Source organism: Dyella subtropica, assembly GCF_026283965.1.
GTDB lineage: Bacteria > Pseudomonadota > Gammaproteobacteria > Xanthomonadales > Rhodanobacteraceae > Dyella_D > Dyella_D subtropica.
Window position 1 is genome coordinate 55867 of record NZ_JAPDPD010000013.1, and the last position, 107551, is coordinate 163417.

At 61.2% G+C, this 107551-nt stretch carries 102 protein-coding genes and 1 pseudogene (1 of these 103 cut by a window edge); 38 read left to right on the top strand and 65 right to left on the bottom strand.

Annotated features, from left to right (window positions below):
- Positions 1-86 carry the 5' end (the start) of a quinone oxidoreductase family protein gene (locus OUZ45_RS12665; RefSeq protein WP_266170480.1) on the bottom strand. 877 nt of this gene lie to the left of the window's left edge, so 86 of the gene's 963 nt are visible here — the first part of the coding sequence; the start codon lies at positions 84-86; its stop codon lies off the left edge, out of view.
- A gap of 182 nt (positions 87-268) precedes the next feature.
- Here OUZ45_RS12665 and OUZ45_RS12670 point away from each other — a divergent pair, with 182 nt between their 5' ends.
- Positions 269-1258 (top strand): sulfotransferase family protein, encoded by a 990-nt coding sequence (locus tag OUZ45_RS12670; RefSeq protein WP_266170481.1) that lies wholly within the window; start codon positions 269-271, stop codon positions 1256-1258.
- Here the strand turns inward: OUZ45_RS12670 and OUZ45_RS12675 are convergent.
- The gene (locus tag OUZ45_RS12675) at positions 1205-1894 is read right to left on the bottom strand and encodes an alpha/beta hydrolase (RefSeq protein WP_266170482.1); all 690 of its coding nucleotides are present in this window, start codon (positions 1892-1894) and stop codon (positions 1205-1207) included. The two genes, OUZ45_RS12670 and OUZ45_RS12675, sit on opposite strands and share 54 nt — an antisense overlap.
- 203 nt (positions 1895-2097) lie before the next feature.
- Here OUZ45_RS12675 and OUZ45_RS12680 point away from each other — a divergent pair.
- Positions 2098-2930: pseudogene (locus OUZ45_RS12680) on the top strand (DUF4377 domain-containing protein).
- Between the two features lie 63 nt (positions 2931-2993).
- Here the strand turns inward: OUZ45_RS12680 and OUZ45_RS12685 are convergent.
- Positions 2994-3374, bottom strand: coding sequence for a YciI family protein (locus OUZ45_RS12685; RefSeq protein ID WP_266170483.1), 381 nt, complete (start codon positions 3372-3374; stop codon positions 2994-2996).
- Positions 3375-3745: 371 nt separating this feature from the next.
- Here OUZ45_RS12685 and OUZ45_RS12690 point away from each other — a divergent pair, with 371 nt between their 5' ends.
- The 4 genes from OUZ45_RS12690 (at position 3746) to OUZ45_RS12705 (ending at position 8564) form a co-directional block, all read left to right on the top strand.
- Entirely contained in the window at positions 3746-5056 is a 1311-nt protein-coding gene (locus OUZ45_RS12690; RefSeq protein ID WP_266170484.1) for a carbohydrate-binding protein, read from the top strand.
- 308 nt (positions 5057-5364) lie between these two features.
- On the top strand, positions 5365-6705 hold the full coding sequence (locus tag OUZ45_RS12695) for a molybdopterin cofactor-binding domain-containing protein (RefSeq protein WP_266170485.1): 1341 nt from the start codon (positions 5365-5367) through the stop codon (positions 6703-6705).
- Positions 6706-6771: 66 nt separating this feature from the next.
- The gene (locus OUZ45_RS12700; RefSeq protein ID WP_266170486.1) at positions 6772-7716 is read left to right on the top strand and encodes a GGDEF domain-containing protein; all 945 of its coding nucleotides are present in this window, start codon (positions 6772-6774) and stop codon (positions 7714-7716) included.
- Between the two features lie 128 nt (positions 7717-7844).
- Positions 7845-8564, top strand: coding sequence for an aspartyl/asparaginyl beta-hydroxylase domain-containing protein (locus OUZ45_RS12705; protein WP_266170487.1), 720 nt, complete (start codon positions 7845-7847; stop codon positions 8562-8564).
- A gap of 109 nt (positions 8565-8673) precedes the next feature.
- On the opposite strand, the gene OUZ45_RS12710 is transcribed toward OUZ45_RS12705, so the two are convergent.
- The 4 genes from OUZ45_RS12710 to OUZ45_RS12725 all read right to left on the bottom strand — a co-directional run bounded on the left by OUZ45_RS12710 (position 8674) and on the right by OUZ45_RS12725 (position 12059).
- Entirely contained in the window at positions 8674-9066 is a 393-nt protein-coding gene (locus tag OUZ45_RS12710) for a hypothetical protein (RefSeq protein ID WP_266170488.1), read from the bottom strand.
- Positions 9067-9177: 111 nt separating this feature from the next.
- Entirely contained in the window at positions 9178-9951 is a 774-nt protein-coding gene (locus OUZ45_RS12715; protein WP_266170489.1) for a LytR/AlgR family response regulator transcription factor, read from the bottom strand.
- Positions 9944-11203: a sensor histidine kinase gene (locus tag OUZ45_RS12720; RefSeq protein WP_266170490.1), complete on the bottom strand. Its 1260-nt coding sequence runs from the start codon at positions 11201-11203 to the stop codon at positions 9944-9946. Before OUZ45_RS12720 ends, OUZ45_RS12715 begins: the two co-directional genes overlap by 8 nt.
- A gap of 382 nt (positions 11204-11585) precedes the next feature.
- Positions 11586-12059 (bottom strand): cupin domain-containing protein, encoded by a 474-nt coding sequence (locus OUZ45_RS12725; RefSeq protein ID WP_266170491.1) that lies wholly within the window; start codon positions 12057-12059, stop codon positions 11586-11588.
- Between the two features lie 86 nt (positions 12060-12145).
- Between OUZ45_RS12725 and OUZ45_RS12730 the strand changes: the two genes are divergently transcribed.
- Entirely contained in the window at positions 12146-13162 is a 1017-nt protein-coding gene (locus OUZ45_RS12730; protein ID WP_266170492.1) for a TraB/GumN family protein, read from the top strand.
- On the opposite strand, the gene OUZ45_RS12735 is transcribed toward OUZ45_RS12730, so the two are convergent.
- The gene (locus tag OUZ45_RS12735; protein ID WP_266170493.1) at positions 13113-14210 is read right to left on the bottom strand and encodes an MBL fold metallo-hydrolase; all 1098 of its coding nucleotides are present in this window, start codon (positions 14208-14210) and stop codon (positions 13113-13115) included. The two genes, OUZ45_RS12730 and OUZ45_RS12735, sit on opposite strands and share 50 nt — an antisense overlap.
- A gap of 100 nt (positions 14211-14310) precedes the next feature.
- On the opposite strand from OUZ45_RS12735, the gene OUZ45_RS12740 reads away from it, so the two are divergent.
- Positions 14311-14925 carry a TetR/AcrR family transcriptional regulator gene (locus OUZ45_RS12740; RefSeq protein ID WP_266170494.1) on the top strand — a complete coding sequence of 205 codons (615 nt, stop codon included), beginning with the start codon at positions 14311-14313 and terminating at the stop codon, positions 14923-14925.
- 341 nt (positions 14926-15266) lie between these two features.
- The gene (locus tag OUZ45_RS12745; RefSeq protein ID WP_266170495.1) at positions 15267-15524 is read left to right on the top strand and encodes a hypothetical protein; all 258 of its coding nucleotides are present in this window, start codon (positions 15267-15269) and stop codon (positions 15522-15524) included.
- Positions 15525-15551: 27 nt separating this feature from the next.
- Here the strand turns inward: OUZ45_RS12745 and OUZ45_RS12750 are convergent, their stop codons facing one another.
- Positions 15552-16064 (bottom strand): DUF1697 domain-containing protein, encoded by a 513-nt coding sequence (locus tag OUZ45_RS12750; RefSeq protein WP_266170496.1) that lies wholly within the window; start codon positions 16062-16064, stop codon positions 15552-15554.
- 245 nt (positions 16065-16309) lie between these two features.
- Positions 16310-16444 (bottom strand): hypothetical protein, encoded by a 135-nt coding sequence (locus OUZ45_RS12755; protein WP_266170497.1) that lies wholly within the window; start codon positions 16442-16444, stop codon positions 16310-16312.
- Between the two features lie 169 nt (positions 16445-16613).
- Here OUZ45_RS12755 and OUZ45_RS12760 point away from each other — a divergent pair, with 169 nt between their 5' ends.
- On the top strand, positions 16614-21047 hold the full coding sequence (locus tag OUZ45_RS12760; RefSeq protein WP_266170498.1) for an autotransporter domain-containing protein: 4434 nt from the start codon (positions 16614-16616) through the stop codon (positions 21045-21047).
- A gap of 302 nt (positions 21048-21349) precedes the next feature.
- Here the strand turns inward: OUZ45_RS12760 and OUZ45_RS12765 are convergent, their stop codons facing one another.
- Both OUZ45_RS12765 and OUZ45_RS12770 read right to left on the bottom strand, forming a co-directional pair.
- Entirely contained in the window at positions 21350-21799 is a 450-nt protein-coding gene (locus OUZ45_RS12765; RefSeq protein ID WP_266170499.1) for a hypothetical protein, read from the bottom strand.
- A gap of 466 nt (positions 21800-22265) precedes the next feature.
- On the bottom strand, positions 22266-22721 hold the full coding sequence (locus OUZ45_RS12770; protein ID WP_266170500.1) for a hypothetical protein: 456 nt from the start codon (positions 22719-22721) through the stop codon (positions 22266-22268).
- A gap of 823 nt (positions 22722-23544) precedes the next feature.
- On the opposite strand from OUZ45_RS12770, the gene OUZ45_RS12775 reads away from it, so the two are divergent.
- Together OUZ45_RS12775 and OUZ45_RS12780 are read left to right on the top strand one after the other, a co-directional pair.
- Positions 23545-24687 (top strand): hypothetical protein, encoded by a 1143-nt coding sequence (locus OUZ45_RS12775; protein WP_266170501.1) that lies wholly within the window; start codon positions 23545-23547, stop codon positions 24685-24687.
- 411 nt (positions 24688-25098) lie between these two features.
- A complete protein-coding gene (locus tag OUZ45_RS12780) occupies positions 25099-25281 on the top strand; it encodes a hypothetical protein (protein ID WP_266170502.1) in 183 nt (60 codons plus the stop codon).
- A gap of 127 nt (positions 25282-25408) precedes the next feature.
- On the opposite strand, the gene OUZ45_RS12785 is transcribed toward OUZ45_RS12780, so the two are convergent.
- The 3 genes from OUZ45_RS12785 to OUZ45_RS12795 form a co-directional block, all read right to left on the bottom strand.
- Positions 25409-26140 carry a hypothetical protein gene (locus OUZ45_RS12785; RefSeq protein ID WP_266170503.1) on the bottom strand — a complete coding sequence of 244 codons (732 nt, stop codon included), beginning with the start codon at positions 26138-26140 and terminating at the stop codon, positions 25409-25411.
- A gap of 53 nt (positions 26141-26193) precedes the next feature.
- Complete coding sequence (locus OUZ45_RS12790; RefSeq protein WP_266170504.1) at positions 26194-26574, bottom strand: hypothetical protein; 381 nt, start codon at positions 26572-26574, stop codon at positions 26194-26196.
- Between the two features lie 230 nt (positions 26575-26804).
- Positions 26805-27464, bottom strand: coding sequence for a TetR/AcrR family transcriptional regulator (locus OUZ45_RS12795; RefSeq protein ID WP_266170505.1), 660 nt, complete (start codon positions 27462-27464; stop codon positions 26805-26807).
- A gap of 107 nt (positions 27465-27571) precedes the next feature.
- Between OUZ45_RS12795 and OUZ45_RS12800 the strand changes: the two genes are divergently transcribed.
- The gene (locus OUZ45_RS12800) at positions 27572-28006 is read left to right on the top strand and encodes a DUF6130 family protein (protein WP_266170506.1); all 435 of its coding nucleotides are present in this window, start codon (positions 27572-27574) and stop codon (positions 28004-28006) included.
- Positions 28007-28166: 160 nt separating this feature from the next.
- On the top strand, positions 28167-28931 hold the full coding sequence (locus OUZ45_RS12805) for an SDR family oxidoreductase (protein WP_266170507.1): 765 nt from the start codon (positions 28167-28169) through the stop codon (positions 28929-28931).
- Between the two features lie 164 nt (positions 28932-29095).
- Here the strand turns inward: OUZ45_RS12805 and OUZ45_RS12810 are convergent, their stop codons facing one another.
- Positions 29096-29854: an SDR family oxidoreductase gene (locus OUZ45_RS12810; RefSeq protein ID WP_266170508.1), complete on the bottom strand. Its 759-nt coding sequence runs from the start codon at positions 29852-29854 to the stop codon at positions 29096-29098.
- Between the two features lie 21 nt (positions 29855-29875).
- Positions 29876-30277 (bottom strand): nuclear transport factor 2 family protein, encoded by a 402-nt coding sequence (locus OUZ45_RS12815; RefSeq protein WP_266170509.1) that lies wholly within the window; start codon positions 30275-30277, stop codon positions 29876-29878.
- A gap of 155 nt (positions 30278-30432) precedes the next feature.
- On the opposite strand from OUZ45_RS12815, the gene OUZ45_RS12820 reads away from it, so the two are divergent.
- A complete protein-coding gene (locus OUZ45_RS12820) occupies positions 30433-31113 on the top strand; it encodes a TetR/AcrR family transcriptional regulator (RefSeq protein WP_266170510.1) in 681 nt (226 codons plus the stop codon).
- A 330-nt stretch (positions 31114-31443) separates the two neighbouring features.
- On the opposite strand, the gene OUZ45_RS12825 is transcribed toward OUZ45_RS12820, so the two are convergent.
- On the bottom strand, positions 31444-32244 hold the full coding sequence (locus OUZ45_RS12825) for an NmrA family NAD(P)-binding protein (RefSeq protein ID WP_266170511.1): 801 nt from the start codon (positions 32242-32244) through the stop codon (positions 31444-31446).
- A 183-nt stretch (positions 32245-32427) separates the two neighbouring features.
- A complete protein-coding gene (locus OUZ45_RS12830; protein WP_266170512.1) occupies positions 32428-33006 on the bottom strand; it encodes a YceI family protein in 579 nt (192 codons plus the stop codon).
- A gap of 162 nt (positions 33007-33168) precedes the next feature.
- On the opposite strand from OUZ45_RS12830, the gene OUZ45_RS12835 reads away from it, so the two are divergent.
- The gene (locus OUZ45_RS12835) at positions 33169-34080 is read left to right on the top strand and encodes a LysR family transcriptional regulator (protein WP_266170513.1); all 912 of its coding nucleotides are present in this window, start codon (positions 33169-33171) and stop codon (positions 34078-34080) included.
- A 171-nt stretch (positions 34081-34251) separates the two neighbouring features.
- Here OUZ45_RS12835 and OUZ45_RS12840 read toward each other — a convergent pair whose 3' ends face one another.
- On the bottom strand, positions 34252-35169 hold the full coding sequence (locus tag OUZ45_RS12840) for a LysR family transcriptional regulator (RefSeq protein WP_266170514.1): 918 nt from the start codon (positions 35167-35169) through the stop codon (positions 34252-34254).
- Between the two features lie 108 nt (positions 35170-35277).
- Here OUZ45_RS12840 and OUZ45_RS12845 point away from each other — a divergent pair, with 108 nt between their 5' ends.
- Both OUZ45_RS12845 and OUZ45_RS12850 read left to right on the top strand, forming a co-directional pair.
- Entirely contained in the window at positions 35278-36027 is a 750-nt protein-coding gene (locus tag OUZ45_RS12845; protein ID WP_266170515.1) for an SDR family oxidoreductase, read from the top strand.
- Positions 36028-36195: 168 nt separating this feature from the next.
- On the top strand, positions 36196-37116 hold the full coding sequence (locus OUZ45_RS12850) for an alpha/beta fold hydrolase (RefSeq protein WP_266170516.1): 921 nt from the start codon (positions 36196-36198) through the stop codon (positions 37114-37116).
- A 139-nt stretch (positions 37117-37255) separates the two neighbouring features.
- On the opposite strand, the gene OUZ45_RS12855 is transcribed toward OUZ45_RS12850, so the two are convergent.
- Positions 37256-37681: a nuclear transport factor 2 family protein gene (locus OUZ45_RS12855; protein WP_266170517.1), complete on the bottom strand. Its 426-nt coding sequence runs from the start codon at positions 37679-37681 to the stop codon at positions 37256-37258.
- Positions 37682-37796: 115 nt separating this feature from the next.
- Here OUZ45_RS12855 and OUZ45_RS12860 point away from each other — a divergent pair, with 115 nt between their 5' ends.
- Complete coding sequence (locus tag OUZ45_RS12860) at positions 37797-38717, top strand: LysR family transcriptional regulator (RefSeq protein WP_266170518.1); 921 nt, start codon at positions 37797-37799, stop codon at positions 38715-38717.
- A gap of 97 nt (positions 38718-38814) precedes the next feature.
- Here OUZ45_RS12860 and OUZ45_RS12865 read toward each other — a convergent pair whose 3' ends face one another.
- Entirely contained in the window at positions 38815-39228 is a 414-nt protein-coding gene (locus tag OUZ45_RS12865) for a VOC family protein (RefSeq protein WP_266170519.1), read from the bottom strand.
- 420 nt (positions 39229-39648) lie between these two features.
- Between OUZ45_RS12865 and OUZ45_RS12870 the strand changes: the two genes are divergently transcribed.
- Positions 39649-40350 carry a DUF4386 domain-containing protein gene (locus OUZ45_RS12870; protein ID WP_266170520.1) on the top strand — a complete coding sequence of 234 codons (702 nt, stop codon included), beginning with the start codon at positions 39649-39651 and terminating at the stop codon, positions 40348-40350.
- A 46-nt stretch (positions 40351-40396) separates the two neighbouring features.
- Here OUZ45_RS12870 and dmeF read toward each other — a convergent pair whose 3' ends face one another.
- From dmeF to OUZ45_RS12890, 4 genes are all read right to left on the bottom strand, one after another.
- Entirely contained in the window at positions 40397-41677 is a 1281-nt protein-coding gene (gene dmeF / locus OUZ45_RS12875; RefSeq protein ID WP_323137551.1) for a CDF family Co(II)/Ni(II) efflux transporter DmeF, read from the bottom strand.
- Between the two features lie 153 nt (positions 41678-41830).
- On the bottom strand, positions 41831-43267 hold the full coding sequence (locus OUZ45_RS12880; protein WP_266170521.1) for a carbohydrate porin: 1437 nt from the start codon (positions 43265-43267) through the stop codon (positions 41831-41833).
- Between the two features lie 116 nt (positions 43268-43383).
- Positions 43384-45027 (bottom strand): NRAMP family divalent metal transporter, encoded by a 1644-nt coding sequence (locus OUZ45_RS12885; RefSeq protein ID WP_266170522.1) that lies wholly within the window; start codon positions 45025-45027, stop codon positions 43384-43386.
- 95 nt (positions 45028-45122) lie between these two features.
- Positions 45123-45539: an S-adenosylmethionine decarboxylase gene (locus tag OUZ45_RS12890; protein ID WP_266170523.1), complete on the bottom strand. Its 417-nt coding sequence runs from the start codon at positions 45537-45539 to the stop codon at positions 45123-45125.
- A 757-nt stretch (positions 45540-46296) separates the two neighbouring features.
- Here OUZ45_RS12890 and OUZ45_RS12895 point away from each other — a divergent pair.
- Positions 46297-46566, top strand: coding sequence for a metal-sensing transcriptional repressor (locus OUZ45_RS12895; RefSeq protein ID WP_266170524.1), 270 nt, complete (start codon positions 46297-46299; stop codon positions 46564-46566).
- Between the two features lie 407 nt (positions 46567-46973).
- Here OUZ45_RS12895 and OUZ45_RS12900 read toward each other — a convergent pair whose 3' ends face one another.
- The gene (locus OUZ45_RS12900; protein ID WP_266170525.1) at positions 46974-47249 is read right to left on the bottom strand and encodes a baseplate J/gp47 family protein; all 276 of its coding nucleotides are present in this window, start codon (positions 47247-47249) and stop codon (positions 46974-46976) included.
- A gap of 194 nt (positions 47250-47443) precedes the next feature.
- Here OUZ45_RS12900 and OUZ45_RS12905 point away from each other — a divergent pair, with 194 nt between their 5' ends.
- From OUZ45_RS12905 to OUZ45_RS12915, 3 genes are all read left to right on the top strand, one after another.
- Positions 47444-47800 (top strand): hypothetical protein, encoded by a 357-nt coding sequence (locus OUZ45_RS12905; protein WP_266170526.1) that lies wholly within the window; start codon positions 47444-47446, stop codon positions 47798-47800.
- Positions 47801-47824: 24 nt separating this feature from the next.
- Entirely contained in the window at positions 47825-48028 is a 204-nt protein-coding gene (locus tag OUZ45_RS12910) for a hypothetical protein (RefSeq protein WP_266170527.1), read from the top strand.
- A 278-nt stretch (positions 48029-48306) separates the two neighbouring features.
- Positions 48307-50208: a potassium transporter Kup gene (locus OUZ45_RS12915; RefSeq protein WP_266170528.1), complete on the top strand. Its 1902-nt coding sequence runs from the start codon at positions 48307-48309 to the stop codon at positions 50206-50208.
- A 179-nt stretch (positions 50209-50387) separates the two neighbouring features.
- Here OUZ45_RS12915 and OUZ45_RS12920 read toward each other — a convergent pair whose 3' ends face one another.
- A complete protein-coding gene (locus OUZ45_RS12920) occupies positions 50388-51278 on the bottom strand; it encodes an AraC family transcriptional regulator (RefSeq protein WP_266170529.1) in 891 nt (296 codons plus the stop codon).
- A 149-nt stretch (positions 51279-51427) separates the two neighbouring features.
- Here OUZ45_RS12920 and OUZ45_RS12925 point away from each other — a divergent pair, with 149 nt between their 5' ends.
- A complete protein-coding gene (locus OUZ45_RS12925; RefSeq protein WP_266170530.1) occupies positions 51428-51973 on the top strand; it encodes a carboxymuconolactone decarboxylase family protein in 546 nt (181 codons plus the stop codon).
- Positions 51974-52035: 62 nt separating this feature from the next.
- Here OUZ45_RS12925 and OUZ45_RS12930 read toward each other — a convergent pair whose 3' ends face one another.
- The gene (locus OUZ45_RS12930; protein ID WP_266170531.1) at positions 52036-52971 is read right to left on the bottom strand and encodes a helix-turn-helix domain-containing protein; all 936 of its coding nucleotides are present in this window, start codon (positions 52969-52971) and stop codon (positions 52036-52038) included.
- A 142-nt stretch (positions 52972-53113) separates the two neighbouring features.
- Between OUZ45_RS12930 and OUZ45_RS12935 the strand changes: the two genes are divergently transcribed.
- Positions 53114-54094 carry an alpha/beta fold hydrolase gene (locus OUZ45_RS12935; RefSeq protein WP_266170532.1) on the top strand — a complete coding sequence of 327 codons (981 nt, stop codon included), beginning with the start codon at positions 53114-53116 and terminating at the stop codon, positions 54092-54094.
- 281 nt (positions 54095-54375) lie between these two features.
- Here OUZ45_RS12935 and OUZ45_RS12940 read toward each other — a convergent pair whose 3' ends face one another.
- Entirely contained in the window at positions 54376-54915 is a 540-nt protein-coding gene (locus OUZ45_RS12940; RefSeq protein ID WP_266170533.1) for a DUF6630 family protein, read from the bottom strand.
- Between the two features lie 560 nt (positions 54916-55475).
- On the opposite strand from OUZ45_RS12940, the gene OUZ45_RS12945 reads away from it, so the two are divergent.
- The gene (locus tag OUZ45_RS12945; RefSeq protein ID WP_266170534.1) at positions 55476-58481 is read left to right on the top strand and encodes a TonB-dependent receptor; all 3006 of its coding nucleotides are present in this window, start codon (positions 55476-55478) and stop codon (positions 58479-58481) included.
- 168 nt (positions 58482-58649) lie between these two features.
- Here the strand turns inward: OUZ45_RS12945 and OUZ45_RS12950 are convergent, their stop codons facing one another.
- Complete coding sequence (locus OUZ45_RS12950) at positions 58650-59669, bottom strand: hypothetical protein (protein ID WP_266170535.1); 1020 nt, start codon at positions 59667-59669, stop codon at positions 58650-58652.
- Positions 59670-60393: 724 nt separating this feature from the next.
- The gene (locus tag OUZ45_RS12955; protein ID WP_266170536.1) at positions 60394-61278 is read right to left on the bottom strand and encodes a leucine-rich repeat domain-containing protein; all 885 of its coding nucleotides are present in this window, start codon (positions 61276-61278) and stop codon (positions 60394-60396) included.
- Here OUZ45_RS12955 and OUZ45_RS12960 point away from each other — a divergent pair.
- Positions 61277-61519, top strand: a complete 243-nt coding sequence (locus OUZ45_RS12960) for a hypothetical protein (protein WP_266170537.1) — start codon at positions 61277-61279, stop codon at positions 61517-61519. The genes OUZ45_RS12955 and OUZ45_RS12960 overlap by 2 nt on opposite strands.
- A gap of 86 nt (positions 61520-61605) precedes the next feature.
- Here OUZ45_RS12960 and OUZ45_RS12965 read toward each other — a convergent pair whose 3' ends face one another.
- The 5 genes from OUZ45_RS12965 to OUZ45_RS20860 form a co-directional block, all read right to left on the bottom strand.
- Positions 61606-62604 (bottom strand): DUF5694 domain-containing protein, encoded by a 999-nt coding sequence (locus OUZ45_RS12965; protein ID WP_266170538.1) that lies wholly within the window; start codon positions 62602-62604, stop codon positions 61606-61608.
- Between the two features lie 425 nt (positions 62605-63029).
- On the bottom strand, positions 63030-63947 hold the full coding sequence (locus OUZ45_RS12970) for a M14 family metallopeptidase (protein WP_266170539.1): 918 nt from the start codon (positions 63945-63947) through the stop codon (positions 63030-63032).
- Between the two features lie 120 nt (positions 63948-64067).
- On the bottom strand, positions 64068-64505 hold the full coding sequence (locus tag OUZ45_RS12975) for a hypothetical protein (RefSeq protein WP_266170540.1): 438 nt from the start codon (positions 64503-64505) through the stop codon (positions 64068-64070).
- An 11-nt stretch (positions 64506-64516) separates the two neighbouring features.
- Positions 64517-64894: a hypothetical protein gene (locus OUZ45_RS12980; protein WP_266170541.1), complete on the bottom strand. Its 378-nt coding sequence runs from the start codon at positions 64892-64894 to the stop codon at positions 64517-64519.
- A 394-nt stretch (positions 64895-65288) separates the two neighbouring features.
- Positions 65289-65387, bottom strand: coding sequence for a glycoside hydrolase family protein (locus OUZ45_RS20860; protein WP_425601692.1), 99 nt, complete (start codon positions 65385-65387; stop codon positions 65289-65291).
- A gap of 140 nt (positions 65388-65527) precedes the next feature.
- Here OUZ45_RS20860 and OUZ45_RS12990 point away from each other — a divergent pair, with 140 nt between their 5' ends.
- Positions 65528-65953, top strand: a complete 426-nt coding sequence (locus OUZ45_RS12990; RefSeq protein WP_266170542.1) for a lysozyme inhibitor LprI family protein — start codon at positions 65528-65530, stop codon at positions 65951-65953.
- A 189-nt stretch (positions 65954-66142) separates the two neighbouring features.
- Here the strand turns inward: OUZ45_RS12990 and OUZ45_RS12995 are convergent, their stop codons facing one another.
- Positions 66143-66742, bottom strand: a complete 600-nt coding sequence (locus OUZ45_RS12995) for a hypothetical protein (protein WP_266170543.1) — start codon at positions 66740-66742, stop codon at positions 66143-66145.
- Positions 66743-67156: 414 nt separating this feature from the next.
- On the opposite strand from OUZ45_RS12995, the gene OUZ45_RS13000 reads away from it, so the two are divergent.
- A complete protein-coding gene (locus OUZ45_RS13000; RefSeq protein ID WP_266170544.1) occupies positions 67157-68269 on the top strand; it encodes a ricin-type beta-trefoil lectin domain protein in 1113 nt (370 codons plus the stop codon).
- Positions 68270-68380: 111 nt separating this feature from the next.
- Here OUZ45_RS13000 and OUZ45_RS13005 read toward each other — a convergent pair whose 3' ends face one another.
- Complete coding sequence (locus OUZ45_RS13005) at positions 68381-68788, bottom strand: winged helix-turn-helix transcriptional regulator (RefSeq protein ID WP_266170545.1); 408 nt, start codon at positions 68786-68788, stop codon at positions 68381-68383.
- A gap of 100 nt (positions 68789-68888) precedes the next feature.
- Between OUZ45_RS13005 and OUZ45_RS13010 the strand changes: the two genes are divergently transcribed.
- The gene (locus OUZ45_RS13010) at positions 68889-69533 is read left to right on the top strand and encodes a hypothetical protein (RefSeq protein WP_266170546.1); all 645 of its coding nucleotides are present in this window, start codon (positions 68889-68891) and stop codon (positions 69531-69533) included.
- 35 nt (positions 69534-69568) lie between these two features.
- On the opposite strand, the gene OUZ45_RS13015 is transcribed toward OUZ45_RS13010, so the two are convergent.
- Complete coding sequence (locus OUZ45_RS13015; RefSeq protein WP_266170547.1) at positions 69569-70504, bottom strand: GlxA family transcriptional regulator; 936 nt, start codon at positions 70502-70504, stop codon at positions 69569-69571.
- Between the two features lie 89 nt (positions 70505-70593).
- On the opposite strand from OUZ45_RS13015, the gene OUZ45_RS13020 reads away from it, so the two are divergent.
- Complete coding sequence (locus OUZ45_RS13020) at positions 70594-71280, top strand: DJ-1/PfpI family protein (RefSeq protein ID WP_266170548.1); 687 nt, start codon at positions 70594-70596, stop codon at positions 71278-71280.
- 57 nt (positions 71281-71337) lie between these two features.
- On the opposite strand, the gene OUZ45_RS13025 is transcribed toward OUZ45_RS13020, so the two are convergent.
- The 11 genes from OUZ45_RS13025 to OUZ45_RS13070 all read right to left on the bottom strand — a co-directional run bounded on the left by OUZ45_RS13025 (position 71338) and on the right by OUZ45_RS13070 (position 82751).
- Positions 71338-71703, bottom strand: a complete 366-nt coding sequence (locus OUZ45_RS13025) for a hypothetical protein (protein WP_266170549.1) — start codon at positions 71701-71703, stop codon at positions 71338-71340.
- Entirely contained in the window at positions 71700-72299 is a 600-nt protein-coding gene (locus tag OUZ45_RS13030; RefSeq protein ID WP_266170550.1) for a hypothetical protein, read from the bottom strand. Before OUZ45_RS13030 ends, OUZ45_RS13025 begins: the two co-directional genes overlap by 4 nt.
- Before the next feature lie 176 nt (positions 72300-72475).
- Complete coding sequence (locus OUZ45_RS13035) at positions 72476-72934, bottom strand: hypothetical protein (protein ID WP_266170551.1); 459 nt, start codon at positions 72932-72934, stop codon at positions 72476-72478.
- Between the two features lie 213 nt (positions 72935-73147).
- Entirely contained in the window at positions 73148-73747 is a 600-nt protein-coding gene (locus OUZ45_RS13040; protein ID WP_266170552.1) for an outer membrane beta-barrel protein, read from the bottom strand.
- Between the two features lie 1151 nt (positions 73748-74898).
- On the bottom strand, positions 74899-75717 hold the full coding sequence (locus OUZ45_RS20865) for a CHAP domain-containing protein (protein WP_425601693.1): 819 nt from the start codon (positions 75715-75717) through the stop codon (positions 74899-74901).
- Positions 75718-76611: 894 nt separating this feature from the next.
- Positions 76612-77478, bottom strand: a complete 867-nt coding sequence (locus tag OUZ45_RS13045) for a hypothetical protein (RefSeq protein WP_266170553.1) — start codon at positions 77476-77478, stop codon at positions 76612-76614.
- A gap of 252 nt (positions 77479-77730) precedes the next feature.
- Positions 77731-78312 carry a Swt1 family HEPN domain-containing protein gene (locus OUZ45_RS13050; RefSeq protein ID WP_266170554.1) on the bottom strand — a complete coding sequence of 194 codons (582 nt, stop codon included), beginning with the start codon at positions 78310-78312 and terminating at the stop codon, positions 77731-77733.
- Between the two features lie 4 nt (positions 78313-78316).
- Positions 78317-78955, bottom strand: coding sequence for a DUF5343 domain-containing protein (locus tag OUZ45_RS13055; protein ID WP_266170555.1), 639 nt, complete (start codon positions 78953-78955; stop codon positions 78317-78319).
- A gap of 113 nt (positions 78956-79068) precedes the next feature.
- A complete protein-coding gene (locus OUZ45_RS13060) occupies positions 79069-79803 on the bottom strand; it encodes a TSCPD domain-containing protein (protein WP_266170556.1) in 735 nt (244 codons plus the stop codon).
- A 102-nt stretch (positions 79804-79905) separates the two neighbouring features.
- Complete coding sequence (locus OUZ45_RS13065) at positions 79906-80475, bottom strand: hypothetical protein (RefSeq protein WP_266170557.1); 570 nt, start codon at positions 80473-80475, stop codon at positions 79906-79908.
- Between the two features lie 113 nt (positions 80476-80588).
- Complete coding sequence (locus OUZ45_RS13070) at positions 80589-82751, bottom strand: adenosylcobalamin-dependent ribonucleoside-diphosphate reductase (protein ID WP_266170558.1); 2163 nt, start codon at positions 82749-82751, stop codon at positions 80589-80591.
- Positions 82752-83347: 596 nt separating this feature from the next.
- On the opposite strand from OUZ45_RS13070, the gene OUZ45_RS13075 reads away from it, so the two are divergent.
- The 4 genes from OUZ45_RS13075 to OUZ45_RS13090 all read left to right on the top strand — a co-directional run bounded on the left by OUZ45_RS13075 (position 83348) and on the right by OUZ45_RS13090 (position 88636).
- On the top strand, positions 83348-84718 hold the full coding sequence (locus OUZ45_RS13075; RefSeq protein WP_266170559.1) for a Do family serine endopeptidase: 1371 nt from the start codon (positions 83348-83350) through the stop codon (positions 84716-84718).
- Positions 84719-84963: 245 nt separating this feature from the next.
- Complete coding sequence (locus tag OUZ45_RS13080) at positions 84964-86196, top strand: LysM peptidoglycan-binding domain-containing protein (RefSeq protein ID WP_266170560.1); 1233 nt, start codon at positions 84964-84966, stop codon at positions 86194-86196.
- A gap of 275 nt (positions 86197-86471) precedes the next feature.
- Positions 86472-87176, top strand: a complete 705-nt coding sequence (locus tag OUZ45_RS13085; protein ID WP_266170561.1) for an HAD family hydrolase — start codon at positions 86472-86474, stop codon at positions 87174-87176.
- Positions 87177-87256: 80 nt separating this feature from the next.
- Positions 87257-88636, top strand: coding sequence for a leucyl aminopeptidase family protein (locus tag OUZ45_RS13090; RefSeq protein WP_266170562.1), 1380 nt, complete (start codon positions 87257-87259; stop codon positions 88634-88636).
- A gap of 91 nt (positions 88637-88727) precedes the next feature.
- Here OUZ45_RS13090 and OUZ45_RS13095 read toward each other — a convergent pair whose 3' ends face one another.
- Positions 88728-89117, bottom strand: coding sequence for an endonuclease domain-containing protein (locus tag OUZ45_RS13095; protein ID WP_266170563.1), 390 nt, complete (start codon positions 89115-89117; stop codon positions 88728-88730).
- 267 nt (positions 89118-89384) lie between these two features.
- Between OUZ45_RS13095 and OUZ45_RS13100 the strand changes: the two genes are divergently transcribed.
- The gene (locus OUZ45_RS13100) at positions 89385-91136 is read left to right on the top strand and encodes a M1 family metallopeptidase (RefSeq protein WP_266170564.1); all 1752 of its coding nucleotides are present in this window, start codon (positions 89385-89387) and stop codon (positions 91134-91136) included.
- A gap of 105 nt (positions 91137-91241) precedes the next feature.
- Here OUZ45_RS13100 and OUZ45_RS13105 read toward each other — a convergent pair whose 3' ends face one another.
- The 13 genes from OUZ45_RS13105 to OUZ45_RS13165 form a co-directional block, all read right to left on the bottom strand.
- Positions 91242-92204 (bottom strand): glutathione S-transferase family protein, encoded by a 963-nt coding sequence (locus OUZ45_RS13105; protein ID WP_266170565.1) that lies wholly within the window; start codon positions 92202-92204, stop codon positions 91242-91244.
- A 212-nt stretch (positions 92205-92416) separates the two neighbouring features.
- Positions 92417-94669, bottom strand: a complete 2253-nt coding sequence (locus OUZ45_RS13110; RefSeq protein WP_266170566.1) for a carboxy terminal-processing peptidase — start codon at positions 94667-94669, stop codon at positions 92417-92419.
- Positions 94670-94679: 10 nt separating this feature from the next.
- Positions 94680-95684 carry a lipoyl synthase gene (gene lipA, locus OUZ45_RS13115; protein ID WP_266170567.1) on the bottom strand — a complete coding sequence of 335 codons (1005 nt, stop codon included), beginning with the start codon at positions 95682-95684 and terminating at the stop codon, positions 94680-94682.
- Between the two features lie 10 nt (positions 95685-95694).
- The gene (gene lipB / locus OUZ45_RS13120) at positions 95695-96363 is read right to left on the bottom strand and encodes a lipoyl(octanoyl) transferase LipB (protein WP_266170568.1); all 669 of its coding nucleotides are present in this window, start codon (positions 96361-96363) and stop codon (positions 95695-95697) included.
- 144 nt (positions 96364-96507) lie between these two features.
- Positions 96508-96798 carry a YbeD family protein gene (locus OUZ45_RS13125; protein ID WP_266170569.1) on the bottom strand — a complete coding sequence of 97 codons (291 nt, stop codon included), beginning with the start codon at positions 96796-96798 and terminating at the stop codon, positions 96508-96510.
- Between the two features lie 14 nt (positions 96799-96812).
- Positions 96813-98048: a D-alanyl-D-alanine carboxypeptidase family protein gene (locus tag OUZ45_RS13130; protein WP_266170570.1), complete on the bottom strand. Its 1236-nt coding sequence runs from the start codon at positions 98046-98048 to the stop codon at positions 96813-96815.
- A 59-nt stretch (positions 98049-98107) separates the two neighbouring features.
- Complete coding sequence (locus tag OUZ45_RS13135) at positions 98108-99052, bottom strand: septal ring lytic transglycosylase RlpA family protein (RefSeq protein ID WP_266170571.1); 945 nt, start codon at positions 99050-99052, stop codon at positions 98108-98110.
- A complete protein-coding gene (gene mltB / locus OUZ45_RS13140; protein ID WP_266170572.1) occupies positions 99049-100059 on the bottom strand; it encodes a lytic murein transglycosylase B in 1011 nt (336 codons plus the stop codon). The genes OUZ45_RS13135 and mltB overlap by 4 nt, the downstream gene beginning before the upstream one ends.
- Before the next feature lie 94 nt (positions 100060-100153).
- Positions 100154-101272, bottom strand: coding sequence for a rod shape-determining protein RodA (gene rodA / locus OUZ45_RS13145; protein ID WP_266170573.1), 1119 nt, complete (start codon positions 101270-101272; stop codon positions 100154-100156).
- Positions 101269-103287, bottom strand: coding sequence for a penicillin-binding protein 2 (gene mrdA / locus OUZ45_RS13150; protein ID WP_266170574.1), 2019 nt, complete (start codon positions 103285-103287; stop codon positions 101269-101271). Before mrdA ends, rodA begins: the two co-directional genes overlap by 4 nt.
- A 4-nt stretch (positions 103288-103291) precedes the next feature.
- Positions 103292-103777 (bottom strand): rod shape-determining protein MreD, encoded by a 486-nt coding sequence (mreD, locus tag OUZ45_RS13155; protein ID WP_266170575.1) that lies wholly within the window; start codon positions 103775-103777, stop codon positions 103292-103294.
- Positions 103774-104781, bottom strand: a complete 1008-nt coding sequence (gene mreC, locus OUZ45_RS13160) for a rod shape-determining protein MreC (RefSeq protein ID WP_266170576.1) — start codon at positions 104779-104781, stop codon at positions 103774-103776. The genes mreD and mreC overlap by 4 nt, the downstream gene beginning before the upstream one ends.
- 21 nt (positions 104782-104802) lie before the next feature.
- On the bottom strand, positions 104803-105849 hold the full coding sequence (locus OUZ45_RS13165; RefSeq protein WP_266170577.1) for a rod shape-determining protein: 1047 nt from the start codon (positions 105847-105849) through the stop codon (positions 104803-104805).
- A gap of 274 nt (positions 105850-106123) precedes the next feature.
- On the opposite strand from OUZ45_RS13165, the gene OUZ45_RS13170 reads away from it, so the two are divergent.
- The gene (locus OUZ45_RS13170) at positions 106124-107059 is read left to right on the top strand and encodes a carbohydrate kinase family protein (protein ID WP_266170578.1); all 936 of its coding nucleotides are present in this window, start codon (positions 106124-106126) and stop codon (positions 107057-107059) included.
- Positions 107060-107551 lie beyond the last annotated feature (492 nt).

Below are 107551 nucleotides of genomic sequence, written 5' to 3' on the forward strand. Positions count from 1 at the left end.
TGACCGGGACCCGGCACGGGATCGGGGCGTTCGGCCCAGCGCAGAACATCAGGACCGCCGAAGCGATCGAAAACCAGAGCATGCATGACGAACTCCCGAACACTAAACGCCTGCCCTGATGGGCTACGTCGCCCGCGTGCTGACGACGAAGACGGACACTAAAGGCGGTCACCAGAGCTTACACGTCAACCCGCCGTGGAATCCCGCGTTCATCGCTTCTCGATAGCCATGAGTTCCATGGCCTGCCTTCCCAGGGGAAAGCCTCGTCATGCGACGAACCTTTGTTGTCGGTTGCCCGCGCTCCGGCACCACCATCGTCCAGGCCTTGCTGGCCCGGCATCCGGCGGTCTTCACCCCGCCGGAGACGGCGCTTTTCGAGCACTTGCATGGCAACCTGGCGTGGCGCTGGGGCGACGCCCAGGCCCAACCCAAGTCCGCACGGCTGCGGCAGCGTCTCGGCTTCACGCGCAAGCATGAGCGCGACCTGTTCATGACGCTGCAGCGCATGCTGCCCTCCGCCCCCGCTTTTCTCAGGCACCCTTCGCTGCGCACTCGCACTTTTGAGAAGCGCTTCGTCGCCCTGCTCGACCAGTTGGCCGAGGATGCCGATCGCAGCCTGTGGCTGGAAAAGACCCCCAACCATCTGCTCTACATCCCGGAAATCGAAGCGCTGGCGCCGGACGCACGCTTCGTCCATGTCATTCGCCCCGGCGCGGAAGTCGTCGCCTCACTGATCGACACCAGCCTGCTGTTCGAAAGCGACAACACCTTCGGTGGCGGCATCGTGCACTGGGCCCGGCGCTGGAACCGCGCCATGCAGATCCACCGCGCCCATCAGGGACACGCTCAGCACCATTTGCTGTTTCTGGAAGACCTGATCGAACACCCCGAGCAGGAATGGAAACGTGTGTGCCGCTTCCTCGACATCGCCACCGATGTCCCGCTCGACGATGCCTGCACCCAGATCATCGCCGATCTGGAAAACGAACCCTGGAAGCGCAAATCCGTGCATGGCCGCCTGCACACGCCTCAGAGCAAAGTGGACGGCCTGTTCGGCCCCAAACTGCAACGCTGGCTGCAGGCCAAGCTGGTGTCCTATGACGACCTGCATGCGCAATGCCTGCAGGCACGCGGCCACCACGACCACGCGCACGATCCGCATCGGCGCCATCGCGACAGAAACGTCAGCATTCTCTCGCCGGGATCAAACCTGCGACGCCGCCTCCTCGATCAAGGCCACGATGTCGTGCGGGCATGACGCCAGCGATGCATGGCTCGACAGCAGCGACACGATCTTCTTCGCGCCGATCCGCTCGGCCATCCATTGCTGGGTTTCCGGCGGAATCATGCGATCGTCCTGCGACAGCTGATACCAGCTCGGCTTGGTCTTCCAAGCCGGCGGACCAGCCTTGTCCTCGAAGCAACGCGCCGCAGTAGGTTTTTGTGCCACGGCCATGACCAAGGCGGCATCGTCGCCCAGGTCCTGGCAGAAACTTTCCTTGTGCAGCTCCTTGGCGATCCACAGGAAACCGTACTGGTCCGGCCGGATGCTAGCCACTCCCGGCGGAGGCTCCCGCCGTGCAAAGAGGCTGCCCAGGCTATCGCCCTCATCCGGAGCAAAGGCGGCGACAAAAACCAGTCCCACCACATTGGCCGCGTGTCCCGCACCGGAGATGACGGCGCCGCCATAGGAATGACCCACCAGGATCACCGGCCCTTCCTGCGCTTCCGTAAGCCGACGCGTGCGTTCCACGTCGTCTTCCAGTGAGGTCAACGGATTCTGTACCGCGCTGACGTTGTAGCCCCTGGCATGCAACACCGGAATCACCTTGCTCCAGTGCGAGCCGTCGCCCCACGCGCCGTGCACGAGGACAATGCTTGGTTTCTTGGCCATTGCGAACTCCTTGGATGCGTATAGGCTCGCCTTGCGCCGAGTCCGTGGGTCCCCCTGCGAAACGTACTCACGCTACGCCATCCTCTGCATGGACGATGCGCAGCGCGCGTGAATCCTTTGTCATGACGAAAGCGCGACGTGGCCTGTGGCATATCCGGCGCGTGCTACGAAAAGACATTGAACAGGCTCTAAGGAGAAACCGCATGAAATATCGCTTGCTTCTGCTCCCGCTCGCCTTGGCCGCCTGCTCGCAGACACCGCCATCCAATAACGGCAACTCGCCTGCTCCGGAAGCATCCACGCCAGCACAGACCAAGCCGACCACTGCGTCATCTGTGGTGGATACGACACCGCTGGGTAAATACCACTGGCAGTTGAGCGAGGCTACGAGCGGCGACGGCAAGCGCATCGACGCCTTGTTCGCGCGACCGGACAAACCGCTGCAACTGGATTTCGTGCGTGATCGCCTCAGCGTCGGCCATGCCTGCAACCGCCTGGGCAGCAATTACAGCGTCGACGGCGAGCGCCTGAAGATCGGCCCGATGGCACAGACCATGATGGCCTGCTCCGACAAAGCGCTGGCCGATCTGGATGGCGCGATCAGCCAACGCCTGCAAGGCCATCCCAAGCTAAGCCTGCACACCGAAGGCCATGCGCCCCAGTTGCGGCTGATCACCGACAACGGCGACACCCTGGTCTTCACCGGCCAGGCCACCGCCGAAACGCGCTACGGCGGCGAAGGCGAAACCCTATTCCTGGAAGTCGCCGCGCAGACCAAACCGTGCAGCCACCCGCTGACCCCAACATGCAGTGCCTGCAGGTGCGCGAGCGCAAATACGGCGACAACGGCGTGGTCACCGGTCCGCCGGGCGAATGGCAGCCGCTGTACCAGAGCATCGAGGGTTACACGCACGAAGCGGGCATCCGCAACGTGCTGCGCGTGCAGCGCTTCAACATCAAGAACCCGCCGGCGGATGCGCCGAACACCGCCTATGTGCTGGACATGGTGGTGGAGTCGGAAGTGGTGAAACCGTAATGCGATGAACCCTTCTCCCTCCGAGCGAGGGAGAAGGGTTGCGCCATCGAATGGCCGATAGACTCAGATCGCGGCACCCACGCGCTCACGCACTTCATTCATATCGCGCACCGGGCGCACCTCGATGCTGCCGAAACGCGCCCACGGAAATGCGGAAGCGATATGCAGGGCTTCGTCCATGTTTTCCGCTTCGATCAGGTTGAAGCCGCCGAGGTATTCCTTGGTCTCCGCGAACGGCCCGTCCACGATCGTGGTGCGGCCGTTGCGTACACGCAGGGTTCTGGACCGCTCCGGCGTTTCGAGCTGCTGGCAGTCGAGCAGCTTACCTTCCTCTTGCAGTTGATCCGCCTTGGCAAAGCAGCCGCGCATGAGGGTGGCGAACTCTACCTCGGGAAGGTTGGCGTGCAGGGAGGCATCGCAATAGATCATCGCCAGAAACTTCATGATGGTGTCGCACACATCGGGGGAAGTAGCCGATGGTAGTACATCCACCCTTACACGCCTCTCGCCCCGCGCCTCTGTCCGCGCTGATAACGTTGTCAGACTGCATCCGAATGCTTGATCGACGGCGCTGTCAACGCGTGACACATCTCTCGCAAAAATGGCTTGCTGCGATGCACTAAGGCTTTTCAAGCAAGTCGTCACAGTTTGCCCACAGCGCTAAAGACAACGTTGTCATTCAGGACGACAAAAGGTCGCTGCCCAGACGGCAGCGCGCACGGATACGGTGAAGCGAGCGCCATTCCTTCATGGCGACGACGCCATCGTCTTGGCGACCCACCTTTGGCAGTCAACGACAACGAGGAGACAGTCCCATGCGTGCAAAGCAATCGGTGGTGTGGTCACGTGTGATAACCGGCGCCTTGAGCAGCGCGGCAGGAGCGGCTATGTCCGTAAGTCTGCTTGCCCTGGCACCCATGCAAAACGCAGCCGCGGCAACCTTGCCCGACTGTGCGCCAGCGTGGAGTTCGACCGCCGTCTACGTGGGCGGCAATACTGCCAGCGAGAACGGCGTGAATTACCTCGCAAACTGGTGGACCCAGGGCAACGACCCGGCCACCAACAACGGCGGTTCGGGCTCGGGCCAGCCGTGGACCTCGCAGGGGGCCTGCGGCACCGGAACACCACCACCTCCCCCACCACCACCGCCTCCGCCCCCGCCGCCCGGTACAGGAGCCGGACTGTTGTTCAGCCCTTACAAGGACGTGACCATCAATCTCAACTGGAACACCAACACCATCCAGACCGCGGTCACCGGCACGGCGATTCCGCTCGTAGGCAATGGCAGCCTGGTATCGAACGATGTGCCCAAACTGGGCGCGATCTCTCTGGCTTTCGCAACCGGCGAATGCGGCGCGGAGAACTGGGGCGGCATCCCGGCGGCGAGCTTCGCCAGCGCCAACATCGGTGCCCTGTCGAACGCGGGCCTGAGCTATGTGGTTTCCACCGGCGGCGCCGCAGGCAGCTTTACTTGCTCCACGCCTTCGGGCATGGCCACGTTCCTGTCGACCTATATGTCACCACAGATGGTCGGTGTGGACTTTGATATCGAAGCTGGCCAGACACAGGCACAGGTCAACGCGCTGGTATCGGCCGCGGTCTATGCGCAAGGCCTGTATCCCAAGCTGCGCTTCTCGTTCACGCTTGCCACGCTGGGGGCTTCCGACGGCAGCTACGGCGGCCTGAACAGCCAGGGCGACATGGTGGTGAAGGCGGTCAAGGCCTCCACGCTGAAAAACTACACCATCAACCTGATGGTGATGGACTACGGCTCCGCCAGCGCGTCCATTTGCGTGGTAGCCAACGGCCAATGCGATATGGGGCAATCGGCCATCCAGGCGGCCAAGAACCTGCAGCACAGCTATGGCATTCCACTCAGCCAGATCGAGCTGACCCCGATGATCGGCATGAACGACGTGACCAGCGAAGTCTTCACCGCGGCAAATGTCGACACCATGGTGAACTACGCCGTGAGCAACGGCCTGGCCGGCGTGCATTTCTGGTCGCTGGACCGCGACACGCCGTGCTCGGGTTCGAGTCAGTGGGCCTCGCCCACCTGCAACTCGGTGAGCGGCACCACGCCGCTGCTGTACACCAAGCGCTTCCTGACCGATCTGGGTCGGTAAGCCCGCTTCGACCAAGGTGTCGGAAAAACCCCGAGTTAGCGCCTCGGGGTTTTTCATAGCCTCCTTGAAAGCCCGCAACCGGCAAACGCCTGCCTCTGCTTGGCTGGGACACGCCCGATTAAAGCAGGCCCGAATAAAGCACACCCGAGCAAAGCTGGCTGTATGATCGGCGCGGGAATTCAGGTCTGCATCGACCGACACGTCGATATCAAAGACCTTAGACGTACGACGACGCCACGTGCTGCCGCAGGGCCATGCCTTGCTGGCCGGCGTGGCCCATTATGGTTTGCGATTACGCAAGGAAGATCATGTCGTCCATACAGGCAATCGAACAGGCGCGGGCCACGCTGGCCGAGGCCAACAACAAACTGGAAAAGCTCCGCAACCTGGAGCCCTATCTGATCGACCTTTCCCTGCGTGAGAACCCGGTGGGATCGAATGTCGGACAGATACTCGCCGACAAACTCGACATCTTGCCGAAGCTCCGCGCGTTCGGCTTCAAGAACATCTCGCTGGGCACGCTCGACTACGCGATGCCGGATGAACTTGAAGTCGATGACGATTTCATGATGCATCTGCGCGACCGCGGCATCGACATGAGCGGGTGCTTCGCGTTCACCGCGCTGGGCATTGAAGATAACCACGGCGCATTCAAGCCGGACCCGTCACAGCTCAAGCTGCGCGACTACGGCGTGCCCAACACAGTGCACGAGATCTACCTGAGCAAGGAGGGCATGGCCGGCCAATACGATCTGGAAACGCTGCGGCGCAGCTTGCCGGCGAGCATCCGCTGGCTGCGCGAAAACATCCGCGGCGACGACGGCGGCGCGCCGCGCATCCTGATCAACATCGTGGATGGCTGCGACGCCTTCGCAGAAAACCTGGAAGACACCTGCGAGATCCTCAGCCTGCTGGCCGAACAACCCATCGAGGGCGTCACGATCGAGGACGACCGCGGCACCTATCTACCGTTTCAGGTGGGTGCCTTCGTCGCGGTGGCACGCAGCCTTCTACCCCAACCGCTCAAGATTCTGGTGCATATCCACTCGGGCGCCGGTTTCGAGAATGCGTCCGTCATCGAAGCGCTGCTGAACGGCGCGGATGGCGTCTGGGGCGGCTTACCCAAGCGCGCGGCGATCATCGGCCACGCCTCGCTGGGCGAATTGATCGCCAACCTGGTGCGCGTCGGCAATCCGCACATGCGGGATGCCTATCGCCTGGAACAGTTGCTGCCGCTGGCGACCGGCTTCCAGACGCTCGACGAAAACGGCCCCGTACCCGACGACCTTCCGATCCTGGGCCACAACGCCTACCGGCTCACCTATAGCGGCTTCGCACAGTGTCATGGCCGCTTCATGGACCTCCCTCCCGAAGCCATTGGCGGCGCCTACGGTTACCGCGTGTGCCCCCAGATCAGCGATGAAGCAGTGATCGCCGGGCGCCTCGCGGAAGTCACCGGACGGCCAGCAAAAAGCTTTCCGGATCGCATCACGCGACACATGATTCGCCTGATGCGGCGTGATCTGCGCGCCGGTCTTCGGATCGCTTACGACGAGCCCGGCAATCTGCTGGCGCTGCTTGCGCGGGCATCCGCCGATAGCGCCGCGCCACACCATCCCCCATCCGAACCGCTCGTGCGATCGCCTTGAAGGAATCGCCGGGGCCGCAACCTCACGCCCCGGCTGCCGCTCGACCCGCATGGGAGATTGAAAACGATGCTCGCTACCGAGAAACCAAGCGACACCGAAAGCGCCGTCTATCGAACGCTGCTGGAATCAACCAACGCCATCCCCTGGAAGATCGACTGGCAGACCGCGCAGTTCGCCTACATCGGCCCCCAGATCGAGAACCTGCTCGGCTGGCATCCCGCGAGTTGGGTGACCGTGCAGGACTGGGCCGACCGCATGCATCCAGATGACCGCGCGTGGGCCGTGGATTTTTGTATCGCGCAATCCAAAGCCGGCGTCGATCATGAAGCCGACTATCGCGCGCAGCACAAGAACGGCGAGTACATCTGGATCCGCGACGTCGTGCACGTCGTCCGCAACCAGGATGGCTCGGTCGAGTCGCTGATCGGCTTCATGTTCGACATCAGCGAGCGCAAGCGCACCGAAGAAAAGCTGCTCAGCCTGCAACGCGAACTGGAAGAGCTGTCGTTCAAGGACGGCTTGACCGGCGTCGCCAACCGGCGCCGGTTCGACACCGTGGTGGAACGCGAATGGCGCGATGCGCAACAGACCGGGCAGCCGCTATCGCTGGTCATGCTCGACATCGATTATTTCAAGCAATACAACGACCACTACGGGCACCTCCAAGGGGACCACTGCCTGAAGCAGGTAGCCCGCATGCTCGGCACGATCACGTCGCGACCGCGCGATTTCCTGGCGCGCTTCGGCGGTGAGGAATTTGTACTGGTGCTGCCCGCAACCGACGAACGTACCGCCCTCGATATCGCGGTGCGCTGCCGCGACCTGATCGCGCAGGCGCATATCCCTCACGAGCGATCCGGCATCGGCACCACGCTCACCGCCAGCCTTGGCGTATGCACCATGATCCCCTCGCCGGAGGATGAACTGCAGCCCTTTATCGAGCGCGCGGACAGGCGGCTCTATCAGGCCAAGCAGCAGGGACGGAATGGCATCGTCACCAGTTTTCGATGAAGGCCGACATCCCTAGAGCCCGTCCAAAGGCCCCGCGTAGCCCGTGCGGCGACTTTGAACAGGCCATTACGGCGCAATCACGGACAAGCGTGTATGCCATGGATATATAAACCGTAGCCTTCACCATCATGAGCCGCCTGTACGACCTATCGTCCCAAGCCCTGCGCGCACTCTACGATGCGCGTGTCGCCACCCCGCCGGTGCTCGACGCCGCTGTACGGTTTCCCGACGCCCGCCGCTTTGTCGATGCCTGGCCAGCGCTGCGCGACGAAGCCGTCGCTTTGATGGACCGCCTGCAGGCCGTGCCGCGCTTCCATGAACTGATGGCCGAGCAGGCGGCGATCTCCGCCAACGACGAACATGATTGGCGGATGTTCCTGCTGAAGGTCTATGGCAACGACGTCACGCCGAACCTGGCCGCATGCCCTCGCTTGGCCGAGCTGATCGCGTCCTCCCCGGACGTGCTCTCTGCCGCACTCTCGTTCCTCGCGCCGCACAAGCGAGTCCCTCGGCATCGAGGCCCCTTCAAGGGCGTGCTGCGCTTTCAGCTCGGCCTATCCGTGCCGCTCCAGGCAGACGGCCGCCCCGCCGCCGTCCTCTGGCTGGCCGACGACGAACATCGGATCGGCAATGGTCAGGCGCTGCTGTGGGACGACACTTATCCACACGAGGTCTGGAACGACAGCGACCAATGGCGCATCGCCCTGCTGCTCGATGTCCGGCGGCGCGGCATGCCGCTCGACATGGCTCTGCTATCCCGGGCACTGATAGCGGGCATTGGCACGGTGGCGCGCTGGCGCTTGCCAGCGATGGTTCAACGGCCGAGAGGCCACGAAGAACCTACGTAACCCATGGCAGGAGCGCACCCTGCGCGTGACAATCGATGCGCTTTCTTGACCTGGCCGCTTACGCAGCGGGCGAGCAGTTCAATACAGAACCAGAGATTTTGAACAGGCTCTAAGGCGCCATGCCAAAGGAGCGCCGCGCTCCATTTACCAGGCAATCCGGCGCCACATCGCCACCCTGCTCAACGACGCAAGTCTTGAACTCCGCCGGCAAGTCGCCGAGCTCCTGACTCGTGCCCACGGCCAATGCGAGATGCTTGAACGACGGTGCCTGGCACCGCTTGCCAACCGCAGCGACCACCCCGCACTCGGCGGGAAACAGCACGAAATGGCATTGGCCGCTCGCGCTGCCCAGACATTCGAAGGTGGCCAGGCCTGCCTGCACATGCACGCGGCCATGGACCACGTCGCGGCCGTCCGCGCTGCTGCGTATCTCGGTGGTGCTGCCGCCCGTGCAACCCACCAGGGCGAGAAGGTAATAGATGAAAGCGAGAACGCTGCGCATGGTTCACCTCAGATCGATGTCTGACCGGTTCGTTTTGCGTTGTTCCTTCCGCATCGCGGGAAGGATGGGGGGGAAGGACGACGCCTTGCGTGCACGTCCTTCTGCTTGAGATCACATCGTGCGAAACAACGTCATGAACGGCTGACTCACCGTCAGCGTCTCCGGGCGGTTTCGCAGCCTGATGGTGCCCTTGCCGCTGTCGTCGCGAACGATCGACGCGACGGCTTTCAGGTTGACGATGGTGGAGCGATGGATCTGCTTGAACGTCATCGGATCGAGCACATCTAGCAGTTCACGGATGGGCTTGCGCAACAGCGCTTCGCCCGATGCCGTCATCACCGTGGTGTATTTGTTGTCGGCGCGGAAATACACCACGTCGTCGATCAGAATCAGCTGTGTCTCGCGACCGCTGCTGGCCGTGATCCAGGTGAGCGGCGTCTGCGCACCCGCGGGCAAGAGCCGGGTGCCGAGCTGACGCATCAGTGTCGCCAACGCATCCGCATCGATGCCACCGCCCTGCCCTGTTCGCGACTTCACGCGCTGCACAGTGGCCGCCAGGCGTTCTGGTGCAATGGGCTTGAGCAGGTAATCGATAGCGCCGCGCTCGAAGGCATCGACGGCGTAATGGTCGTAGGCCGTGACGAATACGATCTGAGTGGCTGGACTGATTTCCATGCTTGCCGTCGCGACTTCCAGCCCGGTCAGACCTGGCATGCGGATGTCCAGGAAAGCCACTTCAGGCCGATGCTCGGCTATCGCCTCCAGCGCACTGGCGCCATCCTCGCACGCTGCAACGACATCCAGTTCCGGCCATGCCTTCGCCAGCAGTTCCAGCAGCGCCTGGCGTAGCAGGGCCTCGTCTTCGGCAATCACGCACTTAGCCATGGCGACCATCCTTGCCCGACAATGCCGGCACCGTAAGCGTTGCGGCCACGCCGCTGGGGAAGTTCGCAACGATAGTCAGCGAAGCCGCCGCGCCATAGACCAGGCGCAGACGTTCGCGTACGTTCTTCAAGCCGATGCCGGTACCGCTGCTGGCGTCGCTGAAGCCGCGGCCATCGTCCGCCACAGTGACTGACACCTTGCCCTCGCCTCCGCGACCCAGCAACCAGATGGTGCCGCCACCAGGCTTGGGTTCCAGACCGTGCTTTACCGCGTTCTCCACCAGGGTTTGCAGCATCATCGGCGGCATTGGCGTGACGTGCAGCTCAGTGGCGACATCGATCTGCACTTTGAGGCGATCGCCCATGCGAATGCGCAGAATTTCCAGATAGGCGTGCGAGCGTTCCAGCTCCGCGCCCAACGTAGACAATGCCTCATCGGTGCGCGGCAGCGAATGGCGCAGATAGGCGATGAGGTGACCAAGCATCTCGTCGGCCCGTGCGGGGTCGGTACGCGTCAGGTACTGCGCGCTGGCCAGTGTGTTGTAGAGGAAGTGCGGTTCTACCTGCGCATGCAACAAATTCAGCCGGGCCACGGTCAGCTCTTTCTCGGTCTCCGTCTGCGTGACGGCAGCCTGTTCGCCGCGGCGGCGCTCGGCGATGCGACGTGTGATGGCACGGGTGATTGCATCTGCGTTTTCCAGATTAGTGCCATCGTCCACACGGAACCAGTCGCTCCATGCACCATTGCCCGGCTCGCAGATCAGCGTAACGCTGCCGGTGCCGTCACCTGGCGTCACCGTCGCCAGGATCTGGTTGTCTTTGCGGCCGAACCAGTCGAATACGCTAAAACGCGTCGGCAACTTGTTGCCGTAGGGGTCGAGACGCCTCACCTTGGCGCGAATCTGCAGGCTGTCCCTGGCACTTTCGATTGCTTCGGTGCGCGGCAGTTCGCGAATGGCGGCATCCAGCAAGTCGAAGGCTTCGCCCGCTTCAAACGGAATCTCCACCTGACGCCGCTGCCGGTTGGCGAGTGCGCTGCTATCCACACGTCCGGCGATCAGCCGGACCCGGCGCACGTGGGAAAACGCACCAGTGATTACCATGCCGAGCATGGCATACGCCACCACGAAGAACGGCCAGACGGGCCCTAGATAGTTGCCATTGTGCGCTATGTTCCATAGCACCACGGCGAGCATGAAGGCGAGGGACCAGGCCAACGCCAGACGTATCACGAAGAAGAAGCTGGCAATCACGGCGATCCCTGTGTGCGGCTTTGATGGGTGGGGAGAATAGCCGCGGGCACGACGCCATAGGCTGGCGATGCGACCAAGCCGGTGCTGGCGCGACGGAACGGGCTAGGCAGGGGGTGAAAGAGGTTGGGATGCCACACCGTGTGCTGAAAAGCTCATAGGGGGAGAGGGTGTCGCAAGGGCTCACCCCCTCCCAGCCTCCCCCTGCAAGCAAGGGGAGGAGCTAATGCTCGCGACACCGTGCTCCCTCCCTTGCTTGCGACGCGAAGCTAGTCCCGTGGGACAGGGGAGGTTGGGAGGGGGTAAGCCCTTGCGACCACCTTGCAAGCCAAAAACTTCACTAAATCGCCTTTGCTTGTCATCAACAAAGACCGGCCAGGCAACCTCAAACCGCCCCCTGCTGGATATGCCCCCTATCCACCAGCTCTTCCACCTTGCCATTGATATACAGCCGCTTGTTCAAACGCGGGTAGTCGCAGACGTCTTGCTCCAACCGCTGCCCGGCCACCAGCAGCACCAGCGGCTCATCACCGGTGTTGGTCACCGTATGCGCCGGGCCGCCCCTGGCGAAACCGAGGAAATCGCCGGCGGCGATGTTGTAGTGCTGCTCATCGATGACCGCCTCGCCATCACCGGAAAGCACGTAGACACACTCTTCCTCATAAAGATGCCGGTGATACTCCGCGGCGTCATGACCCGGCATAAGCGTCACCATGAGAAAGCCAAACTGCGTGATGCCTGTGGCATCGCTCAGGGCTTTCTTGAGACGAACCGCATTCGGGTTGAGCGTGTGAACCGAACGTTCCGCGTCCATGGCGTCGATGACGGCGGCCTTCAAGAGCTCGCGTGGCTGGTTCATCGTGCCGTCCTCAGATATGTCATGGAGCATCGAGTATCCTGCGCCGGTCGTAGCGCAACAATCACGATTCGTACGTGGAGCAACGCATGCACGGAAAGTTGGCCACCTGTCTTTGTGCCCTGCTATTGGCCATGCCCACTTGGGCGCAATCCGCCGGAGGCGCGAAACCCGCCGATGCCGTTCGTCTGCAAACCGTCACGGTCATCGGCATACAGCCTGGACCGGGGCTGTGGAAGGTGAGCAAGGGCGGCCATGTGATGTGGGTGCTCGGTACGCTGGCGCCCTTGCCCAAGCACATGAAGTGGCGTTCGACCCAGGTCGAGCAGGCGATTGCGCAATCGCAGGAACTGCTCGAACCGCCCTCGGCCGAGCTGAAGATGTACGAGGGCCTCTTCAACAAGCTGGCACTGCAGCCTTCCACGTACAGCGCGAGCAGGAATCCCGATGGCGCCCACCTGCAGCAGATACTGACGCCGGAGATGTTTGCACGCTGGCAGGCGCTCAAGCTTCAGTACATCGGCGACGACAGCGGTATCGAACGCCGGCGGCCGATCCTGGTGGCGATGACGCTGTACGACAAGGCGCTGAACGTCGCTGCCCTCACCGATGCGACCGACGTCACCGATACCGTGATGAAGCTGGCCCGCAAGCACGACGTCAAAAGAACGCCGGTCAAGTATCAGCTGATGGTCGGCGCTTCTACCGACGCGGCGGAAACGCTCAAGCAGATCAACCAGCGCGATCTGGGTTGCCTCGATCAGACCATGGGCATCATCGAGCACGACATGGCCGCGCTCACCACGCGCGCCAACGCCTGGGCGACGGGCGACATAACGACCCTGCGCGACCTATCGCCGGAGGGACGCTACGACGGCTGCCTGGTGAGCGTGGCCAATGCCGACTTCGCGCAGCAACTAGGTCTCGAAAACCTGCCCGAACGCATCGAGGTCACCTGGCTGGCCGCCGCCCGATCCGCACTCGCGCGCAACACACAAACGTTCGCCGTGCTGCCGATGTCGCAGGTGCTTTCGCCCGACGGCTTCGTGGCCAAACTCAAGGCCGAAGGCTATAGCGTGCAGTCGCCGGAAGAGCAGGAGCTGTAGCCTCCCTCTCGAACGTGCGCCACCAGCGTTCGCCGGTGCGAGGCGCGTTGAGGTCGAGCCGTTCGCCCATCCGCGGCGTCGACAATGTAATGCCGCGCTCGGCTGCCAACGCCGTCACCTGCTCGAACGGCTCCTGCCAGCGATGCATCGCCAGATCGAAGGTGCCGTTATGAATCGGCATCAGCCAACGGCCACGAAGATCCTGATGCGCCTGCACCGTCTGCACCGGTTGCATATGCACATAGGGCCATTGCGAATCGTAAGCACCGGTTTCCAGCAAGGTGACATCGAACGGCCCCAAGCGCTCGCCGATGGTCTTGAAGCCATCGAAGTAACCAGTATCGCCACTGAAGAACAATCGCAGATCGTCATCGACGATCACCCATGACGCCCACAGCGTCCGGTTGCCATCGAACAGGCCGCGCCCGGAGAAATGTTGCGCCGGGGTTGCCGTCAGCCGCAGACCGTCGACGTCGATGCCCTGCCACCAATCGAACTGGCGCACTTTGGCGGCGTCCACACCCCAGTCGATCAGGCGATCGCCCACACCCAGCGGCGTCAAGAACACCTCGGTCGTAGCGGCTAAACGCAAGACAGTGGCGCGGTCGAGATGATCGTAGTGATCGTGCGACAGGATCACGCCACGCATCGGTGGCAACTCCTCCAATGAAATCGGCGGCGCGTGAAAGCGCTTGGGGCCCATCCATTGGAACGGCGACGCGCGATCGGCGAATACCGGGTCGGTCAGCCAATAACCGCCGCGCAATTTCAGCAGCAATGTCGAGTGGCCAAGACGAAACAGGCTGCGATCCGGTGCGGCATCCAACTGCGCACGGCTCAGCGACTGCACCGGTAACGGAGTGGCCGGCACGGTGCCGGCAGGCTTGTTGAAGAAAACGTTCCACATGATGCGCAGCATCTTGCCCAGGCCATCGGCCGGGCGCGGCGCTGGATTGCGGAACTGGCCGTGATGGTGCTGCGGCGAGGCCGGATACGAGGCAACGGGAGAACGGAACCCTGTGGACAGCTGAGCGATCACGGTTTTCATAGGGCCCTCGAGGGCATGTCAGGGAAGACGGCACAAACTACACCGCGCAGTGTAGTTTCAGCTTTCCACAAAAGTAAACCCACCAGTGTAAAATCCTGGCATGCAGCGCCCATCCGAACCCCAACGCCTGACCGACCGCAAACGTGCGGCCATCATCGAGGCCGCCATCGACGAGTTCCGCGCGGCGGGCTACGAAGCCACCAGCATGGACCGCATCGCCGCCCGGGCCGGCACTTCCAAACGCACCGTCTACAACCACTTTCCCAGCAAGGAAACGCTGTTCGCCGAAATCCTGCGACAGCTGTGGGAGGCGAGCATCGCGGGCGAGGAACTCTCCTATCGAGCCGATCGCCCATTGCGCGATCAACTGCTGGAACTGCTCGCGCAAAAACTACGCCTGCTCAACGACGAGGCCTTCGCCTCCCTGGCCCGCGTCGCCATCGCTGCCGGCATCCATTCGACCGAACGTGCGCGAGACATGGTCGCGCGCATGGGCGAACGGGAAGAAGGGTTGACCGTGTGGGTCCGCGCCGCCGCCGCGGATGGACGTCTAAAAGCCAAGGACCCTGTCTTCGCCTCGCACCAGCTCCAGGGCATGGTGAAAGGCTTCGCGTTCTGGCCGCAGATCACCTTGGGCCAGCCACCGCTGAGCGCCAAGGAGCAAAAGCGGGTGGCCGAATCGGCCGTGGATATGTTCCTGGCTTACTACGCCTGACGAAGGGTTTTAGAGCCACCTGTTAGCGTCGAATCTCAGCTGCGCGAGCTCTGGGCTCCCTCCCCTGCTTGCGACGCAAAGCTAGTCCCGTGGGACAGGGGAGGGCTGGGGAGGGGTGAGTACTTGAGAAAGCGTTTCGGGAGAGGTTTTCGCAAGCGTTCACCCCCTCCCGACCTCCCCTGCGAGCAGGGGGAGGGGAACATCGCGCCAGCTGAGATTCGACGCGAACCAGGTCCCCAGAGGAGAGAGGAAGCAGGGGGCGAACACCTTGAAAGGGATGAGTTTCAAAGCCTGTCCTCATAGACGCTCCCGAAACACTCACCAGGTGTAGGCTCCCAACCATGGCCAAGACCCGCCAAGACTTGGAGATGATGCTCGCCGAGCTGGATGCAGCGATTCCGCGGCTGCTCGCGGAGTATCCCGATCCCAATGATTTCTGGCCCAACTTCAACAGCCTTGCCGCCGAAGCCGTGGAAGATGCCGGCGCAGCCGATGAGTCTGGTGAAGACATCGGCACCGACGATCACGCCTGGGTGTGCGAACAGCTGGACAACATCATGGCCAGACATCACCTGGTGCCGCCGCCGGATCAGATCTGAGCGCACCCACGCCGCGCCAGCAGCCACTCAAAGCGCCGCTGACATCTCCGCCAACTTCGCCACCGTATTCATATTGCGCGCGGTGCCGTTCTTCGCAACGCCGATCTTGAGCTTGGAGTCGGCCATGCCGTCGCCATAGAACACGTAGATCTCACGCTTGCCAAGCCGGATCTCCTCGCCGTTGTGGCCGGAGATGGTTTTCAAGGCGTCGGCGGGCGGAGCGTCATCGAGAAAAATGGCGACGGTGCGATTGCCCGGTGCTTTGGGAAACGGATTCGCCTTGCCGACCTCCGCCATCTCGGCAGCCGTACGCACCAACACACCCACGGGCTTGCCCGCGTAGACCTGCAAGCGCGCTTCGAGAGCGGCCTTGAGCTGGCTCGCCGATTTCTTGCTGCGAAACACCACATTGCCGCTGGCGATATACGTGCGCACGTTCTCGAAGCCCACCTCCTCACACATGGCCTTGAGTTCCACCATGGGTAGCTTCCCCGTGCCGCCGACATTGACCGCACGCAACAGCGCTACATAGACAGTCATGCGCATCTCCCAATCATCTTTCCAGAGGGCGAAAGTATCGCCGCAAGTGCAGTCCCACAAGACTGCGCGCTCGCTCCTCGCACACCCCGCCGAACTGATCGCACTCGCGCTTTTGATCCCGTCAGGTGAAAGTCAACTCGGAATTTTTCGTGTTGCGATGGTGTTACACCGAAGAGAAGATGACGTCCCCGTTGCAGCAGGAGGCACGCAAAGGGAGCGAAGTCAGCAAGGGGGCTGACTCGAAATCATGCGTGCGTTTCGCCCGAATGGGCGACGCAATACGCGCGCGCCATCAGGTTGCCCGGCGTTCTTGTGCGCCTTAAGGCCTCAATTTCAATTTGAAGCACTTCAAACGTCTCGTTCGTCAGACGCTCGTTCATGGGCGGCTGCGACGGTCGTTGCCCGGCTGGCAGGCATGCCTGCGCCGGCACCCGACATCAGGCTTCGCAGAGCACGGCACTGGCCGGATCGCGTGCAAGGGGGGCACGCGTCCATAAGGCCTTGGGAGGGGCCCCCTTCTTGTCATGAATAAAGACACAGGAAGAAAGCATGAAGCATCAAGAGCGTTCGCCGTCGAACCATCGCGCAGGTAGTGCGCCGACCTTGCTGGCAGCGATGATCGCCATCGCCCTGGCCATCCCCTCGCCGAGTCACGCGCAGAACTTCGTGCCGGCCGGCCCGGGCGTCGAAGTGGGGCCCAATGGCAACATGAATGGCGCCGACTTGCCGCAACCGGGGCAGCCCACCAATGTGCCGCCGAATTTCGGCACGCAGTCCGGTGCGATCCAGACCATTGCGGTCAATCCGTTCAATCCGAATCTCATGCTGGTCGGCTCGCCTAACGGCGGCATTTTCCGCAGTACCGACGCCGGCAAGACATGGACGCCCATGATCGATGGCAAGGCTTCGCTGTCAATGGGCGGCATCAGCTTCGACACCACCGACGCCAGTGGCATGACCGTCATCGCCGGCATCGGCAACGATAGTTCGGGCGCACCGGATCCCTATATCGCCAACCGCGGCGGGATCACCAACAAGGGACTGCTCTATTCGACCAACGGCGGCGCGAGTTGGACGAACCTAGGCCAGGGAACCTTGCCGGACGTCAGTTTCTTGAACGTCGTGGCGCGCGGCAGCGTCATCATGGCCGCCGGGTTCGAGGAAGAAAAAGCCAACACCACCAGCGGCCTTTACCGCAGCACCGATGGCGGCAAGAGCTTTGCGAGGGTCGACCAGATCAGCAGCTCAGGCCTTCCGCCAGGAGCGACCTCGGCGCTAGTCGGCGATCCCAAGGATCCCAATCGCTTCTACGTGGGCGTGACTGGCACCAGCAACACGGCCGTCTACACCAGCACCGACAGCGGCAAGACCTGGACCCAGATTTTCAGCGCCGCCAATGCCAATGGCGCGATCAATACCGGCACCAACACCATGTTGCGCCTGGCGGCGGGGCCGGGGGGTTCGGTTTTAGTGGGCGTCGTCAATGCCGGCGCGGGCCAGATGACCAATGCCTTCCTGTCGCAGAATAACGGCAAGAGCTGGACCGATCTCAGCGCGGCCCTTGCCGCCAATACCGTGTCCAATGGCAGCGGGCCGTCGACGAATCCGTCCACCGGTTCGAACATGCAGGCAGACCACCAGGGCGACGATGCTGTGCGTGCGATTGCCTTGAGTGCGCAACTCGCCAAGTACGGCGAGTCCAGCCCCAACCTCTCCATCAACCCGGGCGGGCAGGCCACGATTCACTCCGTGGTAGCTATCGACCCGAACAACCCGAACGTGGTCTATCTCGCGGGTGATCGCGTCGGTGCCATTCCCGGGCCGACCGGTGCTCCCGGTTGGTCGGCAGCGGCGATGCGCGTGACGGTGAATGCCGATGGCAGCCTCGCCTATGCCCCGCTGACCGACAACTTCACATCCGATCACTCGACGGTACATCCGGACTGCCGCGCGTTTGCGTTCGATGGCAATGGCAATCTGCTGATGGGCACGGACGGCGGCGTCTACTACCGCACCAACCCCTCCAGCACGAGCGGCTACTGGCGCGGCCTAAACTGGGGGCGCCAGGCGCTGGAGATCTACAGCGCGAGCCTCGATCCCAACAGCGGCCTGATCGCCGTGGCAGCACAGGACAATGGCGAAGCCATGCAGAGCGGCAAAAACCGCTCGATCTACAACGTGGTGGGCGGCGGCGACGGCACGGTGGCTGCCATCAACGGGCAGAGCACGCCAGGTTCCAGCTACACCTATGTGGCCAGCCAATACCTGGGCGGATTCACTCGCTTCAGGACGGACGCGAAAGGCAACTTCCTCGACAAGACCAGCACGGATATCTATTTCGCCCCGGATGCGGGTGGTGCGTTTTCGACTGACCAATATGGCAATGTCGAAATCGATGCCAATACGGTCAACTTCGTACCCAGCTTCAAGCTCAACAATGTCGACAAGAGCCTGATGGTGCTTGGTGTGAATCCAGGCGTGATGGTGGCCCAGGACGACTTCACCACCGCGCCAACGCCGTATACGAACGGCGACACGGCCTGCGTCGGCGGCTGCTACAAGATCCTGCAATCCTACTTCGGCGGCGCTACCGCGTTGGTCTCGTCACTGGATTTCGGCACGCAGGACAACAAATACGCTTTGCTGGCGGGTACCTTCCTCTACACGAATCAGCAGACCGGCCAAATGGCGCGCCTGTTCGTAAGCACGGGCACCTCGATCGATACCATCAACATGCAGCCGGTGTACTCCTACCCGGTGTCGATGCGTGCGCCCGGTGCGGTGCTGTTCGATCCACGCAGCCAGAATCGCTTCTTTGCAGCCTCCCCGGATGCGCCGGGCATCGGCTTCCTGTGGAGCACCACCGACGGCGGCGCAACGGGCACCAACCTTACGCGCAATCTGCCAACCAACTTCATCCGACCAGGCTCCCTGGGCTTCATCAACAGCAATGGCGTGAACGCGTTGCTCGTGGGCGGTTTGAACTCGGCGGACAACGCGGGCAATCCGCTGGTGGCGGCCGACAGCGATGCCAATGGCGCGTTGAGCAACTGGCGCCGATTCGGCTCCGGCCTGCCCAATGCGCAAGTCTCCGTCATCGACTACCAGCCGGCGCTGGATGCCATGGCGATCGGCACGTTTGGCCGTGGCGCCTTCATGCTCTATGACGTCACCAGCAACTTCGCGCAGGCGAAGGTGTTGCAGTTCGGCCTGGCCAACAACGACTCCAACCCGGATGCCTCCCTCCTGTCCGGCAATCGCCCGCTGATCAAATACGGCAGCGGCACGCTGACGATCAACGGCGCAGCTGCCTACAGCGGCGGCACCACGGTCAACAGCGGCGCGCTGGTGCTCAACGGCTCGGTGCAGAACGATCTTTCGCTGGCGGCAGCCGGCACGCTTGCGGGCAGCGGCTCGGTGGGCGGCACGCTGCATGTGCTCGGCGGCACCGTGCAACCGGGCAGCGCCACCGGCACAACCCTGACGGTGGGTGCGTTGAACAACACCGGCGGCGGGGCGCTGCAGGTGAGTTACAACCCGGCTACCGGGCAGAACACGCAGCTGGCGATCACCGGAAATGCCGACATAACCGGCATGATGCTCTCGCTGACGCAGGCCGGCAGCGCAGCGCCGCAGTTCTATCGCCTCTATAACCTGCTCAAGGCGGGCAGCTTGACCGGTCAGTTCGTCAATGCGGGCAACGGCTGGGTGAGCACGCCAACCAGCACGGCCGTATCGGCATCGAGCGTCTCCCAGGCGATTCCCACTGGCGGTGCACCTGCATCGACGCAGCAGCGCATCAGTTACAGCATGGTGCCCAACAGCGTGATGCTCGAAATGATCCAGCCGATCAACTGGACGGCAACTGCCGGCAACAGCAATCAGCGCTCTGTCGGCAACGCGTTGAACACCTTGCAGTACAGCGGCTCATCCAGCTTCCTCGCGGCGCTGAACAACGTCGCCGCCGGCAGCATGCCAAGGAACCTCGATGCGATCTCGGGCGAGAGCAGCGTGGCGGCTGCCCGGTCAGTCGACCTGGCCACCGACCGGTTCCTGTCCACCATCGGCGCACAGATGCTGGATGCACCCGGCTGCCGCGATGCGCGCAACGAGCAGGTCACCAGTTGCCACCCGCTCGGCAAGGACATCGGCGAACACCGCTTGTGGGCCGAAGGCATGAACATCAGCAGCCGCCTGCGCGGCGAGTTCAACCCCAACTACTTCTCCGGTGGCGGCATCGCGGCGGGTCTGGAGATCTCGCTGGGCGAGCATGGAAAGATCGGTGGCGCTCTCGGTTACAGTGAAGTCTCCACTCAAGTACCGAACCTGTCCTCCAAGGTGCGCTCGCATTACGGAATGGTGGCGCTCTACGGCGACTACCAGGCCGGCCCGTGGTTCATCGGCGGCGTGCTGAGCCAGAGCGACGGCGCGAACTATGCAGACCGCACCATCAACCTCGGTGCCGGCGGCGTACAGAACGTCAACGCAAAGCCAGGGCTTTCGTCCACCGCGTTCCGGCTGAACTCGGGGTTCAACTTCCGCTTCGCGCATGACTGGTACGTAACGCCGTATGGCGAAGTGACGCGCGCCAAGTCCTCGCAAGAGTCGTACACCGAATCGGGAAGCAGTCCGCTGGCGTTGTCTTACTCGGGCATCAACCAGACCCGCTACCAGGGCGAACTGGGCATGAAACTCGGCAAGTCGTTCTCCACGGGCAGCATGACCATCGAACCTTATGCCAGTCTCGCCGAAGTGTTTGCCTGGGGCGATCGCGCACCGTCGGCCCAGGCGTCGTTCACCAGCGCACCCGGCACAAGCTTCCTGGTCCGCGGCAACGCCCTGCCCTCGTCCTGGATCACCGCGCAGGCCGGCCTGCATCTCGCATTGAACAAGTCGACATTGATCGACGTGAGCTACCAGGGCGTACTCGACAGTCGCCTGCGTGACGACCGGTTCAACGCAGGGCTTTCCTGGCGGTTCTGAGGCGTCGCTCCGTGGGGACGGGGGTAGTTAACTACCCCCGTCCCTGAGGTTGCTCTGTTGCTCTGATGTTGCTGTTGCTGTTGCTGGTGTTGGAAAACGGAAGCAAAGCGTGCCTCCACAAGGATCGGATGTCTGTCGGGAAGCACCGCAGTCGCATGACAGAACTGCACTCTGACCCGGGTTTTGGCAGCTCATATTGATACGCACTGTGTGCTCCATTGCCACCAACGTTCTCCGTAACATCACCAACTGCATTGCTTGGAACAACAAAACGCCCGCATCAGGCGGGCGTTTTGTTGACACTACTCGACGTTCATTTCGATTGGTTGACCGACAAGGTTTTCGCCTCCTCGCTCCCTAAATGCCTCAAGAAACCCCCGCCAATGGCGAACGGCATCATGGAACTGGCGGTAGGTGAAAAGTTGTGGCCGACCTTCGGAGTGCGAGTACTCGCCACTGTATTCGTTAGAGATACAAATGAACCCAGGCCCCGCCATCGGAGGACGAAGCCAAACATACTTCTCGTTGACGCTCCAATCTGGCAAATCAGGGTTCTCAGGCTTATATCCACCTCGTTCCGACGACTCAATCAGCACTTCGAGTTCAGCCAGTGCTTTGGCGCTGGACTCGGATACTAGATCGAGTAGCGTTTCCGTCACTGAACGATTTATACCGCTCTCATCCACGAAGTAAAACTGTGGACGCAGAGATCCACTAGGAAGTTTTGTTACTTCAGCGACCAATCGTTTCATGGCGTCTGCTATGGGTAGCCGCGCCAAAGTGGCACGTTCTTTGTTGGTGGGAAGAACCTAAAATCTACACTATTTGAGGAGCCGATCCAGCTTCCGTTGACCTGCTGCATCCGACCAAGGAACGCTTGACTCATCTCACCCTTCGCCTGAGCAAGCGACCAATAGAGAAAGGGGTCAGAGACATTTTCAGAGAAAGGGGTCAGAGACATTTTCCGACACAGACAAATGTCTCTGACCCCTTATTTTCTGCGAGAAGCCCTTGTCAGGTCGTGGCCGTTCCCTAGCGCACGAGAACTCATCCGGCGGCTGCGATATCCAGAGGCCGATCTACTCCAAGAGCTTGTTTTACCGATGTGAAACGTGGGGATACCTCAGCCTCTGACCCCTTATTTTGGACAAAACGCCCGCGCAAGGCGGGCGTTTTGTCTGGAGCAGAGGACGTCCACTCGGCCGACCGATGCGCAACCTATGACAAAGCGCCATTAACTCGATCCGCTTTTTGGTCTTCGGTCAGCGCCGCCCACAACAAGTGTGTAGAGGCAGGAATATCAAGATCGACAAACTCTACCGGCTGAACTTCCTGCCACGACTTCATATTGGGCGATGAGCACACCGGGCACTGTGGATGCCGCCCAATATGAAACGGCCGTCCCTCAGAGTCAGGATCACACGCAACCGTACCGTAGATTCGACGCAAGATATCCGCACGCCTGTTAGCCGGCACACCAGTCAAACTTGGGTGCCGTTGCAAAAGCACATCCACCTCTTTGTAAGTGGGGTCGGCAATCGCATTTACGTACACCATCTCAGCACCCGTTTCGCTGCGAAGAAGAAACTCTCCGTACGCGTCGACGGGAAGTTCGGGCACACGAAAAGTATGACCTGATGGCTCACACTGGTATTCAAAAATTTGGAGTCTCATGGCTTCGCCGGCGATATCGCATAAGGGGTAAGAACTTCGTTGTAGTTGTTCAAGATCGCGTAGTTGACCTTACCAGGGGCACGCTCCGAGTAATACTTGATGACGTTGTAACGCTGCGCACTGGCCTGGCTACCTATCGATTGAAAAGAGAAAAGGGGTCAGAGACATTTTCCGACACAGACAAATGTCTCTAACCCCTTATTTTATTTGGCTGACAAATGTCTCTGACCCCTTATTTTATGGCTCTGACCCCTTATTTGGCTTGACCCCTTATTTGGCTTCGAACCAGCATTCTGAATAGTCGCGACCCTCGGCACCCGTGTTGCAGCAGGATCGCGCGCGGACCGAGCCATGAAGGGGTGGGCCTTGAAGCCCGTGACTCTGTGCGACGCATGGCGCGCACCTGGACGGACTCCGCGATGACCGATGAGTGTTTGGACCACCGCAGGCCGCCTAGGCGACCTGCAGCCAGAACGGTGACTGGCGCGATCTTGGCGCCGCTGAAACACAGCGGCTGGCGATCATCTGCATCACGGGACATCATGCCATCCGGCTAGGCCGGAGCCGGGCGTTTATGACTCTATTGACTCGAACGGCGAAATGGAGACCCCTTTCTCTCTGGCGGTTCTGAGGCACTGTACCTCGGGCGGACGGGGTAGTTAACTACCCCCGCCCCGCTTTCTAGTCCTGCTTTCCGCCGAGAATCATTGACGTGCTGATGAAGATCGGTGGAAGGCACTGGCAGATGCACGACAAACCCGTAACCTGATCTGACATCACTGGATTCCAGACCACGTCCTAGCCACTCGCCGGAGCCCCGCTCATGAAGACGAAACAGCTCGCCAGACTCATCGTTTGTGCTCTGTTTGCCACATGGATGACAGGGGCTTCGCCGACGGCTTGGGCAAGCGAAAAGCACGAGCTGACCTGGGGCATCTGCGGCCATCCAAGCAACAACCAGCCGCTGTGGAGTGACCAGGCCGCTCAGTTTGCAACCCTGGAGTTGCGCGGGTTCAAGACGTATCGCTTCGACATTCCGCTCACCAGCCACACCCCCGAAGCGATCACGATGCTCCAGAAGATGGTCGACCTGGCCAAGGAGCATCACGTTACGCTTCACCCCATTCTCTACGTGCCCTTCACCTGGAGCGACCCGACCGACGGCGGCAAATACCCCGAGACGGACGCCGGCCTGGAAGCTCAGGGCTACGATCGCGTGTATCCGGTGGCCCTGCAATTTGCCGGCAGCATCCATGACTGGGAATTGCAGAACGAGCTGACTTTGCGCAAGAGCTTCAAGAGTGGCGCAGGGCTATCCAAAGACGACTACGCGACGCCTGTCGCCAAGCAGTGGGCGGCCGTATTGCGCGGCATGTCCCGAGCCATCCACGATGCCGGCGCCAAGACCGGCGAACCCTTGCGCACCGTGGTCAATACCGTTTATGCCGATTTCGGCTTTGTGCCGTTTCTCGAATCGCAAGGCGTAAAGGTCGACAAGCTCGCCTACCACTACTACTACGGCGCCGACACCGACCCGTACAAGGTCAGCGTTTCCTCCGGCACGGTCGATCTGTTTGCCGAGCTTAAGAAAATCGGCAAGCCCATCATTGTCAATGAGTTCAATGCCGGCGAGATTTATTCGCCAACGCGAAGCATGCCGTATGACGACGCCAAGGCTCTGGTAGGCCTCAAGCGGCATATCGATTACCTCCGTGAGCAGACCGAGGCGAATATCGAAGGTGTCGAGTTCTACGAGCTCTACGACGAGCCGAGCAAGCGCGGGGTGGAGTCCAACTTCGGCCTGATGAAAGACCCCGGCCATCCAAAGACACAGATGTTACTTGCCGCGGCCTACACGTGCGGCGAACTCGGCAAGGACGAGCGGGCCAAGCTCGTGGCGAGCGGGCTTTTCACCGAGAAGAGCCTGGCGACACGATTGGCAACGTGTCATGCGGGCAACCCGTAGCGGATCCTCTATCGAGACCTCAGGGACGGAGGTAGTTGATCGCGTTCAACCTCCCCCGCCCCTCAGAGCCTCACCCCCTTCCTCAGATTTTCTTCTGACCCACAGGCGCCAGCATCGCCATCAAGCCGCGGGTGATGTTCGACGAGAACACGGTTAGATGAACCTCATCGTCGATCACCGCCCGAGCGGATATGCAGGCTCGGGTAGCGGCGAGACTTCGGCACCTTCTCGAACGCCTGTGCGTTGCGCACCATGTCGGCGTGTGACTTCCGACATGCCCCGATCGCTGCGGGAATGAGGAGATGGGTGGCCCATCCAAGACACCAGGCGGCCTTAGTGCCGGTAGCATTTTGAGCTGACCGCTTTTCAAGTCATGATGAACAACATCGCCGCGACCTGAAGGATTCCCCCATGCATACAAAGAACACGATGGACGCCGATCCAAACCTGGAGGATGCCAAGGCGCTCATCGACTCGCCAACCGCCATGCAACGCCCAAGGCATAGCGCGTTGGACACGATAGAAACGGCGGCCCTGGATGAAGTCCAGCACGAAGCCGCGTTGCGGGAATCGGTTCTGCGTTCGCCTCGATAGGCAGGCGTGTCACGCGAGCCCCACTCAGGAAGCGGATCAGGTTGGCTCATCGGATAGCGCGCAACCAACCTGACCCACTACCTACCGCTCTAAAACAACTTCAAGCGCCCAGGCTCACAGGCCTCACTCAAGGCGCAGTAAACGACTTGCTCGCAAAACTCAGACGCCGGAACTTGCTGTCGGCCGCGCCGACGGCGATGACGTAAGGATGTCCGCTGACCAGTCTGGCTTCGCTCAGATCGGCGGCACCCTGGGGGCCCATGACCAGGGTTTGCCACATCGTGGCGTTGCCCTGACCGCTGCTGGCGATGGCGGGATCAAGCACGAATACCAACGTCATCATCGCGCCGCCGGGCGGCGTCCAGCTGACGCTGTTGCCGCTGAGCGATACCGAGAAATTGCTCGGCGTGTTCTTGCCCACGGCGAACAACTCGAACGTGCCCTTCGGCGCGATGAAGTAGCTGATGCAGGATGGGATATCGATGTGCTGCTTGCCGCCGGCCACGGTGAAAGTGCCCGAGTAAGCGCCCTTGGCCGCGGAGTAAGTGCCATCCACCGAGCCCTTTTGCTGCGTGCCGTCCAGGGTGCCGCTCCAGCTGGCATTCAACGACGCAGCCTTCTTGACGCCGGCGATCGTGCCCACGTTGCTGCTCTGGCAGCCGACGTAGGTGAAGTACATGCTGCCGGAGAAGCTGCTGTCGGATGCCGGCAGATTCAGATACACCGAGCCCATGGTGGGGTCTTCGGGATTGGTGATCGGGTCTTCCTGGTAATAGCCCACATAGACGCCACCCGGAGGCGACCCGGCGTTGGGTGTGGCGCCAGCAGCGGGATTGGCTGCCCAGGCGCATACGGGCAAGACAGCGCAGAAGACAAGGGCGCGGAGAGAAAGAGAGAGCCGCTTCATAGGCGTCAGGAACCGAACTTCAGCAAGGGCAGACCGACTTGCTTGCGGCAGCCGTTGCGCATGGCCTGCTCTTCTTTCACCGTCTCATCCAACGACGACGACTTGCCGCCGCCCTGTACCGACGCCATCGCACGCTCCGCAAACTTGGCACCGAAACACTTGCAGTATTCGCCCAGCTTGGGGTTCCCCTTCAGATCCGCCTCGCCATAAGGCGCCGGGATACCGGTGGCCTGGTTGGCGCACATATCGGCGTACTGCTGCGTAGCCTGCGACGGCACGGTGTCCGCGTGAGCCGGCGACAGCGTCACGGCATTGACGACGACGCCAAGCGCCAAGCTGAGCACGGCGCCGGACAAAGCCGCCGAAACATTGCGAAGTAACTTCATTGTTTTCCACCTAGTCATGGTTACGAACGTTGAAAACTTGGAACACGCGGATGCCCAGCGTGCATGGTGACTAGTACGCGCTGTTCCCTAGCTGCGTGGAGCAGACGTGCCAAGCCCTGGCAGCTGGAGGATCGACTCGGTCGATACCATCGCTTGAGAATTGTCGCAGGAAAACGCCACAGCGCGGAGACCATCCGTTGACTCATTCGTGGACGGGTGGCGACGCTTACTTAGGAACGACTGGCGATCGAATCGATGAATTGATCGAAGACAGCCAGGCTGTTCTCAAGTGCGGCCTCCTCGTCCAGCTCCCAGCTCGGGAACTGCCCGTCGACATACATGCGGGCAAGTCCGTAGACCAGCGCGCGGCTGCCGATCTGATAGCGCATGACATCACCCGGGCGCAGCAGGCCCTGCGCCTGCGCCTGCTCCAACAAGGCGGTGACCCGAGCACGAATGGCGTCGTTGCGACTGCGCAACGATGAGGTCTCGAAATCGATGACCGCGCGGTTGGAGATCACTTGAAAATGCGTCGGGTTGGCTATGGCCCAGCGCAGGAAGGCGTGGCCGATGGCGCGAAACTGCAAAAGAGGGTTGGAGCCAGCCTCCTGCGCCAGGCCGCGCTCGACTTCTGCCGTCAGGCGCGTCATCGCCTCTTCGGCTACGGCGGTCAGCAAGGCCGTGCGGTTGGCGAAATGCCGGAACGGCGCGGCGGGAGATACGCCTGCCGCTCTCGCCACCTCACGTACGGTGATGTTCTCCAGCCCACCGGCTTCGATCAGCTGCACCGCCGTTTCGATCAGCGTTTGCTGCAGGTTGCCGTGGTGATAAGGCCGCTGCGGAGCCGACTTTCCGCGAGCTTTGCGTTGGCGCGTTGGAGGGGATGGCATACGCCATTCTAGCAATCCGTAGCGGCGCGGAGGTTCGACTTGACGGCCTTCAGAGGCCAATGTAATCATCGCTTACATTGACTCGTCCATCCCATGAGGAACATGTCGTGCTGAAAACAAGTCGCTCGTCCATCGCCTTTGCTTTCCTCTTGTTTGCGTCGGTACCCGCCGTGTTTGCACAAGAACATGCCATGCCGGCAACGGCAGCTGCTGCTGCCATGGAAGCACCCGCAACACTGACGGTAGAACCTGCAATAGCTGGCCCTTTGGCGAAGGGCCTCGCGGTGATTCCATTCCATGCGACCCACGTAAAAATCATGCCTGTCTATGGCCAGGCAGCACTTGGTGTGCAGCCGCGCCTCGGGCATTTGCATGTAAGCGTCGATGGAAGCGCATGGCATTGGCTGCAAGCCAGCGATGAACCCGTGGTCATACAGGGACTGCCAGCCGGCAGGCATAGCGTCCGGCTGGAACTGGCCGATGCCAACCACCGCGAGCTTGACGTTAAAACGGTGGAGTTCGAGATTCCCAAGCAGCCTTGAGCAACTCGTGCAGTGGATAGGGCGGCGCCACGGTTGTCCTGGCGCCGCACACCGCACCTGCCGTCGACAACTTTGACCGCAAGAAACGGATGTCGCCTACCCGAGCGATCTGTGATTTTCGCCTTCCACTCAAAGCCAGTCGAACGGAAGGTTCAAACACATGGGACAGCTGTCGAAGAAAGTAGCCATCGTCACCGGCGCAAGCTCGGGAATTGGATACGAAGCGGCCAAACTATTCGCTAAAGAAGGCGCAAAAGTCGTCGTGGCTGCGCGTCGTCAGCACGAGCTCGATGCGCTGGTTGCCGAGATCGAGCGTGAAGGCGGCGAAGCGGTGGCCATCGCCGGTGACGTAAGAGATGAGCAGCTGGCCCGTGCCTTGGTGGAGACCGCGGTCAGCCGGTTTGGCGGCCTGGATATCGCTTTCAACAATGTCGGTTCGACCGGCGATGCCGTACCGGTGCCTGATATTTCAGTGGATGCCTGGCGCGAGACGCTCGACATCAACCTGACCAGCGCATTTCTCGGCGCGAAGTATCAAATCCCGGCCATGGCGGAGCGAGGTGGCGGCTCCATCATTTTTACCTCCACCTTTGTCGGCCACACCGTGGGCTTCCCCGGCATGGGGGCGTATGCGGCGAGCAAAGCCGGCTTGATCGGCCTCACCCAAGTGATTGCCGCAGAATTCGGCGCCAAGGGCATCCGCGCCAACGCCCTTCTGCCCGGTGGCACCGACACACCCATGGGCCGTGCCACCGTCAATACACCCGAGGCGCGCGCCTTCGTCGAAGGCTTGCACGCACTGAAGCGTCTTGCGCTACCCGAGGAGATTGCGCGATCGGCGCTCTACCTCGCTTCCGATGCCTCCAGTTTCACGACGGGGTCGGCGCTCATGGTGGATGGCGGGGTGTCCATCACTCGGACGTGAGAGCGTAGCGAGCTCGGGCATCTCGATCCCTCTATGCATCAAACCGTAGATGGCTGACTCGTAGACAGGAAAGGCCCGGATATAACGGTTGCGATCAAGACTTCGCCAGGAGCTGGAGCGCCATCCATGGCGCAGCGTAGGTCCAGGCACCCACAACCATCGGCTCAGGCGCCGCCAAAGATCGCAACCGCCTGCTCGTTGAAGCCATTGACGAGGTCGTGCTCGCCCGGGCCAACATTGGCACGGAACATCTTGGCGGCCTCGACCACGATCTCGTCCGCATCCGTGCCAAGGATCGTCATCGCTTCAGCAATGAACTGATCGAGCGGCATGGCTTGCTCGGCCTCCTGGCTGTTCATGAGTTCGGTGCGTACCCAGGGCGGCGCGATCTCAATCACGCGAACACCCGTATGCCGGAGCATGAAGCGCTGCGACAGGATGTAGGAGTGAAGCGCTGCCTTGGTCGATGAATAGATGCCGGTGACGGCCATCGGCACGAAGGCAAGCGCGGAAGTCGTGTACGCCACGACCGCGTTGTCCTTGCTCTTCAAGTGCTCGATCAGCGCCGATGTCATGCGGATCGGCCCCATCAAATTTGTCGAGATGGTCGAGGTCAGCAGAGCGTCGTCGATCTTCCCGGCAACGGTATCGGCTTGCATGATGCCGGCATTGTTGATGAGGACATTGAGTTCGGGATGATCGACGATCAATGTCGCGGCCACGCGATCGATGCTGGCCGGATCGGCGATGTCGAGCTCAACCGCTTCCATACCGGGATTGGCTGCGATCACGTCGTTGAGATGACTGCGCCGCCGGCCGGCGATAATGACCTTGTTGCCCAGCTTGTGCAGCGCTTCGGCGAAGCCGCGACCGATGCCCGAGCCACCGCCGGTAATAAGGATCGTGTTGCCTGTGAGTTTCATGAGCGTTCTCCGTAGATGAGATCAGGCGGGAAAGCGATTGCCGAACATCGGCAATCCACTCTTGGATTCGGCTTGCGTTGCTTCGTCTTGCAGCACATCCCAGTGCTCGGCGAGCTTGCCGTTTTCGATGCGCACGACGTCCGTGGCGATCCACGCCGCCGGACGGCCGATACCGGAAAAACGTCCATGCACGATGACGTAATCGCCCTCGGCCAGGATCAGTCCATGCTCGTAACGCAAGGTGCTGGGGATGCTGCGGATCAGATTGAACAGGCCTTCGCGGCCCGGCTCGATATGCGCGCTGTGCTGGATGTACTTGTCGGACCAGAAGTGCTCGGCGGCTTCGTAGTCGCGCTTGTTGAACAGCGTGTCGAATGCCTCGAGGACAAGGGCCTTGTTCTGTTCGGATGAGGTCTTTGACATGGTCGTTCCCTCTTCGATGGTTGGTAGTTCAGGTGGCAGTGCGCCCAGCGCGGATTTATCGATGTTGCTCTAAGCACTGTGGTTAGCGGCTGGCATGAGGCTGAAATCACAATGGTGATCACCATTGATGAAGGGTATGATGATGCCGCTTTCGGGTGATTGTCAATGGTGATCACCATTGTAATTTCAGGCAAGCCATGACCGGGTTGCCAGACAGGAGTGGCCACATGGGCGTTTCAAAGCAGCAAGCTGTTGAAAACAAACGATCTATTGTCGCCGCCGCGGAAAAGCTCTTCCGCGAGCGCGGCGTGGCGGCGGTGGGTTTGACCGAGCTGACCAAGGCTGCGGGCTTCACCCAAGGCGGCTTCTACAACCACTTCAAATCGAAGGACGCCTTGGTCGCTGCCGTCATGGAGAAGGCGATGGAAGATGGCGCGGCCCAGCTCGTCGCCGGCATCCAGGCGTCGAAGGCCGCCGCGGCCGATCCCATGAAGCGGCACATCGAGTGGTACTTGTCCCCGGATCACCTCGCCAACATCGAAGCGGGTTGTCCGTTGACGGCGTTCGCCGGCGATGTGCGGCGACTCGGCAAGGAAGCGCGACAGTCCTATGCGCGCGGACTGACATGGAATGTCGATCAGCTAGCGGGCGTGATCGACGGCGAGAACCCACAAGAGAGAAGAAAAAAGGCCATCGCTCTATTCAGCCAGATGGTTGGCTCGCTGATGCTTTCGCGCGCTGTCGTCGAGGTTGATCCTGACCTCGCCGAGGAAATACTGAAGGATGGACGTCAGCAGTTGCTGCAAGCCATCGAGGGATGCACTCCGGGTATTTGAGATTTCTGTTCGCTAACCACCTGGTGCGCTCAGAGCCTGGTCAAAATCTCTACGCCGGAACATGGGGGGGCAGGAGCTGTGGGGTGTCTTTTGTGTTCGCGTTCTCCAGGTCGCGATAACGCAAACATCGAAGCGGCAACGCCACTGGACCCCGGCCTGCGCCGGGGTGACGACAGTGAGAGGTTGTCGCGAGCGCCGCCAGAGAATGCGCCATCTGGGCATGCGCGTTAAGAGGACGTCCCATAGGCGAAGCCTGGGCAATTTTTTGCAGAAGCGGGCGCGCCCTCGTGGTTTGACGAGTGCGCTTCGCTCGTTCGGAGCGTTAGGTTTTCAGACGGTTACTGGGATCGCAAAGTTAGCTTTGGCCCATGCCGCAAACGTCGTCGGCTGCTGGCCGGCGACTCTGTTGGCGAGCGCGATCGCGTCGCGCGAATCCGAGCCGAGATAGGTGTGCGCTTCGAAGTAGGCGAGCATCGCCGCGACGTCCTCGGCGCCTGGGAACCAGCCCGCAAAAACCTCGCGCGGGACTCGCTGGAACGAGAACTCGTTTCCTTGGCGATTCAGGGTGGCGATGACCTCGCTGAAGCTCAAGAAGTCGCCGACCAGCGGCAAATGGTCACCGTGCCCGGCGAGTTCCGGCTGCGCGAACGCTCCAGCCACGATGCGGCCGAGTTCAGTGATGTCGCCCATGTGGATGACTCGCCGCTCGGGATCAAGCGGCAGCGCCCAACCCGCGGTGCCGTCCGCTTGTTTCTGCGGGGCCATGGCGCCGAGCAGGTTTTGGTAATAGAACGGAGCAATGACAAACGTGTGGTAGGCAAATCCGGCTTCGCTCACGAGACGTTCGACCTTCGCTTTGTCCGTGAAATGCGGAACGTTGATCTTGCCGTGGCTGATCGTCTCCACGTTCGGGAGCGTCGACCAGATCAGGTGTTGCACGCCGGCGTCTTTCGCCGCGTTGACGGCGGCGAGTGCCTGCTTGGGCTCATCCGCACCGGCTTCCCAGGCATTGGTCACCAGGAAAACGCCGTGCGCTCCGGCAAACGCGGCTTTAAGTGTTTCCGGGCGATTGAAATCCGCCAGAACGACTTCGTCGCCCAGCTTCGGATGCTTGGCCGGATCGCGCGTCAACGCGCACTTTGAATTGACCACTCGCCTGCAGCGCGCGCACAACAGCGCCGCCTTGCTGACCGGTTGCGCCGACGACGGCGATGAGCTTCTGGGTGTTCGACATGATTGTTCTCCAATGGGTGTTTTTTGGGCGGTGCTACTTCACGCAGGTAGCCGTTTCATGAGTCTTATCTCTGAACGGACTTACTGCTTGAGTGCTTCGGCCGAAATGAGCAGCTTGGCTTTCATGCTGAAGCCGTACGCCTTGCCATAGTCGACGCCGAAATCGCCGCGATCGAATTCGCCGACCGCGTCGACGCCACACACTTCGCGCTTGAGCATCGGATGCGGCATGCACTTGAAGGAGTTGATCGTCAACGTCAGCGGTTTGGTCACACCGTGCATCGTCAGGTTGCCGATGACAGAGGCCGGCTTGTCGCCCTCGAACTTGATCGTGCCCTTGTAGGTCGCCTCCGGGAACTTCGTCGCAGCGAAGAACTGATCCGACTGCAGCGCCTGGTCGAGCTTCGCGTCGCCGGTGTGGACCGATGCAATGGCGGTCGTCACCTCAACAGTGCCCGTCCTTGCCTCGCGATCGAGCGTCACCGTGCCCTGCGACTTGTCGAACTTGCCACGCCAGACCGACAGGCCGCCGAAGTGGTCGGCCTCGAAGCTCGGGTACGTGTGGGTCGGATCAAACTGGTACGTCGACACGTCCGCGAATGCCGAAAACGACAGCGAGGCGACGAGTGCCCCAGCCGCGATCATCAGATGCTTCTTCACATCACTCTCCTTCTTCATGGGATGCCCTCCAGGTATTTGACTTGCCATGCCGGCAGCCAGGAAGCGGCTGTCTACTGCGTGACACCGCTAACTTGAGGGTTGAAAGCGCTCATCACCAGATGGAAAAATAGGATTGGTTTAATCCATTTTTGGATAACTCGAATGCTCGACCTGAATGATCTGGCGATGTTCGTCCAGGTGGTGCGCGCCGGCAGTTTCTCCGAGGCGGCGCGACGTCTGCGTATGCCGGCAAATACGCTGAGCCGGCGCATCGATCAACTCGAAGGGCAACTTGGCACGCGTCTGCTGCATCGCTCGACACGCAAACTCGCGCCGAGCGCGGAAGGTCAGGCGCTGTTCGAACGCTATGCGCCGGCGCTTGATCAGATCTTGGAAATCGAGCGGCTCCATGCAGATGTGCAGGCACCGTCCGGCTCGGTTCGCGTCACCGCGATGGCCGGCCTGTTCGAATTCTTCCGCATGGAATGGCTGGCCGAGTTCTACACGCGCTATCCACACGTCCGCATCGACTTCCTGCTCGACGATACGCCGACCGATCTGATCGCCGAGCGCATCGATCTGGCCGTGCGCATGGGCATCGAGACCGGTAGCGGCTTCAAGGTACGTCGGCTTGCGCCGAATGCATTGATCCTCGCGGCGAGTCCGGCCTATCTGAAACGGCGCCCTTCGCCGCGCACACTGCGCGAGCTGGCCGAGCACGACTGCCTGACGATTTCCAATCGCCAGGGTCGCACCATGTGGCGTCTGCAGGGTCCACGCGGTAGTCAGGAGGTGTCGGTCAACAGCCGGTTTGCAGTCAACGATATGCGCGTGCTGGTCCAAGCTTGCAGGGCGGGGCTGGGTATTGCACTGCTACCACAGCTGCTGGTTGAGCCCCTCATCGCGAAGGGGCAACTCACACACGTGCTGCCCACCTATCGGCGCGCAAGCACCGAACTCGGCCTGCAGCTCGTATACACGAGCCGTCCACCCGTGCCACCCGCGGTAGCGGTCTTCGGCGATTTTCTATGGGAGAAGCTCAGCGAAGCGATGACAAGCCTTTCACAGAGCTAAGACAGCCGACAAGAGATTGAATCCTTCAGCGGGGAGCGTCGGCTGCATGCCCGATACTGGTCTCGATTCATCTAAGCCAGTCCTCTAGGAATGCAGCCGTGCACCCGCTTCAGAAGGGACCGCCTGGGTCGAAAGCGGACATCGCCAACTCTGCGAAATCAAAGTATCCACTTACTCGACAAGGTTCTTTCCCTGGATGAGCCGCTTGGCCAGGCGGGGTTGATGCAGCTGCTCGATCCACCACTTCAGCGCGCGCCCCTCCTGGTCGCTGCGCCAGGCAAGATAGAGAACATTCGGCTCGCGTGGATCGACCACGCGTCGTTCCACAAGCTCGCCGCTCTTGAGCATCGCGCTGATGCGCTGCCGGGGTAGCCAGCCCACACCGAGCCCGTCGCGTTGCGCTAATGCCTTGGCGCGCATGCTTGGCACCGCAAGCGTGGCCTGTCCGCCAAGAACACCATAGACCTTGCCTTCGCTTCGGCGCGAAGTGTCCGCAACGACCACCGAGCGATGGGCGGTGATCATGTCGGGTGTCAGCGGTTCGTTCGACTTGGCCAAGGGGTGCCGAGGCGAGATGGCAAACACCCAGTCAATCACACCCAGCTCATGCCAGCGCAGGTTCGGCATGGCGGGCGGCTCGTTGGTGGCGCCGATAACCAAATCGGCTCGCCCTTCACGCAGTGCCTCCCATGTACCACCTAGCACTTCATGCGTCATACGCAATGCGACTCCGGATTGCTGCGCGTCGAACGCACGAATGATCGGCATCAGCAGCTCGAACTCCATGAGCTCGTCCGTCACGATCCATAGCCGATCTTCCCAGCCGCCAGCCACCTGCTTTACGCGTCGGGTCAGGCGGGCAACATCGAGGCTGAGGCGAGCAGCCTCCTGCGCCAGCAGCTGACCGGCAGGCGTCAGCTGCAACCGATAGCGGCGCCTATCGAACAGAAGCGCATCGAAACGCGCCTCCAGCTGCCGCGCCGCGTGCGAAACGGTTGACGGTGCCTTGCCCAGCCGAACGGCCGCGCGGGAAAGGCTTCCGCTGTCGCGAATGGCTTCAAGCAAGGCCAATTCGTCTTCGGACAACATATTCGATCCTTTCGAACGAGTACGGCAACGAGATGGTACGGCAAGTGCGCACCGGCCGCGCAACATGACGTCCAACGCTCCACCCCCAACCCATCACTGGAGAACACCATGAACCGCTTCGAAGGCAAAACCGTTTTGGTCACCGGCGGCAATAGCGGCATCGGCCTGGCCACTGCTCAGGCCTACGCCGAAGAAGGTGCCCGCGTCATCATCACCGGCCGCGATCGGACCTCTCTTGAGAAGGCCGTAGCCACTTTGGGCCCAAAGGCAGTGGCCATTCGCAACGACGCCAGCACCGTTGCGAGCGCCAGGGAGTTGGCCGGCAACCTCAGTGCGCAAGGCATCCTGCTGGATGCTGTCTTTCTCAACGCGGGCAGCGCCAAGTTCTCGCCGTTCCCGGATGTCGACGAGTCATTCTGGGATCAGATATTCAACGTGAACGTGAAGGGGCTGTATTTCCAGATCCAGGCGCTGCTGCCGCTGCTCAATCAAGGCGCGTCGTTGGTCATCAACGGCTCCATCAACGCGCATATCGGCATGCCGGGCTCATCGGTCTACGCGGCCAGCAAGGCAGCGGTGATCTCCCTGGCCAAGACGCTTTCCGCCGAACTCTTGTCGCGTGGCGCGCGTGTCAACGTGGTTAGCCCCGGCCCCGTGGAAACGCCACTGTACGGGAAGCTCGGTCTGGACGAGGCCTCTTTGAAGGCGACGGCCGCTCAGATCCAGGCTCAGGTACCGCTTGGCCGCTTTGGCAAGCCGGCCGAAATCGCATCGACGGTACTGCACCTGTCCTCACCCGAATCCGCCTTCATCGTCGGCACGGAAATCATTGCCGACGGAGGCATGAGTCAGCTCTGAGGTCGGACATAGACCGGCACTGCATCCCCCGTCGATGGCGCGCCTCGATCACGTGCACCTAACCCTGTCTCCGGTGAATTAGCCCTTGTGACGAAGCAGCGCCGCCGCTTCGTTACGGCCAGCGGATCCCATCCGTCACCGCGAGACACCTATTCCGGAGTCAATCTCATGTTTCGTTTCCTGCTCGGTACAGCCTTGTCCATGGCGCTCAGTCTGCCCGCAGTGGCCGACGTCAAGCCCTTTCCGACGTCCTTCAAAACCCAGGACATCCAGACAAATGGCGCCACTATCCACGTCCGCGTGGGTGGAAAAGGCCCGACCGTCGTCCTGCTACATGGCTTTGGCGACACCGGCGATATGTGGGCTCCATTGGCCGCGAACCTCGCCAGCGACCACACGGTCGTCGTGCCTGACCTGCGCGGCATGGGCCTTTCATCACATCCAGAGAGCGGTTACGACAAGAAGACCCAGGCGGCAGACATACGCGCTGTGTTGACCAGGCTCGGCGTCGACCATGCCGTGATCGTGGGGCACGACATCGGGACCATGGTGGCCTATGCCTACGCTGCGCGTTACCCCCACAAAACCGATCGCCTTATTGTGATGGACGCCCCCGTCCCTGGCATTGCGCCGTGGGACCAGATCGTTCGCTCCCCCCAGCTATGGCATTTCGACTTTGGCGGACCGGACATGGAGCGTCTCGTCGCGGGTCGTGAACGCATCTATCTTGATCGATTCTGGAACGAGTTCGCGGGTGATCCGGGCAAGGTCGACGAAGGCACGCGCCAGCACTACGCGGAACTCTATGCCCACCCAGGCGCCATGCATTCCGCTTTCGCCCAGTTCCGTTCCATCCGGCAAGATGTCGAGGACAACAAAGCGTCGTCAGCCACAAAGCTGACTATGCCGGTGCTTGCCATTGGGGGAGAAAAGTCGTTCGGCGCCAATGAGGCGATCGTGATGCGGAATGCGGCAAGCAACGTGACCGAACTTGTGATCCCCCACGCCGGCCACTGGCTCATGGAGGAGGCACCGGACACAACCATCACCGCGGTACGCAACTTTGCTGACGGCAAGCCCATCAGGTAACCCGTGACATGCGGATTTCCATGCCCTGAAAGGGTCCGTTTTGGGTTGCGACTTCAGCCCAATGCGGACCTTGTTGATGCGCAGTCGGCACAGGCGCTTCACTGCCATCGTGCCGACGGCGCCACCGATCAGAGCCTGGTCAACCGTCTTTGCTGAAGGCCCGATATGCCGCCAGCGTATCCAGCGATTCGCGCAGCAGCTTGATCTTTCCGCGCTCCGCGACAAGTCGCCCGGCATAGGTCTGGCGATAGAGTTTGCCGGTAGAAAGCACGGGCGCTTCAACACTGTATTCGCCGAAAGCCTGATCGGGCGTTTCGATAAAGATGTGGATGTCCTGAAAACGGAAGTCCGGGACGTTGGCCAGCAAGCTGGAAATGAACTTCTCGATGGCAGCCGGCCCCTGTGCACGAGCGTCGATGCCCATTGAAGCCAGCGCCGGCAATTCGAGTACGCCATCGTCGGCGAACAGTGCGGCTACAGCCGCGGGATCCTGTATCTCGGAGAGATAGGCCCGCAGCAATTGCGCGGGGGTCAAGGCAACGTTGTCTTTGAGGGTGGTGTTCATGGAAGTCTACCTCTACGTATGAGGGCTTATGCCGACGCGCTTAACGTAGCCCCGTGGCATTGACTGATAAAGTCGCCCATAAAGCATTCTTTATCCACCTGCATGGACAATCGCCATGGACCAGCTGCTTGCCATCCGTGCCTTCGCCCGCGTAGTCGAGGTTGGCAACTTCACCAAGGCCGCTGATTCGCTGCAGCTTCCGAAGGCAACGGTCAGCAAGCTGGTGCAAACGCTAGAAGCGCACCTGGGTGTGCAATTGCTTCAGCGCACGACACGCCGCATCGTCGTCACTCCTGATGGCTCCGCGTACTATGAAAAGAGTGCGCGCGTGCTGAAGGAACTGGAGGACATCGATGCGAGCTTCAGCGCCGCCCATGCACGCCCGCGCGGACATCTGCGCGTGGACCTGGGTTCTTCGGTAGCAAGCAGCCTGCTCGTACCTGCGCTTCCGGATTTCCTCGCTCGCTATCCGGATATCCGCATCGACCTCGGCGTGTCTGATCGTCACGTGGACCTTATCGGCGACAACGTCGATTGCGTGATCCGCGGTGGCGCACTCACCGATCCCGGCCTGGTCGCGCGCACCATCGGTCGCGCGAGCTGGATCACCTGTGCCTCACCCGACTACGTCAAGCGCCATGGCAAGCCGAAACATCCGCATGATCTGGAGGAGACGCATCCGGTGGTGAACTATCTTTCCGCCCTCACCGGGCGACCCCATCCGATGCACTTCGAGAACAACGGGCGCCGGCTTCAGATCAGCGCCCGCCATGCCGTAGGGATCAATGAGAGCAACGCTCACTTTGCCGCCGGGCTGGCCGGCCTCGGCGTGATCCAGACTTTCGCCTTTATCGCTCGTGATGCCGTAGCCAGAGGCGATCTTGTCGAAGTGCTGCCACGTTGGCGCCCCAAGCCCTACCCCCTGCATCTCGTCTACCCGCCGAACCGCCATCTGTCGCAACGTCTGCGTGTGTTCATCGATTGGCTAGCGGATCGCTTCGAGACGCAGCTCGAGCCGAAGGGCTCCAAGAGCTAGTCACCGCGTGAGTCGAGGCAAAGTCCGCCCCAGATAGGAGGCGGACTTTCTTGACCGGCGCGACTAGACGCGGGACTCCTGCTCGTTGAAGGAATACTCAGCCGTGGGGCGGGGCGGCGTTGAGATCCATCCACATCACTTCCCAAATATGACCGTCTGGATCCTCGAAGCTGCGGCCATACATGAAGCCGTAGTCCTGCACGGGCGTGGGGTCCGCCTTGCCGCCGGCACCACTCGCTTTGTCGACCAGGCTGGACACCTCTTCGCGACCATCCGCTGACAGACACAGCAGTACCTGTGCATCCACGTGCGCATCGACGATCCGCTTGCTCGTGAACTGGCGCCACTTGTCGTGTGTGAGAAGCATCGCGTAAATCGTATCGGAGAACACCATGCACGCTGCGGTGTCGTCACTGAATGCGGGATTGTTGACTGCACCAACGGCCTCGTAGAACGCCATTGATCGCTTTAGGTCGGTCACCGGCAGGTTAACGAAGATCTTCTTGCTCATTATTTTGACCTTTGGATGTAAGCCGCGGCAGGATGACCGCGGCGTCTTACTGACGAGTGGGAAGGTGGGAAATCGACAAGAGCTGAAAAATGCGTATCCGATGTGAGGGCGGCCACCGATTTCATTTTGGGTTGACGAGCTTGCCGGGCGAGTGTGGTCGCTGCAAGGCCCCCGGGACATCGCCGGCCGGAGTTCGGTGCTGCAAGGGAGGCACATGGTCGAGACGCGGCATGGCGCACGCCCTTGCCCTGAGAAAGCCCGGGCTGCCCCCCCTTCCATCATTGGACGCACCGCAGTGCGGCAAGGCAACACCAACTGGCCCCAAAGCATGGGATCGCTGATTAGCGTCGAGCCAGGTGAGACCATGAGAACCCGCACCATACGCCACATTCCCGGCCCTACCTTCACAGGAGAGACCCCGTGACCGTGATCAGCAAGAACGCGAGAATTGCAGGGTTCATCTACCTATTACTTACCATCGCCGCACCCTTTCGCCTTATCTATATCCCCGGCAAGCTGTTCGTGAGTGGCGACGCCACGGCGACGGCCAGCAACATCGCCGCGCATGAGTCGCTCTTTCGCCTCGGCATCTTTAGCGATCTGCTCTGCGGGGTCATCTTGATCTTTCTGGTGCTGGCGCTTTACCGCTTGTTCAAGGGAGTGAGCCGGAGTCACGCCGTGCTGATGGTGATCCTGGGCGGCGTGATGCCCGCTGCCATCGACTTCTTCAACGTGCTGAACGACGCTGCCGCCCTGCTGCTTGTACGCGGGGCCGATTTCTTGGCCGTGTTCGACAAACCTCAGCGGGATGCCTTGGCCATGCTGTTCCTCCGTCTGCATGGCCAGGAAGTCGTTGCCGCCGAAATCCTCTGGGGCTTATGGCTGTTCCCCCTGGCGATGCTTGTGCTTCGGTCGGGTTTCCTGCCTCGCCTCCTCGGCGTCTGGCTGATCATCAACGGCTTCGCGTATCTGGCCCTGAGCGTCTCGGGCCTCCTGTTTCCGCGCTACGAAGACACCGTCGCCAGCTTCACCTTCCCTGCCCAACTCGGCGAGGTGGCTTTCATGTTGTGGCTCTTGATCATGGGTGCCAAGGAAAAGCCAGCGATGGCTCGAGCGGCTTGATAGCGACAAGTGCGCTGAGAAATATAAGCAGCGACGCTACCTATGGTCAGTTGCCATCAACTAACGCGGCCCGGCGTTGCGCGTGGACTTCGACGGTGAGGTGCGACAACCCTTTCAGCTGCCGAAGCATCGCGTGATAGAAGGAAGGCCCGCGCTGGGACTCTTGGGTAATGACGGAAATCACCGCGCCGTAGTGACCCGGGCCAAGACGCCAGACGTGCAAGTCGATCAGCCGGTCGCCGGCTGTTTCGACGACGGCCCGCACTTTGTCGGTCATCGCATTGCCTGGGTTGATGTCCATCAGAATCCCGCCGGTATTGCGCACCAGGCCGTACGACCAGTTGGCAATCACCAAGGCGCCGACCATGCCGGCGACGGGATCCATCCACATCCAGCCGAACGTCTTGGCCAGGAGCAGGCCGATGATGGCGAGTACCGAGACGGCGGCATCGGCGATGACGTGAATGTAAGCGGCGCGCATATTGTGATCGCGCGTGTCTATGCCATGCGCGTGATGATCGTGCTCTTCAAACGCGACCGAGTACTCACCCTCCGGAAGCCTGACCACCGCCATGAAGGCGTACGGCTCGGGGATGGCCGTCGTGGATTCCAGAAAGTCGGAGGTCCGGGATAACGTGAAATCCTGACGTGCACCGTTCGGGCGAATGGTCGTTACCGTTATCGCCTGCGTTGGCAGCTGAGCGCCTTCGGCTTGAGCCTGGAGACGAAAAACAGGCGGTACGCCCTCCTCAAAAATCGATAGGGCGAACACGCCGCCGGCTGTCTCGATGTGCCGCACTTCATCGTCGTGGCTATGTTCGGCATGGTCATCGTGCCCGTGGCTATGGCTATGTCCATGATGATCGTCGCCACTCAATAACCACGCACTGACGACGTTGACCAGCAAGCCGACCACGGCAATCGGAATCGCCTCGCCGAAGCGAATCGGTACGGGCGACATGAAGCGGGAGATCGCCTCATATCCGATCAGCATCGCGATCATCGCCAGGATGATCGCGCTGGTGAATCCCGCGAGGTCGCCGAGCTTGCCGGTTCCGAATACAAAACGGGTGTCGTTGGCATGTTTCCGTGCGTACGTATAGGCGAGCGCGGCGATCAGCATCGCGCCGGCATGGGTGGACATATGCAGGCCGTCCGCCACCAGCGCGAGTGAACCGAACAGGTTGCCGCCGATAATCTCGACCAGCATCATCGTGCCGCAGAGTGCGATAACCGCCCAGGTCTTGCGCTCATTCTTCTCGTGACCCGGCCCTAGAAACACGTGGTCATGATCCATTGCGAACGGGGTGTCGTAAAAATCACTCATGGCAGGCTCGCTAGGGATGAAGTGAAAGTTGTTGTTGGCGCCCGATCTTGATCGGGCGGGTGCACAGGTGAGGTTCGCCGGATGCGGCGAGTTCGCCGGTCGATAACCGCGCGACTCGCCGCGATGTACCCGATCAGCATCCTCCGCAAGGGCTCAGATTTCCAGGTGAACGCGTGCGCCGAAGATGCGTACCGGCCCCTTGCGATCGGCGTTGTAGCCCGGGTTGTCGATTTGCTGGAAATCCGGGCTTATCTGCACACCCTTGATGATCTGGAAGTTGTAGTAAATCTCGTACGCCCTCTCGCGCCCGTAGTGGGTGAGCTGGCCGTCCCCGAGGAACCCGCCCACACCGCCGGCGGCAAGATAATCCCGGTGATCCCGATTCAGTCCAGCGGACGAAAAGGCGATGCCCAGCGTGTCGTTGGGCCGTCCCCAGCGCGTGCCCTTGATGAAGACGCCGCCTGAAAACACATCGTCGATCTCGGTGAATGCGTATTCCTCGACCTTGTCATCGGCCTTGCTGGCGCGGAAGAACACGCCGACATCATCGGCGACGCTTTGCTCCAGGCTGAGGCCATAGCCCGTCTTGCTGGCATCCTTGCGTACCGATGTCACATCGGGAGCACCGCCTGTGACCAGGGCGGCATTGATCGCATCGCGATAGTTGCCAGCGAAAGCGCGGTTGCGAAACACCATGACGCGGACCAGGCCCGGCAGGTCGCCGATCTTGTGATCGTGCTCCAGTTCGAACTGATCGCCGTGATAGCGACCGATGTTGTAGTTGAGCTTGGGCCCGTTGGCGATCTTCGGTTCCATGAAGCGGCCGACGCGCACCGCCCAGTCATCCCAATACAGTTCTGCCGCGCCCCCGATGGTGTAGGCACGCGCATCCGCCGCGTAGTCCCAGGCGCCATGCGTGATCATGGACCAGTTGAGGAACTGCGTGCGCGGGTCATTGGCATAGGTGCTTTTTTCGAAGATGTCGGTCTGCGTGATCTTGCCTACCGTGACAACCAGACGTTCCCTTTGATAGTTGCTGGCCAGCTGGTTCGGGCCCGCATCGACATGGAACGCATCGCCACCGAGATTGAAGGTCTGGCGCAAAAAAGCGCGCGCATAGTAGCCGCGTGGTTTGACGCCCCCATTCTTTTGGATCTCGCCATTGTTGATGCTCGCAAGGCCGAACAGGTGCGAGAGCGGCAGGCCTTCGACAGCTTCGGGATTGACGTATAGCTCGCCGCCTTTCCAGAAGCGTGCGCCGAGGTAGGCGGTAAACGTCATCGTATAGCTGCGCTCAGCGGCCGGGGTCAGGCTCTGTGGACCGGCATAAGGCGCAGAGAACCCGTTCTTGTGCTGCCACACATAGGTGGTCTGCGCGTGGGCGCTCCAGCGGTCTTCGCTGGTGTCCGTGCTTTCGGGCGACGGAGACATGCGGGGCAGCGTCGCGCGATCGTCCGGCAGGTCGGCCGCGGTGGGGGTGCCGACGACATCGGCGGCATGCGTCACGGTGCCAAAACAACCGGCGACGATAGCAATCCAGAGCGCGCCGCGACGTGCTTGGAGCGTGGTGTTGATGAACGTTCTGAACATGGGACACCTTGAATAAACAAACTAGGTAAAGGGACGAGCGATTCATAGTCAGGCAAAGCGGGGCCGCAGCGCCCGCCGCGAGGAAGCCGGCGCCTTGAGAACGAGTCGGAGCGGAATCAGTGCTTGGCGATGATCATCTGCACTACCTTGACGATTGCCATGATCAGTGCCGCCGCCAGATAGGCGCGCAATACACCGAGCCACAGGCGGCGGCGCATGCTCAAGTGCGCCGGCGGCAGCTTGTTCAGCGGAGGCATGCGCCAGTGCTCCCGGCCGCTGCGATCGATGACCTCGGCCGTCGAGGAGACGCGGCGACGGTTGATGATCATCATGGCCAACGCGCCCACGGCGGCCAGCGCCATGCCGCCAATCAGGATCGAAAGGATCTGCGCACTGGTGATGGACGGATACAGCACCGAACCCGTCAGGATGATCGACAGCAGCACCAATACGGCGACCACGGCACCGGTGAATAGATTGGTGATCCGGGTATTCACCCAGGGGCCAAGCACGGCTTTGTCATTGCAGAGCAGCAGCAGAAAAACCGAAGCGCCGGGCAACAGGATGCCGGCCAGGGTCTGTACCGCATTGGTGATGAGGCCCAGCGGCGCGTTGGGCAGCAATACCAGCCCGGCGGCGACGGCGATCAACACGGCATAGACGCCGTAGAACGTCTTGGCTTCCTTCGGCTTGCGATGCAGCGAATGACGCAGAGAGAGCACGTCGCCGATTGCATAAGCGGTCGAGAGCGATACGGCGGCGGCGCCGATGATGCTGGCGTCGATCAGTGCGATGGAGAACAACACCGCTGGTGTCGCACCCACGTATTTCGCCACGCCGGCCGCCACGGCAGCGGCATCGGTGAACTGGCCCATTTCAGGCCGCCCCGCAAACGTTGCGGCGCTGAAACCCATCATCGCCACCGCGCCGATGATCACCAGCACGATGCCGATCACCAGATCGATCTTTTCGTAGGTCATGAAGCGCGGCGTGATGCGCTTGTCGATCACATAGCTTTGTTGGAAGAACAGCTGCCACGGTGCAACGGTGGTGCCGACGATGGCGATGATCAGCAGCATCACCTCGCTCAACGGCGCGCCCTTGGGCATGCCCGGTACGACCAGGTCGTGGGCGAGCTGGCCGACCGGTGGATGCACCATCACCAACACGGGAATCAGCAGCAGACTGCCCAATACCAACATCAGCGAGAAGCGCTCGAAGCGACGGAAGTTGCCCGTGCTTGCCGCAACAACGATGAGCAGGGCCGATATCGCCACACCCCAACCCCGCGATATGCCCAGATGATCGAGACCGAGGCTGATGCCGATGAATTCAGTGACGATGGTAAGAGCGTTGAGGATGAATAGGTCGATGACACTAAAGGCGCCCCAGAATTTGCCGAATCGTTCGAGGATCAAGCGTGCATGCCCCACACCGGTGACGGTGCCCAATCGCAAGACCATTTCCTGATTCACATAGAGCACGGGGATCAGAAGACTTAGCGTCCACAACAGAACCGTCCCGTAGTTCTGGCCGGCCTGCGTATAAGTGCTGAAGGCACCGGCATCGTTGTCGCCGACCATCACGATCAGGCCGGGGCCGAGAATCGCGAGCAAAGTGCGAAATCTGGCGCGCCAACTGGTGCGCCTTGCCGTGTCATGGTGTGCGATGGTGCCCAGCGCGCCCTTGATGTCGCCCACGTGGGCGCTATCGAGCACGGCGGTGTCCTGGTATTCGGTTGTTTCCAGCGTATTGAGCATGCAGCACCAAGGGTGGAGGCGATCGCGAGGATCGCTATGGCGAATCGGAGGGCCCTGCCTACAGCAGGCAGGGCAAGTCAAAGCGGGCAGCGCGACTAGTGCGACGCGGCGAACACCTGAGTGGGAGCGATCGGCGCGCGACTCGACGGGTGTTCTCCCATCCCATGCTGCACACGGTGCAACAAGGTTCGTCGCGGCTTGAAGTCATCGCGAAGGCCGTCCAGCACCTGGAAAGTCTTTGCGATATCGCCGTGGTGATCCCAACCGACATAGAGATCGAGATTCATCGCGCCGCATTCCGGAAACGTGCGCACGATGAGGTGCATGTCTTCGGTCATCAGCGCGCCCGCCACACCATCCCGACCGGAGCGAGTGAAGAAGTCGTGGGTAATTTCCACGCGATGGCGCATGACATGCTCCACGCAGATGGCACGGATGGCGGCGGGCTCGCGCAAGGCCTCGACCGAAGTGCGGCAATCGAACCATTCGCCGAGGAAGTGGATGCTATTCATGGCTGGGTACTCGTGCAGGATCGCCAGCCGCAGGCGAACGCGCGCGGGCGTCTCTCACAAGCCGTGCATGACTTGCGACGGGAGCACTTGGCGTTCGGTAGAGATGCGGCGTGGCTGTAGCTAGGAAAAATCAATGCAGCGAGCGGCCCCTGGATGGGCGCGGCTCGCGGTTTCCCCGAGTATCAGCAAGATGGAGGGCGCATGTCGGCGTGCATGCCCATGCGTTGCATGCGCACAAGATCGGCGAATGGATGGGCGGAAGACGCCATGGACACGCCGCGTAAACCGCGTAGCGATGTCGAACGGCGAGTGCAGCAGGGACGTACCGCATGCACCGAAGGCATGGCGGGTTTTGCGTGGGCGCGCTGTCGGCGCCCCAACGATGATTGAAAGAGGTTCATGGCCACCTCCTGTGCGCCGGCGACGGCGCAGGAGGCGGCTGGACTTTCCTAGTCGAGGAAAGCGCCAGCCGACCGGATGCGGTCGCAGACGTCCAAGTTGTTTACAGATAGCGCCAACATCGAATGCAACGATTCAACATTGGCGCTGCGACTAGGGTAACTGTCCATATCTCGCAGGTTGGTAACGGGGTAAGTGCCTTGAATGGTGCAGAAGGCGCGGGCAAGGTAACGAGGCGCTGTCACCCTGTCAACGATTTTTCTCAGTCTTTTCTTGGCGCTACAAGACCACCACGCCAGTGCGAAGCAACGCCTCGCCGCCGGTTGCCGCATCCTACCCCCCAGGATAGGATCGGGCAATGACTACTCATACGTCTCATCCGAGCATCATCAAGCGGCTCAAGCGGGCCGAGGGCCACCTCAAGAGCATCATCACGATGCTGGAAGAGGATCGCAGTTGCCTGGACATCGCGCAGCAGCTTCAGGCCGTGGAAAGCGCCATCAGCAGCGCCAAGAAAACCCTCGTACACGACCACATCGATCACTGCCTTGAACATGCACTGCAGAGCAGGAAGCAGAGCAGCAGTGAGAGCATCCGCGAGTTCAAGGCCATCACGAAGTATCTCTAAGAGCCTGTTCAAAGTCTTGGAGAAGCTTGATGTGGTTTTTGGCTTCCTCTCCCCGGAGGGGGCCTGATTAGCGTCGACTCTCAGCTACGTGTGCGGTTAGCTCCCTCCCTTGCTTGCGACGCAAAGCTAGTCCCGTGGGACAGGGGAGGGCTGGGGAGGGGTGAGTGCTTGAGAAAGCGTTTCGGGAGAGGTTTTCGCAAGGGCTCACCCCCTCCCAGCCTCCCCCTGCAAGCAAGGGGAGGGGCAAAACCGCCAGCTGAGACTCGACGCCAATCAGGTTCGCGCGAGAGCACGGTCACAAGCACTATGCCTTTCTGTGGACTCGTTGCGCTCGCATCCAATACGTCCGGGTGCGCTCGAGGCTCGGGCCGTCGCCCTCCATCACTTTAGGCATATCGCGATCGGCATCACCCGGGATCGAGTTCGAGCCGCGCCACCTTGTAGAACGCGCCGGGGCTATCGAGGTTCTGCCCTTTGGCAGATGGCAGCGCCATCGCGCGCGCCACATCATTGACTCGCTGTCGAACCAGCAGGTCGCGCCAGGCCACGATCTGCAACACCTTGTAGGCGGGATCGGATTCCATCAGCGCGGCAAAGGTGGCATCAAGCGGCCGCAGATGCGCAAGCCTACGGTGGTAGGTGTCCTCGTACGAAAGCGGCTCGATGACGTCGAGCGGTGGCAAGCGGGAAGTTCGACAGCGCTATAACCGGGCATGAGGTGGAAAGTCCCGGCATCACCTCATGCCCGCATGTTGCCAATGCGCCCCGTGGCACGGCGGGGAAGCAACGATGTGGGAGTGCATGGGTGCATCGCCAGTGCACTGCGGTGGTCGCTGCATCTCTTGTTTCGCCCGGCGCCCTGCAATCGGAGGGTCTCATGGAAACCGTTGTACTTTCGGGCGAGATCAGAGTCGCCGACGTCGAACTCTTCCTGTTGGCCAACGGAATCGTCGTGCTGGCGACCTCGCGCACCGTGGCAAGGCGGATTTTGCATGAAATGCGCGAACGCCTCCCACCCGATGGTGGACTGTGGAGCGAGGAGGACGACGAGGATCTCTGGGGGCTGGAGCATCAGTTCGTCGACGGCATCCTCGACCGCGGATGGACCCACTTCCTCGTGTACGGCCCAACGTTCTCGCTGCCGATCGGTTACGCCCGGGGCTATGTTCGGCGCGCCATCGAGGCATGGCGCGCGAACGGAACGCCGCTGGAGTTTCATCACCAGACCACATGACCATGGGGAGCCAAGGAGTGACTTATGCATCCCATACATTCAGCAGTGCATTCGATCTTCGTGTTCGTCGTGCTCGTACTGGCAGTGGTTCCCATCTGGAAGATCGTTTCCAAGGCGGGATACCACGGCGCGTGGTCTCTCTTGATGTTCGTGCCGCTGGTCAACCTGATCATGCTGTACGTCTTCGCTTTTAATACATGGCCGATGGAGCGAGGACGCACTCCGTAACCATCGAAGACGGTGTCGCGAGGCTATGCGTTGCCGCAACGGACGCATCGAACTTGCGGCACTCCGCTTCCATCCCCTATGCGCGGGCCTTGCTCGCGCCTGCCGGCGTGACTGACGCCCGTGCCGGCCGACGGCCCGCCGTGATCGGGCCGCCCATGGCTCTGCAAACATCAATGCGTCACGCTTCCCATGCAACCCTTCACACGCCACCCAGGCCACTCGGATCATCGGATTCATGAGTGCCCGGCGCCGTACCCACCTCGCATGGAACTCGCTCGATGAGCCAAGCCGTACCGAATGACACCAAGTCCGACCCATCGCGCGCCATGGGCCGGTCCGGTCTCGCTGCCATGGGGCTGTCCGCCCTGGGTATCGTCTTCGGCGATATCGGCACCAGCCCGCTCTACACGCTCAAGACCGTTCTCAGCATGACCGGCGGTGCGGCAACGCCCGAGGTCGTGCTGGGCGTGCTCTCGTTGATCGTGTGGACGCTCATCATCGTGACGTCGGTGAAATACGTCGCCTTTGCAATGAGCATCGACAACGACGGCGAAGGCGGCATTCTCGCGTTGATGTCCTTGCTTGGCATCAAACAGCATCAACGGCCGATCATCGTCGCCGTTGGACTGTTCGGTGCCGCACTTATTTACGGCGACGGCGCGATCACCCCGGCGATCTCAGTGCTATCCGCACTCGAAGGTCTCAACATCGCCACGCCGGCGGTGAAGCCCTACATCCTGCCGGCCGCCGTGGCGATCCTCATCGCGCTCTTTGCGGTGCAGGCCCAGGGCACGGCGCGTATCGGCAAGGCCTTTGGGCCGATCATGGCGGTCTGGTTTCTGGCGATCGCGGTCCTCGGCATCACGGGTGTGGTGAAGCATCCCGTGGTGCTCAAGGCGCTGAACCCGCTGTACGGCTTTCACTATCTGTTCTCGCATGGGTATGCGAGCTTCCTCGTGCTGGGCGGTGTCTTTCTCTGCGTGACCGGTGCGGAGGCGCTGTACGCCGACATGGGGCATTTCGGTGCGCGCCCGATCCGCATCGCCTGGTCCGCGATTGTGCTTCCCAGCCTGCTCCTCAACTACGCTGGGCAGTCGGCCCTCGTGCTCGATGGCGTACCGACCACCGACAACATCTTCTACCGACTCTGCCCGCCGTCCTTGCTCATACCGTTTGTGATCCTGGCCACGATCGCCACGATTATTGCGAGCCAGTCGATCATCACGGGTGCGTTCTCCATGACCCGGCAGGCGATTCACCTGCGCTGGCTGCCGCGCTTACAAATCGTGCAGACCTCCGAGGTGGGTTACGGCCAGATCTATACGCCTGCGGTGAATTGGCTGCTGATGGTCGTCACCGTGAGCCTCACTCTGTTCTTCGGCAAGTCCGACAACCTGGCCTCGGCCTATGGCATCGCCGTATCGGGCACGATGCTGCTCACCACCGGCCTGCTGTTTATCGCCATGCGCGATATCTGGGGCTGGAGTTTGTGGGCCAGTGCCGCGGTGGCCGGCGCCTTCCTGTGCGTGGACGGGAGTTTCTTCCTGGCGAACCTGGTGAAGGTGGCCGAGGGTGGCTACGTCCCACTGCTGCTGGCCGCGTTGGTCTATGGGGTGATGCTGATCTGGCGCCGGGGACTGACGGCGGTAGCGCAGCAGCTCAGCGAAAAGGTCGTACCCATCGGCGACTTCATGCAATCGATCAGGTCGCAGAATATCCCCCGCGTTCCGGGCACTGGCGTGTTCCTCACCCGGACCGAGCGCCAGACGCCACCGGTGATGATCTGGCATGTGAAACATAATCGCGCATTGCACGAGAAGCTTTTTGTCGTGGGCGTGGTGATTGAATCGGTGCCGTGGCTCAAGGATGCCGAGCGCGTTCGCGTGGTCGAAGTGCAACCCAATTATTGGTGCGCCACGGCGCGCTTCGGCTTCATGGAAAAGCCCGATATTCCGGCGGCATTGCAACTGGCCTGCCTACAAGACCGTTCACTGATACTCAGCGACCTCGTGTACTACGTAAGCGAACTCAACATCGTGCAGCGCGATGAGCCGCCACGGATGCCAAAATGGCAGTGGGGACTCTTTGCGACGATGGAGCGCAACTCCGTGCACGTCAGCGATTACTTCCGGCTTCCCAATGATGGCGTGGTGCTGATTGGGCGGCGGGTGGCGATTTAGTCGTCGAATCTCAGCTAGCGCGATGTTCCCCTCCCCTTGCTTGCAGGGGGAGGTCGGGAGGGGGTGAGCCCTTGCGAAAACCTCTCCCGAAACGCTTTCTCAAGTACCCACCCCTCCCCAGCCCTCCCCTGCAAGCAAGGGAGGGAGCTAACAGCTCGCGTCGCTGAGATTCGATGCCGTTACCTACTGTCACCCGCATCCGCTCTAGCCCCACGCAACCACTCCCTCGGCGACACACCCACCTTCTGCGCAAACACGCGCGATAGAGCCGAAGCGCTGGCGTAACCCAAGTCGTTGGCGATCACCTTGAGCGCCGCGCCGTTACGCAGCTTTGACTGCGCAATGGTCAACCGCCAGTGCGCCAGGTAATCGCCGGGCGTCTCGCCGACCTGTGCCTTGAACGTGGCCGCGAATGCACTGCGCGACATGCCGGCGTGCTCAGCCAGGCTTTGCACGCTCCAAGGCGAGCCCGGTTGTTCGTGCATGGCGGTGAGCGCGCGGGCGATGTGAGGATCGGCCAAGCCCATCATGAGTCCAGCCGGTAGCGCCGCTTCTTCCGGGTGATCGAGCAACCAACGCAGCAACTGCAGCAACAGCACTTCAAAAAGGCGATCCGCCAAGTGACGCTGGCCGCAGCGCACTTGCTCGGTTTCGGCAAACAGCAAGGCCAGTGTGTGCTGCAGCGCTTCCGCCCGCGCCAGCGGCACCACCACCAAAGGCGGCAGTGCGCGCGCCAGGGGATGATGCACGCCACCTTCGAACTCCAGCGTGGCGCAGGTGAAGTCGGCGCCCTCACGCGGCGCGTTGTGAAAGTGATGTGCCAGCGGCCGCGGATAGAACAACAAGCTGGGTTCGCGCACCTCGATGCGCTTGGGCGCACCCGAGCCCGCGCGATGCGTCACCGCCATCTCACCGCGACGCATCACATGCAGAAAGCCCAGCCCCGGCCGCTCCGCAAATCGCGTCACGCCGCACAGCGGGCCCGCATGAAACAAGTGGGAGCGCACCCGAAAGCGCTCGAGCAAGGCCGAGAGCCTATCGATATCCAGGTTCGAGGTTGCGTCGCTCATTTGGACGATTAGCCATGTTTCTTGGAGATTTCGTAGCCAATAGTATCCGAAGCAAGGCCACACTGTCCGGGTGCAGAAGCTGGCTTGCCACCTCGGCCGATCGCACGAACCCTCATCGCAACGTACGAACTTTGATCCGGAGAACCACTATGTCCCGCGTCCCCCTTCTCGATACCACCACCGCCCCCGTCGACAGCCGCGCGCTGCTGCAACAGATCCACCAGACCTTCGGGGCCACGCCGAACATGTTCAAGGCCGTGGCCAACTCGCCTGCCGCGCTCGGCAGCATGTGGGGATCATTCGGCGCCCTCGGCGGCGGCTCGATACCGGCCAAACTCGGCGAGCAGATCGCCGTGGCCGTGGCCGACCGCAACCGCTGCGAATATTGCCTCGCTGCGCACACCGCACTGGGCCGCAACGCTGGCGCCACCCTGGAAGAAATGGCATCGGCCCAGGCCGGCCACTCTGACGACGCCAAAACGGCCGCCGCGCTGGAGTTCGCCTTGAAGCTCGTCGATCACCGTGGCCAGCTTGGCAACACCGACGTAGCGCGCCTGCATGCCGTGGGCTTTTCCGACGGCGAGATCGTGGAAATCCTCGCGCACGTGGCACTGAACCTGTTCACCAACTACGTCAACGTGGCGTTTGCCGTGCCGGTGGATTTCCCCGCCGTGAAGCTGCGCGCGGCTGCGTAAGCACCGCGCTGTGATGATGCTCGCCCTGGGCGCGGTAGCGACGGAAGCACGTCATACCGCTCTCAGCTAGTGCGACTCCTCCCTCCCCCTGCTTGCGACACAAAGCTAGTCCCGTGGGACAGGGGGAGGCTGGGCGAATCGGCGATCTGCGAGGGGCTTAGCCCCAACACGCGACGCATGCAGCGGGCCATGTGGCTTGGGTGTGCGAAGCCCGCCTCCAGCGCAATATCCGTCAGGCTCCTTCCGCCTTCGAGCAGGCGTATCCGCGCGCGTTCTACGCGCCGCTCAAGGACAAAGCGATGAACCGGCATACCCACCGCTTGCTTGAACAGCGGCTTGAAGTGCGAAAGGCTGAATCCAGCGACGCTCGCAAGCTCAGCGAGTGTGAGGTCTTCGTCGAGATGTGCCTCGACGTATTCGATCACGTGGCGCAGTCGCCATGCCGGCAGCGCACGACTCGGCTTGGTGTTCGACATCCCCCTGCGCGATTGCAGCACGAGCAAACGCGCAGCGAGCGCGGAGGCGAGACTGTCCGCGAATATGCGGCCACCCGGATAGGAGTCGTGATCTTCGGCTTGCATCATCCAGCCAATGCGCTCGATCTGAGGGTCGCGCAGGTGAATCGATGGCGCGAGTGCGGCATCGCGTGAACTCACGCCCATGGCATCCGCCGTGTCCAGCAAGAGCGAAGGCGTCAACCGGAGCAGCAGCGATCGCGCTGGCTGCGACAGAGTCCAACGCGTGGACGACTGCGCAGGCACGACGCAGAACTGGCCGTGGATGCGAGTCCCTTGCCGCTCGTAGTTGCCCATGCGATAGGAGACCGGCACCGGCCCGCCCAGATGAAGGCAAAGCACATGACGGTCATCCACCGGCGAATCGAACACCCCGGATGGCACCGGTGAAGTGAGCACGTCGAGCTGCGGCAAACGATGCTGACCGGCACTCGACAGCAGCGCGGCCGGAGGGCTGGGGTAGCACGAGGGGCGATCGGTCATAGGTTGATCTTTCTACGCGCCCCGGTTCTGTAGCCAGTGCCGAAAATCATCCTTCTGTATCCGGCACCGGCCGTTTGTGCGCGCCTGGCCTTGGCGGCGCTGCCAGCATGCTCGGCAGGCACACCTTGTATGGAGATTCGAGATGAAGCGCAGACAGTTCATGGCATTGACCGGCGCCACGCTTGCCGCCAGTGTCGTCGGCACGTGTATAGCGCGCGTGACTCCCGGCCGCAGCGCTACAGGCGCAGGCCCGTCCAAACCGACAGACGCGGCAGCGTTTCGCGCAGAGCGACGCTTCGCCGACCTCCCCTTCGGCAAGATCGCCTATGTCGAGCGGGGCTCGGGTGATGCAGCGCTGTTTCTGCATGGCGCGCCACTCAACGGCTTTCAATGGCGCGGCGCCATCGATCGGTTGTCGCCCTATCGGCGATGCGTGGCACCCGACTTCATGGGCCTTGGATACTCCGAGGTTCCCGAGCACCAATCGCTAGCAGCCGACGCCCAAGTTGCGATGCTCGCAGCCCTGCTCGACAAGCTGGCGATCTCCAAGGTCGATATCGTCGCCAGCGATAGCGGCGGCGCGGTCGCGCAGCTGTTTGTGGTCCGTTATCCCGAGCGTGTGCGGACGCTGCTGCTGACCAATTGCGACGTCGAGATCGACAGCCCTCCGCCCAAGGTCATGCCGGCCATTGAGATGGCGCGCGCCGGAACACTCGCGGATGCCACGGCCAAGTGGCTTAGCGACAAAGCGCTGGCACGTTCGACGTTCGGTGCAGCCGTCTATCACGACCCCAGCCGCTTCGCCGACGAAACCATCGAGTACTACGTCACGCCACTCGTCAGCTCGCCGCTGCGCAAGGCGCAATACCACGCGTTCCACATCGCGCTGGAGCCTAATCCACTGAAGGGTATCGAGGCGGCACTCAAGCGCAGCACGGTACCAGTACGGATCGTATGGGGCGCCAGTGACGACATCTTCTCGCAAGCGGACGCCGACTACCTCGACCACACCTTTCCGAAGTCACAAGGCATCCGCCGCGTGCCCGGAGCGAAGCTGTTCTTTCAGGAGGAATACCCTGATGTCATTGCCGAGGAAGCGAGGCGGTTGTGGAGTGTTGCTTGAGTTCCTCTTATGCCAGTGCCTGACCGGCGTCGAATCTCAGCTGGCGATTCTCCTCTCCCCTGCTCGCAGGCTGTGAACATCTCACGTGACATGGAGCTCCTTTTCCGCGGCAGCGGTTCGAAAGCCCGCGGCAGGCGAACCAATGCACGCAGACGCGACAACCTAGCGATACGTCACTGGACCCCGGCCTGCGCCGGGGCGACGAAGTAGAAGCGGTGTCGCCAGCACCCACCCCAACCCTCTCCTCGGAGGGGAGAGGGAGCAGAAACATACTTGCGAGCTCAGGTGACTTCGCTACCCAACCGCATATTGATGCCCAGCGCCGTAGCCAACTCGCGCATCGGCTCGTTGTCACGCGTTAGCGTCATCCAGCCGGCATAGCTGCCATCGTCGGTTTCCCAGGCCCACAAGGTATAACCGTGTGGCGTCAGGCTGTCGTAGGCCATGGCGAATAGCGATGCCGCATCGACGTCGGCATGGAAGTCGTCATCGTCCGGATCGCCATCCCATTCGACCGACAGATTCCAGCGCGACGTCAGCTCATCGATCGCCTGCACCAAGGCGCGCGTGTCATCGGCATCGACGTGAAAACCCGAACGCCAGTCGATCACCTGGCTGATCACCCGAATCGGCTCGATCTCAGCCCCATCGGCATGACCTACGGCATCGCGGTAAGCCGCGAACTGCTGCATCGCCGTTTCTTCGTCGCCCGGATTGATCAGCAGCAGCAGCTGCCAGACACAGGCCTCTACCGAGTCGTCGCCCTCCTCGCCGTCGTCGAAAGGGTGTTCGGTATCGAAATCGTCGTCAGAGGGGCTCATGGGTGCACTACAAAAGGTCGAGACCACATGATCGCGCTCGCGCGGCCCGTTGCAAAGCACCGCTTGGCCTGATGCCAGGAATATGGGTAAACAACGACGAATCACCAACACCCGGCGATTCACTTCAACATCAGGCCAGCCACTTTCCTACCGGGGTTCGCGGCTAATCAGGCCCTGGCAAGCACGGACTCCTCCCGTGCGCGCCCTCAAAACATCCTATTGACGTATAGTCATACAAATAATAAGTTCGGCGGAAAGCAAGTGCCGAAGGTTACGTGAATCTTACGGCGCAGCTGGCTTCGGCGAACTTGGGGAAGTTCGTCGGCTGAGGGCTGGAGACGGCCGTCAGTGCCATCCGCGCGCTTGATCAATGCAAGCAAATTTCACTGCATGACGTATGGCGTCACGCAGCGAGGGAGGCTGCGTCGTCCTGACGCAGGCGCATCTAAAACTTGGGGGGAACCAACTGCATGAAGCATTCGTTTCCGCGGCCAACGCGTGCCGCATATAAGCGTTCAACACTTACCGTGGCGCTTGGCATCTGTCTTGGATCGATGTCGATGGGTATCCATGCACAGTCAGCCAACGGTTCGATTTTTGGTGACGCCAAGAGTGGCTCCATCATCACCATCGAGAACCTCGGCACCGGCAGTAAGCGCGACATCACGGTCGGGTCGGATGGTCACTACTCGCTTCCGCAATTGCAGACTGGTGACTACCGCGTGAGCGTCGAAGGTGAGTCGCGCAATGTGCACGTTGCGGTCGGTACCGGTAGCCAACTCAACTTTACCGGCATCAATGCGAGCACCTTGGCAGCGATCCAGGTCCAGGGCACCACAGTCAACCCGATCGACGTGTCCTCGGTCGAGTCGACCACGGTGTTCTCCAAGGAGCAATTGGCGAATCTACCGGTTGCGCGCGACACGTCCGCTGTTGCCCTATTGGCTCCGGGTACGGTGAAAGCGGACTCCGCGTTCGGCACACCCTCCTTCGGCGGCGCTTCCGCAGCTGAGAACGCGTACTACATCAACGGCTTCGACGTCACCAATATCCGCAACTTCCTGTCTTACGCGTCGCTGCCGTTCAACGCGGTCGCCGAAGAGCAGGTCAAGACCGGCGGCTACGGTGCGGAATACGGCCGTTCGCTCGGCGGCGTGATCAGCCTGGTCACCCAACGAGGTAGCAACCAATGGCATTACGGCGCCATGGCGATGTGGACACCGGACTTCTGGCGTGAGCAACCGCGCAACGAGCTTGATCGCCGCTATCCCGGTAACTATTACAAGTTCAGTCAGGCGAACAAGGAAAAGGAGCTGCAGTCCAACGTCTATGTCAGCGGACCGCTGGTGAAAGACAAGCTGTTTGTGTTCGCGATGCTTCAGGGCGAGTCTCACTCGTGGAGCAACTACGGCAAAGAAACCAGCAGCTACAACTGGAACAATTCGCCTTCCGGCATCCTCAAGCTGGACTGGAACATCACCGACAAGCACATTCTTGAATTTACCGGTATCGACAATCGCAAAACCGATCATCACAAGAACTACACCAACGATGATGCGCAAGGCAACATCGTCCACCCGTATGCCACCAGCTTCAACACGCCGACCACCGAGAGCCGCAATACCTACGGCGGGCATGTGGAAATCCTGAAGTACACGGGTTACCTCACCGACAACTTCACCTTGTCCGCCCAATACGGCGATCTCAGGAATGCCGACGGTACGCGCGATCCGCGCAATTTCCACAGCGGCAATTGCCCTTGGGCGCTGGACGGCCGCAATTACCCAGGTCATCCCGGTGATAACGGGCACAGCATCCCATTGACCAACCTGGGTTGCTTCGATCCCAACGCACTGACGTCCTACGACACCAAGCCAGCCAACGAGTCCGATCATCGCAAGGCCGGGCGCCTCGATCTGGAGTGGCGGCTGGGCGATCACGATGTGCGCTTCGGTTACGACGGCGAGAAGTTCACCTCGACCCACATCGGCACCACCATCACCGGTGGCGTCTACTATCGCTACTACAGCTATACCCAAGGCATGATCAACGGCGTGACCCCGCCGGCTGGCACCACGGAATACGTGCGCGTTCGCTACGACAACACGCCGAGTGGGTCCTTTGAAGTGGACAACACTGCCGCCTATCTGGAAGACAACTGGAAGATCAACGACAGATGGCTGCTGTACGTCGGCCTGCGCGACGAGACGTTCAACAACAAGAATAGCGCGGGCAAGAGCTTCGCCAAGAAGGACAACCTGTTCGCACCTCGCCTCGGTCTCTCTTGGGACATTACCGGCGATTCGACCAACAAGCTGTCCGCCACGCTGGGCCGGTATTACATACCTATCGCCTCCAACACCAATATCCGCACCAGCGCAGCTGAACTCTTCACGCACGACTACTACACCTTCAGCGGCGTTGACCCCGCCACCGGTGCGCCAATCACCCTGGGCCAGAAACTGGGTGCCACCCAGGTGCTTGGAAACGGCGTGACCCCCAATCCCGGCAGTGTGGTCGCGACCAGCCTGAAGCCGATGTCCCAGGACGAGCTGATCGTCAGCTTCGAGCACGCATTCAATCAAGCGTGGACGGGCGGTGTCCGCGGTGTGATGCGCCAAGTCAACAACGGCATGGACGATACCTGCTGGCATGGCGCGTTCGACAACTGGGCAGCCGATCACGGCTATACCAATTTCAATTCAGGGCAATTGGCTAACTGCGTCGTGGTCAATCCCGGCAAATCCAATGCGTTCAATCTGGATCTGCAGGGCGACGGCAAGCTCACCAATGTGACGATTCCCGCCAAATATTTCATGCTGCCCGACTACAGGCGCAAGTACAGCGCCTTGGAGTTCTTCTTTGAGCACGCCTGGGATGGCAAGTGGTCATTGCAAGGTTCGTATACGTGGTCGCACAGCTACGGCACCAGCGAAGGCTATGTGGAATCCAACCTTCAGCAGTCCGATGCGGGCATCAGTCAGTCGTTTGACTTCCCCACGCTGGAGCACGGCGACAACGGCAACCTACCCAACGATCGTCGCCACGCGTTCAAACTGTTTGGCGCGTATCAGGTCGCATCAGAGTGGCGCCTGTCGGCTAACTTGCTGGTGCAGTCGGGCCGACCCCAGAGCTGCTTCGGCATCGTTCCGCTGGAGTCGCCTGACTACGGCAACCTTGCCAATGGAAGCGGCGGCGCAGGCGGTTACAACGCAAGCAGTTTCTACTGCAATGCAGGCGGCACCCACCCGGTCGTGATCAACGGCACCAGTTACGACGCGCCGAATCAGGTGTTGGGCCATCGCGGCACGGCGGGCACCACGCCCTGGCTGTATCAGTTTGATGTTGGTGTGCAGTGGATGCCGAAGATCTCGGAAGGCAAGGTGACCTTGCGCGCCGACATCTTCAACGTGTTCAACCGGCAGACGCCGGTGCGTACCAACCCATTCCATGAGTACCGCAATCCGGACGTGGCGGGCGGCATCACGATCGATCCGAACTATCACCAGGTGGACGACTATCAGCAGCCACGTTACGTGCAGATCACCGCGCGGTACGACTTCTGATCGGATAGTGAAAAGGCAAACCCCGGCTCTATGGGGTTTGCCCGTTTGAATATAGAAATCCCAACAACCCATTTGGCCCGATCTCATTACTCCCCAATGAGGTCGGGCATTTTTGTATGCGGAAGCTTCGCCCGACAAAGGGCTTATGGGCGGGCTGTCATCAGAGCACTACTGAGCCCAATCAGTCGTCCAGAGGAGCGGCCAGCCCAGGTCCGTCCACTGAGGCACCCAGAACTTGCCGCTGTCGCTGACGGGTGCGTAGCTGCTGCCCGGAACGACATACAGCGTGTTGTTGCGCCAGGTATTGCCGAACGCCGTCTCCCAGCGATTGTCGCCGTCATAGACGCTATAGAGGGCGGAGTTGGTTGGCATCAGATCGGTGCCGTATACGTTCCCGGTGAAAGTGTCGTTGGTGTTGCCTGCGCCATCCCCGCCAAAGTCCACCGTGTTGTGCCAGCCGGACACGTAGTTGTTGGTCACAGTGACGTGGTCGTAGTAGGCCGTGCTGTACTGAAGCGCGATAGCTTCGTTGTTCGCCACCGCGATAAGAGTGTTGTGGTTGATGGTGAGGTAGGCAACCGTATCGCCGTCGTTGGACAAGATCCCGTCCGTATGGTCGACACCGCCGCCGTCGGCGCGTGGATCGTGAATGTACGAGTCGCTTATGGTTACCGGCTGCTGCTGACTGGATAGGCCAATTTCGGCGGCGTCGGCCAAGCCCCAGAAATTTGAATGATCGACGGAGAAGCTGCCCGCGTTGTAGTTGGGGGCATCCTCAACCTGATTCACACCGTACGCCACGCCTTGCTCGTAAGACACCGGCGGCGCGCTTATGCCCGAAGGTTTGAACGTGGAGTAGGAGATAACAAGGTTGTTGCCGTTCGAGTATTTGACGAGAGCCTGGCTACCGTTGCCAAAACCATTGAAATCGGACTCGAACAGACACCCAATAAACGTGACGTTGACGGGTGTGCCCGGGATACCGGCCGTGCCGACTTCCACACCACTGGGGAAATAGCAGTAGCTGTACGTCTTGTTGCTATCGATCGGGCCGGAGCATGCGGTGCCGTTCGGAATGGGCGAGTACGTGGTGAGGTGTCCGGGGTAACCCGGTGCGGCCTGATATCCGGTGTTGGTGGCGTTTGGCCAAGTGGTAGGGGCCTGTACCAGATGCGTGCGGGGAGCCATCAGGTTGGCCCACTGTGTGGAAGCGGGCGAGGCTGATGCGGCAGAGCCATAGCCTGCTCCACCAACGGACAGTGCTAGAACGATAGAAGCAGCCAACCGGGAAGAACGCATTTCCATTGTGAACTCCGATATTGAATTTGGAGAGATCCAGACAAGTCTTCATTCGTCATTCCGGCTTTCACCGGATGACGACTTGTTCAGAGCATCCTTAGAGGTGTGCGAGTCGTCGCCCCTGATAGTCAGTGGCGCGTGTTTCTCATCGCATCTTTGGGGATAAGCCGTAGTGAGCGATGGAGGAAGGAACGTACGCGACGAAGATCGCGAAATGTGTGACGTGATGCGATGAATTGCGCGGCATCAGGCGGTAGCACAAACAGTCACATGTCATCGTTCGCTTGTGATGAATTATGTATTCATCAATGGGGCTCATGGATGCCGATCCTTCTCTCCATCACGTGCGCACCTTGATGCGAAAGAGCACATGACAATGAGCATCTCTCAAGGGAACCTCGAATAACTCGTTATCAATTTCGTCATCCCGGCGAAAACCGGGACCCAGCGACTTTACGTTCTTGAAGAGCGAAGACACTGGATTCCGTCTTTCGCCGGAATGACGAGCAAAGAGAGGCAATTCGAAGCTCCCCTAAGAACAGAGACAAGCTCACTTACCAACAATGGATAAGTGAAACTGATCCCGTTGCCGTGGGGATCCATCCCTGAACATCTACTCCGCCTTCGCTCGCTCCATGGCCTCATGGAAAGCAGCCTCATGTCGCTGCACTTTTTCCTTGTCGCAGTGCTTGCATGCGCACCCTGCTCCTTTTCCCGTCAACATCACTTCCGAGTTCTGGTTGCACTTCTTGCAACGACCGATCCCGCTTGATGCAAGTTCGAAGTAGGCACTGAACCAGCGGCATTCGGTGTTCGGCAGCTTTGCTGCGAGCCATGCGTATTCCTGCATCGGCAACCGCCCACCCACACCGAGTTCCTTCAGGTTCTTGAGGTTAGCCAGTGGCCGAAGCGAATGGACGCTCGATGTGTCGACAGTCAGCGTCTGCAGCCATGTCATGTGTGCAAAGGGTTCAAGCGACGCGACTTTTTGCCGAGTCCACATGCTTCCGGTCACTGAGAGCGACTCCAGCCCGGTAAGCGCCAGGAGAGGCGAGAAATCCGTGATCGACTTGAAATTCTCGATGTGCAATTGCTTCAGATCGGACAGAGCCGCCAACGGCTCTACCGATTCGACTTTGGTCGACTTTCCTATGGATAGGTAGCGCAGCTTCCTCAGGTGCTCGATGGCGCGGAGACTTTTGACGTTGCTTCCCTTGGTGTTGAAGCATTCCAGATCATGTATCTGGCAAGCGGCGTCAAATAGAGGCTGCGTCACGTGCGTCCATAGAGACAGCCAGCGGACGTGCTGAAGCTCGGGTAGCTTCAGACACCATTGGCGGATTGCCTGCTTCTTTTCCGTTTCCGAAACCCGTCCAAGATCCCAACTCAGGGTCAGGCGCTCGCCGCCGTCGTAATCCGCGACGTTGACGATCGACCTTGGCCATCGCGAGGTGTGGAAGGGTGACAACGTCATCGCGTAGGGCGTTTCGCTTTGCATGCGTCCTTATTCCCGAACGTTCGGTGGGCATCCCTTGCGGAGAATAGGGCTGGGCGATGGCGATGTCTGCCAAAGAGACGTCTTCTTCGTGAAAGCCAAGTCCCAAGCGAAGCTTAGCTACCTCCGCCCCTTTCTGCGTACCGCTATGGCGCTTGTCGATGGCGTTCGCTTCCTCAACAAGCGCATGCGGGATGAAATGCCCGACGCCAAACTGGAAACGATGCCGAGCACCATTTTCTAGCGCGATGCTCTTTGATTGAGCCATCAAGGGGCTGCGAACGCAGCAAGTGGAACGGGGCGCAATTGTGAACCCGCCCCGTCATCGTGTTATCGCGAGGTGACTGCCTTCTCAGCAAGGAAGCGTTCCGACGGCACGACTTCCAGCCACGGCTGCGCACCCAGCGCCCGCTCCAGGAAGGCGCGGTGCGAGGCGCCGATGACCAGGAACGTACGCTCACCATCGACACTGGCCAAAACCCGGTCAAGCCGCGCAACGAGCTCGGCATTGCGTGCATTCCATAGCAGCAACCTTCGCGCACCGGCCGTCCCTGCCGACGGCTTTTCAAACACGTCCCATTCGGAAGCGCGATCGAGCTTCGCGTAGTCGCTGCCATTGAACCAATGCAGCGTGTCGAGCAGCGCTCCCTCGCCGGTCGTTGGCTGCCAGTGCGCGTCGAAGGCCTGCTTCAGCCGTTCAATGGAAGCCTTCAGCTCCGGCCGCTCAAAGAAAACTGTCAACTCGGGCACCAACGCCATCATGGTGACCTCGTCCTCGAACGTGTCCACCGCATAGATGCGATGAAGACCGCTGCGCTTTGCGAGTGCCACCGCGATCGCCGCCGGCTCCTTGGGACTGTCGCGGAGTTTGTCGAGGCTGGCCACGGTCTCGGCATCGAGCGCCTTGATGGCCTCGGCACGTTCACCCTCGCCCAGCTCCGACCAGTTCAGGACCGCCGACCACATCTCGTAGCCGGCAAGCTGCAGCTGGACCAGCCGCACGCGCTCGCCTGTGCTCAACTGCCCCCAATGCGCCAACAGCGTGATGGCTTGCGAGCGCGCATCCGCGGGTGACACACCAAGCGCAAGCTGTTGTGGCATGCCCAACTGAACCTGCTTCTCGGCAAACGTGGATAGCCGGCTGGCATTGCCCGCCACGTCATGAAGAGCCGTTTCAATCCCCGCACCATCCATGGCCTCGATGCAAACCGCAGTCGGCGCATACGTAGCAAGCGACGCGATGACTCTTTCGGCCTGCGCCGCCGTAGGCGCAGGCTTCAGGGAAGCCAGATGAGCGGAGCCCAACACCATGACGCTGGGCTGCGCCATGGCACTTGTCCCCATCAGAAGCCCGATGGCCAGAGCGAGAGCCTGACGAGTCATTCGACGACATTCCATTTCCACTCTCCTTATGCCCAAAGGCTAACGGCAGCAGACATTAGGGACCGGTGACATACAAGGAGCGTGCTGGACGTAATGACCTGTCGTTTGTCATGACCCCCATTTGGCGGATCGCAGAAATGAGCAGCGGGGTCGCCATTTTCCCGTCCCATTCGACCGGGAGATTCCGGCGCGAGGCCGGCTCATCGATCGCCTGCGCCAAGGCGCCCGTCATCCCGGCGAAGCTGGGATGACGAGCTTGATCGGGTTCGAAGCCCCTATGTTGCGGTCCAACCTTGCTAGTTCGCGTTACAGATCGCGATGGAGCGACGCCGAACTGTAGTAGAGCTCGCCCAACTGCGAATCACGCCCCTCTACGAGGCCAGCGCGAAATCGATCGCTGCGCACACCGCGGCCGCCTGCGCAGCATTGCACTGCTCGGGGCTAGCCTGGGGACTGTCGGGATAGACTTCCGTGGTCGTGGTGTAGCGCGCGGGGGTGATGCTTGCGCAGAGTCCGAGTTTCTTCAGCGGATAGTTGATGACACCCGGCGCGACCACGGCCGAGCCGATGATCTGGCCGTTGCTGTCAGCGGGGGCGATGTGGGTGACCTTGGCGACCGCCGCGATCACCGCCTGCTGGAATGCGGGTTGCGGATTCTCGCTGTCGTCCACCACGTAGAAACCATCCGGAATCTCACCGGGTTCGAAAGCCGCACCGTCGCGCGCGGCCAACGCCGGCCGGAACTCCGATTCATCGGTGTCGGTGGTCTCGTGCAGATCGATATGCACCAGCACGCGGTCGCGGAAAGGTGCGACCAAGCGCATGAGGGCCGCTGATTCCTGCGCCGGACTGTTGTCGCGGAACGAACGGTTCGGGTCTATCGCCTGCGGATTCCAGCGATGGATGCGCTCGTAGGCCCAGGGGCTGACGCAGGGAGCAACAACAAGATTGGCGCGGCCTGCGTAGGCTTCCGCATACCGGTCGACAAACTGCAACGCCCCGTGCACGCCGCTGGTCTCGTAGCCATGCACGCCGCCCGTTACCAGCACGCAGGGGAGCTCATGCTTCCAATGACGGCTCTTGATCGCCACCAGCGGATAGCTGTCGGGTGAGTAATCAAGACGGCCGTACTCCACCACGTCGAAACGCGAACGCAGCGCTTCCACCGCGCTCAACACATCCGCCGCGTAGCTGCGCTGGCGCGTCTGCCGCGCCAGCCAGGCGGCAACATCCGCGGGGCCCCAGGGCGTGCCGGGCGTACCGATGGGATAGGTGGCTTGGTTCGTCATGGCGTGACTGGCTCCAAAGTGCATCGGGGTAAGGCGACGGAATGTAGCACTGCTGGGTATGAGGCCGGAGCCACCTTCAAGCAACGACGCCGCCGCACCTCCCCCCTTACTGGTGCGTGTCTAGGGATTGGTACCAAACACCCGCCGATAGACACTGGGTGTTGCGGTCAGCATTTGCCTGACCCGCTCTTGTGTGAGGCTTCGCCAGGCCCAGCGGATGATCAGCGGCCGCTGGCGAAACGGGAAGAAGCCCACCTTGCCGGGCTCGATGACTCCCTGTGCGATGGCTATTACAAACTGGCCGTTACCGGCCAAGCAAAGCCAATGAGCATCAATCTCCAGTATCTCGCCGGACCGGGCGTTCCCTGTATGCGGGTGCCACCGATGAACGACGCGCAAGCTCGATGCCGGCATCCCCACCCCATGCACCATGGCGCGCTGTTCTGCGAACGAAGCATTCAACACTTCGTCCCCTGACTCACCATCGAAACTCCAGAACCGGTACGTCACCGCCGGCACCAGCATCACAAACGCAGCAAACCCAAGCATGAACCACATCGCCGGACGTCCTAGTTTTCCGTTAGCAGAAATTGACTGATCCTTCGCCTGAGCGCCAGATCATCAATCGATTTGGCCTCATCGTCCGCGGCTATTGCGTACTCGCGAGCCAGAGAGTGCTCGCCGAGATTCTTGTAGCGTTCGGCCAGCGCAAACCTGATGGAGGCACGATAAGGCCGTGCATCATCTCCAACCGCTAGATCGAGCGCCATAAAGTAGAGATCCAGCGACGCCCTGTCATCGATCGTGAAGTCCGCGAGGCTCTCCCACAGGAACGGATGGTCACGCCCCTCCAGACTCTGCGCCTCGCAGTATTCCTTGAGCTCGTTGTAATGACTCCAGTAACGATCCTTTCTGTCTTCGTTGACGAGAAGAACCGCCAGATCCATAACCCGGCTCCATATGTCGTTCGCGAGTTCCATCTTCCCCACCCGGGCCTATAACGGCCGTTTGCTCACCCGTGTCCCATGCCAGCCATTTGGTTGCCGGCTTCATTGACCGACTCGATGGCAACACATTCTTCATTACGAGGACCGATAGCGTAGCTGATCGATCAGCTCACTCAGCCTCGCTTTTGACCACTGTCGCACCATGGCCTCGCCGCCCATGCGTGTCGGACTGTCTTCGAGGGCGTGGCTGTGGCGATGCGACCTGAGATCACGGGACGACAGTGCGATCTGTATGCGCCGCGCATGCAGCACCACGATCTGCCTAGCGCTCAGATGCAACGAGGCCGGGCGAGGCCTCGAGCAGCCAGGCGCTGGGACTCTGCGGGGGAGATGGTCACCCTGGTTCGACCTCCGGGCCAGCGTGGCCAACGCCGATGGTCCAGATCCCCTTCGTGTTCTTGTAGGCGGTCAGACGCTCGCCTTCGGCTTCCACGAGGAAGCTTTCAAGACGAGGAGTTAATTTCCAGGCCAGGTGTTGCTCCTACCGTAGGACAACGCCGATTGCTACGGATCAGTAGGGAACGGTAAGGTTTGCCACGAAATGGATAGAACAGCCCGAACGGAGCCTCGGTGATGAAGAAGATGGCATGTGGGTTTGTATCGATGTTGCTGTTGTCGCCCACGCTGTGGGGCACGGCCACCTCAGCACAAGACGAGCAGGCGGTGGTTTCCAGGCTGTACGGGCTACGGCCATCGTATGGCCAATGTCTATTGAAGGCTGGTGATGCCACCGCACCAAACAAGGGGTGCATGGAGGTAGAACTGGACTACCAGGACAAGCGCCTAAATAAGGCTTATCAAGCAATGATGGCTAAGCTAAGCCCTGCACTAAGGGTAAAGCTCAAAGCTGAAGAAGCCGTGTGGATTCAGTATCGGGATAATCGCTGTGCATCGGTTGTAGACGATATCGAGCGTCCCGAGCTAGAGCCATTGAGCTGCAAAGTTGATGAAACAGGAAAACAAGCAACGGACATGGAGGCCAGACTGTTTGCTCAATAGTGCGCCTAATGGCTTCGGCGTAGATGTGATGAAATCAGGCCAGGTTCGTCCTTCGGATTTCCTGACTAGCAATGAGGCAACCCGGCCCCGTTCTATATAGCTTCTTTTCAAAAAATGAGGCAATCAATGGTGACCTCGTTTTAACCGAATTGCACGGCAATGACTGGCTAAGCCACCGACACGTCCCAGTCACGGCGCCACCGTGCTGATGTCTTCGACATACACCAACTCACACGCGCCGTTTCCGGTGTCTTCGCGTGTCATCGACGTATGCCACTGCCAACCATCCGGCCGACTTGCATCGACAAGAAATCCCTCTAGATGCACCAGCTGCCCCGGACGTATCCGCTCCAGCGAATGACGGACCATGTCGTCGGAAGGGATCATGTGCATATTGGCGCTGGAGGTTTCGATATCACGTTGTGGAATCGGAAACTCTTGAACGTGCCAGTAGTAGAAGCGGTTGGATTGGCTGATGGTGATCTTTGCCAACACGGCGCTGTCGGACATGCGCCCCCAGCCAAGCGCGAGATCCACCGGGGCAAGCGAGGCGCCGGCATCGTAGCGATAGTCTTCCCGTGAAAGAACACGGGCAGTCAACTCGAAGCGAGCACGTGTCGTGAGGGTTACGTCACCTCGCTGCAGTTGCGTGCCGTGGTCGATATCGACCTGTAGAGGTGCATCCGGCGCGAGTATCCCTGGCGCCTGCGCCACGGGCCGTTGCCGCCACGTATGAAGCGCGCCCCAGCCGATCAACAGGAAGAGCAATGCGAGAACCCACTTCTGCATAAGCGCTCAATACCTCACTAGCTTCAACGATGAAAAGGGCAACGCGCCTCAACTCGCCTTCGGCGGAAGCGCCGCGCACCCAGTCCGGGAAACATTACGATAAGACTCCCGACCAATCGCTGCTCCGTAACGTCAGCATCAAGAAAGGGGGACCCTATCTTTCTTCGATACTAAGCCCCCTTCTTCGCCCTCTGGCAACGCCAGGGGCAATGAATTCCCGGGCTTAACTAACCCCCGTTCCGCACCGCCTTCGCGTGAGAAGTCATTGGCAGATCGACCCGCGGCGATATTGTAAGGTTTGGCGTCAGCGTTTTTCGCCGATGGGCTGGGGATGCTCTGAGCAAGTCTACGCAAATGAGGCCGGAGCACTCCCACCGTGACCATCGCACCGATTTCAACTACCAAGAGCCCATGATGAAAGCGACGAAAGGTCTGTGCAGTCTGTTGATGTTGTTGATTCTTCCGTTTGCCGCGCAGGCGGGCGATACCCCCGGCACCTACACCCACTATCAGTTCGCTCCTTCGGTGACCGCGCTCGATTCGGTCGACTACGGCATCACCGTGCAAACCGATCCGGGCTACCGCGCCGATGTGTACTGGAGCAACCAGTTCAGCCTGGTCGGCACGGGCTCTGGCGGTTACACGGGGATGCAAAGCAACGGTGGAAGCCACCGGATGTTTCTGTTCTCGATCTGGGATGCGACCGAAGCCAAGCCGGGTAGCGAAGGCAGCTATTGCGTGAGTTTCGGCGGCGAGGGCGTGGGCAAGAGTTGCCGCATGGCGCATGAGTGGCAGCAGGGACATACCTATCGCTTTCATGTGGCCTATGAGGGCGATCAATGGCTGGGTGTCACCGTCACCGACCTGGCCACCGGCGGCTCATTCAAGCTGGGCAGCATTCGCACGGCCTCGAACGGTATCTCGCCTCACGGCATGGTCAACTGGACCGAGTACTTCGAGTGGAGCTCCGCCAATGCCAATTGCTTCAACCAGCCTTACGCCAGCGCAGCCTTTGACTTGCCCCGCGGCAATGGCGGCAACGCGGTAGCGAGCATCTCCGGCACCAGCCTGAGCAAAACCTGCACCGGTTATAGCCAGGCCACCAAAACGGCTTCCGGCAGCGTGCAGCGCAATGCGATCGGCAATTCGTTGCGCGGTGCGGTAATCAGCGCGAACGATGTTTGCATCGATGCGAGCGGCGGGGCCCGTAGCAATGTTCCGGCGATCACCTACAGCTGTACCGGCGGCGAAAACCAGGCCTGGGTGCTCGGGGTGGATCACACACTGCGGCTTCAGAACAACCTGTGCCTGGATGTTGCCAACGGCAATACCTCGCCAGGCGCCCAAGTCATCGTTTACAGCTGTAACAATGGCCGCAATCAACAGTGGAGCCAGATCGGTACGCAGCTGCGCAGCGACCTGTCCGGTCTTTGCTTGACCTCGTCAGCCCAGGGTGCGCAGTTGACGATGCAACGGTGCACTGGCGCGGCCAATCAGAACTGGCGGTTGCCACTGCCGCGGAACTGACTCGCCGCGCTCTGGCGCTGCCGTGCATAAAGAAAGCTGGCAAAAGAACGGATCGGAGGTAGCTAAGCGTAGTGGCTATCCCCGTCCCGTTTCTCTCGTTCAAATTAGTGCTCACGTTTTCGCCTGCACGCGGCGCGCGCCTGTCTTCGACACCGCCGATGTACCGCTCGCCGGCCCCTGATTCAGTGCCAGCGTGCCTGGTATGTGCTGTTTGCCCCAACGCACAAACGCGAGTAGCACGTCGCCCAGAGCGCTTCCCTTCGGGGTGAGTGTGTAGGAGTACCGCGTGGGGTGCTGCTGATACGGGGTTCGAAGGACGATACCGGCGGCTTCCAGCCGCTTAAGACGCTCGGCAAGGATGTTGGTGGGAATGCGCTCCATCGAATCCGCGAGCTCGCCGTAGGTGCGCTTGCCGTGCAGCAAGTCGCGCACCACGAGTAACGACCATTTGTCGCCCACGACGTCCAGCGAATTGGCGACCGCACAGGCGGAGCGCGTGAAGGTCTTCGCGGTACTCATGTCCACTTCTCCATGGCCTGCTCAGGTCACTTGCAGACTGCAAGTCATGATGCTACGTTGCCTTGCAACTTGCAAAATGCAAGTAACCAAGGAGAGCGTCATGGCAACCAATGTCATTCCCCGCGCTACCGAATCCCGGCCAAGCGGGCTTAGCCGTATGCCCTTGAGCGTTACAGCCGTACTGATCGCCTGGTTCCTGCTCGTCGTATCGCTCGGTTCGGCTGGCGCATTCGTCGGCCGTCCCGGCATGCCGCCCTTTGGCATTGCCATCGGCGTCGCTACACCGCTGTTGCTGTTCTTTGCGTGGCTGCGGCTCTCGGAGTCCTTCCGCCACTTCGTTCTCTCGCTTGATCTTCGTCTTATTGCGGCCATGCAGGCCTGGCGATGGGCTGGCCTGGGCTTCCTCTTCCTCTATGCGTACAACGTGCTGCCCGCCATGTTCGCCCTGCCCGCTGGCATCGGCGATATGGCCATCGGCATCACCGCCCCCTGGATAGCCGTCACTCTTGCGCGTCAGCCCGCCTTCGCCGCCAGCGCCGGCTTCATCCGCTGGAATGTGCTTGGCATCATCGACCTGGTGGTGGCGCTCAGCCTGGGCACGCTGAGTGCCACGCTCACCACAGGCGCTCCTGGGGAAATCAGCACCGCGCCCATGGCGTCACTGCCGCTGCTGCTGATTCCAGCATTTCTCGTGCCGTTGTTTCTGATGCTGCACGCGGCGGCGTTGATGCAGAGTCGGCGGTAACCCATCGCTGAGCAGGCTGAACCGCGGGGCGCTTTTCACCGCGTACGCAAGATCGACGGCGGCATTCCCAGCAGGCGCTGAAAACTGCGGCGCATGCGCTCGGTATCGCCGAACCCGCACTCGGTCGCGACGCGATGCAGCGAGGCCGCGCCGCTTTCCAGTGCGGCGCGCGCTGCCTCCACCCGCAACTTTTCTACGGCCTTGGCCGGCGTGAGGCCGGTCTCCGCCAGGAAGGCTCGCGCGAAGTGGCGCGGGCTCATGCAAGCATGCTCGGCCAGGTCGCCTACATGGTGGCGCGCGCTCAAGTGGCGGCGCACATGATCGAGCAGCGGCCTGAAGCGGCCTTGCGCGGAGTCCATCTCGATCAATGCCGAGAATTGCGACTGCCCGCCCGGCCGCCGATAGTAGACGACGAGCTGCCGCGCCACCGCGCGCGCGATGCGCTCGCCGAGGTCCTCGGCGACCAGCGCCAGTGCCAGGTCGATGCCGGCGCTGATGCCCGCGCTGGTCCAGATGCTGCCGTCGTTGACGTAGATATGGTCGACTTCCAACTGTACTTGCGGGAACTGGCGTGCGAACTGCTCGCTACGGTACCAGTGAGTCGTGGCGCGCTTGCCGTCGAGCACCCCGGTGGCCGCAAGCAGCAAGCTGCCCGTGCACGCGCTGGTCACGCGCGCGCCGCGCTTCGCGCAGCGTTGCACGAAGCGGCGCGTGCGCGCGTCGGTCATGGCGGCATCGACGCCGTCGCCGCCGGCCACTAGCAAGGTGTCGACCTGACTCGCTGGCGGCAGACCCTCGCAGGCCCAGCGCACGCCCGACGAACTGCGCACCAGGCCCGGCTGCGCGGCCACGATCCGCAGCGCGTAGTACCCGTCCCGATAGCGGCTCGCCACTTCGAACGCGGCGATAGGCCCCGCCGCATCGAGCAGTTGGAAGTCGGGATAGACAAGCACCGCTATACGGTGAGACATGGCAGAAAACGTGGGATATAGGACATTGCTGCCGCCAACTTAGATCGCGATGCTGCGAGGCGTCAACCGACTCCAGCGAGATCCGCGCCATGACCGCCTCCCCATTCATCATCGTTTTCGCGCTGTATGACCGCGTCACCCAGCTCGATTTCACCGGCCCCCACGAGGTGTTCTGGCGTCTGCCCGGGGCGCAATGCGTGGTGGCCTCTGCCAACGGCGGCGACATCCAGGCCGACAGCGGCCTCACGATCACCCACGTGCAGCGGCTGGCCGACATACCGCACGCCGACCTCTTGTGCGTGCCCGGCGGCTTCGGCGTGATCGAGGCGATAGAAGATGCTGATTTCATGCGCGAAGTGCGCCGGCTGGCGGGTGGCGCCCGCTATGTCACCTCGGTGTGCAACGGGTCCGTTGTGCTTGGCGCGGCAGGGCTGCTCCGCGGCAAACGCGCGGCCTGCCACTGGGCCTGGCGCGACCTGCCGCCGCCGTTCGGTGCAATTGCGGACGAGGACCGTGTGGTGCAAGACGGGTATCTCATCACCGGCGGCGGCGTCACCGCGGGCATCGACATGGCACTTTCGGTGATGGCCGACATTGCCGGCGTCGCGCATGCGCAGTCGGTGCAGCTCGGTATCGAATACGCGCCGGCGCCGCCGTTCGACTGCGGGCGCCCCGAGCGAGCGCCGCCGCCGATCCTCCAGGCAGTAACGACACGGCTGGACCGGCTGCGCCCGGATCGCCATGCGGCGGTGCAAAGGGTTGCGGAGAAACTTTGAGGGGTGAATGGGTCTGCCTTGTTGCCGGCAATGCCCAGCGAAATGGTGACCCCGTTCTTATAGTTCGCCCACCAAGGGTGCAGGCACGTCAATATGGCACGTCGCCCTCATGTTTCCAGGCGGATATTCAGGCGGATATACGTCGTTGTATCTAATCCAGCCACTTCTAAGGGCAATCTGCTGTTCAATGGTTGCCCACTGGCCGCCGTAAGCAGCGGGATAGACTTCTAGTTCGAGATTATCCAAAAGCTTCGGGCGAAATGTCACGCCGCCAAACAGTGCAATTCCGGAGAGAGGCGCAAGGAGATCTCCGCGTGGGTCGAAATAGACGCCCTTAGCAATGAAAGTAACTTCCCCACCTTCTTTTAGAAAGCGGGCAAATTCTTCCTCTGTGGGATACCTGTACAGGTGGTTCCAAGTCACGGCACCACCGTGCTGATGTCTTCGACATACACCAACTCACACGCGCCGTTTCCGGTGTCTTCGCGTGTCATCGACGTATGCCACTGCCAACCATCCGGCCGGCTGGCATCGACAAGAAATCCCTCCAAATGCACTAGCTGCCCCGGACGTATCCGCTCCAGCGAATGACGGACCATGTCGTCGGAAGGGATCATGTGCATATTGGCGCTGGAGGTTTCGATATCGCGCCGCGGAATCGGAAACTCCCGAACGCTCCAGTAATAGAAGCGATTGGATTGGCTGATGCTGATCTTTGCCAACACGGCGCTGTCGGACATGCGCCCCCAGCCAAGCGCGAGATCCACCGGGGCAAGCGAGGCGCCGGCATCGTAGCGATAGTCTTCCCGTGAAAGAACACGGGCAGTCAACTCGAAGCGAGCACGTGTCGTGAGGGTTACGTCACCTCGCTGTAGTTGCGTGCCGTGATCGATATCGACCTGTTGAGGTGCATCCGGCGCAAGTATCCCCGGCGCCTGCTCCACTGGCCGCTGCCGCCACCAGTGAAGCGCGCCCCAGCCGATCAACAGAAAGAGAAATGCCAGCCCCCACTTCCGCATAAGTGCTCAATACCTCACTGGCCGCAGCGACATAAGGGCCGCGCGCCCAAATTTGCCTTCGTCTTCGACAGGAGCGCCACTCGTAACAGACTATCCCTAGGGCCGAAGCTATTGATCTTGACCGATTGATTACCGGCCAAGATCACCACCAATGACCCACAACGCCCAGCGCGCTGTCAGATATCCCGTGCTCTGCTCTCCGCCCCTGGAAGTGCGGGAGGCGCCACTTCAGCTTCGGCCATGAAACGGTGATAGGCGAAGTTGCCCCGCACGCCGCTGATAAAGCACAGCAGCAGAATGATGCCGAGAAAGATGCCGAAGCGCATCGATTCCGGCTGCGTGACGATCTGGAAGATCTTTTCGATCACGAACAAGCACAGCCCGGCGATCGCGAAACCCTTGGATCGCGCGTGAATACGCCATGCGATCACCGCAAACAGCACCGCATCCAGATAAGCCGAGGGGTGGATACCTGCAATGCCGGCAGCAGTGAAGATGCTGACGGTCGCCATGATGGCCGTTACGACGGCACAAAATACGGCGGCCCACATGCCTTGATTGGATGCTTGAACAGCGTCGGCGACATTCCCGAACGTCGGCCAGTACCAGCGTACCGGCTGATTGCGACTTGCCATGTTTTTCCCCTGTGATGTGACGGCTCCCCTCGCCGCGCCTAAAAGCTAGCACGGCGGCCAGGCGGTGGCTTGGTGTGCCTCTTCAGGGTCCTGCTTGGCGTCGAATCTCAGCGGCACATTGTTTCCGCCTCCCTTGCCCGTCCCAGTGGGACGAGCAAGGGAGGGAGCGAATTGCCTCCGCTCCCTCTGCTACAAACGTGTCAGCCGCAGCAATTACCGGCTGATGAAACGGTACTCGAGCATGCCGGACACCAGCACCGGGCTATTGGTGCCTCTAAGGAAGCGATTGGACTTGGCCTGGTAACGATCAACATTCACACCGACGCTGAGCTGCGGGGTAATGTCATAGCCAAGCCCGCCGCCGAAGTACAGGTTGGTGTCGTTGGTCGTTGCTTCACCGACGTAGGAGCCCTGCGCTGTCAGCTTCGACCGGGAGAAGAACACACCCAGTCGCGCGCTGACGTACCAGTTTTCGGCAAAGGTCCAGCGACCGTTGGCGCCCAGCGTCCAGCCCGAGACATTGAGCCTCAGTTTGAGGGGATACCTGGAATCCCCATTGACCCATCCATTGAACTCGGGCCTGCCCAGGTCGACATACCCCGCCTCCACGCCCCAGGTATCACGCCAGCGATAACCTGCATTGAGGTTGTAACCCCAACTGTCCTTATCGGTGAGACCGGAAATGTTGGAGTGCGACATGCCCGCACCCGCATTGACAAAGAAGTGGCTGGGATCCGCGTCACCGGCGTGCGCAGCAAACGAAGAAACAGCCATTGCCGCGCCCAGCGACGCAGCCAGAAACAAGTGACGCATGAATACCTATCCCTAGTGAGTTTGAAATGCGCTCATGGCGCGACATACATCCCATAGCAGGCCATGTTGCGCCCACTCATTACCTTGTCCACATCTCCATGGATCAAACAAAAACCACCATCAACATTCCGCACATCCGTTCCGCGCAAAGCACGACGCCCAGATGCATCGCCTAGAGCGACACTCCCGGTATTCGACACCTGATATACGAACGCCCGCCGTCGCGGGCTGCGAATCGCGCATGATCACCCGCACCTTCTATGCCGCCAGCTTCTGCTGGAGCAGACCGTACTTTGGTTCCGCGAACTGACAAGCGTAGAAAAGCCGTCCACCTGGCTCAAATCGCATTCCCTGCTCCCTCGGATTGATTGCTGAACACGGGCTTCGGCGGCAGACATTAGCAGCATGCGTGGAGGTGCGCGAGTGAGCTTGTGCACAGTCCGCGGGCCATCCTGGAGGCCACCCGTCCAGCCAACGGGTTCGGCTAGGACGCTTGGATGATCACTGCGGATTGAGCCACTCGCAACGATCGAGGATCGATGTGAAGTTCGTCGGTGCTTAGGGCCATAGAAGTAGCGACTCGGCCTTTCTTCCTGGGATGCGGTTACTGGTTAACTACTCCCGCCCTGTATTTCGAAATATGGCAACCTGACCCTTTCTTTGTTCTGCCCGCCGGACTAAGGGGTTTGGGTCTTAGCTACCTCGACCCTTGAGGCTTGGCCTTGAAAGTCCAACCCGGGTTTTCGACCCGCTTCTTCCGCGAACTCAGATTTTAGTACCGTCAATTTGCTATTCGATACGGCGTTTTATCACGGGATCGTAAAAACCGTAAACGTGAACGATGTAATACACCTCACTCGGCCTCGAGCTAGCTGCGAAGCAGTTTGGAATAAGCACTTTTAGTTCTTGCCATCCCCACCACTGCTTTCGAATCCATACTTGATACTCCTTTGCGGAAACGTCCTCGTCTGGGTTTCCAAGAGTTTGGTGAACCTCCCCCAAAGTCATGGAGAGCAAGGCTTTGTTCCATGACAAAGGCGCATTCGCCGCGTAAATATGCGAGACCATCGCCGGGTAAGCGTATCGCCACGCCAAAGCCATGGTCGCAAGTATGACCATGGCCATCAAAATGAACCGCCTTCTTCCGTTACTTAGCTGCATGTGCATCGCTTATATACTGGAGTGCCTTGCGGTGATGTTGTCGGATCCCATGGCCATCCGGTTTCATGGGCGCCCGTAGCCGTCCCCGCTCCAATGGTCGATTTTCCTGGCACCTTAACAATCGCAACATGCCCAGAAGCATCAGAATAATGGTGCGAAACGGCAACGATATCACCAGGCTGTGGTGTGGCGACGACCGGAAAATGCGGGATGTCCTTTGTCGGGTCCGCCCAATCGCCCGCACTTATCGGCTCACCAAACCCCAGCCATCTTTTTGGCCCTACACCGGTCCCGCTCAGCATATCTCCAACAAACGTATTGCATTTATTCGTATTGGGACCGGGCGCGTGATCGCCTGCGTAGGAATAGACAGAGGCCAGATTTGGCTTGCTTGCCGTGGCTTGAGCGGTATTGAGAACATTGCTGCAGTCACAGAGCCCCAAGGGATCGATGTAGCCCAGCGGATTCCCTCCCACGTAGGCATACGTGTTCAAGCCAACCCGAGGGTCGGAGTGCTGTTCTTGTAGAGCTAGATGCCCAACCTGGGTTTCGGCTCCCAGCGAAATGGTGGCGGGTTCAAATCCTGGTTGCTGTGGAAGTGAACCTAAAATCCTCAAGCTGCCTTTCGATCTGACGGCAGGTAGGACAGTAGAAAACCGTGCCATGGGTGGTGCCCTCAACCCAACAGGGACCCTGCACGAATGAGTTGGCATAAGGGCAACTACTCCGATACGACGCCTCGCCATTACTCGCTGGAGCAAAAGTCCCGTAAATGATCGGAACCGAATCCTCAGTAAGCTCGTCACCATGCAAATGGCAGTAATTGAAGATGCTCAGGGAATCCTCAAGCGACAGCTTCGGCATGGATAACTCTTTGCAGAGCTTATCGATCATCCTCTCCTGCCAGTAGAAGAGGCGCCCCTTTGTGCGAGACTTGAAATGAAGACTGGCGAGAAATCTATGCGCATCCTCCTCTCCGAGGATGCGATGAAGTTCCGATCGAATGAAATCCTTATCGAACATGCGAAACATCAGGAAACCTCAGGGTCAGAGTGCAGTTCTGGTAGAGCTTGCTCTGAATGTCAAACATGACCCGGGTTTCTTTAAAGTCCAACCTGACCCGGGATTCCGCAAGTCACTTGAGCGTGCATTGAATGTCGAAATGATCACGCGATAACATTGCCGTTCGCAGTCAATCGCCCCATATGAGGCTCGCAACAAAGCTGAAGAAGGCGAGCAATTGGATAGCTATCGCAACACGCAACATCACTACTCGCCGTACCACGGATGTTGGCGCCGAGCATAGATATAAGACTTTCCAGCGCAATGGCCCTAGGCGATAAATCGCTTGATCGAGAACCGGCGTAAAAAGGGCCTCTGCATATTTTGGATCGGCCGATGTAATCGCCCTCCAGCTCGCACCTGCCAGGACAAGCACTGCAAGCCAACTGACGACGGAGGCACAGGCAAAGATTGTAGTTAGCACCATTTTGAGATCGACAGAAAGAAACAAGAAGCAGCCATTTGTCACTCAAAAATACGAGAATATGTGGTCAGAGATATTTTATAGACTTATTCTCTTCGATAAATGTCTCTGACCCCTTTATTTTGACCCCTTTATTTGCCCGGACGACGAAATGGTGACCCGGGTTTCCAGACCCGGGTTTCCACGGACTCCGATTCCCGGACCTCATCCGGCCAGCCTACTGGTTTCCCTTTGTGCTGACGGTATGCGTTGGGTGGCAGCTCCCGTCACCGCAATCGATTGCCACGTCGTAGGAGCCGCACGAGGCGACGAAGATCGAGTTACCGTCGGCTCGAACCGCTCCGCATCGCAATTGATTGGCAACGCTCTGAGCCATCGACATCGTAGCCCCATCGGTCGGGGCGGTTTGAGATGCTTGAGTTGAGGCATCGGCAGTAGTCGCGGGTGCTGCAGAAGTTACGGTGGGCGCTGTCGGCGCGACCGAGGCAGTCGCCGCAGTCGCCATGGCGCCAACTTCGTAACGAGAAAGGTGATTCTTGATCGCCAGCCGGACCCCATCCGCGAATGGATTCTGGTCGCCATGCGGCTTCATTGAGGCAACGGTCCGGGTAAACACCTTCTTGCCATCGATATCCGTGTCGATGTAGATGATGTAGACGGATGCCTTGTCTGGGTTCTCCGTGCTGGTATACATGCCGCGCAGATACTCGTCCGAAGTGCTACTAAAGGTCCTTTCGTCGACGATGCTGGTCTGGGAGGACGCATCATGTGAAGCCATTGCGTTTCCAATGAGCCCACCCAACACGCCACCAACCCCTGCGCCGAGAGCACCCGAGCGGAGCTGCGACCGCATGTTTTCATAGATCACGAAGTGATAGACCGTCACTTGGGGCTGATGGTCCATCGCAGCGAATTTCTCAAAAGCCTCATGCTGTAGCAAACGGACTGGTGGCGGCGACAGCTTGGCGTCTCCTGCGCGCAGGATCCCGTACTCCTTGCTTGTGATCAGCAAGCTGAAAATCTTGCCCTCTTTTTCCGCAGAGGGCCTCATGTCGCGCAGTTGGAGCGAATCGGATTTGGCCATATCCGTCACGTTGATCTTCGTGACAACGGGAGTGCAGCCGGCGCATGCCAGCATCAATAGAGCGAAAAGGTGCCGCCTCATAAATCCCCTGTTTAGTAAGCCCCCCCCCGGCAAAGCCGGGGGCTTTAGTGATGTGAGCCGCTCAAAGAGCGCTGACGGGGAGAAATAATGGGTCAGAAACATTTACAGAAGGAGAAAAATTGTCTCTGACCATTTATTCGAAATGGCGCCCCCTTTTTTTTGCCTTCCGGGTCAGCTCATTAATCGAAACCAGTCACGCACGGTTAGCTGCAGGCGTAAAACTTCATCTTCAGCCAGCGGACTGCAATGCGCGATTGGATTTCGTAGCGCATTAAGGCTAGCCATGACTTTCTCGACAGCCTTCTTGCTATTGAATAGGCCTCCGAAAATATCCCAGTTAGAAGAAATAACTACCGATAGCTCGCCGAACGTCGTGTAATCAAGTTCATCCAATGATCGTCGAGTCACTCCGGCATCGAGCTCCTTCTGAATTCGACTGGAGACATCAGCCTGAATGTTTGCCGGAATACGCGACGAACTCCACCAATCCTCGCGCTTCTCGGTTGACTCAATCGTCTGGGCCACTAACTCTCGAATGGATTTCTCTAGTGAATAGAAAATCTCGTAGTGCTTCGCCATTGCCGCGGCCTCGGTTCGCACGGCAGAATCAAACTGGGGATAGTAAACATCCTCAACCCTTTGAGATATCACTGGCATGTGACCAAGCTCAACACCATGCGCTCGAGCCACGCGACTTAAGTCTTCCGCCAGCATCTGATTAGTCATTCCGAAGGCTTTAATCCGTTCTAGCATCTTCCTACTCCTCACCCGAGAGAAGATGCTCCTTCAGGCTGCGAAAGATTGCATTGAAAACCGCCTGGTCTGCCGTTACAGGGAGGTTTAGATTGATGGTGTACGACAAACTAAGACCCCTCTTAGTCCCTTTATGGGCCGTTGAAGCACTTAGGTCCTTTGGCGGCGTCTCGCGGACAAGCGGCAACTCTTCCGCTACAGAGCTGCCTTCGACAGCCTCAAAATTAGCAAATGTCTTCAGTGCCTTGATTGCGGAAAGTGTGAGTGCAGCTGCTCGACTATCTGCCTCCGCACCCGTTACCTGCACGATGAGTGCGAGAAGATCCTTGTCCGATAGCTGGTAAAAGTATTCGTTGGCCTGCCCAAGATCTTTGTAACCGACCTTAATTGCTTCAGCCACCGCCGCCCCACCAGTTGCGGGGTTACGAAATCTTTTGTAGATATTGGTTGGCGTACCATCCGGTGCAACGAATCCAATACGCTTCAAAAAAGGGGGAATATTGCCACCGGTTCCGCCCTTTATCTGCAGAACAGTTGTAACGAAGTCTTTTGTAACTCGCTCCGGTGTCGCCGCAGAACGAATCTTTTCTAGAGCGCTCTTGATCGAACCCGGGGTAGTTACATAAGGGAGACTCGCTGCCATAAACCCTCCTGGTTTAGCACTTCGATGACTGCATTGGCACTACTTTCGTGGATTACATACAACAAAGGGCAGCATCGCTGCCGCCCTTGTCGCTATACCTTTTTTGAGTTGAATCACCCGCACTTGCTGTATCCACAATTCAAACAAGTCTGACACCCATCCATCAGCACCAGCGCCTGCGTATTGCACTTGGCGCAGAGGGTGGCGCCGGGCGGGAAGCCGTTGGCGTTGGTGGGTTCAGCGCTTGCTTCAACGGCAGGCTTGGCGCTCTTGCCGTTGGCAGCCGCTTCATAAGCAGCGCGCTTCTCGGCGATGAGCTTGCGGGTGGACTCGTCCATCTCCGGATCGTGAATCAGCCCGATCATCTTCATATGCTGCTCAATCACCGCGCCGATCTCGGCGACGATACTGGGCATGTAGACGCCGCCGGCTTTGAAGTAGCCGCCGCGCGGGTCGAAAACGGCCTTCATCTCTTCCGCGAGGAAGGTGATGTCGCCGCCTTTGCGGAAGACAGCGGAGATGATGCGGGTGAGCGCCACGATCCACTGGAAGTGGTCCATGTTCTTCGAGTTGATGAAGATCTCGAAGGGGCGGCGCTGCTCATGCTGGGTGCCGGCGTTGAGCACGATGTCGTTGACGGTGACGTACAACGCGTGTTCGAACAGCGGCGACTTGATCTTGTAGGTGGAGCCGATGAGCGTCTCGGGGCGCTCCAGGCTCTCGTGCATCTGGATCACTTCCGCCTTGGGGGCCTCTTTGGGCGCGGCGGGAGCGGTGGCAAGCGCGGCTTTGTCCTCGGGCTTGACGACGTTGTAGCCCTTGATCTTCTTTTCGATCTTGATCGCCATAGGAGTGTGCTTTTTCAGTTGCGTTGGCGTGAGGTGTCGGCGCGCGGCGGGCCGAATACGCTCCGGCCCGGCGCAAGGGCCGGGCCGGAGCGTGGGTGTTGCTTACTTCTTGCGGGCAGCCTTCTTGGCCGGCTTGCGCGCGACCTTGACGCTTGCCTTCTTGCTGGCAGTGGACCTCTTGACCGCTTTCTTGGCGGTTTTCTTACCGGCGGCCTTCTTGGCCGTCTTCTTCACGGCGACTTTCTTTGCCGTCTTTTTGCTGCTGACCTTCTTTGCTGCCTTCTTTGCCGTCTTTTTCACGGCCTTCTTGGCGCCGCTCTTTTTAGCGACCTTCTTCGCGACCTTCTTCACAGCCTTCTTGGCGGAAGCGGCTTTCTTGGCGACCTTCTTCACTGCCTTCTTGACGGCCTTTTTCGCCGTCTTCTTGGCGCCGGCTTTCTTGGCGGCCTTCTTCACCGCTTTCTTGGCGGCAGCCTTCTTGGCGGTCTTCTTCACCGCTTTCTTGGCAGCAGCCTTCTTGGCCGGAGCGGCCTTCTTGGCAGCGGCGGCCTTTTTCTTGGCCGGCTTGCGAGCCTTCTTGGCCTTGGGGGCCGGGGTTTCGGCCGAAGCGGCCGGGGCTTCCGGCATGGCCGGGGTCATTTCAATTACTTCGAATTCGGTATCAATGGACATCTGGGTTTCCCCTCCGACGTGAGTTCAGTACTTGGCGTGGGCCTGCGTGTATCAAGGCTTCGAACATCGAACCGAGCGTAGGCCAACAGCTTCGAGAAGCTGCTGGCCTGCACTTAGAACTTGCCGTAATAGCCTTCCTTCAAGGCATCGAATAGGTTGGCGGCTGTGTGCATTTCGCCGTCGTATTCCACTTCTTCGTTGCCCTTCAGTTCGATAACGCTACCGTCTTCCAATTCGAAGCGGTAGAGGGTGCTCTCAAGATCGGCTTCTTTGACCAACACACCCTGGAACGCTGCAGGGTTGAAACGGAAGGTCGTGCAGCCCTTGAGGCCCTGCTTATAGGCGTAGAAGTAGATGTCCTTGAAGTCTTCGTAAGGATAGTCGGTCGGCACGTTCGCCGTCTTGGAAATCGACGAATCGATCCATTTTTGCGACGCGGCCTGGATGTCGACGTGCTCCTTGGGCGAGATGTCGTCAGCGGCGACGAAGTATTCCGGCAGCTTGTTCTGCGCGTCGTCGGTGAACGGCATCGCGTTGGCGTTGATCAAGCCGCGGTAGGCGAGCAGCTCGTAGCTGAACACCTCGACCTTTTCCTTGGTCTTGCGGCCTTCGCGGATCACGTTGCGCGAATAGTGGTGGGCGAAGCTCGGCTCGATGCCGTTGCTGGCGTTGTTGGCGAGCGACAGCGAGATGGTGCCGGTGGGCGCGATCGAGCTGTGGTGGGTGAAGCGCGCGCCGGTTTCGGCGAGCTGGGCCACCAGGTTCGGCGCCACGGTGGCGACGCGCTGCATGTAGCGGCTGTACTTGGCGTGCAGCACGCGACCGGGGATGGTGTCGCCCACTTTGTAGCCGTCGGCGGCCATTTCTGGACGCTTGCGCAGCATGTCGCCGGTGACGGTGAAGTCCTTCTGCAGGATCGGGGCCGGGCCCTTTTCCTTGGCGAGATCGAGGGCGACCTCCCAGCCGGCCACGGCCATTTCGCGCGAGACGTCTTCGGTGAAGCTCACCGCGTCGGCGGAGCCGTAGCGCATCTTGAGCATGGTCAGCGTGCTGCCGAGGCCCAGGAAGCCCATGCCGTGACGGCGCTTGCCGAGGATCTCGTTGCGCTGCTGCTCCAGCGGCAGGCCGTTGATCTCCACCACGTTGTCGAGCATGCGGGTGAACACCTTGACCACGTCGCGGTATTCGTCCCAGTCGAAGCGGGCCTTGGGGCCGAACGGGTCGCGCACGAAGGTGGTGAGGTTGATCGAACCGAGCAGGCAGGAGCCGTACGGCGGCAGCGGCTGCTCGCCGCAGGGGTTGGTGGCACGAATATGCTCGCACCACCAGTTGTTGTTCATCTCGTTGACCTTGTCGATCAAGATGAACCCGGGCTCGGCGTAGTCGTACGTCGAGACCATGATCATGTCCCACAGATGGCGGGCGCGGATGTGGCCGTAGATCTTGCAGGCGACCAGGCCGTCGTCGCGCTCCACGTAGTTCTCGTGGGTGGGCCACTCGCGCCACACGACCTGGGAAGCGTCGGCGAGGTCGACTTCGCTCTGCTCCTTGACGTGCACCGGGAACACCAGCGGCCAGTCCTGGTCGTGCTCCACCGCTTGCATGAAGCCGTCGGTGATCAGCAGCGACAGGTTGAACTGACGCAGGCGGCCGTCTTCGCGCTTGGCGCGAATGAATTCCTTGGCGTCGGGGTGGCTGATGTCGAACGTGCCCATCTGCGCACCGCGGCGACCGCCGGCGGAGGAGACGGTGAAGCACATCTTGTCGTAGATATCCATGAAGGACAGCGGGCCGCTGGTGTAGGCGCCCGCGCCCGACACATAGGCGCCGCGCGGACGCAGCGTGCTGAACTCGTAGCCGATGCCGCAGCCGGCCTTCAGGGTGAGGCCCGCCTCGTGCACCTTCTCCAGGATGTCGTCCATGGAGTCGCGGATGGTGCCGGACACGGTGCAGTTGATGGTGGACGTGGCCGGCTTGTGCGCCAGCGCACCGGCGTTGGAGGTGATGCGCCCGGCCGGAATCGCACCGCGACGCAGCGCCCACACGAAGCGCTCGTTCCAGTGCTCACGGAGTTCCGGCGTGGCTTCCACGTCGGAGAGTGCGCGTGCGACGCGCTGATAGGTTTCGTCGACGCTACCGTCGACGGGTTCACCCGACTTGGCTTTCAGTCGGTATTTTTTGTCCCAGATGTCATACGACGCTGGCTGCAGCGGAATCATTGCAGTGCCATCTCGATTGATTTCCGGACTCACGGCTGGTGCACGCACGGTGCTCATCGGCTTCCTGACCTCCCGGTGTAGCCTTGCGGCCCCGTTGGTTTCTTATAGTTGTAGTTGGCTTATCCGTCCGCTCGGCGGCGTCGTTGTTGGCGCGAAGCCGTGCCTGACGTTCCCTGCCGGACTGCGACCGCCCCCCTTAGAGCTGTCAGCATGACACCAGCACTTGTTAAAACGCCGGCATCCATACACAAGATGTTGTGGTGCGAACGGAGGTGAACGTTACCCCCGTGAATGTCTCATGTCAAAGAGTTTTGCGAGGGTTGGACGGTGGGAAGCGCGGGTGTTGTGGTGAGCTGGATGTCGGTGGATTTTTGGTACCAAGGAGTCGCCATGTAGGAGCGCACCCTGTGCGTGACAAACCGGCAGGATTGCCGGTTTGCACGGCGTAAGCCGCCTTCCGGTGAGGGCCATGGAAGGCCCGAATGAAAGCCCTGCGTTAGCAGGGCTGCAGGTCAACCAGCACGGTCCTTTCGGACCGTTTCGCGCACAGGGTGCGCTCCTACAGGTGCATCGCCGGGGGCGGGTTTTTAAGATGCAATGCTGCCGCTGGAATGGTCTTCAAAAGTCACGTTTGCTTTCGCCAAGGAGCTTTTATGCATCACCGTCGCATTCGTCCTGTTGCCATCTTGCTCACCGCCCTGCTCGCTGCTCTGCCCCTTGCCAGTCGTGCCGCACTGCCACCAGTCGTTGACGGACAAGTGCTGCCGTCGCTGGCGCCGATGCTGGAGAAGGTGACGCCGGCGGTGGTGAATATCTCCACCAAGACGCGGGTGCAGGTGCGCGACCCGTTCTTCGACGACCCGATGTTCCGCCAGTTCTTCGGCCTGCCCGGCGCGCAGCGCCAGCGCGTTGCGCAGAGTCTGGGTTCGGGCGTGATCGTGGATGCGGCCAAGGGTTATGTACTGACCAACAACCATGTGGTGGGCGGCGCGGACGACATCACGGTGACCTTGCAAGATGGGCGCGACTTCAAGGGCAAGCTGATCGGCACCGACCCGGACACGGATGTGGCGGTGGTGCAGATTCAAGCCACGGGGCTGCAGGCGCTGCCGATGGCGGATTCGTCGAAGCTGCGCGTGGGTGATTTTGTGGTGGCGGTAGGCGACCCGTTCGGGTTGGGGCAGACGGTGACGTCGGGCATCGTCTCGGCGCTGCAGCGCTCGGGCCTGGGTGGCACGGGCTATCAGAACTTCATCCAGACCGATGCCTCGATCAATCCGGGCAACTCGGGCGGTGCGCTGGTGAATCTGCGCGGCGAGCTGGTGGGCATCAACACCATGATCTTCTCGCCCTCGGGCGGCAACGTGGGCATCGGCTTTGCTATTCCCACCGATTTGAGCCGTGAGGTGATGCAGCAACTCATCGCGCACGGCAAGGTGAGCCGCGGCAACCTGGGCCTGGAAACGCAGGACATCACGCCGCGCATCGCCCAGGTGTTGGGCCTGAAGAACACCAGTGGCGTGGTGGTGACGCGGGTGAGTACGGGTTCCGCGGCGGATGGTGCGGATATCCAGATCGGCGACGTGCTCACTGCCATCGACGGCAAGCCGCTGCGCAACGCGCAGGAGCTGCGCAATGCCGAGGGCCTGTTGCCGGTGGGTAGCGCCGTGAAGCTGAGCGTGCAACGCAATGGCACCACGCGCGACGTGCTCGCCAAGCTCACGCCAGAAAAACTGGCCACGCTGGAAGGTGCAAGCTTGGATGCGCGCCTGGCCGGCGTGACGTTCAGTGAGCTGTCGCAGAACCTGCGCAGCCAAGGTGTGGGTGGCGTGTCGGTGGGTGCAGTGCGCGCCGGCAGCCGTGCGGCACAAGCGGGATTGAGCGCCAACGATATCGTGATCGGCGTCGGCAACCTGCGCATTCCCAACCTGAGCACTCTGAAGCGCCTGACAGGAGTGAACCCACGCCAACTGGTGCTGGTGGTGTCGGGGGATGAAGGCGTGCGCTACATCGACATCCGCTGATGTGCAGGAGCGCACAGGGTGCGCTCCTTCGGTGAAGTGTCGCAGCGGGGCTTGATTCGGTGACGACAGGCTGAACCACGATGCGATCACGCGCACATCACGGCGCTTTCCTTAACGCAAGCGCGTGAACTCGCTTGATGTTTCGCCAGCGGACGGATGAAATACCAAGGCTTCACCCATCTATGCGCGCCATTGACGGCAGTACGCAGTCCTTACTCAGTCGAACCCCGGGGTTTCCCAACACTATGTCCTTCCGTCTCGCACGCATCCTTTCCGTGGCGCTGATTGGCGTCTGCGCCGCCACTGCGGTGGTCGCCGCACCCAAAGCCAAAACCTCCAGCAAGAAATCCGCCCAGCCTGCCGTCCCCGCCCTGGTGTGGCGCGGCGATGTCGCCACCGCGCGCGGCATCGTGACCGACGTGGCCAAGGCCTATGAAAAGGCCGGCAAGGGCAAGATCGAAGTGCAGCCCTTCAACACGGCCTCCGGCCTGGATGCGGTCGCCAGGGGCTCGGCGGATTTCGCCGGCAGCGCGCGCGGCCCCGATGGCACGGCGGAAAGCAGCCTGCAGTTCACGCCCGTAGCGTGGGATGCGCTGGTGATGATCACCTACCCGTCCAACCCTGTGAGCAGCCTCACGCTGAAGCAGGTGCATGACATCTACTACGGCAAAATCACCAATTGGAAAGATGTGGGCGGCCGCGATGAGCCGATCGATCTTTATGCCGTGGCCAGCCCGGGCGACGGCGTGGAATACAGCCTGCGCAAGCTGCTGTTTGGTCGTGGCAACCAGCCGGTGGCCGCGCCGCGTTTGTACGTGAATACCGCGAAGTTGGAAGAAGCGGTGGCGCTCGATCCCAAGGCGATGGGTGTGACCACGCTGGCCGGCATCAACGGCAACAGCAAGGTCAAGATGATCCACATCAACGGCACGCCGGCGAGCACGGCGACGGTGAAGGATGGCAGCTACCCGCTGTTCATTCCGGTGTACCTGATCACCAACGAGAGCAGCCCGAAGGCCGCGCAGGTGCACACCTTTATCGAATTCCTCAGCACCGACCCGGTGCGCACCATTGCTCGTCAGCATCAGCTGGTACCGTATGACGAGGCTCCGGCGCTGGTCGACCTCGACAGGTCGCGCCGCCCGACGATCCTCGCCGAAGTCGGCGCCCGCCCGGTAGCCGAAGAGCCGGCGCCGGTCGCTGCACCGGGTGCGACGTACGCCGCGCGCTCCGCAATCGCCCCGACCTCGGAGCACACTCAAGAGGCCAAGCAGGCACTCGAAACGCGCAATGAAGAAAGCGCTGCCAAGAAGGCCGAAGCCAGCGCGGATGCCAAGACCTATACCGTGGTCAAGGGCGACACGCTGTCGGTGATCGCCAAGAAGTTCTCGGCAACCGTGTCCGACCTGCGTAGCTGGAATGGCCTGAAGAACGACAACGTGCGCATCGGCCAGGTGCTGAAGGTCAGCGCGCAGTAGGAGCCCGTTTGTGGCCTCCCCGTGGCCCGCGTTGTCGTTGAGTGGCAGTCAGGTGGTAGCGCGTGGCGCAGCGCCTGGCTGGCTGCCAGGCCAAGCCGCGCGCTGCCGCATGGCGGCCACTCAACGACAACCCTCCGGGCCAGCTCTGGTTGCGCACAGGCCGGCATCATCACTCAGTCGTGTACCGACGTACACTCCTTCGTTCTTCCTTGTCCCGCACGTAACCAGAGCCGGCGCGGGCTACGGGAAGACCATAAACAGGCTCCAGCGCTGACGTGCGCATCCTCGCTCTCACGCTGGATCTCGACGACACCCTGTGGCCGGTACTGCCGGCCCTGGAACGCGCCGACCGCGAGCTGGATGCGTACCTGCGCCAGCACTACCCTGACGTAGCGCGCGCATGGTCCATCCCGGCCATGCGCGCCCTGCGTGCCCAGGTGGCAATCGAACGCACCGACCTGGCCCACGACTTCACCGCGCAGCGCCATATCACCATGCAGCGCGCGTTCGCTGCCTGCGGCATCGCCGAGGCGCCGCTGGAAGCGTTGTGGGAGGTCTACTTCACCGCCCGCAACAGCGTGGAGTTGTATGCAGACAGCCTGCCCGCGCTGAAGCGCATCACCGCCAGCCGCCCGGTGGCCAGCCTGACCAACGGCAACGCGGACCTCGACCTGATCGGCATTCGTGCGCACTTCGCGCACCACATCTGCGCACGCGACACCGGCGCAGCCAAGCCGGATCGACGCATCTTCACTACCGCAGCCGAACGCCTGGGCGTGATGCCCGGCGAGATCCTGCACGTCGGCGACGATCCGGAGCTCGATGTGGTCGGCGCGCGCGAAGCCGGATTGCGTACGGCGTGGATCAATCGCGAGCGACATCCCTGGCCCGGTGCGATGGGCCCTGCACCCGATCTCGACCTGCCGGATATGGGTGCGCTGGCCGACTGGCTGGATGCGCACCCCGCTAGCCCAGCGTAGGCATCACACGCGAAAGCGCGCATCATTTACCTCCATTGTCTTTGCAAACAGGCGTGCTGCCGCACGTCGAATGGAGCCCCATGTCCGCACTGATCGAACGCAAATCCGGCGACCGCCAGAGCATCGCCATCGAAACTGTTGATGCCGCGCACTTCACGGCAAGCAAGCGCCGCCTCAGCGCCGCGCAGCGACGCTGGCTGACCGAAACCGGTTTCGAACCTGCGCCCGGCGCTTTTGCCTTGCTGTCCGACGCCAACGGCAAACTGGTGCGCGTGCTGGCTGGTGTAGATGTGTCGGATGCGCTGGGTGCACTTGCCCACCTGCCACGCCTGTTGCCGGAAGGCAGCTATTACCTCGCCGCCGAGGGTGTACTCGCCGATCCGTTGCAAGCGGCCTTGGGCTGGGCCCTGGGCGCGTACGAATTCACCCGCTACCGCAAAGCCAAGCGTGCGCCAGCCAAGCTCGCCGTGCCGGTCGCCGACCTGCAGCTGCTCACGCCACTGGTGGAAGCCACCGCGCAGGTGCGCGACTTGGTCAACACACCCACCGAAGACATGGGCCCGAAGCACCTCGCCGAAGCGGTGAACCAGCTCGGCAAGACCTACAAGGCCAAGGTGCGCGAATGGGTAGGCGACGAACTGCTCAAGGCCAACTTCCCCACCATCCACGCGGTGGGCCGCGCCAGCCATCGCTCGCCGCGCTTGATCGAGCTGAGCTGGGGCAAGGCCGATCATCCGAAGTTGGCGGTGATCGGCAAGGGCGTGTGCTTCGACACCGGCGGCCTGGACCTCAAGCCTTCCGACGGCATGCGCTGGATGAAGAAGGACATGGGCGGCGCCGCGCATGCCATCGCGCTGGCGCGCCTGATCATGGAAGCGAAACTGCCGGTTCGTCTGACCTTGCTGATTCCCGCCGTCGAAAACGCCGTGAGCGGCAACGCACTACGCCCAGGCGAAGTGGTGATCACGCGTGCCGGCCTTAGCGTGGAAATCGACAACACCGATGCGGAAGGCCGTCTGGTGCTGTGCGATGCACTGGCTTATGCGAGCGAGCAGCAGCCTGATCTGATCGTCGACTTCGCTACGCTCACGGGTGCTGCGCGCGTGGCGCTGGGCCCCGATCTGCCCGCGCTATTCGCCAATCGCGATGAACTGGCCGATGGCGTGATAGCCGCCGGTCGCGTGGTGAACGATCCGCTGTGGCGTCTGCCGCTGTGGCGTCCGTATCGCAAGATGCTTGAGTCCTACCTTGCCGATTTCGCCAATGCGGGCGCGTCGCGTCATGCGGGCGCGATTACCGCTGCGCTGTATTTGGAGCGCTTTGTGCCGGAGACCACGGCATGGATGCATTTGGATACGTATGCGTGGAATGACGCGGATCGGCCCGGGCGTCCACGGGGTGGTGAGGCGATGGGGTTGAGAGCGTTCTTTGCTTTCCTGCAGCAGCGGTATTCGCGCTGAGCTTCTTTGGGAAAGTGAAGCCTTATCGCAAGGGCCTACCCCTCCCCAGCCCTCCCCTGCAAGCAAGGGAGGGGGCGGTCTTTGCAAGCCTTTAGCCCCTCCCCTTGCTTGCAGGGGGAGGCTGGGAGGGGGTAGGCCCTTGCGACAGCCTCTCCAACTCCCGCCATATCTCCTCCAACACCTCATCCGTGCGCAATAGCACATCGTCATTCCAAAACCGCCGCACGCGGTAACCCAACCGCCCCAACTTGGTCGTGCGCTCCGCGTCGTAGGCCTGCGCATCAAGATGCTGCCCTCCGTCGAGTTCGACGATCAATCGCGCAGAGATGCAGACGAAGTCGACGATGTATCCCGCTAGCGGGTATTGGCGTCGAAATTTATATTTGGCTATTTGTTCGCGTTGCAGGAAACGCCATAGGTGGCGCTCCGCATCGGTGCTGTTGTTGTGCAGGTCGCGAGCACGTTGGCGGATGAGTTGCATGTGGACTCCTTGCAGATGGGCTGTAAAGAGTTATCCGTTGCTGGCTGTGCGCCGCTAGCGGATATGAGCGCGAGCGGATGTCATCCAGAGCCTACGTCGTGAGAGGGCGTCGCAAGGGCTTACCCCCTCTCAGCCTCCCCCTGCAAGCAAGGGGAGGAGCTAAAAGCCCTCGCCCCTTACGTTCGGACATCGCCGGCATGACCTTCGGCGATGTCGCGTGCCGGCGTTCGCTGCCATCCTTGGGGCTTCGCCCATCGAGACCCGCTCATGACGAACCCTCGCCCCCGCCTGCTCGCCCTTGGGCTGGCCACCTTGCTCGCCACCAGCGCTGTCTGGGCGGCTGACACGACCACCAAAGCGCCCACCCAGCCACCGATCAGCGCACAGACACAGCGCTCGGGCGGCACGATGCCGGCGGAGCAGCGTCGACTGAATTTCGATCATGCCGAGCTGCATTTCACGGTGGACCCGGCCAAGCAGAGCTTGGACGCCATGGCGCGGCTCACCTTCAGCGCGCGCGAAGCGACCGACGTGCTGCTGCTCGATTTGGATCACAACCTGACGATCAGCGGCATCTCGCTGGATGGGACAGCGCTCGCGACTACGGCCTGGAGCAATCCGGACGGTCGTCTGCGTATCCAGCTACCTAAGCCCCTGGCCAAGGATGGCAAGACCACGGTGGAGATCCGCTACGGCGGCAAGCCGCATGTGGCGCAGCGTGCGCCGTGGGATGGCGGCTTCGTGTGGAGCCATACCGAAGACGGTCAACCGTGGATCGCCACGGCGGTGGAGGGTGAAGGCTGCGATCTGTTCTGGCCGTGTATCGATCAGCCGCAGGGCAAGCCCGATCTGGTCGACACTTACATCACCGTACCCAAGACGCTCGCTGCGCCAGGCAACGGTGAGTTGGTGGATATCAAGGACGAGGGCGCGAACCATATCTATCACTGGCGCGCCAAGCACCCGACGACTTACGCCATCTCCCTCAACATCGGTCCGTTCGAGGTGCTGAAGGGCGATTACCGCAGCCGCTACGGCAATACGATTCCGATGCAGATGTGGTATCTGCGCGGTCACGAAGCACAGGCGAAGCAGCTGTTTGGCGAGTTCCCGCGCATGCTGGATTTCTTCGAAGCGCAGATCGGCCCCTACCCGTTTGGCGACGAGAAGATGGGCGTGGTGGAAACGCCGCACTTGGGTATGGAGCACCAGACCATCAATGCCTACGGCAACGGTTATCAGCGCAGCGAGTACGGCTTCGACTGGCTGCTGCAGCATGAGTTTTCGCATGAGTGGTTCGGCAACCAGGTGACCAACACCGATTGGGACGACATGTGGCTCCATGAGAGCTTCGGCACCTACATGCAGCCGCTGTACAGCCAGTACCTCTACGGCGACATGCCGTATTTCTCCATGCTGCAGAACGAACGCACCATGGTGAAGAACGCCTACCCGGTCGTGGCGGGCCGCAGCCAGTTCGAGCACGAGGTGTACGACGCCGATCACGGTCCCGGCAACGACATCTACTACAAGGGCTCGCTGGCGCTGCACACGCTGCGGCAGATGATCGGCGATCGGATGTTCTTCGATACCGTGCGTCGCCTGGTCTATGGCCGCCCAGACCCCAAGCCGGGCAACTTCGCGCCGCACTATGCGACGACGAAGGACTACATCGACATCGTCAATCAAGTAACCGGACGCGATCTGCGCTGGTTCTTCGACGTCTATCTCTATGAAGCGGCGTTGCCGAAGCTGGATGTGAAGCACGAGGGCGACGTGCTCAACTTGCGCTGGGAGGTGCCACACGGCAAACCGTTCCCGATGCCGATCGAAGTGCAGGTGGGAGACACGTTGCGAACGGTGCCGATGACCAACGGCGAAGGTCATGTCGACGCGCCAGCGGGGGCGCTGGTGATCGTCGACCCGCGCAGCAAGGTGCTGCGCGAGTTGCCGCATATTCCGGAGTTCCAGCAGTGGAAGAAGGAACAGGCCGCCAAGAAGGCGAAGGCGACCAAGTAAGCGACTAGCCCAACTGCGGTGGCGGCAGGCGGTCTTCCGTCGTGCCGCCGCCCAGCGCGTTGCGGAAGCGCTGCAAGTTTCGCAAGGGCTTATCCCTCCCCAACCTCAAACACCGCTGTACGCAGCCGGCACATAGGGCATCCAGCTAATGCCACTGAACCAGCGCAATTTGAGATACGCCGGCAAACCCAGAACCAGGGACCACCGATTCACCGGATGGATATCGTTCCTCGCCACCTGTAGTGCGTCATGAGGCAGGTCAAAACCCTCCCTGCCATCGGCCCTCATCCAGCGCACCAGGCCACGCATGGCTCCACGACGCTGCCGCTGCGCGCGGATCGCATCCTCATAGGGGAACGTGGCGTCGCGACCATGCTCCCGAAATAGCCGCTCTTGCCAGACGAACAACGACTGCAGCTTAGGGTGGTGACTGAAGTGCGGAACGATGCGCAACGGCCGCAATAGTGAGGCGAGCGTCAGGTCTGCCGCCGTGAATTGTTCGCCTACCAGGAACCGGTCACGCTCAAGCTTCTCAGCGAGGGGAAGCAGCAGCGCTTCCAACGCTTCGTAGACTCCATCCTGCTGGTTGCGATGAAAGCGGAAACGCAGCGTCAACATCATGCCGAGCACCGGCGCGGCCAGCCTGCGCCAGCCACGGCGTGTGAACAGGCCGCCGCATACGTTGGGCATGAATAGCTGCGCCAGCGTCTGCGGACACTCCATGATGACCTGGGTGTAGCCGAGACGGCGGGCATACAGCCCGAGCGTAGAGTCGAGCCTCAACATCCATTGCCATGCTTGTTCGCGCTCTACGGGATCGAGCGGAAACAATCGCCGCTCGGGATACGCCTCATCCAGATAGCGGATGATCGGTGACGAATCGCTGATCGCCACACCAGTAGCGGTGTCGTGAATCAGGGGCACGGTCTGGGGGCAGTCGAAGCGTTGCATTTCCTTCTTGGTGAACGCGACGATATCGATACCGCGCCAGGGCAGCCGTTTGAAATCCAGCGCCCACCGCACCTTCTCCACGTAGTGCGACCAGTGCAGCTTGTATAGCTCGATCATGACCCGCCTCCGTGAGTGGTTCTGCACGGATGGGGATGCCGTTGATCTGATGCAAGGCGACGGTCGGCGCATGCGCGCTATCGCAAGCACCCACCCCTCACCCCAACCCTCTCCCCGTGCACAAATCGGTGAACGAGGGAGAGGGAGCTGGGAGTTGCGCACAAAAAAAGGCGGCGCATATGCGCCACCCTTTTCGTTTCAAGCTGCGTTGGTCAGTGTGTAACCGGGCTCGACAGCTTTTCGGGTGCGGCGGCTGCCGTGGTGTTGGTCGAGAAGCGCCCACCGTACGGCAACACTTCCGCTGCCAGTTTGGCATCGCCCTTGATGAGGCCCAGGGCGTCGAACAGGATGTGCGCGGTTTCGTCGAGCTGCGGGTCGGTTGCCTTTTTGGCTTCCTTTTCCTGCTTCAGCTCGGACTTCAGGCTGCGCTCGTTCGGATTGAGGCCGTCGTCCAGGTTGTCCTTGTCGTCATCGGCGAGGGATGCGCTACCGTCGATAGCCTTGTGACGAGCACGGAAATCGGCCTGGATGGCGTCCTGATCCTTGCGCTCGGCCTGGCGCTGGGCGAGGTTGAGCGAGATAGAGGTCTTGTCGCGCATTTTGCGGTACTGCGCCAGCTCGTCGAGCATCAGCTTCCACGCCGGCAACTTGGCCACCCGCTCCTCGTGCTTGCCTTGCAGCTGGCCCAGATAAGCCTTGAGGTCGGCTACCGGCTTGTATTCGGGGGCCGGCGCGATCTGCGTCCACGGCAGCGCGTTGTCGTAGGTGGATTCACCGAAGTCCTTCTCGTCGCCGTTCTTGGGGAAGGCGATGTCGGGGGTTACGCCCTTGAGCTGGGTAGAGCCGCCGTTGATGCGGAAGAACTCGGCAATGGTCATCTTCAGCTCGCCGAGCTCCGGCTTTTCCTTGTTGGCGCGGTTGCTGAAACGGTCGAGGTCGACCAGGTTCTGCACTGTGCCCTTCCCGAAGGTCGGCTGGCCGACGATCAGACCGCGGCCGTAATCTTGGATGGCGGCCGCGAAGATCTCCGAGGCCGAGGCCGAGCCGCGGTTGACCAGCACCGCCATCGGGCCGCTCCAGGCCATGCCCGGATCGTCGTCGCCCTGCACGTCGACCGCGCCACGTGCGTCGCGCACCTGCACCACTGGGCCCTTGTCGATGAACAGGCCAGTGAGTTCGTTGGCTTCGGTGAGCGAACCGCCGCCGTTGTTGCGCAGGTCCATCACTACGCCTTCCACGCCCGCCGCCTTCAGCTCGCCGAGCAGCTTGGCGACGTCGCGGGTGGCGCTCTTGAAGTTCTTGTCGCCCTCGCGACGCGCACCGAAGTCGGAATAGAAGGTGGGCAGCTCGATCACGCCGATCTTGCGGCTGACGTTGCCGTCCTTGATGTCGAGGATCTTTTTCTTGGCCGCTTGCTCTTCGATGCTCACCTTTTGGCGCACCAGCGAAATCACTTCGTGCTTGCCATCAAGGCCGGCATCGGCGGGCACGATTTCCAGACGGACGGTGGTGTCCTTCTTGCCGCGGATACGGTTGACCACGTCGTCGAGGCGCCAGCCGATCACGTCGACCATGGCACCATCGGTACCCTGGCCGATCGCCACGATGCGGTCGCCTACGTGCACCTTGCCGGACTTGGCCGCCGGGCCCGCCGGTACGACTTCGCGGATCTGGGTGTATTCGTCGCGCGCCTGCAGCACCGCACCGATGCCTTCCAGCGAGAGCTTCATCGAGATGTCGAAATTTTCCGCCGCACGCGGACCGAGGTAATCGGTATGCGGGTCGGTGGATTCGGCGTAGGCATTCATGAAGCTCTGGAATGCGTCCTCACCGTCGAGCTGGCGCACGCGCTCGATGTAGCTGGCGTAGCGCTTGTCGAGCGTTTTGCGGATTTCGTCGTCGGGCTTGCCAGCGAGTTTGAGGCGCAGCCAGTCATTCATGGTCCGCTGACGCCACAGCGTGTCGAGCTCCGCCTGATCCTTCGGCCAGTCGGATTTCTTGCGATCGAAGGTGTAGCTCTCGTTGCCGGAGAAGTCGAAACCCTTCTTCAGCAGCTCGCGCGCATAGCTCATGCGATCGACGGCGCGCTGGATGTACAGGTTGAACACCGAGAACGGGCCGGACAGGTTCTGGTTCCAGATGGCGTCGTCGAACTGCGTTTTCAGCGGCACGAACTTGGCCATGTCGGTCTGGGTGAAGAACACCTTCTCGCCGTCGAGCGCGTCGAAGTAGGCCTTGTAGATCTTGGCCGACATCGCGTCGTCGAGTGGTTGCGACTCGTAGTGGAAGCGGGTGAGGAAGCGCGCGGAGAGCTGCGCCGCCTGTGCTTGTGTTGGAGTCGCCGTCAGCGGTAGCGACGATGCCTTGCGGCCCGTGGTGCCGGCGCCGAGATCGGCAGCCGACTGCGCGTACGCACCGGTAAGGGTGAAAGCAAGCAGCAGAGCGAGCGAAGGACGCAGTTTCATGGAGTTCTCTTTAAGCGAGCTCAGTGACACCGGCTGCATGGGCCTGCAGATCGGCGTGGTAGGACGAACGCACCAGCGGGCCGGAGGCGACGTGGCCGAAGCCCATCTCCTCACCAGCTTCGCGCAGCGCCTCGAATTCTTCCGGCGTCCAGTAGCGCACCACCGGGTGATGGTGCGGCGTGGGCTGCAGGTACTGGCCAATAGTGATCATGTCGACGTCATGCGCGCGTAAATCGCGCATGGTTTCCAGCACCTGTTCCATGGTTTCGCCCAGGCCCAGCATGATGCCGGACTTGGTCGGCACCTCCGGATGCTGCGCCTTGAAGCGCTTGAGCAGGTCCAGCGACCACTGGTAATCGGCACCCGGGCGCACTTCGCGATAGAGGTGCGGCACGGTTTCCAGGTTGTGGTTGAACACGTCCGGCGGGAAATCCTTGAGCACTTCCAGCGCGCGTTCCATGCGGCCCTTGCCACGGAAGTCGGGCGTGAGGATTTCGATCTTGATGTTCGGGCTGGCATGGCGCACCGCGCGGATGCATGAGGCGAAGTGCTCGGCACCGCCGTCGCGCAGATCGTCGCGATCCACCGAGGTGATCACCACGTAGCGCAGGCGCATATCGCGGATGGTCTCGGCCAGACGCGCGGGCTCCAGCGGATCGGGCGCGGCCGGGCGGCCATGGGCCACGTCGCAGAATGAACAGCGGCGGGTGCAGACCTCGCCGAGGATCATGAAGGTGGCGGTGCCCTTGCTGAAACATTCGTGGATGTTCGGGCAGGAGGCTTCCTCACACACCGTGACCAACGCGTTTTCGCGCAGGCGTGCCTTGAGCTGCTGCACGGCATTGCCTTGCGGCAACCGCACGCGGATCCAACTGGGCTTGCGCAAGGTCGGCACGGCTGTGTCGAAGCCCGCACGATTCAGCGCGATCTTGTCGTTGCCGATTTGCTTGTCGACCGCCGGGGTGCCGGAGACGACGCTGATCGGGATGACCTTGGAAGAGGAAATTTCACTCATGTAGGCAAGCTCAGACCGCTGCGCGCGCGGGTAGTTCGGGGAGGTGGGGAGCGGCGGGCTCTGCATCGAAACCAAACTGGCGGCAAAACTCGCCGATCAGCACGTCTTCGACGTCCGCCAGCCGCGACGGACCGCCCAAGTCTAGCACCTGGGTGACGGCCAAACCCTTGTAGCCACAAGGGTTGATGCGGTGGTACGGCTCCAGATCCATGTCCACGTTGAAGGCCAGGCCGTGGAAGCTGCAGCCGCGCCGCACACGCAAGCCCAGCGCAGCCACCTTGGCGCCGGCCACGTAGACGCCCGGGGCGCCTTCCAGCCGCTCGGCGCCGATGTTCCAGTGCTCCAGCGTATCGATGATGGCCTGCTCGATCTTGCAGACCAGCTCGCGCACGCCCAGGCCGGCGCGGCGAAGGTCGATCAGCGGGTAGGCCACGATCTGGCCGGGGCCGTGGTACGTCACCTGGCCACCGCGATCCACCGGCACCACGGGGATGTCGCCTGGTGCCAGCACGTGCTCCATCTTGCCTGCCTGCCCCAGGGTGAACACCGGATCGTGCTCCAGCAGCCAGAGTTCGTCGGGGGTATCCGGGCCGCGCGCGTCGGTGAACGCGCTCATCGCCTTCCAGGTCGCCTCGTAGGGTTGGCGGCCGAGGCGGCGGATCTTCAACGGGAGGGACATGGTCAACGGGGGACTTGGAGGAAAGGAGTCTGGCCGATCTGCGGCCAGGCATGGGGGCTTGCAAGGGGCCTGAACGGCGAGGAGCCGGGCGACCTTGCGATCGAATCCCAGCTCCCTGCCCGTTTCATTCCCGTTGCGACGGCGTCACAGCGTAAAGCGGATATCCGGATCGGCACGCAGCGTGCTGTGCGCCAGGTCGTATTGCTCACGGTTGTCGCAGTGGAAGCTCACCGTCACTGAGAGGAAATTACCCTCACGCGACTGGCGGTGCTTCACTGTTTCATGCAGCACGTGCAGGCCGATGCCTTCGAGGATCTGTGGCACGCGCGCGGGCAGATCCGCGCTGGCGTTGCCCATGGCGGTGATCTCGAACTCGCCAGGGAACTGGAAGCCCTGGCCTTCTTGCTGCGGCTGGATCGAATCGATGTCTTTCATCGCAACACCTCAGCTCACTTCTTCGCTTCGTCGGGCTTCTTGTCGCTGTGGAACCACAGCATGATGCTGTCCCACAGGCGGGCGAAGAAGCCGCCCTGCGGCGCATCGGCCAGCGCAACCAACGGCACGTTCTGCACCGGCTGGCCGTCCAGCGTGACGCGCAAGGTGCCGACCTGCTGGCCCTTGGTGAACGGCGCGATCAGCGTGACTGGCACGTCCATGGTGGCCTTGAGCTTGTCGTAGTCGCCACGCTTGACGGTGACCAGCACGTTATCGCTCACACCAAGCGGCAGCTGGTTGTCCTTACCCTTCCACAGGCGCGGCGTGGCCAGCGGCTTGTTGGCGTCGTAGAGCTTGTGGGTTTCGTAGAAACGGAAACCGTAATTCATCAGTGCCAGCGCTGAATCGGCGCGCGCCTTCTCGCTGCTGGCGCCCATCACGATGGCGATCATGCGGGCATCGCCTTGCTTGGCCGACGCGGCGAGGCAGTAGCCGGCAGCGGCGGTATGGCCGGTCTTGATGCCGTCGACGGTCTGGTCGCGCCACAGCAGCAGATTGCGGTTGTGCTGCTTGATGCCGTTCCACTCGAAGTCTTTGATCGCGGAGATCGCGTAGTCCTCGGGAAAGTCGTGGATCAGCGCGCGCGACAGCAGGGCGATATCGCGGGCCGTGGTGTAGTGATTGGCGATCGGGTAACCCGAAGCGTTCTGGAAGTTCGAGTTCACCATGCCAAGCTGCTTGGCATACGCGTTCATCAGATTGGCGAACGCGGGCTCGGAGCCGGCAGTGTGCTCGGCCAGGGCGATAGCGGCGTCGTTACCGGACTGGATGATCATGCCGAACAGCAGATCCTTGAGCGGCACCTGGCTGTTGAGCTTGAGGAAGCTGGTGGAGCCGTCGGTGGCCGCACCGCCGCCGCGCCACGCGTTCTCGCTGATGGTGACCGGATCGACCATGTGGATCTTGCCATTGGCGACCTCGGCGGAGACCACGTAGTCGGTCATCACCTTGGTGATCGAGGCCGGCTCGACGCGCAGATCCGGTTCCTTCGAAGCGAGGATCTGACCGGTGGCGTAATCCATCAGCACCCAGCTCTTGCCGTCCACATCCGGCGGCGGCGGCACCGGCGCCTCGGGCATCACCGGACGCGGCACCGGGGTGGGCTTGGGCGGGGTCTGCTGGGCGACGGCGGTGCCGATCACCAAGGCGGCGACGGCAAGTGAGGAAAGGGTACGGCGGAGTAGGCTCATCGTTCTTTTCGGTCCGGTTTCGGTGTGGCTGGCGCCGGAGCGCCTGGCAGGGCAAAGCGTCAGTCTACCGCGACCTGTGGCCGGGGCAGACCCATGTTCTCGATTCGGGCGGTCACTTCGTCCGCGCGGTCAACGTCGGCCAACGGCCCTACTCGCACGCGACGGACATTACGGCCGTTGATTTGGGCATCCACCACCTGTACCGGCGCGAAATTGGCGGAGCGCAGCTGCTGCGCCACCCGTTCGGCATTAGTGTTATCGGCGAACGCGCCCACTTGCAGATAGATACCGGGTCGCGATGCGCCAGCGGTAACAGACGGTGGTGCTGGTGGCGGAGGCAGATCCTGTAGCGGCTCGCCCGGCGTGATCGCGCGCACTTCGACCAGGCCGGTACCCTTGGGCCATACGCCGATCTTTACGGCGGCAGCGAAGGACAGGTCGATCAAGCGGTTCTCGTGGAACGGGCCGCGATCGTTGATGCGGACGATCACGCTCTTGCCATTGTCCAGATTGGTGACGCGCGCGTAGCTGGGCAGCGGCAGCGTCTTGTGAGCGGCAGAGAACTGGTACATGTCGTATTCCTCGAGGCTCGAGGTCTTGTACCCGTGAAATTTGTTGCCGTAGAACGAGGCGATACCGCGTTCCACGTAGCCGTTGGGATTCGGCAGCACGCGATAAGTCTGGCCCAGCACCGAGTACGGCGATTTATTGCCGTACAGCGCGCGCGGCTCCACCTTGGGTTCCGGTTCCACCAGCTTGCTGATATCCGGCGGGGGGCCGGAGGGGACGCTGTCGTCATTGTCGCGATAACGGCTGCTCTGCGACTTGCTCACATCGTCGTAGACGCCACCGCGGTTGCTGCCGGCGCTACTACTGCTCTGACCAGCGCTGCGACCTGCCGTATTGACGCCACCGGATTTCGAAGGCCGCGGTTTGCCGCCGCCGCAGCCGGTCAGCATCAAGGCGACCACAGCCAGCAGCGACAGCGAAAGCGCTGACTTCATCGGGCCGCCTCTTGCTCGCGCACACCAGCAGCAATGGCCTGCGCCAGCTGGTGCACTGCCAGCGCGTACAGCGGGCTGCGGTTGTAGCGGGTGATCACGTAGAAATTCTGGAAGGTGAACCAGTACTCTGGCCCGTCCGGCCCTTCCAAAGTTTGCAAGCTACTAGGCAAGCCTGGATCAAACGATTGCAGCGGCGCATAGCCCCAAGCCATCAGCTGCTCCAGCGGCCATTGCGGCTTGGAATCCTTGACCGTAATGGGCCGGGCCGCGGCGTCGGGTTGCGCACGCGCAACCACAGGCGCGCCGGTCACCCAGCCATGCTTGGCGAAGTAGTTGGCGACGCTGGCCAGAATGTCCGGCAGCGAATCGTGCAGGTCGATGCGACCGTCACCGTCTTCATCTACGCCGAAATCGCGGATGCTGGACGGCATGAACTGCCCCCAGCCCTGGGCGCCGGCATAGGAGCCGGTGAGCGAGTCCAGCGGACCACCGAGCTGGTTGTCCGGCAGGCTCAGCAGCACTTTGAGTTGCTCGCGGAAAAACGTGGCGCGCGGCGGGTAATACAGGCCAAGGGTAACCAGCGCATCGAGCACCTTGTACTTGCCGGTGTTGCGACCGTAGAACGTTTCTACGCCAACGATCGCCACGATGTATTCCGGTGCCACGCCGTACTCGCGGCCGATCTTCTCCAGCAGATCGCGATGCTCACGATAGAACGCGACGCCGTCGTCGATGCGCTTGTCCGTCATGAAGATCGGGCGATAGTCCTTCCAGGCCTTGCCTTCGGCTGGCCGGCTGATCGCGTCGAGAATGCTCTGCTGTTTCTTCGCACCATCGAGCAGCGCGTTAAGCGCCTGCGGATCCTTGCCGGTCTCCTTGGCAACTTCGCGAACCAGCTGGTCCTGCCCTGGATGTGTTTCGGCCCATGCAGGTGCGAGTGCCGCAGCAAGCCAAAGGCCGAAGACGGCGAACAATCGGGAGGGACGCGGCACGGTATTCGAGGTCATAGGCTAGTTCGTGAGCGTAGCGGCATGCGCGCAGAGCCTAGCACGCACGGTGGCGCAAACCCGGGCAACAATGTGTCTGTCCCAGGCGCTTAGTTCAGTCGTGCATTTTGCGGTTGGCGTAGATCGACATCAGCACGCCGAAGCCGGTGAGCAGGGACACCGCCGAGGTACCGCCATAACTGACCAGCGGCATCGGCACACCCACCACCGGCAACATACCGGCGACCATGCCGCCGTTGACGAACACGTAGACGAAGAAGCTCATGCCGATGGCGCCGGCGAGCAGACGCGAGTAAGTGTCGCGCGCTTCCATCGCAATCCACAGGCAGCGGCCGATGATGAAAGCGTAGAGCGCCATGATGCCGATCACGCCGATCAGCCCGAACTCTTCGGAGAACACGGCGAAGATGAAGTCAGTGGTGTGTTCGGGCAGAAAATCCAGACGTGACTGCGTGCCGTGCTGCCAGCCTTTGCCGAACGTGCCGCCGGAACCCACCGCAATCTGCGACTGAATAATGTGCCAGCCGTTGCCGAGCGGATCGGATTCGGGATCGAGCAGGGTGCGCACGCGATTGCGCTGGTATTCGCGCATGAAATGCCATGCCACCGGAATCATGCCGCCGACGGCGGCGAGCAGGCTGCCGATCTTCCACCACGCCATGCCCGACAAAAACAGCGCGAAGGCACCGGCGGCGGACACCAGCAGGGCCGTGCCGAGGTCCGGCTGTTCGGCGATCAGTCCGGCCGGGATCGCGATCAGGATGCCCACGGCGATGATGTCTTTCCAGCTGGGTGGCAATTGGCGCGGATGCAGGTACCAGGCCACCATCATCGGCACGGTGAGCTTGAGCAGCTCGGACGGCTGGAACGACAGCACGCCCAGATCCAGCCAGCGCTTGGAACCACTGCGCACCTGACCCAGCGTCGCCACCACCAGCAATAGCGCGATGCTGCCCGCGTACAGCCAGGGCGTCCATCCGCGCAGCACGGCCGGCGGAATACGCGAGATCAGCAGCAACAGAACGGCGCCCATCACGAAGCGAGCGGCCTGGCTGGTGATCATCGCCACGCTGCCACCACTGGCGCTGTACAGCGTCATCAGCCCGCAGATCCCGAGCAGTAGCAGGCCAAACGCCAACGGCAGATCAATACGCGGTCGCGTCATCACGCGCCGCAGGAACCGCTGCAAGCGCAGTTGGAGGACCTCGATCATGGATTGCCTCCGTCTTCCGGCGCGGCGGTGCTGGAGCTGTCGGACGGCAGCCCAGCAGGCATATCGGCGGGCGTGGCCACAGGTGTGTCCTCAAATTCTTCCGGCGCATTCGGCACCGTCACGGTGCCTTTTTCCGGCGTGTTCTGTGCCGGCACGGCGCCGCCTTGTGCCGCCAGCCATGCCTCCATGACCTTGCGCACGATAGGACCTGCGTCCGCGGCACCCCAGGCACCCGATTCCAGCATCGCCACCACGGCGATACGCGGTGCCTCGGTGGGCGTATAGGCGATGAACCAGGCGCGATGGCGCGTGGCCAGGTAGGCCGTGTTCTTGTTGGTGTCGTAGTCGTTGGTGCGACGGGAGAAGCGCTCGGCGGTACCGCTCTTGCCGGCCACCACGTAGGGGAACCCGTTGAACACGCCCGCCTCCCTGGCGGTGCCACCGGCGCCGTAAATCACCGCTTCCATGCCCTGGTTCACCACATTCCAGTCACTGGGCTTGCGGATCACCGAGGGGCCGCTCGGTGGATTGGCCAGCGGCACCGGGCGCTCCTTCACCGCGGCCGTGGCCATGACCAGCCGTGGTTCGTAAGGCGTGCCGTGGCCTGCGAACGTTGCTGTGGCATGGGCCAGCTGCAATGAGGTGACGTTCCAATAACCCTGGCCGATGCCCGCAATCACGGTTTCACCAGGAAACCAACCGTATTTGCTGCGGGTGGCCTTCCACTCACGTGAGGGCAAGATGCCCTCCGCCTCGCCCAGCAGGTCGATGCCGGTCTTCTTGCCGAAGCCCAGGCTGCCCATCCAGCTGGCGAGACGATCGATGCCCATGTCCAGCGCGAGCTTGTAGAAGTACGTGTTAGTGGACAGCTGAATCGCACGCACCATGTTTACCGTGCCGTTGCCACCGCGAACGTCATCACGATAACAACGCTGCTGGCCTGGGATGCAGAACTCGCCAGTGGAGAGCACGGTGTCCTCTGGCCGGCGTATGCCATATTTCAGACCACCCAGAGCGAGAAACGGTTTCACTGTCGAACCGGGCGGATAGGCGCTCTTCAGCGCGCGGTTGAGCAGTGGCTTGTCTTCGGCCGCTGTGTAGGTAGCGTAGTCGGCACGGCTGATGCCGTTGACGAACAGATTGGGGTCGAAGCTGGGCACGCTGACCATCGCCAGCACCTGGCCATTGCGCGGATCGATCGCCACCGCCGACCCAGGCCGGCCATCGAACGCATCATTGGCCGCCTTTTGCACGCGCACGTCGATGCCCAGGTAGAGGTTCTTTCCGGGCGTGGGTGGGTGGGTTTCAAGCACGCGCTGGACGCGACCATCCGCATTCACCTCGACCAACTCGTAGCCGGGCTCGCCATGCAGCATGTCCTCGTAAGAGCGCTCCAACCCGCTGCGACCCACGTGACTGGTGCCCTTGTAGCGATCGGCGTCGAGCCGGTTCATGTCATCCGCATCGATGCGCCCCACATAACCCACCACGTGTGCGAACAACGAACCATAGGGGTAACGCCGCGTGAGATAGGGCACCACGTCCAACCCAGGGAAACGCCAGCGGTTGATGGCGAAGCGGGCGATCTCGTCCTCGGTGAGGTGCAGCTTCAGCGGAACGCTGTCGAAGCGTCGGTTCTGCCTGAGCTGCTTCTTGAATGCGTCGATATCGTCGTCGTCCAGTGGCACCACATCGCGGATCGCCGACAACATCGTCTTCATGTCGGGCACCTGCTCGGGCACTACTTCCAGCCGGAATGCGGGCACATTGTCGGCCAGCAGCACGCCGTTGCGGTCAAAAATGAGGCCGCGCGCAGGCGGGATCGCACGCGGCTTGACGCGGTTGTTTTCCGAACGCAACGCGAACTCGTCGTGGCGATGCACCTGCAGGTACACATAGCGCGAGACCAAAACGCTCAGGCCCAGCAGGATCAGCACGAAACCGGCCAGTGCGCGCACCCGAAACAATGCGCTTTCGCCACGGGTATCCTTGATCGAGCGCCGACGTAATGCCATGGCGCTACTGCAGACGCATGCGCATGCGCAGGTCGTCCATGAGCAGGAACAGGAACGGCCACAGCGCGGCGCCGACGAAGGGCGAGATCCACCAAGTGGCCGGTGGCAGCGGCTCGCCGGCAAAGGTGTGCACGATCAGCAACAGAACCCGATCGTTTAGCAGCAAAGCAAGCACGGCCAGCGTCTGCTGCCACATCGGGAAGAAACGCAGGCGCGAACGGAAACGCAGCGCGATGAACACCAGCGCGCACAAGCGCAGTGCCTGTTCGCCGAGCAGCACGCCATCGAGCAAGTCGGCGAACAAGCCGATGACGAAAGCCAGGCCAAGGTTTACCCGGTCATTGGATTCCAGCGACCAATAGAGCAAGAACAGCGCCGGCCAATACGGCTTGAACGGCTGTAGCGGGCCCGGCAGCGGAACCAGCATCGACAGCAGCGCAAAGGCCAGCGTGCCGACGAACCACAGCAGGTTTACGCGTTGCTTGTTCATGGCTGTGCCGCCGGGACCGTAGTGGCCGAGGCCGGCGCCGATGGCTTAGCCACGGTCGCCCCCGGAAGCGCCTGCGTGGGCGCTGCCGCGGCATCGGACGGGCTCGGTGCCATATCTGTCGGCGGTCCCATCGGAGCACTCGGCGCAGGCGGTCCCACGGGCTCTGGCTGGTCGTGCAACAACAGTACGTACTCGCTACGGTCAAGATCGGCGGCGGGGCGCGCATGCGCCTCAAGGAACAAACCCGAAGGCGATTGACCGATCGAGCCTACTTCGCCCACGGGGAAGCCCGGCGGGAACCGCCCTCCCAAACCAGAGGTCAGCAGCTTGTCACCAGCGCGCACGTCGGCGGCCATCGGCACATTGGGCAGACTCAGCATGCCGCCGTCACGCGCACCGTAGGCCACGGTCCGCAGCCCGGTGCGTTCGACAACGACCGGCACGGCATGGTTTGGGTCGGAAACCAGCATCAGGACCGAGGTAGTTGGCAGCACCTCGATGATCTGGCCCATCACACCGTGCGCATCGATCACTGCCTGCCCCTGCTTCACACCCTCGCGGGCGCCCAGGCTCAGCATCAACCGATGCGGTGAGCCGCCGAGGTCCACGCCGATGACGCGCGCGAGCTGCACGTTGAGCTCCAGGCTGCGCTGGGTGGCGAGCAGTTCCTTCAGACGCTCGTTCTGCTCCGCTACGGCGGCCATGCGGTTGAGCTTGGCGTTGGCCAGCAGCAGGTCCTCGCGCAGACGCTGGTTCTGCTCAGTGAGCAGTTTGCGATCCGCGAAGGCTACGCTCAGAGTGCGCATGCCGGCCGCAGGCAACCCGGCAAGCCGGTAGATCGGCTCGACCACGACCGAGGTCGCATAGCGCATACGCCACATCCAGCCATTGCGATGGTCGAGCACCATCAGCACCATGGCCAGGGCCAAATAAAAGATAAGGCGCAGGGTGCCGGCTACAGAGCCGGCGAACAGGGGCGAGGAATCCTCGCGCGCGAGCGCCATCGCCTACCCCTTGCCGATGCTTTATTCGGCAGCGAAGAAATCGCTGCCGTGCTGATCGATCAGCTCCAGCGCCTTGCCGCCACCGCGGGCCACGCAAGTCAGCGGCTCATCAGCCACCTGTACGTGCAGGCCGGTCTCCTCGGAGATCAGGCGATCCAGGTCACGCAGCAGCGCACCGCCACCGGTCAGCACGATGCCGCGCTCGGCCACGTCGGAGCAGAGTTCCGGCGGGGTCTGCTCCAGCGCCGACTTGACCGCAGCCACGATGCCGGACAGCGGCTCATGCAGCGCTTCCAGCACTTCGTTGGAGTTGATAGTAAACATGCGTGGCACGCCTTCGGCCAGGTTGCGGCCGGAGATTTCGATCTCGCGCACGACGGTCTGCGGGAAGGCGCAGCCGATTTCCATCTTGATGCGCTCAGCGGTGGATTCACCGATCAAGGTGCCGTGGTTGCGACGGACGTAGTTGATGATGGCCTCGTCGAAGCGATCGCCGCCGACGCGCACCGACTGCGAATAGACAATGCCATTGAGAGAGATCACGGCTACTTCGGAGGTACCGCCGCCGATATCCAGCACCATCGAGCCACGCGCCTCATGCACCGGGATACCGGCGCCAATGGCGGCGGCCATAGGCTCTTCAATCAGGAACACGTCACGGGCGCCGGCGCCTTCAGCCGATTCCTTGATGGCACGGCGTTCGACCTGGGTGGAACCACAGGGGACGCAGACCAGCACGCGCGGGCTCGGACGCAACAGGCGCGAGCGGTGCACCTGCTTGATGAAGTGCTGCAGCATAGCCTCGGTCATCGAGAAGTTGGCGATCACGCCGTCCTTCATCGGGCGCACCGTGGCGATGTTGCCCGGAGTGCGGCCCAACATCTTCTTGGCGTCGCTACCGACTGCCGCGACCGCACGCGGGCCGCCCGGACCACGATCCTGACGGATCGCCACCACCGACGGCTCGTTCAGGACGATGCCCTGACCGCGCACATAAATCAGCGTATTGGCCGTGCCGAGGTCGATGGAGATGTCGTTGGAAAAGATGCCGCGAAACTTCTTGAACATGGGTCCGCCGCGTGCCGGCAATGGTGACAAAGTGAGCGCGCCAGTCTAGTCAGCCAAACCCTTGTACGCAAGGACATTCTCGTTAAGAAAGCCTTGTACGACGGGATGATATGCGTGTTTTCCACTTCGCAGTTCAGCTTGCTGGCAGCGCAAAAAGTCGCCGAGTCGCGCGGATGTCGGTAAGATTGATTGCTTTGGTTAGGCCACTCCGCCTGGCCCTTGGTCCGACCGCGCTTGCGCGGCCTGTTCACTCGCTCGGGGACACCCACGCACCATGTCTGCCGTCATCTGCGGTTCGTTGGCATACGACACCATCATGGTCTTCCAGGACCAGTTCAAGAACCACATCCTGCCCGATCAGGTGCACATCCTGAACGTCTCGTTCCTGGTGCCTCGCATGCGCCGGGAATTCGGTGGCTGCGCCGGCAACATTGCGTACAACCTTAAGCTGCTCGGCGGCGACCCGCTGCCGGTGGCCACGGTGGGTCAGGATTTCGCGCCATATCGCGCGCACATGGAGCAATGCGGCATTCGCCTCGACTATGTGCGCGAATTCAGCGACCAGTTCACGCCGCAGTGCTTCATCACCACGGACCTGGACAACAACCAGATCACGGCTTTCCATCCGGGCGCCATGTCCAGCGCACACGAAAACCACGTGCGTGACATCCCGGAGATCGGCTTTGCTATCGTCGCGCCGGATGGCCGCGAGGCCATGCTGCAGCACGTGGACGAGTTCGCGTCGCGCGGCGTGCCTTTCATCTTCGATCCAGGCCAGGCCATGCCGCTCTTCAATGGTGAAGAGTTCCGCGCCATGATCGAGAAGGCCACCTATGTGATCGTCAACGACTACGAGTCGCAACTGCTGCAGTCGCGCACCGGCTGGAGTGCAGAAGAGATCGCCCAACGAGTGAAGGCTTACATTGTCACGCTCGGCCCACGCGGCTCGCTGATCCACACCGACGGCATCACGCACGAAATTCCGCCGGCCCGTGAGCGCAAGGTCGTCGACCCGACCGGTTGCGGCGATGCTTATCGTGCGGGTCTGATCTTCGGCATCATGCACGGCAAGGACTGGCAGACGATTGGCCGCATGGCGTCGCTGATGGGCGCGCTCAAGGTTGAATTCCCGGGCACGCAGAATCAGCGCTTTGACTACGCGCAATTTGCTACGGAATTCAGAGAGCAGTTCGGTTATTCACTGGATTGATGCAAATCGCAGCTGTTGGTAAGCACAAAGCCCCGCATCACGCGGGGCTTTGTCGTTTCAGGGTGATAGAAAATCCTTCTAGCCCCACCAACCTCATCGCATTCCTTTGGATCGCACTCCCTTGCAGGGAGTGAGAATGCGGATGCTCATGCCATCACCGGTCACGCTCAATTCGATGCGCCGATCGATATGGCAGCTCTATAGCCTAGTCGTGTGCGACTTCCCCGAAAAGGGCTAAAGGCAGACACGTAGGTCGTGTACAGCACGCTACGACTCTCTGAATCATGCAATGCCGCTAACGGTTCTAGCTCAACAAGCATGCTCAAGGAAAAATGCCTTACCAGGGGGCAAAGTGTTTTTCATCACCGCAAAGAAAAACCCTCCGTAGCGCGAGCTACGGAGGGTTTGGGATGAAGCCCCTGGCGGTGACCTACTCTTGCATGGGCAATGCCACACTACCATCGGCGCAGCTGCGTTTCACTTCCGAGTTCG

Bases quoted from the DNA above. Each gene is read 5' to 3' on its own strand.
- OUZ45_RS12670 (WP_266170481.1), top strand. From the start codon at position 269: ATGCGACGAACCTTTGTTGTCGGTTGCCCGCGCTCCGGCACCACCATC.
- OUZ45_RS12675 (WP_266170482.1), bottom strand. From the start codon at position 1,894: ATGGCCAAGAAACCAAGCATTGTCCTCGTGCACGGCGCGTGGGGCGAC.
- OUZ45_RS12685 (WP_266170483.1), bottom strand. From the start codon at position 3,374: ATGAAGTTTCTGGCGATGATCTATTGCGATGCCTCCCTGCACGCCAAC.
- OUZ45_RS12690 (WP_266170484.1), top strand. From the start codon at position 3,746: ATGCGTGCAAAGCAATCGGTGGTGTGGTCACGTGTGATAACCGGCGCC.
- OUZ45_RS12695 (WP_266170485.1), top strand. From the start codon at position 5,365: ATGTCGTCCATACAGGCAATCGAACAGGCGCGGGCCACGCTGGCCGAG.
- OUZ45_RS12700 (WP_266170486.1), top strand. From the start codon at position 6,772: ATGCTCGCTACCGAGAAACCAAGCGACACCGAAAGCGCCGTCTATCGA.
- OUZ45_RS12705 (WP_266170487.1), top strand. From the start codon at position 7,845: ATGAGCCGCCTGTACGACCTATCGTCCCAAGCCCTGCGCGCACTCTAC.
- OUZ45_RS12710 (WP_266170488.1), bottom strand. From the start codon at position 9,066: ATGCGCAGCGTTCTCGCTTTCATCTATTACCTTCTCGCCCTGGTGGGT.
- OUZ45_RS12715 (WP_266170489.1), bottom strand. From the start codon at position 9,951: ATGGCTAAGTGCGTGATTGCCGAAGACGAGGCCCTGCTACGCCAGGCG.
- OUZ45_RS12725 (WP_266170491.1), bottom strand. From the start codon at position 12,059: ATGAACCAGCCACGCGAGCTCTTGAAGGCCGCCGTCATCGACGCCATG.
- OUZ45_RS12730 (WP_266170492.1), top strand. From the start codon at position 12,146: ATGCACGGAAAGTTGGCCACCTGTCTTTGTGCCCTGCTATTGGCCATG.
- OUZ45_RS12735 (WP_266170493.1), bottom strand. From the start codon at position 14,210: ATGAAAACCGTGATCGCTCAGCTGTCCACAGGGTTCCGTTCTCCCGTT.
- OUZ45_RS12740 (WP_266170494.1), top strand. From the start codon at position 14,311: ATGCAGCGCCCATCCGAACCCCAACGCCTGACCGACCGCAAACGTGCG.
- OUZ45_RS12745 (WP_266170495.1), top strand. From the start codon at position 15,267: ATGGCCAAGACCCGCCAAGACTTGGAGATGATGCTCGCCGAGCTGGAT.
- OUZ45_RS12750 (WP_266170496.1), bottom strand. From the start codon at position 16,064: ATGACTGTCTATGTAGCGCTGTTGCGTGCGGTCAATGTCGGCGGCACG.
- OUZ45_RS12755 (WP_266170497.1), bottom strand. From the start codon at position 16,444: ATGAACGAGCGTCTGACGAACGAGACGTTTGAAGTGCTTCAAATTGAA.
- OUZ45_RS12760 (WP_266170498.1), top strand. From the start codon at position 16,614: ATGAAGCATCAAGAGCGTTCGCCGTCGAACCATCGCGCAGGTAGTGCG.
- OUZ45_RS12765 (WP_266170499.1), bottom strand. From the start codon at position 21,799: ATGAAACGATTGGTCGCTGAAGTAACAAAACTTCCTAGTGGATCTCTG.
- OUZ45_RS12770 (WP_266170500.1), bottom strand. From the start codon at position 22,721: ATGAGACTCCAAATTTTTGAATACCAGTGTGAGCCATCAGGTCATACT.
- OUZ45_RS12775 (WP_266170501.1), top strand. From the start codon at position 23,545: ATGAAGACGAAACAGCTCGCCAGACTCATCGTTTGTGCTCTGTTTGCC.
- OUZ45_RS12780 (WP_266170502.1), top strand. From the start codon at position 25,099: ATGCATACAAAGAACACGATGGACGCCGATCCAAACCTGGAGGATGCC.
- OUZ45_RS12790 (WP_266170504.1), bottom strand. From the start codon at position 26,574: ATGAAGTTACTTCGCAATGTTTCGGCGGCTTTGTCCGGCGCCGTGCTC.
- OUZ45_RS12795 (WP_266170505.1), bottom strand. From the start codon at position 27,464: ATGCCATCCCCTCCAACGCGCCAACGCAAAGCTCGCGGAAAGTCGGCT.
- OUZ45_RS12805 (WP_266170507.1), top strand. From the start codon at position 28,167: ATGGGACAGCTGTCGAAGAAAGTAGCCATCGTCACCGGCGCAAGCTCG.
- OUZ45_RS12810 (WP_266170508.1), bottom strand. From the start codon at position 29,854: ATGAAACTCACAGGCAACACGATCCTTATTACCGGCGGTGGCTCGGGC.
- OUZ45_RS12815 (WP_266170509.1), bottom strand. From the start codon at position 30,277: ATGTCAAAGACCTCATCCGAACAGAACAAGGCCCTTGTCCTCGAGGCA.
- OUZ45_RS12835 (WP_266170513.1), top strand. From the start codon at position 33,169: ATGCTCGACCTGAATGATCTGGCGATGTTCGTCCAGGTGGTGCGCGCC.
- OUZ45_RS12840 (WP_266170514.1), bottom strand. From the start codon at position 35,169: ATGTTGTCCGAAGACGAATTGGCCTTGCTTGAAGCCATTCGCGACAGC.
- OUZ45_RS12845 (WP_266170515.1), top strand. From the start codon at position 35,278: ATGAACCGCTTCGAAGGCAAAACCGTTTTGGTCACCGGCGGCAATAGC.
- OUZ45_RS12850 (WP_266170516.1), top strand. From the start codon at position 36,196: ATGTTTCGTTTCCTGCTCGGTACAGCCTTGTCCATGGCGCTCAGTCTG.
- OUZ45_RS12855 (WP_266170517.1), bottom strand. From the start codon at position 37,681: ATGAACACCACCCTCAAAGACAACGTTGCCTTGACCCCCGCGCAATTG.
- OUZ45_RS12860 (WP_266170518.1), top strand. From the start codon at position 37,797: ATGGACCAGCTGCTTGCCATCCGTGCCTTCGCCCGCGTAGTCGAGGTT.
- OUZ45_RS12865 (WP_266170519.1), bottom strand. From the start codon at position 39,228: ATGAGCAAGAAGATCTTCGTTAACCTGCCGGTGACCGACCTAAAGCGA.
- dmeF (WP_323137551.1), bottom strand. From the start codon at position 41,677: ATGAGTGATTTTTACGACACCCCGTTCGCAATGGATCATGACCACGTG.
- OUZ45_RS12880 (WP_266170521.1), bottom strand. From the start codon at position 43,267: ATGTTCAGAACGTTCATCAACACCACGCTCCAAGCACGTCGCGGCGCG.
- OUZ45_RS12885 (WP_266170522.1), bottom strand. From the start codon at position 45,027: ATGCTCAATACGCTGGAAACAACCGAATACCAGGACACCGCCGTGCTC.
- OUZ45_RS12890 (WP_266170523.1), bottom strand. From the start codon at position 45,539: ATGAATAGCATCCACTTCCTCGGCGAATGGTTCGATTGCCGCACTTCG.
- OUZ45_RS12895 (WP_266170524.1), top strand. From the start codon at position 46,297: ATGACTACTCATACGTCTCATCCGAGCATCATCAAGCGGCTCAAGCGG.
- OUZ45_RS12905 (WP_266170526.1), top strand. From the start codon at position 47,444: ATGGAAACCGTTGTACTTTCGGGCGAGATCAGAGTCGCCGACGTCGAA.
- OUZ45_RS12910 (WP_266170527.1), top strand. From the start codon at position 47,825: ATGCATCCCATACATTCAGCAGTGCATTCGATCTTCGTGTTCGTCGTG.
- OUZ45_RS12915 (WP_266170528.1), top strand. From the start codon at position 48,307: ATGAGCCAAGCCGTACCGAATGACACCAAGTCCGACCCATCGCGCGCC.
- OUZ45_RS12920 (WP_266170529.1), bottom strand. From the start codon at position 51,278: ATGAGCGACGCAACCTCGAACCTGGATATCGATAGGCTCTCGGCCTTG.
- OUZ45_RS12925 (WP_266170530.1), top strand. From the start codon at position 51,428: ATGTCCCGCGTCCCCCTTCTCGATACCACCACCGCCCCCGTCGACAGC.
- OUZ45_RS12930 (WP_266170531.1), bottom strand. From the start codon at position 52,971: ATGACCGATCGCCCCTCGTGCTACCCCAGCCCTCCGGCCGCGCTGCTG.
- OUZ45_RS12935 (WP_266170532.1), top strand. From the start codon at position 53,114: ATGAAGCGCAGACAGTTCATGGCATTGACCGGCGCCACGCTTGCCGCC.
- OUZ45_RS12940 (WP_266170533.1), bottom strand. From the start codon at position 54,915: ATGAGCCCCTCTGACGACGATTTCGATACCGAACACCCTTTCGACGAC.
- OUZ45_RS12945 (WP_266170534.1), top strand. From the start codon at position 55,476: ATGGGTATCCATGCACAGTCAGCCAACGGTTCGATTTTTGGTGACGCC.
- OUZ45_RS12950 (WP_266170535.1), bottom strand. From the start codon at position 59,669: ATGGCTCCCCGCACGCATCTGGTACAGGCCCCTACCACTTGGCCAAAC.
- OUZ45_RS12960 (WP_266170537.1), top strand. From the start codon at position 61,277: ATGCGTCCTTATTCCCGAACGTTCGGTGGGCATCCCTTGCGGAGAATA.
- OUZ45_RS12955 (WP_266170536.1), bottom strand. From the start codon at position 61,278: ATGCAAAGCGAAACGCCCTACGCGATGACGTTGTCACCCTTCCACACC.
- OUZ45_RS12965 (WP_266170538.1), bottom strand. From the start codon at position 62,604: ATGGCGCAGCCCAGCGTCATGGTGTTGGGCTCCGCTCATCTGGCTTCC.
- OUZ45_RS12970 (WP_266170539.1), bottom strand. From the start codon at position 63,947: ATGACGAACCAAGCCACCTATCCCATCGGTACGCCCGGCACGCCCTGG.
- OUZ45_RS12975 (WP_266170540.1), bottom strand. From the start codon at position 64,505: ATGTGGTTCATGCTTGGGTTTGCTGCGTTTGTGATGCTGGTGCCGGCG.
- OUZ45_RS12980 (WP_266170541.1), bottom strand. From the start codon at position 64,894: ATGGATCTGGCGGTTCTTCTCGTCAACGAAGACAGAAAGGATCGTTAC.
- OUZ45_RS12990 (WP_266170542.1), top strand. From the start codon at position 65,528: ATGAAGAAGATGGCATGTGGGTTTGTATCGATGTTGCTGTTGTCGCCC.
- OUZ45_RS12995 (WP_266170543.1), bottom strand. From the start codon at position 66,742: ATGCAGAAGTGGGTTCTCGCATTGCTCTTCCTGTTGATCGGCTGGGGC.
- OUZ45_RS13000 (WP_266170544.1), top strand. From the start codon at position 67,157: ATGAAAGCGACGAAAGGTCTGTGCAGTCTGTTGATGTTGTTGATTCTT.
- OUZ45_RS13005 (WP_266170545.1), bottom strand. From the start codon at position 68,788: ATGAGTACCGCGAAGACCTTCACGCGCTCCGCCTGTGCGGTCGCCAAT.
- OUZ45_RS13010 (WP_266170546.1), top strand. From the start codon at position 68,889: ATGGCAACCAATGTCATTCCCCGCGCTACCGAATCCCGGCCAAGCGGG.
- OUZ45_RS13015 (WP_266170547.1), bottom strand. From the start codon at position 70,504: ATGTCTCACCGTATAGCGGTGCTTGTCTATCCCGACTTCCAACTGCTC.
- OUZ45_RS13020 (WP_266170548.1), top strand. From the start codon at position 70,594: ATGACCGCCTCCCCATTCATCATCGTTTTCGCGCTGTATGACCGCGTC.
- OUZ45_RS13030 (WP_266170550.1), bottom strand. From the start codon at position 72,299: ATGCGGAAGTGGGGGCTGGCATTTCTCTTTCTGTTGATCGGCTGGGGC.
- OUZ45_RS13035 (WP_266170551.1), bottom strand. From the start codon at position 72,934: ATGGCAAGTCGCAATCAGCCGGTACGCTGGTACTGGCCGACGTTCGGG.
- OUZ45_RS13040 (WP_266170552.1), bottom strand. From the start codon at position 73,747: ATGCGTCACTTGTTTCTGGCTGCGTCGCTGGGCGCGGCAATGGCTGTT.
- OUZ45_RS20865 (WP_425601693.1), bottom strand. From the start codon at position 75,717: ATGGTGACGAGCTTACTGAGGATTCGGTTCCGATCATTTACGGGACTT.
- OUZ45_RS13045 (WP_266170553.1), bottom strand. From the start codon at position 77,478: ATGGCCAAATCCGATTCGCTCCAACTGCGCGACATGAGGCCCTCTGCG.
- OUZ45_RS13050 (WP_266170554.1), bottom strand. From the start codon at position 78,312: ATGCTAGAACGGATTAAAGCCTTCGGAATGACTAATCAGATGCTGGCG.
- OUZ45_RS13055 (WP_266170555.1), bottom strand. From the start codon at position 78,955: ATGGCAGCGAGTCTCCCTTATGTAACTACCCCGGGTTCGATCAAGAGC.
- OUZ45_RS13060 (WP_266170556.1), bottom strand. From the start codon at position 79,803: ATGGCGATCAAGATCGAAAAGAAGATCAAGGGCTACAACGTCGTCAAG.
- OUZ45_RS13065 (WP_266170557.1), bottom strand. From the start codon at position 80,475: ATGTCCATTGATACCGAATTCGAAGTAATTGAAATGACCCCGGCCATG.
- OUZ45_RS13070 (WP_266170558.1), bottom strand. From the start codon at position 82,751: ATGAGCACCGTGCGTGCACCAGCCGTGAGTCCGGAAATCAATCGAGAT.
- OUZ45_RS13075 (WP_266170559.1), top strand. From the start codon at position 83,348: ATGCATCACCGTCGCATTCGTCCTGTTGCCATCTTGCTCACCGCCCTG.
- OUZ45_RS13080 (WP_266170560.1), top strand. From the start codon at position 84,964: ATGTCCTTCCGTCTCGCACGCATCCTTTCCGTGGCGCTGATTGGCGTC.
- OUZ45_RS13090 (WP_266170562.1), top strand. From the start codon at position 87,257: ATGTCCGCACTGATCGAACGCAAATCCGGCGACCGCCAGAGCATCGCC.
- OUZ45_RS13095 (WP_266170563.1), bottom strand. From the start codon at position 89,117: ATGCAACTCATCCGCCAACGTGCTCGCGACCTGCACAACAACAGCACC.
- OUZ45_RS13100 (WP_266170564.1), top strand. From the start codon at position 89,385: ATGACGAACCCTCGCCCCCGCCTGCTCGCCCTTGGGCTGGCCACCTTG.
- OUZ45_RS13105 (WP_266170565.1), bottom strand. From the start codon at position 92,204: ATGATCGAGCTATACAAGCTGCACTGGTCGCACTACGTGGAGAAGGTG.
- OUZ45_RS13110 (WP_266170566.1), bottom strand. From the start codon at position 94,669: ATGAAACTGCGTCCTTCGCTCGCTCTGCTGCTTGCTTTCACCCTTACC.
- lipA (WP_266170567.1), bottom strand. From the start codon at position 95,684: ATGAGTGAAATTTCCTCTTCCAAGGTCATCCCGATCAGCGTCGTCTCC.
- lipB (WP_266170568.1), bottom strand. From the start codon at position 96,363: ATGTCCCTCCCGTTGAAGATCCGCCGCCTCGGCCGCCAACCCTACGAG.
- OUZ45_RS13125 (WP_266170569.1), bottom strand. From the start codon at position 96,798: ATGAAAGACATCGATTCGATCCAGCCGCAGCAAGAAGGCCAGGGCTTC.
- OUZ45_RS13130 (WP_266170570.1), bottom strand. From the start codon at position 98,048: ATGAGCCTACTCCGCCGTACCCTTTCCTCACTTGCCGTCGCCGCCTTG.
- OUZ45_RS13135 (WP_266170571.1), bottom strand. From the start codon at position 99,052: ATGAAGTCAGCGCTTTCGCTGTCGCTGCTGGCTGTGGTCGCCTTGATG.
- mltB (WP_266170572.1), bottom strand. From the start codon at position 100,059: ATGACCTCGAATACCGTGCCGCGTCCCTCCCGATTGTTCGCCGTCTTC.
- rodA (WP_266170573.1), bottom strand. From the start codon at position 101,272: ATGATCGAGGTCCTCCAACTGCGCTTGCAGCGGTTCCTGCGGCGCGTG.
- mrdA (WP_266170574.1), bottom strand. From the start codon at position 103,287: ATGGCATTACGTCGGCGCTCGATCAAGGATACCCGTGGCGAAAGCGCA.
- mreD (WP_266170575.1), bottom strand. From the start codon at position 103,777: ATGAACAAGCAACGCGTAAACCTGCTGTGGTTCGTCGGCACGCTGGCC.
- mreC (WP_266170576.1), bottom strand. From the start codon at position 104,781: ATGGCGCTCGCGCGCGAGGATTCCTCGCCCCTGTTCGCCGGCTCTGTA.
- OUZ45_RS13165 (WP_266170577.1), bottom strand. From the start codon at position 105,849: ATGTTCAAGAAGTTTCGCGGCATCTTTTCCAACGACATCTCCATCGAC.
- OUZ45_RS13170 (WP_266170578.1), top strand. From the start codon at position 106,124: ATGTCTGCCGTCATCTGCGGTTCGTTGGCATACGACACCATCATGGTC.